This window comes from Brevundimonas intermedia, assembly GCF_004614235.1.
In the GTDB taxonomy this organism is placed as follows: Bacteria; Pseudomonadota; Alphaproteobacteria; order Caulobacterales; family Caulobacteraceae; genus Brevundimonas; species Brevundimonas intermedia_A.
Genome location: NZ_SPVH01000001.1, coordinates 112073 through 227415 on the forward strand (window position 1 = coordinate 112073; position 115343 = coordinate 227415).

102 protein-coding genes and 1 tRNA gene (2 of these 103 running past the window's edge) are annotated in these 115343 nt (G+C 66.7%); 44 read left to right on the forward strand and 59 right to left on the reverse strand.

Annotated elements, in window-relative coordinates; genetic code table 11:
* Positions 1-644: the 5' portion of a TonB-dependent receptor gene (locus EGY25_RS00555; protein ID WP_135193117.1), read on the reverse strand. 1594 nt of this gene lie to the left of the window's left edge; the window shows 644 of its 2238 coding nt (coding positions 1-644); its start codon is at positions 642-644; its stop codon lies beyond the left edge, outside the window.
* 264 nt (positions 645-908) lie between these two features.
* Between EGY25_RS00555 and EGY25_RS00560 the strand changes: the two genes are divergently transcribed.
* Complete coding sequence (locus tag EGY25_RS00560) at positions 909-2276, forward strand: metallophosphoesterase (RefSeq protein WP_167762430.1); 1368 nt, start codon at positions 909-911, stop codon at positions 2274-2276.
* 371 nt (positions 2277-2647) lie between these two features.
* On the opposite strand, the gene EGY25_RS00565 is transcribed toward EGY25_RS00560, so the two are convergent.
* The 7 genes from EGY25_RS00565 to EGY25_RS00595 all read right to left on the reverse strand — a co-directional run bounded on the left by EGY25_RS00565 (position 2648) and on the right by EGY25_RS00595 (position 11368).
* The gene (locus tag EGY25_RS00565; RefSeq protein ID WP_135193118.1) at positions 2648-2866 is read right to left on the reverse strand and encodes a hypothetical protein; all 219 of its coding nucleotides are present in this window, start codon (positions 2864-2866) and stop codon (positions 2648-2650) included.
* A gap of 129 nt (positions 2867-2995) precedes the next feature.
* Complete coding sequence (locus tag EGY25_RS00570) at positions 2996-3409, reverse strand: response regulator (protein WP_348521820.1); 414 nt, start codon at positions 3407-3409, stop codon at positions 2996-2998.
* Positions 3406-4449 carry a sensor histidine kinase gene (locus EGY25_RS00575; protein ID WP_167762431.1) on the reverse strand — a complete coding sequence of 348 codons (1044 nt, stop codon included), beginning with the start codon at positions 4447-4449 and terminating at the stop codon, positions 3406-3408. The genes EGY25_RS00570 and EGY25_RS00575 overlap by 4 nt, the downstream gene beginning before the upstream one ends.
* On the reverse strand, positions 4446-5876 hold the full coding sequence (locus EGY25_RS00580; protein WP_135193120.1) for an ATPase domain-containing protein: 1431 nt from the start codon (positions 5874-5876) through the stop codon (positions 4446-4448). The genes EGY25_RS00575 and EGY25_RS00580 overlap by 4 nt, the downstream gene beginning before the upstream one ends.
* A gap of 207 nt (positions 5877-6083) precedes the next feature.
* Positions 6084-7547 (reverse strand): M81 family metallopeptidase, encoded by a 1464-nt coding sequence (locus EGY25_RS00585; protein ID WP_135193121.1) that lies wholly within the window; start codon positions 7545-7547, stop codon positions 6084-6086.
* On the reverse strand, positions 7544-9139 hold the full coding sequence (locus EGY25_RS00590; RefSeq protein ID WP_135193122.1) for a serine hydrolase domain-containing protein: 1596 nt from the start codon (positions 9137-9139) through the stop codon (positions 7544-7546). The genes EGY25_RS00585 and EGY25_RS00590 overlap by 4 nt, the downstream gene beginning before the upstream one ends.
* A gap of 18 nt (positions 9140-9157) precedes the next feature.
* A complete protein-coding gene (locus EGY25_RS00595; protein ID WP_167762432.1) occupies positions 9158-11368 on the reverse strand; it encodes a TonB-dependent receptor in 2211 nt (736 codons plus the stop codon).
* Positions 11369-11501: 133 nt separating this feature from the next.
* On the opposite strand from EGY25_RS00595, the gene EGY25_RS00600 reads away from it, so the two are divergent.
* The 9 genes from EGY25_RS00600 (at position 11502) to EGY25_RS00640 (ending at position 22651) form a co-directional block, all read left to right on the forward strand.
* Complete coding sequence (locus EGY25_RS00600) at positions 11502-12668, forward strand: NAD(P)/FAD-dependent oxidoreductase (protein ID WP_209307920.1); 1167 nt, start codon at positions 11502-11504, stop codon at positions 12666-12668.
* Positions 12665-13051, forward strand: coding sequence for a RidA family protein (locus tag EGY25_RS00605; RefSeq protein WP_135193124.1), 387 nt, complete (start codon positions 12665-12667; stop codon positions 13049-13051). The genes EGY25_RS00600 and EGY25_RS00605 overlap by 4 nt, the downstream gene beginning before the upstream one ends.
* 31 nt (positions 13052-13082) lie before the next feature.
* The gene (locus EGY25_RS00610; protein WP_135193125.1) at positions 13083-13733 is read left to right on the forward strand and encodes a helix-turn-helix domain-containing protein; all 651 of its coding nucleotides are present in this window, start codon (positions 13083-13085) and stop codon (positions 13731-13733) included.
* A 19-nt stretch (positions 13734-13752) separates the two neighbouring features.
* Positions 13753-15156, forward strand: coding sequence for an MFS transporter (locus EGY25_RS00615; protein WP_135193126.1), 1404 nt, complete (start codon positions 13753-13755; stop codon positions 15154-15156).
* A complete protein-coding gene (locus EGY25_RS00620; protein WP_135193127.1) occupies positions 15153-16349 on the forward strand; it encodes an aromatic amino acid transaminase in 1197 nt (398 codons plus the stop codon). Before EGY25_RS00615 ends, EGY25_RS00620 begins: the two co-directional genes overlap by 4 nt.
* A 57-nt stretch (positions 16350-16406) precedes the next feature.
* Positions 16407-16991, forward strand: coding sequence for an RNA polymerase sigma factor (locus EGY25_RS00625; protein ID WP_167762433.1), 585 nt, complete (start codon positions 16407-16409; stop codon positions 16989-16991).
* Positions 16978-17925: a FecR family protein gene (locus tag EGY25_RS00630; protein ID WP_209307921.1), complete on the forward strand. Its 948-nt coding sequence runs from the start codon at positions 16978-16980 to the stop codon at positions 17923-17925. The genes EGY25_RS00625 and EGY25_RS00630 overlap by 14 nt, the downstream gene beginning before the upstream one ends.
* Before the next feature lie 90 nt (positions 17926-18015).
* On the forward strand, positions 18016-21009 hold the full coding sequence (locus EGY25_RS00635) for a TonB-dependent receptor (RefSeq protein WP_135193130.1): 2994 nt from the start codon (positions 18016-18018) through the stop codon (positions 21007-21009).
* A gap of 166 nt (positions 21010-21175) precedes the next feature.
* Positions 21176-22651 (forward strand): alkaline phosphatase D family protein, encoded by a 1476-nt coding sequence (locus EGY25_RS00640; RefSeq protein ID WP_167762435.1) that lies wholly within the window; start codon positions 21176-21178, stop codon positions 22649-22651.
* A gap of 271 nt (positions 22652-22922) precedes the next feature.
* Here the strand turns inward: EGY25_RS00640 and EGY25_RS00645 are convergent, their stop codons facing one another.
* Positions 22923-23333, reverse strand: a complete 411-nt coding sequence (locus EGY25_RS00645; protein WP_135193132.1) for a hypothetical protein — start codon at positions 23331-23333, stop codon at positions 22923-22925.
* Positions 23334-23504: 171 nt separating this feature from the next.
* On the reverse strand, positions 23505-24113 hold the full coding sequence (locus tag EGY25_RS00650) for a TetR/AcrR family transcriptional regulator (protein ID WP_135193133.1): 609 nt from the start codon (positions 24111-24113) through the stop codon (positions 23505-23507).
* A gap of 157 nt (positions 24114-24270) precedes the next feature.
* Between EGY25_RS00650 and EGY25_RS00655 the strand changes: the two genes are divergently transcribed.
* Positions 24271-24960 carry a Coq4 family protein gene (locus EGY25_RS00655; protein WP_245159282.1) on the forward strand — a complete coding sequence of 230 codons (690 nt, stop codon included), beginning with the start codon at positions 24271-24273 and terminating at the stop codon, positions 24958-24960.
* The gene (locus EGY25_RS00660; RefSeq protein ID WP_135193134.1) at positions 24960-25385 is read left to right on the forward strand and encodes a DUF2147 domain-containing protein; all 426 of its coding nucleotides are present in this window, start codon (positions 24960-24962) and stop codon (positions 25383-25385) included. Before EGY25_RS00655 ends, EGY25_RS00660 begins: the two co-directional genes overlap by 1 nt.
* 62 nt (positions 25386-25447) lie before the next feature.
* Here the strand turns inward: EGY25_RS00660 and EGY25_RS00665 are convergent, their stop codons facing one another.
* Positions 25448-27124, reverse strand: a complete 1677-nt coding sequence (locus EGY25_RS00665) for an FAD-binding dehydrogenase (RefSeq protein WP_135193135.1) — start codon at positions 27122-27124, stop codon at positions 25448-25450.
* Positions 27125-27527: 403 nt separating this feature from the next.
* Between EGY25_RS00665 and EGY25_RS00670 the strand changes: the two genes are divergently transcribed.
* Entirely contained in the window at positions 27528-30323 is a 2796-nt protein-coding gene (locus EGY25_RS00670) for a TonB-dependent receptor (protein WP_245159283.1), read from the forward strand.
* 211 nt (positions 30324-30534) lie between these two features.
* Positions 30535-31011 carry a hypothetical protein gene (locus EGY25_RS00675; RefSeq protein ID WP_135193137.1) on the forward strand — a complete coding sequence of 159 codons (477 nt, stop codon included), beginning with the start codon at positions 30535-30537 and terminating at the stop codon, positions 31009-31011.
* A 111-nt stretch (positions 31012-31122) separates the two neighbouring features.
* On the opposite strand, the gene EGY25_RS16380 is transcribed toward EGY25_RS00675, so the two are convergent.
* Positions 31123-31395, reverse strand: coding sequence for a hypothetical protein (locus EGY25_RS16380; protein ID WP_167762436.1), 273 nt, complete (start codon positions 31393-31395; stop codon positions 31123-31125).
* A gap of 9 nt (positions 31396-31404) precedes the next feature.
* Here EGY25_RS16380 and EGY25_RS00680 point away from each other — a divergent pair, with 9 nt between their 5' ends.
* Positions 31405-33303 carry a TonB-dependent receptor gene (locus EGY25_RS00680; protein WP_167762437.1) on the forward strand — a complete coding sequence of 633 codons (1899 nt, stop codon included), beginning with the start codon at positions 31405-31407 and terminating at the stop codon, positions 33301-33303.
* 833 nt (positions 33304-34136) lie between these two features.
* Here EGY25_RS00680 and EGY25_RS00685 read toward each other — a convergent pair.
* The 3 genes from EGY25_RS00685 to EGY25_RS00695 all read right to left on the reverse strand — a co-directional run bounded on the left by EGY25_RS00685 (position 34137) and on the right by EGY25_RS00695 (position 38546).
* Complete coding sequence (locus EGY25_RS00685; protein WP_135193139.1) at positions 34137-35084, reverse strand: LacI family DNA-binding transcriptional regulator; 948 nt, start codon at positions 35082-35084, stop codon at positions 34137-34139.
* Positions 35085-35155: 71 nt separating this feature from the next.
* Entirely contained in the window at positions 35156-37372 is a 2217-nt protein-coding gene (locus tag EGY25_RS00690) for a beta-glucosidase (protein WP_135193140.1), read from the reverse strand.
* Between the two features lie 109 nt (positions 37373-37481).
* Entirely contained in the window at positions 37482-38546 is a 1065-nt protein-coding gene (locus tag EGY25_RS00695; protein ID WP_135193141.1) for a LacI family DNA-binding transcriptional regulator, read from the reverse strand.
* Between the two features lie 133 nt (positions 38547-38679).
* Here EGY25_RS00695 and EGY25_RS00700 point away from each other — a divergent pair, with 133 nt between their 5' ends.
* Positions 38680-40296, forward strand: a complete 1617-nt coding sequence (locus EGY25_RS00700; protein WP_209307922.1) for a carboxylesterase/lipase family protein — start codon at positions 38680-38682, stop codon at positions 40294-40296.
* Positions 40297-40526: 230 nt separating this feature from the next.
* Here EGY25_RS00700 and EGY25_RS00705 read toward each other — a convergent pair whose 3' ends face one another.
* Positions 40527-43475 carry a TonB-dependent receptor domain-containing protein gene (locus EGY25_RS00705; RefSeq protein ID WP_135193142.1) on the reverse strand — a complete coding sequence of 983 codons (2949 nt, stop codon included), beginning with the start codon at positions 43473-43475 and terminating at the stop codon, positions 40527-40529.
* 207 nt (positions 43476-43682) lie between these two features.
* Entirely contained in the window at positions 43683-46151 is a 2469-nt protein-coding gene (locus EGY25_RS00710; protein WP_432417360.1) for a glycoside hydrolase family 3 N-terminal domain-containing protein, read from the reverse strand.
* A 140-nt stretch (positions 46152-46291) separates the two neighbouring features.
* On the opposite strand from EGY25_RS00710, the gene EGY25_RS00715 reads away from it, so the two are divergent.
* Complete coding sequence (locus EGY25_RS00715) at positions 46292-48268, forward strand: glycoside hydrolase family 3 protein (protein WP_135193144.1); 1977 nt, start codon at positions 46292-46294, stop codon at positions 48266-48268.
* Here EGY25_RS00715 and EGY25_RS00720 read toward each other — a convergent pair.
* The 5 genes from EGY25_RS00720 to EGY25_RS00740 are packed head-to-tail and all read right to left on the reverse strand — an operon-like array spanning position 48244 to position 54635.
* A complete protein-coding gene (locus EGY25_RS00720; protein ID WP_135193145.1) occupies positions 48244-49665 on the reverse strand; it encodes a tannase/feruloyl esterase family alpha/beta hydrolase in 1422 nt (473 codons plus the stop codon). The two genes, EGY25_RS00715 and EGY25_RS00720, sit on opposite strands and share 25 nt — an antisense overlap.
* Positions 49662-51656 carry an alpha/beta hydrolase domain-containing protein gene (locus EGY25_RS00725; protein WP_135193146.1) on the reverse strand — a complete coding sequence of 665 codons (1995 nt, stop codon included), beginning with the start codon at positions 51654-51656 and terminating at the stop codon, positions 49662-49664. The genes EGY25_RS00720 and EGY25_RS00725 overlap by 4 nt, the downstream gene beginning before the upstream one ends.
* Positions 51656-52969 (reverse strand): CitMHS family transporter, encoded by a 1314-nt coding sequence (locus EGY25_RS00730; protein ID WP_209307923.1) that lies wholly within the window; start codon positions 52967-52969, stop codon positions 51656-51658. Before EGY25_RS00730 ends, EGY25_RS00725 begins: the two co-directional genes overlap by 1 nt.
* 44 nt (positions 52970-53013) lie before the next feature.
* Complete coding sequence (locus EGY25_RS00735) at positions 53014-53319, reverse strand: AtuA-related protein (RefSeq protein ID WP_135193148.1); 306 nt, start codon at positions 53317-53319, stop codon at positions 53014-53016.
* A complete protein-coding gene (locus EGY25_RS00740; protein ID WP_245159284.1) occupies positions 53319-54635 on the reverse strand; it encodes an acyclic terpene utilization AtuA family protein in 1317 nt (438 codons plus the stop codon). Before EGY25_RS00740 ends, EGY25_RS00735 begins: the two co-directional genes overlap by 1 nt.
* Before the next feature lie 108 nt (positions 54636-54743).
* Between EGY25_RS00740 and EGY25_RS00745 the strand changes: the two genes are divergently transcribed.
* Entirely contained in the window at positions 54744-55616 is an 873-nt protein-coding gene (locus tag EGY25_RS00745; protein WP_167762438.1) for a LysR family transcriptional regulator, read from the forward strand.
* 203 nt (positions 55617-55819) lie between these two features.
* Here EGY25_RS00745 and guaA read toward each other — a convergent pair whose 3' ends face one another.
* The 6 genes from guaA to guaB are packed head-to-tail and all read right to left on the reverse strand — an operon-like array spanning position 55820 to position 61620.
* Entirely contained in the window at positions 55820-57382 is a 1563-nt protein-coding gene (gene guaA, locus EGY25_RS00750; protein WP_135193151.1) for a glutamine-hydrolyzing GMP synthase, read from the reverse strand.
* A complete protein-coding gene (locus tag EGY25_RS00755; protein WP_135193152.1) occupies positions 57379-58080 on the reverse strand; it encodes a 5'-methylthioadenosine/S-adenosylhomocysteine nucleosidase in 702 nt (233 codons plus the stop codon). The genes guaA and EGY25_RS00755 overlap by 4 nt, the downstream gene beginning before the upstream one ends.
* Positions 58077-58457, reverse strand: coding sequence for a lysozyme inhibitor LprI family protein (locus tag EGY25_RS00760; protein ID WP_135193153.1), 381 nt, complete (start codon positions 58455-58457; stop codon positions 58077-58079). The genes EGY25_RS00755 and EGY25_RS00760 overlap by 4 nt, the downstream gene beginning before the upstream one ends.
* Entirely contained in the window at positions 58454-59755 is a 1302-nt protein-coding gene (locus EGY25_RS00765; protein WP_135193154.1) for an RsmB/NOP family class I SAM-dependent RNA methyltransferase, read from the reverse strand. The genes EGY25_RS00760 and EGY25_RS00765 overlap by 4 nt, the downstream gene beginning before the upstream one ends.
* A 1-nt stretch (position 59756) precedes the next feature.
* Positions 59757-60158: an MAPEG family protein gene (locus EGY25_RS00770; protein WP_135193155.1), complete on the reverse strand. Its 402-nt coding sequence runs from the start codon at positions 60156-60158 to the stop codon at positions 59757-59759.
* A 4-nt stretch (positions 60159-60162) separates the two neighbouring features.
* Positions 60163-61620: an IMP dehydrogenase gene (gene guaB / locus EGY25_RS00775; RefSeq protein ID WP_135193156.1), complete on the reverse strand. Its 1458-nt coding sequence runs from the start codon at positions 61618-61620 to the stop codon at positions 60163-60165.
* Positions 61621-61747: 127 nt separating this feature from the next.
* Between guaB and EGY25_RS00780 the strand changes: the two genes are divergently transcribed.
* The gene (locus EGY25_RS00780; protein ID WP_135193157.1) at positions 61748-62299 is read left to right on the forward strand and encodes a DUF2061 domain-containing protein; all 552 of its coding nucleotides are present in this window, start codon (positions 61748-61750) and stop codon (positions 62297-62299) included.
* 4 nt (positions 62300-62303) lie between these two features.
* Here the strand turns inward: EGY25_RS00780 and EGY25_RS00785 are convergent, their stop codons facing one another.
* Positions 62304-63014: an RlmE family RNA methyltransferase gene (locus EGY25_RS00785; protein ID WP_135193158.1), complete on the reverse strand. Its 711-nt coding sequence runs from the start codon at positions 63012-63014 to the stop codon at positions 62304-62306.
* A 73-nt stretch (positions 63015-63087) separates the two neighbouring features.
* On the opposite strand from EGY25_RS00785, the gene EGY25_RS00790 reads away from it, so the two are divergent.
* The 3 genes from EGY25_RS00790 to EGY25_RS00800 all read left to right on the forward strand — a co-directional run bounded on the left by EGY25_RS00790 (position 63088) and on the right by EGY25_RS00800 (position 65835).
* A complete protein-coding gene (locus EGY25_RS00790; protein ID WP_135193159.1) occupies positions 63088-63549 on the forward strand; it encodes a peptidylprolyl isomerase in 462 nt (153 codons plus the stop codon).
* Between the two features lie 131 nt (positions 63550-63680).
* Positions 63681-64781, forward strand: a complete 1101-nt coding sequence (locus EGY25_RS00795; RefSeq protein ID WP_135193160.1) for a glycosyltransferase family 4 protein — start codon at positions 63681-63683, stop codon at positions 64779-64781.
* A complete protein-coding gene (locus EGY25_RS00800) occupies positions 64774-65835 on the forward strand; it encodes a glycosyltransferase family 4 protein (protein WP_135193161.1) in 1062 nt (353 codons plus the stop codon). Before EGY25_RS00795 ends, EGY25_RS00800 begins: the two co-directional genes overlap by 8 nt.
* Here the strand turns inward: EGY25_RS00800 and EGY25_RS00805 are convergent.
* The 7 genes from EGY25_RS00805 to EGY25_RS00835 form a co-directional block, all read right to left on the reverse strand.
* Entirely contained in the window at positions 65775-67007 is a 1233-nt protein-coding gene (locus tag EGY25_RS00805) for a glycosyltransferase family 4 protein (protein ID WP_135193162.1), read from the reverse strand. The two genes, EGY25_RS00800 and EGY25_RS00805, sit on opposite strands and share 61 nt — an antisense overlap.
* Positions 66983-68170, reverse strand: a complete 1188-nt coding sequence (locus tag EGY25_RS00810) for an O-antigen ligase family protein (protein WP_135193163.1) — start codon at positions 68168-68170, stop codon at positions 66983-66985. The genes EGY25_RS00805 and EGY25_RS00810 overlap by 25 nt, the downstream gene beginning before the upstream one ends.
* 35 nt (positions 68171-68205) lie before the next feature.
* Positions 68206-69120: a glycosyltransferase family 2 protein gene (locus tag EGY25_RS00815; protein ID WP_167762439.1), complete on the reverse strand. Its 915-nt coding sequence runs from the start codon at positions 69118-69120 to the stop codon at positions 68206-68208.
* Positions 69117-70265, reverse strand: a complete 1149-nt coding sequence (glf, locus tag EGY25_RS00820) for a UDP-galactopyranose mutase (RefSeq protein WP_135193165.1) — start codon at positions 70263-70265, stop codon at positions 69117-69119. Before glf ends, EGY25_RS00815 begins: the two co-directional genes overlap by 4 nt.
* A complete protein-coding gene (locus tag EGY25_RS00825; protein WP_167762440.1) occupies positions 70249-71502 on the reverse strand; it encodes an oligosaccharide flippase family protein in 1254 nt (417 codons plus the stop codon). Before EGY25_RS00825 ends, glf begins: the two co-directional genes overlap by 17 nt.
* A 101-nt stretch (positions 71503-71603) precedes the next feature.
* Positions 71604-72017, reverse strand: coding sequence for a DUF2177 family protein (locus tag EGY25_RS00830; RefSeq protein WP_135193167.1), 414 nt, complete (start codon positions 72015-72017; stop codon positions 71604-71606).
* Between the two features lie 21 nt (positions 72018-72038).
* Positions 72039-73067 carry an SAM-dependent methyltransferase gene (locus EGY25_RS00835; RefSeq protein ID WP_135193168.1) on the reverse strand — a complete coding sequence of 343 codons (1029 nt, stop codon included), beginning with the start codon at positions 73065-73067 and terminating at the stop codon, positions 72039-72041.
* A 334-nt stretch (positions 73068-73401) separates the two neighbouring features.
* On the opposite strand from EGY25_RS00835, the gene EGY25_RS00840 reads away from it, so the two are divergent.
* Genes EGY25_RS00840 through EGY25_RS00855 form a run of 4 tightly spaced genes read left to right on the forward strand, consistent with a single transcriptional unit; the run spans position 73402 to position 75641 of the window.
* On the forward strand, positions 73402-74106 hold the full coding sequence (locus tag EGY25_RS00840) for a CoA transferase subunit A (RefSeq protein WP_135193169.1): 705 nt from the start codon (positions 73402-73404) through the stop codon (positions 74104-74106).
* Entirely contained in the window at positions 74103-74546 is a 444-nt protein-coding gene (locus EGY25_RS00845) for a hypothetical protein (protein WP_135193170.1), read from the forward strand. Before EGY25_RS00840 ends, EGY25_RS00845 begins: the two co-directional genes overlap by 4 nt.
* 2 nt (positions 74547-74548) lie before the next feature.
* Positions 74549-75205, forward strand: a complete 657-nt coding sequence (locus tag EGY25_RS00850; RefSeq protein ID WP_135193171.1) for a 3-oxoacid CoA-transferase subunit B — start codon at positions 74549-74551, stop codon at positions 75203-75205.
* Between the two features lie 16 nt (positions 75206-75221).
* Complete coding sequence (locus EGY25_RS00855; protein WP_135193172.1) at positions 75222-75641, forward strand: hypothetical protein; 420 nt, start codon at positions 75222-75224, stop codon at positions 75639-75641.
* Positions 75642-75644: 3 nt separating this feature from the next.
* On the opposite strand, the gene EGY25_RS00860 is transcribed toward EGY25_RS00855, so the two are convergent.
* Positions 75645-76436, reverse strand: coding sequence for a hypothetical protein (locus EGY25_RS00860; protein ID WP_135193173.1), 792 nt, complete (start codon positions 76434-76436; stop codon positions 75645-75647).
* A 76-nt stretch (positions 76437-76512) separates the two neighbouring features.
* On the opposite strand from EGY25_RS00860, the gene trmFO reads away from it, so the two are divergent.
* Positions 76513-77904, forward strand: coding sequence for a methylenetetrahydrofolate--tRNA-(uracil(54)-C(5))-methyltransferase (FADH(2)-oxidizing) TrmFO (gene trmFO / locus EGY25_RS00865; protein WP_135193174.1), 1392 nt, complete (start codon positions 76513-76515; stop codon positions 77902-77904).
* 18 nt (positions 77905-77922) lie between these two features.
* Here the strand turns inward: trmFO and EGY25_RS00870 are convergent, their stop codons facing one another.
* Positions 77923-79128, reverse strand: a complete 1206-nt coding sequence (locus EGY25_RS00870; protein WP_135193175.1) for an MFS transporter — start codon at positions 79126-79128, stop codon at positions 77923-77925.
* A 66-nt stretch (positions 79129-79194) separates the two neighbouring features.
* Here EGY25_RS00870 and EGY25_RS00875 point away from each other — a divergent pair, with 66 nt between their 5' ends.
* Positions 79195-79686 carry a MarR family winged helix-turn-helix transcriptional regulator gene (locus EGY25_RS00875; protein ID WP_135193176.1) on the forward strand — a complete coding sequence of 164 codons (492 nt, stop codon included), beginning with the start codon at positions 79195-79197 and terminating at the stop codon, positions 79684-79686.
* A gap of 1 nt (position 79687) precedes the next feature.
* Here the strand turns inward: EGY25_RS00875 and EGY25_RS00880 are convergent, their stop codons facing one another.
* The gene (locus EGY25_RS00880) at positions 79688-80323 is read right to left on the reverse strand and encodes a squalene/phytoene synthase family protein (RefSeq protein ID WP_135193177.1); all 636 of its coding nucleotides are present in this window, start codon (positions 80321-80323) and stop codon (positions 79688-79690) included.
* The gene (locus tag EGY25_RS00885; RefSeq protein WP_167762441.1) at positions 80320-81336 is read right to left on the reverse strand and encodes a polyprenyl synthetase family protein; all 1017 of its coding nucleotides are present in this window, start codon (positions 81334-81336) and stop codon (positions 80320-80322) included. Before EGY25_RS00885 ends, EGY25_RS00880 begins: the two co-directional genes overlap by 4 nt.
* Positions 81337-81458: 122 nt before the next feature.
* On the opposite strand from EGY25_RS00885, the gene EGY25_RS00890 reads away from it, so the two are divergent.
* The 4 genes from EGY25_RS00890 to EGY25_RS00905 all read left to right on the forward strand — a co-directional run bounded on the left by EGY25_RS00890 (position 81459) and on the right by EGY25_RS00905 (position 84199).
* Positions 81459-82220: a tRNA1(Val) (adenine(37)-N6)-methyltransferase gene (locus EGY25_RS00890; protein WP_135193179.1), complete on the forward strand. Its 762-nt coding sequence runs from the start codon at positions 81459-81461 to the stop codon at positions 82218-82220.
* Positions 82221-82296: 76 nt separating this feature from the next.
* Complete coding sequence (locus tag EGY25_RS00895) at positions 82297-82782, forward strand: hypothetical protein (RefSeq protein WP_245159285.1); 486 nt, start codon at positions 82297-82299, stop codon at positions 82780-82782.
* A complete protein-coding gene (gene tgt / locus EGY25_RS00900) occupies positions 82779-83891 on the forward strand; it encodes a tRNA guanosine(34) transglycosylase Tgt (protein ID WP_135193180.1) in 1113 nt (370 codons plus the stop codon). The genes EGY25_RS00895 and tgt overlap by 4 nt, the downstream gene beginning before the upstream one ends.
* Positions 83892-83893: 2 nt before the next feature.
* Entirely contained in the window at positions 83894-84199 is a 306-nt protein-coding gene (locus EGY25_RS00905) for a hypothetical protein (RefSeq protein WP_135193181.1), read from the forward strand.
* Here the strand turns inward: EGY25_RS00905 and EGY25_RS16385 are convergent.
* The 3 genes from EGY25_RS16385 to EGY25_RS00915 form a co-directional block, all read right to left on the reverse strand.
* Positions 84196-84333, reverse strand: coding sequence for a hypothetical protein (locus EGY25_RS16385; RefSeq protein WP_167762442.1), 138 nt, complete (start codon positions 84331-84333; stop codon positions 84196-84198). The two genes, EGY25_RS00905 and EGY25_RS16385, sit on opposite strands and share 4 nt — an antisense overlap.
* 46 nt (positions 84334-84379) lie before the next feature.
* The gene (locus EGY25_RS00910; RefSeq protein WP_135193182.1) at positions 84380-84934 is read right to left on the reverse strand and encodes a hypothetical protein; all 555 of its coding nucleotides are present in this window, start codon (positions 84932-84934) and stop codon (positions 84380-84382) included.
* Between the two features lie 90 nt (positions 84935-85024).
* Positions 85025-85101: transfer RNA gene (locus EGY25_RS00915), tRNA-Lys, on the reverse strand.
* 93 nt (positions 85102-85194) lie between these two features.
* Here EGY25_RS00915 and EGY25_RS00920 point away from each other — a divergent pair.
* The 4 genes from EGY25_RS00920 (at position 85195) to EGY25_RS00935 (ending at position 92703) form a co-directional block, all read left to right on the forward strand.
* The gene (locus EGY25_RS00920; RefSeq protein ID WP_135193183.1) at positions 85195-86277 is read left to right on the forward strand and encodes a CaiB/BaiF CoA transferase family protein; all 1083 of its coding nucleotides are present in this window, start codon (positions 85195-85197) and stop codon (positions 86275-86277) included.
* Positions 86278-86351: 74 nt separating this feature from the next.
* The gene (locus tag EGY25_RS00925; RefSeq protein ID WP_135193184.1) at positions 86352-86618 is read left to right on the forward strand and encodes a hypothetical protein; all 267 of its coding nucleotides are present in this window, start codon (positions 86352-86354) and stop codon (positions 86616-86618) included.
* Between the two features lie 44 nt (positions 86619-86662).
* Complete coding sequence (locus EGY25_RS00930) at positions 86663-88456, forward strand: autotransporter assembly complex protein TamA (RefSeq protein ID WP_135193185.1); 1794 nt, start codon at positions 86663-86665, stop codon at positions 88454-88456.
* Positions 88453-92703, forward strand: coding sequence for a translocation/assembly module TamB domain-containing protein (locus tag EGY25_RS00935; protein ID WP_135193186.1), 4251 nt, complete (start codon positions 88453-88455; stop codon positions 92701-92703). The genes EGY25_RS00930 and EGY25_RS00935 overlap by 4 nt, the downstream gene beginning before the upstream one ends.
* A gap of 13 nt (positions 92704-92716) precedes the next feature.
* On the opposite strand, the gene EGY25_RS16885 is transcribed toward EGY25_RS00935, so the two are convergent.
* Genes EGY25_RS16885 through EGY25_RS00945 form a run of 3 tightly spaced genes read right to left on the reverse strand, consistent with a single transcriptional unit; the run spans position 92717 to position 93600 of the window.
* Positions 92717-92800: a hypothetical protein gene (locus tag EGY25_RS16885; RefSeq protein ID WP_348521822.1), complete on the reverse strand. Its 84-nt coding sequence runs from the start codon at positions 92798-92800 to the stop codon at positions 92717-92719.
* Positions 92794-93057 (reverse strand): arsenate reductase (glutaredoxin), encoded by a 264-nt coding sequence (locus tag EGY25_RS00940; protein WP_348521821.1) that lies wholly within the window; start codon positions 93055-93057, stop codon positions 92794-92796. Before EGY25_RS00940 ends, EGY25_RS16885 begins: the two co-directional genes overlap by 7 nt.
* Positions 93058-93600: a hypothetical protein gene (locus tag EGY25_RS00945; protein ID WP_135193187.1), complete on the reverse strand. Its 543-nt coding sequence runs from the start codon at positions 93598-93600 to the stop codon at positions 93058-93060. It lies immediately after the preceding gene.
* 96 nt (positions 93601-93696) lie between these two features.
* Between EGY25_RS00945 and EGY25_RS00950 the strand changes: the two genes are divergently transcribed.
* From EGY25_RS00950 to EGY25_RS00975, 6 genes are all read left to right on the forward strand, one after another.
* Positions 93697-94947 (forward strand): hydrolase, encoded by a 1251-nt coding sequence (locus EGY25_RS00950; protein WP_135193188.1) that lies wholly within the window; start codon positions 93697-93699, stop codon positions 94945-94947.
* A gap of 1 nt (position 94948) precedes the next feature.
* Entirely contained in the window at positions 94949-95956 is a 1008-nt protein-coding gene (locus tag EGY25_RS00955; RefSeq protein WP_135193189.1) for an arginine N-succinyltransferase, read from the forward strand.
* A 178-nt stretch (positions 95957-96134) separates the two neighbouring features.
* Positions 96135-97553, forward strand: a complete 1419-nt coding sequence (astD, locus tag EGY25_RS00960; RefSeq protein WP_135193190.1) for a succinylglutamate-semialdehyde dehydrogenase — start codon at positions 96135-96137, stop codon at positions 97551-97553.
* Positions 97554-97704: 151 nt separating this feature from the next.
* Positions 97705-99042 carry an N-succinylarginine dihydrolase gene (gene astB, locus EGY25_RS00965; RefSeq protein ID WP_135193191.1) on the forward strand — a complete coding sequence of 446 codons (1338 nt, stop codon included), beginning with the start codon at positions 97705-97707 and terminating at the stop codon, positions 99040-99042.
* A gap of 8 nt (positions 99043-99050) precedes the next feature.
* Entirely contained in the window at positions 99051-100340 is a 1290-nt protein-coding gene (locus tag EGY25_RS00970; RefSeq protein ID WP_135193192.1) for an MFS transporter, read from the forward strand.
* Between the two features lie 75 nt (positions 100341-100415).
* Complete coding sequence (locus tag EGY25_RS00975) at positions 100416-100808, forward strand: hypothetical protein (protein WP_135193193.1); 393 nt, start codon at positions 100416-100418, stop codon at positions 100806-100808.
* 6 nt (positions 100809-100814) lie between these two features.
* Here the strand turns inward: EGY25_RS00975 and phhA are convergent, their stop codons facing one another.
* Positions 100815-101690 carry a phenylalanine 4-monooxygenase gene (gene phhA / locus EGY25_RS00980; RefSeq protein ID WP_135193194.1) on the reverse strand — a complete coding sequence of 292 codons (876 nt, stop codon included), beginning with the start codon at positions 101688-101690 and terminating at the stop codon, positions 100815-100817.
* Between the two features lie 66 nt (positions 101691-101756).
* A complete protein-coding gene (hspQ, locus tag EGY25_RS00985; RefSeq protein ID WP_135193195.1) occupies positions 101757-102065 on the reverse strand; it encodes a heat shock protein HspQ in 309 nt (102 codons plus the stop codon).
* Positions 102066-102211: 146 nt separating this feature from the next.
* On the opposite strand from hspQ, the gene EGY25_RS00990 reads away from it, so the two are divergent.
* Complete coding sequence (locus EGY25_RS00990) at positions 102212-103315, forward strand: Ppx/GppA phosphatase family protein (protein WP_135193196.1); 1104 nt, start codon at positions 102212-102214, stop codon at positions 103313-103315.
* On the opposite strand, the gene EGY25_RS00995 is transcribed toward EGY25_RS00990, so the two are convergent.
* The 5 genes from EGY25_RS00995 to gyrA all read right to left on the reverse strand — a co-directional run bounded on the left by EGY25_RS00995 (position 103316) and on the right by gyrA (position 109494).
* Positions 103316-104191, reverse strand: coding sequence for a peptidylprolyl isomerase (locus EGY25_RS00995; RefSeq protein WP_135193197.1), 876 nt, complete (start codon positions 104189-104191; stop codon positions 103316-103318).
* Positions 104192-104219: 28 nt separating this feature from the next.
* On the reverse strand, positions 104220-105125 hold the full coding sequence (locus tag EGY25_RS01000) for a peptidylprolyl isomerase (protein WP_135193198.1): 906 nt from the start codon (positions 105123-105125) through the stop codon (positions 104220-104222).
* 6 nt (positions 105126-105131) lie between these two features.
* Positions 105132-105620, reverse strand: coding sequence for a pantetheine-phosphate adenylyltransferase (gene coaD / locus EGY25_RS01005; protein WP_135193199.1), 489 nt, complete (start codon positions 105618-105620; stop codon positions 105132-105134).
* 53 nt (positions 105621-105673) lie between these two features.
* Complete coding sequence (locus EGY25_RS01010; RefSeq protein ID WP_135193200.1) at positions 105674-106534, reverse strand: aminotransferase class IV; 861 nt, start codon at positions 106532-106534, stop codon at positions 105674-105676.
* A 176-nt stretch (positions 106535-106710) separates the two neighbouring features.
* A complete protein-coding gene (gene gyrA, locus EGY25_RS01015) occupies positions 106711-109494 on the reverse strand; it encodes a DNA gyrase subunit A (RefSeq protein WP_135193201.1) in 2784 nt (927 codons plus the stop codon).
* A gap of 122 nt (positions 109495-109616) precedes the next feature.
* On the opposite strand from gyrA, the gene EGY25_RS01020 reads away from it, so the two are divergent.
* Positions 109617-110192, forward strand: a complete 576-nt coding sequence (locus EGY25_RS01020) for a superoxide dismutase family protein (protein WP_135193202.1) — start codon at positions 109617-109619, stop codon at positions 110190-110192.
* Positions 110193-110230: 38 nt separating this feature from the next.
* Here the strand turns inward: EGY25_RS01020 and EGY25_RS01025 are convergent, their stop codons facing one another.
* From EGY25_RS01025 to EGY25_RS01050, 6 genes are all read right to left on the reverse strand, one after another.
* Positions 110231-110764: a DUF1003 domain-containing protein gene (locus tag EGY25_RS01025; protein WP_135193203.1), complete on the reverse strand. Its 534-nt coding sequence runs from the start codon at positions 110762-110764 to the stop codon at positions 110231-110233.
* Between the two features lie 31 nt (positions 110765-110795).
* Positions 110796-111734: a DMT family transporter gene (locus EGY25_RS01030; protein ID WP_135193204.1), complete on the reverse strand. Its 939-nt coding sequence runs from the start codon at positions 111732-111734 to the stop codon at positions 110796-110798.
* Positions 111735-111853: 119 nt separating this feature from the next.
* Positions 111854-112360: a single-stranded DNA-binding protein gene (gene ssb, locus EGY25_RS01035; protein WP_135193205.1), complete on the reverse strand. Its 507-nt coding sequence runs from the start codon at positions 112358-112360 to the stop codon at positions 111854-111856.
* A 163-nt stretch (positions 112361-112523) separates the two neighbouring features.
* Complete coding sequence (locus EGY25_RS01040) at positions 112524-112946, reverse strand: hypothetical protein (RefSeq protein ID WP_135193206.1); 423 nt, start codon at positions 112944-112946, stop codon at positions 112524-112526.
* Positions 112946-113617: a hypothetical protein gene (locus EGY25_RS01045; RefSeq protein WP_135193207.1), complete on the reverse strand. Its 672-nt coding sequence runs from the start codon at positions 113615-113617 to the stop codon at positions 112946-112948. The genes EGY25_RS01040 and EGY25_RS01045 overlap by 1 nt, the downstream gene beginning before the upstream one ends.
* An 81-nt stretch (positions 113618-113698) precedes the next feature.
* Positions 113699-115343 carry the 3' portion of a transcriptional regulator gene (locus EGY25_RS01050; RefSeq protein WP_135193208.1) on the reverse strand. 1043 nt of this gene lie beyond the right edge of the window, so only the last 1645 of its 2688 coding nucleotides appear in the window; the start codon falls outside the window, past its right edge; its stop codon occupies positions 113699-113701.

Sequence of the window (115343 nt, forward strand, 5' to 3'; positions counted from 1 at the left end):
ACCCAGTCGTCGCGGTGGTTCCACAGGATGGCGCCGCGCACTTGCAGTGTATCCGATGCCGGCAGGGTTACGGCGGCCTCGGCCCGGGTCGAACCCAGGTTGCCGTAGGTCAGCGAGCCGAAGCCGGTGAAGTCATCCGACGGTTTGACGGTGTCGATCTTGACCACGCCGGCCGGCGTGTTGCGGCCGAACAGGGTGCCCTGGGGACCGCGCAGAACTTCCAGCTGCTGCACGTCGAACAGGGGGAAGCCCTTCAGATAGACGCTTTCCAGCACGACATTGTCGAGCACGACTGAAACCGGCTGCGACGCAGTGAAATCGAAGTCCACATTGCCCAGGCCGCGGATGTAGAAGCGCGGCGCGTAGCGGCCGTTCGAGCTTTCGACCTGAAGGCTGGGCACGCGCGCCGACAGCGACAGGATGTCGGCGCCGCCGGCCGAAACGTCCTGCAGGGTCTGGGTGTTCAGGGCGGTGACGGCGAACGGCACCTCGCGGATGTTCTCGCTGCGGCGCTGGGCGGTGACGACGATGTCGTCGACCCCGGCGACTTCGGCGGCGGTGTCCGTCGTCTGTGCGAGAACCGAGCCGGCGCTCAGCAGGGCGATGCCGCTGACGGTGGCGGCCAGAAGGGCTTGGCGAAGCATGGGCGAGATTTCCTTAATGACGTGGTGGCGACATGGGGAGGAGGCGTTGTCGCGCGACGCCGTAGAGCTTCGCAGCGGCGGCCGCCAGCACAGAGCGGGCCTGTTTCTTGAACCTTTGAAGACGCAGCCACACCCGTGTGACAATCTGTCCTGCGCAGGCCTGGGCAGCGCCGGTCGGCATTGTGCCGAGAGGGGCGAAATGCGATGCTGAAAGGGTGCGTGAGTCCGCTCCGCACGCCCTCCCAAACATCGTTTGGATCGCGTATGCCCCTCGTCACGCCCTCCCGTCGCTGGCTCCTGCAACTCGCCGGGGCGACGGCGTTCGCGCCAGGGCTGATCGGCATGAAACGGGCGGATGTGATCGGTCGCGTGCTGGCCGTATCCGATATGCATTCCGCCTATGAGCGGACCGCCCAGTTGCTGGCCGCCTTCGAAACCGAAGTCCGCTCCAACCCCGTCCCCCATGTCATCGCCATCGACGGCGACATTTTCGAGCACGGCAATGTCGTCGCCGTGCGGTCAGGCGGCGCGGTGGACTGGGCCTTCCTGGCGGCCTTGCCGGCGATCGCGCCGACGGTGTTCAACCTGGGCAATCACGACAACGACCTGACCCCCGATCTGGCCCAGGTGGTCGCCCGGATGAAGAGCCTGGGCGTTCACGTCGTCAGCACCATCGGCGATACGCGCACGGGCGCCGGCTATGCAGACCCGTCCACGACCCTGCCGTTCGGTCGCCGTTCGCTGCGGGTCGTGGGCATGGCGACCAATTCGCTGACCACCTACCCCAAGGCCTCGCGCGACCAACTGTCGATCCCGGCCGCCGCCGACTGGGCCAGCGCCAATCTCGCCGGCGCTCTGGCCGGCGCCGATCTGGTCATGGTCATGAGCCACGCGGGGGTGAGCGCCGACCGGGACATCCTGCCGCTGCTGCCGGACGGCAGCCTGATGATCGGCGGACACAACCACCTGCTGTTCCAGCATCGCCAGGGCCGCAGCGCCTATGTCCACACCGGCGCCTGGACCGCCGCCTATACGGTGGCCGAGTTCCTGTCGGACGGGTCGGTCACGGCCCAATCCCGCACGGTCGCGCTGGACGCCCCCGCCTCTCCCGCGCTGGCGGACCTGATCGCCGCGACCCTGGCCGCCGACCTGACCGAGGAGGAGCGGATCATCCTGGGGACCAGCCCTCGCGCCCTGTCGTTGGGCGACACCGGACGGCGCGTCGCCGCTGGCCTGGCCCAGGCGGCCGGCGCCGAGGCCGGCTTCATCGGCCACACCACCCTGGGCACGGGCGTCCCCGCCGGGCCGGTCAGCCGCTACGTCTTCGATTCCATCGTCCGTTTCGACGGCAAACTGATGGTCGCCACCGTCTCGCGCGCGCAATTCGACGGCTTCATGGCCCGCGCCAATCAGGACCGTCCGATGCCCCTGGCCGACCGCAGCGGCGACTTCCTCTATGCCTCGGCCGCTGCGCCAAAGTCCGATCCGGTCCGCATCGTCACCACCGACTGGTGCGCGACGAACCAGCAGGAGTATTTCGGAACGACGGACCTCAGCTTCACAGAAGCGACGGGGCTGAGCGTCAAGGCGACATCCGCCGCCGCCCTTCTACAAGCCGGCCGAACCGCTTAGAGGCAACCCATCGCCTGGAAGTCATTGCCTGAAACTTTCGGCGCACCTCCATCGACCTCAGGTCGTTGGTCAGGAATTGCCCGGCCCCTCCGGAAAGCAGCATCGGTGGCAGCATCGAGGGTGAAGCTCGCCCCCGTGGCGATGCCGACATCGCCGCTAAAGGCTCCCGCCCGGGCCAGCAGATCGCCGGTCTCGACCAACCAATCGGTTCGGCTGGTCCCAGTCAGGCTGAGCAGGCCAACCCCGCGTTCGACCGCAGATCGGATCCCGAGAGGTCTCCGCTAAAGCTGACGTCGGTCGCTTGGTCGAACACCAGGGTGGTATCGTTGACCACATCGCCGGCGATCGAGGCTGCGTTGCCGATCAGGGTCTCATTGCATGGCAGCGCCACCGCGATAGGTGTTTGCCTGTGAGGATAAGCGGGCCCAGGTCGCGACCTCCACCAGCCGGCTCGCCCTGCCGAGGGCGGCGTAGGTCAGCGCTGTCATGTTCGCTCTAGCGGCGGCCTCGTCCCCGACTCGCGGAATGGTCTCGCCGATGCCGTTGCCTTCAAAGGTGATGCCGTCCCCGTTGATGACGTAGCCATCCACGGAGAACTGGGCCCCAGCAATTGCGACCGACCGTCGCCGTGGCGGGAATTAGAGGGGCCACGAGCGGTGATTGCTGAGCCTCGCGTAAATCCTTTTCGCCTGCGCCGAGCTTTAGAACCTATCAAGGCGTCACTTGGCGACCCCGCGAAGGGTGATTTGATCAAGACCGGCTTTTAGAGCGCGGAGAGAAAGCGGTTTGGCCACGATGCCGACGACGAGGTGGCGGAATTCTTGAGCGAGCCGCTCCTGGCCGGTGACGAAAAGCGCGGCCACCTTCCTGTCGGCCAGCCACGAGGCCGCTTCCGGGCCGGTTCTTCCGTCGGCGAGGTCGATGTCCACCAGGACGCAGTCGACGGCCATGGCGTCGAACTGCTCCCTCAGATCGGCGAAACTTTCCAGGGACGCCACGAAGACGTGGCCGCAGTCCTCGATCATCTGCTCCAGATGCATGACGATGAGAGGATTGTCCTCAAGGCAAAGAAACCTGAGGGGCGTTGCAGGCGGCGGAACATCGGAGCGCATGAAGTCGCAAACGTGGCTCATCCGACCGGGTTGCGGGTCACGCGCGAAAGGGGGCCTTCGACCTCCACAATCAGTCCCTTGGGGTCGAATGTCAGGACCGGAGGACGCCCGAACAGGCTGCTGAGCGCCGATCTCAGATACCGGGTGCCGTAGCCTGTGCGAGAGGGGGCGACGACCGGCGCGCCGCCACTCTCTCGCCACCGCGCCCACAGATCGTCGTCGGACACGCCCCAGGTGAAGCTGATCTGACCGTGCGGGGTGGAGAGGCCGCCGTATTTGATCGCGTTCGTCGCCAGTTCGTGAAGACAAAGCGCCAGGGTGGTGCCGCCCTCCCGGTCAAGCATGACCAGCGGCCCCTCGGTCAGCACGCGGTCGTCGCCCGAAAGCCGATAGGGTTCGAACGTGAGATCGACGATGTCCTGGATGGAGACGGCCTCTCCCTCGGCCTGGAACACGGCGGAGTGGACGTTCGACAATGCGGTCAATCGTCCCCGGAAATCCTCGGAGAAGGTTTCGAGCGTGTCCGCGCGGCGCTGCGTCATCTCGAAGATGGAGACGACGCTGGCCAGGATGTTCTTCACACGATGGTTCAGTTCGCGCCTCAGCTCGATCTCGCGGTCGATATGATCGCGCACATCGCGTTGCCGCAGGCGCGCCAGGAACGCGGCCTGGACGCCGCTGACCAGTTCGACGGGCGTGACGGGCCGTTGATAGAAGATCTGCCGCGCGCGAGGCCAGCTGGCGCCGAGCGCGCTCTTGATCTTCGCCTGATGCGACCGACGATCCAGCAGGACGACGATCGGCATCTCCGACCAGCTCGGCTGTGTTTCCAGCCAGTCCGCGACGGCCGACACGACGTCCGGCGTCAGCGCCTCATGCGTCGCCACCAGAACGCCGGGCGACGCCGACAGATAGGGTGCGATGGAATCGCCGGTCGAGCAGATGCGGACCTCGATGCCGTGCTCGGACAGAAGCTGGCGCAGATAGTCCGCATCGCGGCGATAGGGCGCGAGCACCAGGACATGGTCCAGGTCGGCGTGATCCTGTGGCGTGTCGGTCAAGTCTCGGGGATGGGATTGTAGGGCACGACGCTCACGCCCTCGCTGCGGATGAACAACTCGTGGACATCCAGGTCGTGCGGTCCGTGACGTTTCTTGACGACCGTGATGTTGCGACGCAGGCGCCCCTCGTGCTCGGCGATGCGCAGCAGCAGAACCGTATCGCCCAGGAAGCTGACGTCGACGTCCAGACTGACGTTTTGGCCCAGTAGCCCGTGCTGGGCGACGATAAGCATGGTCAGCACGCCCGCCCGCGCCAGATATTTGAGCAGGGACTGGATGTCCCGAACCGCCTTCTCGCGATTGGGCAGGGAGTTGAGGTAGCCGGTGAAACTGTCGATGACAACGACGCGGGTCTTGTTCTCCTCGACGATGGTCTGCACCACTTGGGCGAACTCGCCGGGCGAGATTTCGTTGGGATTGAAGTCCCGGATGACCAGCCGACCCTCCTTGTGGAAGGTGCGCAGGTCCATGCCGAGCCCTTCCGTACGTCGGAAGAAGGTCTCCAGCCGCTCCTCGAACAGGAACAGCGCCACGCTCTCGCCGCGCTTCAGCGCCGCCGTGGCGTAGAGGGAGGCCATGGTGGACTTGCCGGTCCCCGCCTGGCCGATCACCAGCGTGGTGGTCCCGCTCTCCTGGCCGCCGCCGAACATGTCGTCGAGCGCCTCGACGCCGGACTTGATCAGGTCCGGCTTGGCGGAGCGTTCCTCGCCCGGCACGATTCGGGGAAAGACCACGACGCCCTGACCCTCCCGAATGGCCATGTCGTGATAGCCGTCGGCGATCGGCACACCGCGCATCTTGCTGACCTCGATACGGCGGCGCACGGGTCCGAAATCTTCGAGATGCTTGTCGAAACGGATGACGCCGTGGGCGATGCCCTCGACCTCCTCGCCGTTCATCGCCGCGCCGCTTTGGGTGTCCAGAAGAAGCGCCACCACGTCGCGCTTGGCCAGGAAGGCCTTGAAGCCCAGCAACTCGCGGCGGAAGCGGGGCGTGTCGCCGGTGATCAGCCGGATCTCCAGCAGGGAATCGTAGACCAGTCGGCTGGGCTTGTGCTCCTCGATGGCCTCCTCGATGGCCTGGCGGGTCTCGTCCAGGCGCAGTTCGGCGGTCTGGAAGATGGTCTGATCGGTCGCGCCGCTGACGGCGTCAGACGCGGAAAGTTCCTCGACCCGAATTCCATCCAGCGACCAGCCGTGCGACCGCGCGATGGATTCAAGCTCCGCCTTGGTCTGAGAGAGACTGACGTAGATGCATTTCTCGCCGTTGGCGACGCCGGCCAGCAGGAACTGCAGCGCGACGGTGGTCTTGCCGGCGCCCGGCGCGCCCTGAAGCATGTAGAGGTTGGAGGGCGGCAGACCACCGCGCAGGATTTCGTCCAGGCCCGCGACGCCGGTGGCGACGGGTGTGGTCTTGCGCTTGGTCACTCAATCTCTCTCCGAACTGGATCGACGACGTGCCACAGAAGGACCGAGCCAACCAGTGGCGAATTCCTCGGAGCGTCCTGGAGATTTGAATGTCGTGTGATCGACTTTGTTTGAAAGACCGCAAAGACCGTTCAGAAGAAATGAACAAGCCGCGACGATCGCTCCCGCGCGGTCCTGCCCGATCCAATGAGTTTTAATGCCCTACCGTCAGTGATCTAATCGTAGATGCCGATACGGCAGAGACGCCAGGTCCATGTTCAACGAACCCGGCGCATTGCAGTAGAGCATCGCCCCGGCCACCGGCTCGAACGCAGCGCGGAAATGCTGGGTCGATTTGACCACCACCAAGCGCTTGGCGGCGAGATCGACGCCGAGCTCGGTGAAGCATTCCGGCGAAAAAACCTGCTGGCGGATAGAATTTATGACCACGTCCACGCCTCCGATGCGCACCGCCACCGCAAGACCCAGCGGCTCGCTCAGTTGGCCGGTCAGGCCGCGCTGATAGGCGTCTGCACGGACTGCCAGGACCTCGACCTCGGCATCGACCGGCGCGCCCGACATGGGCCCGACCTTGCCGCCTATCCGTAGCGGCAGCCGTGCCCCCACACCCGCGTCCGACGCGATCAGGGCGGCCTGCGGATCCCAGATCATGCCCAGCGTCGCGTCCTGAACATCGCGTGCAATCAGGGCCGCCAAGAGGAAGGTGCTGTCGCAGGCCGCGCCGCCGCCGGGATTGTCGGCGCCGTCGGCGACCACGACCGGCCCGCTGTTCGCCGACAGCGACACAGCCTCGTCCAGTATCTCGTCAATGCCGCGCGTTCGTCCCGGCGAGACCTCGGCGCAAATCTCGACGAACCGGCTCAGAATATCGTCGGCTGCGGCCTCGGCCCGTTCGGGATGCGAGCCGTCATGCACCACGATGGACGCCGACCCCGTATGTTCGCTGTCCGACCACGGGAAGCCGTGCATCATGGATACGGACAGCAGGCCGTCGCGCCCTTCCCGCGCCGTCAGGCTGTCGACGAAGCTGCGCATGGGGTCCTCGGTCGTCCCGATCGGCCCGACGACAGGGCCGCGTCGGACGATGGTGCGCGGCGCGACTTCGCCCCGTCCGGTGCGCTCCAGAAGATCGTACAGCTCACCCACGCGAGCGCGATAATCCGTGTGCGGATACTCCTTGCAGCCGACGAGCGCGGTGGCGCTGTCCGCCATCACGGTCGTGACATTGCCGTGCAGGTCCAGGATCGCTCCAAGCGGAACAGCGGCGCCGACGGCGGCACGTGTCCGGGCGAGAATATCGCCTTCACAGTCCGCGTAGCCATCGGCCATCATCGCCCCGTGCAGAACGAGCATGACCATGTCCAGCGGTCCTGCCGCCGCGATGTCGGCCAGCAGTTCGTCGCGGAGTTGCTCGTAGACCGGCCTTGGAAGCGGGCCGGACGGCTGGGTCCAGGCGCAGAGGCCCGCAATCATCTCGTGGCCCCGCTCGGCGCCAATCTCCAGCGCATCTCCATAGGCCGGGAACGCCATGGCCTGGGCGCGCGTGGCCTCGTCGCCGGCCCGATGCAGAATGTCCGCTGCAAAGGCGCGCAGACTGGTGGGCAGGGGCGAAAAGCTGTTTGTCTCGTGCGACAGGGAGGCGACGAAGACGCGAAGCGGCCGTCCGTTCATGCGCGAACCCGCTCGAACCGCAGGCGCCGTGTGCGGCCGGCGCTGAAGCTGAAGCCGCCGCCATCGGCGTCGAACTCCACGAAGCCTCCCAGTCCGAAATGGGCCATGTTGATCGAGACGGCTCTCCAGAGCGGCCCGCCCACATAGTCCAATCGGTAGCGGGCGCCGTTCCACCGCCCCTTGAAGGTCAGCGTCACGCCGTTCACGCCGACGTCCAGTGCGGCCTCCGTTCCGGTGGATGCGGAGGCATAGTGTCCGGCGTGAGCGGACAGATCCGGCGTCGCGCCTGGTTCGAGCCGCTTCAGCACCTCCGCATTTCCCCACTGGCGATAGACCACCTCGGTCGGCGCCGCCTCGCCTTCCGGCGCCTCGACGACCATGTCGAAGATCCGGTAGGCCGAATGCAACCGGCCCTGCGCGTCGCGCCGCGCCGGAAGGGTTGCTCCGCCCATGCCGATCAACTGGCGTCCATCGTGCTCAAGCAGGTGCAGGGTCGTGCCCGTGGCTTCGGCGTAGTACAGGCCGCTGACATTGACGCCGGGCAGGTCTTCCAGCGCAGGCCCCAGATCGGACACGCAGGCGTCGATGACACGATCAGCAAGGCTCATGGTGTCCACGCCTGCGCGGTTGGTGATGATGATGATGTCGAGACCGGCGTCCACGACCTTGATCATCTGACAACCGCCGCCCATCACGGTGCCGCCGTGCTCGATGGTCGCCCGTCCGCGATACTCGCCGACGGAAAGGCCCAGGCCGTACCGGGTCGAATAACCGCTTTGCAGCATGAAGGGCGCCTTCATCGCCGCCCAGGTTTCGGCAGTCCCCACGACGGGACGATCCATATGAGCCATCCAGCGCAGCATGTCGTCGACGGTGGAGACCATGCCGCCCTCGCCGGTCACCTCCATGCCCATATAATCCTTGGTGAAGGTCCCGTTCGCCCCCAGCATATGAAGGGTCGCGCTGTTGGGCACGAAGTCGCTGTCGACGCGGCGCAGAAGCGTGTCGGACATGCCCAGCGGCGTGAATATCCGCTCGCGCAGCACGTCTTCCAGCGACTGCCCCGTCAGCCGCTGTATGGCGACGCTCAAGGCCGTATAGCCGCCGTTGTTGTAGGACCAGGCCGTCTCGGGCGCGAAGTTGGTGGCGTCCTGACTTGCGAACAGATCCAGCGTATCGGCCTGGGACATGAAGTGGCCCATGCCGTTCAACTGCATGGACAGGTCCAGCGAACAGCGCAGGCCGCTGGTGTGGCTCATCAGTTGACGCATGGTGACGCCGTCGGCGACCGCGGGCGACATCTCGGGGATATGCTTGCGGACCGGGTCGTCAAGCGAGGCCAAGCCTTCTTCGACCAGCAGCATATAGGCCAGGGCCGCAAAATGCTTCGTGGTCGATCCGATCCGCATCCGTATTGTCGGCGACAGCGTCTGGTTCAGCTCGATGCTGGCCAGGCCAAAGGCCTTTCGATAGACGGGCCGCCCCGCCACCGCGATGCCGACCGCCACGCCCGGCGCATGGCTGGTGTCATAGGCCGCAAACAGGGCGTCGATGACGGCGGGATCGACGGCGACGGGGATGCGAGCGGTCATGGCGGATTCCACTAAAAGCTAGAAGCGGCGGCTCAAGGTCAGACCGATGGTCCGGGGCCTGAGCGGCGTAATCTGTATCGGGCCGCCGGCAACGGAGAAACTGGTGACGGCAGAGAGTTCACCAAACTCGTCGAAGAGATTGCGGACATACAACTGCGCCCGCACCTGCCCGAAATCGACGCCAGCGCGCAGATCAACGGTGGTGTAGTCCGGAAGTTGGTGCTGGGGAGAACCCGGGCTCTGATCGAAGCTTGCGACCCGGTCATCGACATAGCGGACCGTAGCGCCGACATCGGCGTCATAGCCGCCAAGCGAAAAGGCGTAGTCTGCGGACAGCGCCAGGGTGACATCGGGCGCGTCGGGCAAGGCGTCGCCCTTTTGACCGCCCAGATCCGGAGAGTCTGCTTCCAGTTGAGCGTCCATCAGGCTCAGCGACCCTACCAGGGTCAGGGCCGGCACGGGTCGCGCCGTGACCGTCAGTTCCGCCCCCTTGATCGCGGCTTCGCTGGCGTTGGCCACGACGCCCACCCCATTGCGAAGCGCCACGATCTGCAGATCCGTCCAGTCGATCAGATAGATGCTCGCATCGAGACCGAAGCGCCCATCGGCCGTGCTGACCTTGTAGCCCGCCTCATAGCTTTCCAGGCTGTCTGAGTCGAAGGTCGGCGGCGCCAAAGGCTCGCCGGTGACCGGATCGTTGGAAACCATGTTGGGACCGCCCGGGCGATAGCCTGTGGCGTAGCGAAGATAGGCGATAGAGCGGTCGTTCAACCGATATTTGGCGTTGGCCAGATAGGTCGTCACGTTCTCGCTGGAACTCCGCTTGGGCGCCGGGGCCACCAGCAGTCCCGAGGCGATCTGCTCGTAGGTCTGTTCGTTCTTGGCGTAGCGAAGGCCGCCGGACAGGTCGAGGCGGTCGGTAACGTGCCAGGTGGCCGTCCCGAAGGCGGCGGTCTCCTCGTAGAGACTGGGCAGTTCCGCGTTGAGCAAGAGGATCGGGAATGGCGCCCCGGTGACGTCGGTGGCCGGCAGGGTCTGGAGCTGGAAACTCTTTTCGCGGGTGTAGAAGCCGCCGGCGATCCAGTCGATGGCCCCCCAAGACCCGGCCAGTCGCGCCTCCTGCGTGAACTTGTCCGTATCGACCTCTTTCACCAGGGGGGTGGAGCCCAGGGCGAAGCCGAACCCGCCCAGAAGCGGCACATAGAGGGCCGAGACGTCGGTGACATGATTGATGTCGCTCGTCTGGTAGCTGGTGACGGAAGTCAGCTGGGCCGGGCCGAAATCATAGTTCACGACCGCGCTCGCCAGGCGGAAGTCCTGGGTGAAGGGCTCGGAGAAGCGGCGCTGATCGTACTCCCCGTCGACAGGTTCGTTCGTGGCGGGATTCACGTCCACGGATCCCGATCCATCCCGCTTGATGTCCTGGGCGAAGGCCGTCAGACGCACGGAGAGGTCGTCCGTGGGATTGAACAGAACATCGACCCGCCCGCCGAACACCTCGGAGGTGTTGGCGTCTTCCTCGCCCAGGGTCAGGTTGTCGATGAAACCCGCGTCCTTGGTATAGAAGCCGTTCAGCCGGACGGCGGCGGTGTCGCCGGCAAACGGCGCGTTCAAGGCGCCCGCCAGATCGTAACCGACGCCTCCGTGGGCCGTGGCGTTCACCCCGGCGCGAAGACCGCCGCCGAACCCGGCGGGATCGGGGGCCTTCGTCACATATTTCAGCAGGCCGCCCATGGTGCTTGCCCCATAGAGCGTGCCTTGCGGCCCCCTCAGGATTTCGACGCGTTCGATATCGAACAGACCGACATCCAGAGCCAGTTGCGCCGCGCCGGCGAACGAGGTGCTGGAGCCGTATGGCACCTCATCGACATAGATACCGACCGTCGGCGACACGTTCAGACCGGTGGTCACGCCACGCAGGTTCACCTGTCCCTGCCCCACGCCGTTGCTGGTGAAAGAAAGACCAGGCACCGTCGCAGCGAAGTCAGACAACTGCGTCGCCCCTGTCGCCTGGAGCGTCTCGCCGGTCAGAACCGACAGGGACAATGGCGTATCGCTTGCCCGTTCCTCCCGCTTCTGGGCGGTCACGATAACGTCCGTGAGTTGGGTCGCCGGATCAGGCGAAAGGCCTGCGGTCTGGGCCAGGGCGGGCAGGCCGCCCAGCGCCGATGTGGTCAAAAGAGCCGCCAAGCCGAGCAGCTTGTGTTGGTTACGACAGGCGTACGTCATGAGAAACCCCCGATTGCTGTCGCCCACCATCGGCCCTGTCGCGTTTCTGTCAAGAGAATAAGTCTCTTGCTATAGACGCCATTCCTCGTTCAGGCTGACACCAACCTAGTTCGACCTTTTTGGACGAACGTCGATGGGACCGGCAATGGAATATGACTACATCGTCTTCGGGGGCGGCATGGCTGGCGCCTCCGTCGCCTACGAACTGTCTGCGGACGCCCGTGTCTGTCTGATCGAACGCGAGGCTAGCGTCGGCTATCACGCGACCGGCCGGTCGGCGGCCCTGTTTGCACCCAGCTACGGCGGACGAGAGGTCCGGGGTTTGACCCGAGCCAGCCACGATTTTTTCATGGCCCCGCCTGAAGGCTTCACGCATGCGCCGCTCCTGACACGGCGAAGCGCAATGTATATCGCTCGCGAGAACCAGGGCGGCGCCCTGGACGTCATGGTCGCGGAAATCCGACGCTCGGGCGGCGTGATCGACCGGCTGACCATGGCCGATGCGTTACAGGCCGTCCCGCTGCTGAGAGCTGACTATGTCGCCGGCGCGGCCATCGATCACGATGCGCACGACATCGACGTGGACGCCCTGCACCAGGGTTTCCTTCGCGGAGCCAGGGCGCGTGGGGCGCAGATAATGACAGGCGCGGGCGACCCGACCGTATCGCGTCGCGACGCAGTTTGGCGTGTCGATCTCGCGACGGGTCCCGTCTCTGCGCCCGTGGCGATCAACGCCGCCGGCGCGTGGGGCGACCGGGTCGCCACGGCGTTCGGCGCCCAGCCCATCGGCCTGACGCCGTTACGGCGGACCGCAGTGCTCGTCGATCCTCCTTTTGGGGTCGATATCATGGGCTGGCCTGCGGTGATCGATGTCGACGAAACCTTCTACTTCAAGCCCGACGCCGGCAAGTTGTTGATCTCGCCGGCCGACGAAACCCTGGTCGAGCCCTGCGACGTGCAGCCCGAAGAACTCGACATCGCTATCGGGGTTGATCGGGTGCAGGCCGCCCTTCGGCTGGATGTGGAACGCGTCAACCACAGCTGGGCGGGGTTGCGAACTTTTGCGCCAGACCGCGCCCCGGTCATCGGCTTCGATCCCGAAATCGACGGCCTGTTCTGGTCGGTGGGCCAGGGCGGATACGGAATTCAGACCGCACCGGCCTGGGCGCGGACCGCCGCCGCACTCGCACAGGGCCGCCCCCTGCCTGCCGACATCGCTGCCGAGGGGCTCGACCCCGCCCATGTTTCCCCGTCGCGCTTCAGAGCCGAGCAACCGAGTCTGCAAAGGTTGGCACAATGAAAATTCGCGGCGGCCCGCTCGTGGGCCCGGGCGGCGGCGTCCTTCCGCTGTCGCTCGCGGTCGAAGTCGACGGCCTGGTGTTCGTTTCCGGCCAGCTTTCCCTGGTGGACGGCCGGGTCGAGGGCGACATCGCCTTGCAGACCGAACGCACCTTCGACGCCATCGCCGCGATTCTGTCTGGCGCCGGCCTCAGCCTGGATCATGTGATCAAGGCGACGATCTGGTTGACCGATCCGGCGGATTTCGCCGCCTTCAACACCGTCTATGGGGCCCGCCTGTCCGCGCCCTATCCCGCCCGCTCGTGCGTGATTTCTCAGCTCGTGCTACCGAATGCGCGCGTAGAGATCGAGGTCGTGGCCAGCCGCGACCATCGGCGAACATGATCCGGCATCCGTGTCGGACGGGCAGGACATCATGGCGAACGACACCAGCACCCTCGGCGGCCTCATCCGCATCGTACGGCAGCGCAAAGGCTGGACGCTACGCGAAATGAGCGCGGTCGTCGGCATTCCCCTGTCGACTCTGGCCAAGGTCGAGACCGACAAACTGTCCCTGACCTACGACAAGCTGCAGCAGTTCACCGCCAGGCTGGGCCTGACCATGGCCGAGTTCCTCGCCGAGGGCGAGCCGTCCCCCGCTGAAGCGGCGCCGGTCATGGGTCGGCGCAGCCTGACGACCACCGGCAACTCGGTCCACATCAAGACGCCCAACTACGACTACGAATATCTCTGCGCCGACCTTCGCCAGAAGCGGATGGTGCCGATCATCACCCGGATCCACACCCGCGACATCGCCGAGTTCGGCGAGGCAGTTCGGCACAAGGGCGAGGAGTTCGTCTTCGTTCTGGAAGGGACGATCGAGGTGCACCTGCAGTTCTACACGCCGGTCGTGCTGAAGGCGGGCGAAGGCGTCTATCTCGATAGCGCCATGGGCCACGCCTACGTCTGCAAGGACTGCGACACGGCCCTCGTGCTGGGCGTCTGCTCCAGCGAGGACGCCGATCTGGCGGGCGAGTTGATCAGCCTGGCCGAAGAAGAAGCCAAACACGCGGCCGAGCCCGCATAGCACCCGTGAAGGGGACCTCTTGAGCACTATTGCACAGCCCGACGTCCCCGAAGTCGGCATCATCGAAGCCCCCGCCCCCTTCTCGGCCTGGTTCGCCGTGGCTGTGCTTGTGGGCGTCACCATCTTCTCATTCGTCGATCGCCAGATCCTGGCTGTCGTGGCCTCGCCCCTGAAAGCGTCGCTGGGTCTGACCGATCTGGAGCTCGGCGCCCTGCAGGGGCTGGGCCTCGCCTTCTTTGCGGCGGTCGCCACCTATCCGATCGCCTGGCTGGCGGATCGGTTCGATCGCCGCCTCATCCTGTGCATCGGCATCGCCGTCTGGTCGCTGGCGACGGCGACCTGCGCCTTCCAGACGACGTTCGAGGGGCTGTTGATCGCCACCATCGGCATCGCCATCGGCGAGGCGGGGCTGGGACCCATCGTCTGGGCCGTGATCCCCGACCTGTTCCCGGGACGCCAACGCGCCGCTGCGAACCTGGTCTATTTCCTGGCGGCCATCCTTGGGACGGCGCTCGGCCTGGGGATCAGCGGCGCCACCTTCGGCTGGCTGGCGGCGAATGGCGCCGCGCTTTCGGGCTTTCTCGGCGAAATGGAGCCGTGGCGTGCGACCCTGCTGTTCGTCGCCCTGCCCGGCCCTCTGTTCATCCTGCTGGTCGCAACCTTGCGGCTGAAGGGCAGCCGCGCCGCCGCCAAGGCCTCAGCGGCCGCCTTCGCGACCGTTCTGGCGGACAGCGGATTCGTCGCCTATGCGCGACGACATATCGTCACCCTGTCCTGCGTCTTCGCCGCCATCGCCGCCTACAATATCGGCATCGCCTCCACCCTGGTGTGGCTGCCCACCGCCTTGCCCCGCATCTTTGCGATCGATCCGGCCACCGTCAGCGTCCAGCTGGGCCTGGCCATCGGGCCGGCCAGCCTGATCGGGGTCGGGGTTTCCGCTCTGTGCGTCAAGTTCTGGCGGGGCGATCGCGTTGTCATGGCGCCCCGCCTGGCTGCCATCGCCTTCCTGGCCGCCGCCGTTCCGACGGCCTTCCTGCCGTTCGTCACGGAAAGCTGGCAGGCCATGGCCCTGGTCGGGGTGCAGTTCGCCGCCGGGATCGCCGCCGCCTCCGTCCTGCCCAGCATCGTTCAGGACATCAGCCCCCCTCACTTGAGAGCGCGGAACTTCGGCCTCATGACCGTCGTCGCCCTGGTCCCGCAGGGTCTGAGCCCGCTGGTCATCGGCGCCCTGTCCGACGCGGTCGGCGGCCCGCATGGCCTGATCGCCGCCATCGCCCTCGTCGGGGCGCCGGCGTGGGTGCTGGCCGCCGGGCTGATCTGGCGCAGCGAAAACGCCTTCCGCCGCACGGTGGCCGAGGTCCAGTCCGCCAGCCCCCTCACCGTCGCTCCCGGCCAGGCGCATGACATGGAGACAGGCCGATGACGGGATCTTCCGCCAGCGTCTTCAGCGGCCTGGCGCCCCAGGCGCCCGACGGCCTGCTGGCCCTCATCGGCGCCTATCGCTCTGACCCGCGTCCCGACAAGCTGGACCTGGGCGTGGGCGTCTATCGCGACGCCCGCGGGCGGACGCCGGTGTTCGCCGCCGTCAAGGCGGCGGAGCGGCTGCTGGTCGAGGGACAGGACACCAAGGCCTATCTCGGCGCTGAAGGCGACGTCGGGTATCTGGAGGCGCTGAGGCCGCTCGTCTTCGGCGCCCGGGCGCAGGCCGATGTCTTCGGCGTGCAGACCCCCGGCGGCACAGGCGCGCTGAGGCTCGCTGCCGAACTGCTGGCGGCGGGCCGGCCTGGGGCCAAGCTGTTCGTCGGCGCCCCGACCTGGCCGAACCACGAACAGATCTTCGAGGCCGCCGGCGTCACGCTCGCGACCTACGACTATTTCGACGCCGCCAGCCAGACGGTGCGTTTCGAGGCGATGATAGCTGCGCTGGCGACCGCCGCGCCCGGCGACGCGGTGCTGTTGCAAGGCGCCTGTCACAATCCCACCGGGGCCGACCTGACCAAGGATCAGTGGCGCACGGTGGCGGACCTCGTCGCAGAACGCGGCCTGTTTCCGATCATAGACCTGGCCTATCAGGGTCTGGGCCGAGGCCTCGAAGACGACGCCCTTGGCATGCGGCTCATACTGGCGGCCGTACCCGAAGCGCTCGTGGCCTACTCCTGTGACAAGAATTTCGGTCTCTATCGAGAGCGGACAGGTGCGCTTTTCGCCGCTTGCGACCACCCGCAGCGCTTGAGCAAGGCCGGCTCCAACATCCTTGCGCTGGCGCGCGCCAACTGGTCGATGCCGCCGGATCACGGCGCCGCGGTCGTTCGCACCATCCTGTCCGACAGCGACCTCGCGACGATGTGGGCCGCCGAGTTGGAGACGATGCGCCAGCGTCTGATCGATGTCAGGGCAGCGCTCGCAAACCATGGCCCGGATCTCGTCGCCCTGAAGGACCAGAACGGGCTTTTCGCCTGCCTGCCTCTCACGCAGCATCAGGTTGGACGGTTCAGGGACGATCACGCCGTCTATCTGGCTGGTTCCGGGCGGATCAACCTGGCGGGTCTGACGGTCGAAGCCGTCCCCGACTTCATCCGCGCCTATCAAACCCTGCGGCAACCCCTGTCGGCCTGACCATTCCGGCGCCATGGACCGATATTTCTGTCACAGACCGCATCTAAGGCGTGCGGCGTGCGTCAGGATCACTCCGTCATAGGACTTCGGGTCGAAACCGCTGCTGATGCCGGCGGTGACGCTCCACGCACCGCCCTCTCGGATGCGGATTGGCATGACATTCGGCACGCGGTGCTGGTTTATGTCCGGCGCCGCGGCCACCCACAGGATGTTGCAGAAGACGTCGCCCAGGAGAGTCTGACGAAGCTTCTCCACTATACGCGGCAGGGGCAGGTCGCGAGCCTGTACGCGCTCGCGTTCAAGATCGCGGCCAACAGCCTCATCGACCGATTTCGCGGCGCAGGTCGATACGAGGCCGCAGTTCCAGAGACCTATGCCTGCAACGCCCCCTTGCCGGACACAGTCACCTCGGACCGACAACGGCTCGCTCGGCTCTCCGCCGCCCTTGGGCGGCTTCCACCGCTGAGGCGCGCCGTGCTACTCAGACGGCGGATGGACAACCAGTCGATCGCCCGCATTGCGGCTGAAATGAATCTGTCGACGACCGCCGTCGAGAAACATGTCGTGCGGGGGCTTTCAGATTTGCGCAAAGCGATGGATGACGGGGAAGAACTCAAAGGATCGTCTCGTGACGCCCAGTGAAAAGGTGAGAACGGAGGCGGCCTTCTGGGTTGAGCGTATGAGTCGTCCCGCCTTCGATGCACGAGACGGCGCCGCCTTCGACCAATGGATGCGGAGCGACGCGGACAACCGCGACGCCTTCGCCGCCATGGCCGCGCTCTGGGACAACGGATTTGTCGAGCCCGACGGCCGGATCGATCCCGTCGCCCAGAGCCGCCCGCGATCGACTGCGGCTGATCAGCATTCCGGCCGTCGTCGTTGGGTCGCCGCGTCGCGCTTCGGGGCTACAGCGGCCGCCCTCGTCGCCATCGCGTTCATTCCCGCGATTTTGCCGCGCAGCTATTCCAGCCTGCCGGGCCAGAAGCAGACGATCCAACTGGCCGACGGCTCGACCGTGCAGCTGGGAGGCAACAGTGAGGTCGACGTTCAGTATCTGCCCTGGCGCCGCACCGTGCGCTTGAAACAGGGCGAGGCGGGCTTCGACGTTTCGCGCGACGCGCACCGCCCCTTCGACGTCCAGGCCGGCCAGGTTGACGTCGTCGTGCTCGGCACCGCATTTCACGTCGACCGGCTGGCCCAGGGGCGCGTCGGCGTCGCCGTCACACGCGGCGCCGTCGACGTCAGGACGGTCAATGGCCGTGACAGGCTGGCGGCCGGCCAGGCGGTCCGGGTGACCGATCGCGGCATCGGACGCGTCGCCATGCAGGTCGAGGACAGTCAGTGGTCGGCAGGCTGGTTCGTCGCGCGAAACATCCCCCTTTCCGATCTGGTCGAAAAGCTTCGTCGCTACACCAGCATTCCAATAGAAATAGCAGACGATAAATCAGAGAACCTTATGATTGTCGGACGCTTCAATGTTTCCGATCCTGAGGCCGCCCTCAAAGGCATCGAAAGCTCTTACGATATAGAAATCACCCGGCGATCTGGGACCATTTATATTTCTACATCAAATTGAAACATAACAGACGCGAAAACTTACACATTATCTTTGTCCGGTTTCTCTGATCGGAACCGTCTTCCCCCTTGAACCAACACGGGGGACTTCATGCGCAAACACCTTTTCCTTCTGCTCGCCTCGACGGCGATCGTGCCCGTGGCGGCGTCGCCGGCCTGGGCCCAGGCCTCCGTTGAACGGAGCCGCACCTACAGCTTCAACCAGCCCGCCCAAGAGCTGGAAACCGCCCTCATCGCCTTCTCGCGCGTGACCGACCTGCAGGTCGCGTCCTCGGCGGCCGACCTGGAAAGCCTGCGTAGCGCGCCGTTGAGCGGATCGATGACTGCGTTCGCCGCCTTGGCCGAGCTGACACGCGGCCTACCGGTCGATGTCCGACTTTCCGGCCGGACGGTATCGGTCTCCCGTCGCTCGGGCGAAACCGCGTCGGCGCCTGCGCCGACTGCCGCCGTGATCGCGACCCGCCCTATCGTTCAGCCCCCCTATCCCTCCGAGACGATCACGGCGCTTGATGAGATCGTCGTCACGGGCTTCCGGTCGAGCCTGAGCCGCGCCCTGTCGCGGAAGAAGGCGGCGACGGGGGCGCAAGAGGTCATCCTGGCCGAGGACATCGGCGCCTTTCCCGACCAGAACCTGGCTGAGGCGCTTCAACGCGTTCCCGGAGTCGCGATCACCCGTGACAGCGGCGAAGGCAGACAGATTTCGTTGCGGGGCCTGGGGCCGGACTTCACCCGCACCCAGCTGAACGGCATGGAGGTGCTCAGCAACACGGCGTCCGGGCTGGACAGCCGAAGCGGCGCCAGCCGCTCACGCTCGTTCGACTACAGCGTCTTCGCCTCCGAGCTGTTCAACCAGGTGGTGGTCGAGAAATCCTACGCCGCAGAACAGGATGAGGGCGGGATCGGCGGCACGGTGTCGCTGCGCACGGCCAAGCCCTTCGACTATCAGGGCCGGACCTTCGTCGCCAACGCCAAGGTCCAGTCCAACCAGTACACCGACACGCCGGGGCCACGCCTCGTCGCGCTGGCGTCGGATCAATGGGGCGACTTCGGCGCGCTGGTGTCGGTCGCCTACAGTTCGGCCGAAACGGTCGAGTGGGGCTATCGCAACTGGAACTGGTCCAAGATGAATTTCGGGGCGGCCAACGTCGGCCCCGGCGTCTCGGCCGAGGATCGCGACCGACTGGTCAACGCCACGGGCGCTGAACGGGCCTGGAACTCCCGCGCCCAGACCTATGGCACTTGGTTCAATGAGCGCGAGCGCATCGGCCTGACGACGACGCTGCAGTATCAACCCAGCGACGCCACCGACGTCACGCTCGATCTGATGTACGGGCAGCTCTCGAATGACCGGGACGAGCACGTCCTCGGCAACGCCGGCACGAACGGACTGTCCGCCAACGACGTCCGTGGGACCCAGGTGCTTCAGTCGGTGTCCCTGGATCGCTACAACAGCATCACGGACGCCGTTGTGTCCGGCGTCGATGTTCGCTCGGAGTCCAAGCCGACCGTCGACCAGACCGAGTTCTGGCAGTCGGCCCTGAACGGGCGCACCATGCTGACCGACAATCTGGAGGTTTCCGGGCTTCTGGGCTGGTCGAGCTCGACCTTCGATTCCAACTGGCAGCGCGTCTACCTGGAATCCGTCGGCCACACGGTGTCGTTCAGCGATCTGGACACGGACAACCCGGTCAACACCTACGACTTCGACCCCGCCGATCCTGACGCATGGGATCTGCAGTCCATCCAGTGGCGCCGGGACCATATCGAAAACGAGTTCTACACCGGCGAGGCCGGGCTGAAGTGGACGCCCAGCGCCATCTCCACCCTCAAGGCGGGCGCATCGTTCAAGAAGTTCACCAACAGCGGCTTTCGCTATGATGCGACCTCCAACTACGAAAATCGCAACGCGCTGGCCTCGATCCCCACGATTCTGACGAACCATTCCACCGCCCTGCCCTATGTGGTCGGCGACGTGGCTGCGATCTTCGAAGCCTTGGGGCAGGACGGAAGCCTCGACGCGCGAAACCTGTCGGTCGGAACCGACTATTCCGTCGAGGAGCAGACGGTGTCGGCGTTCGGCCAGTACGATCTGAACACCGACATCGGCCCGTTCGGTCTGCGCGCCAATATCGGCGTGCGCTACTACGACACCGAACTGGTCTCCATCGGCTCGTCGGTCACCAGCGCCGGGCTCGTGCCCGTCGAGATCACCAATCGCTATGAGGGCTTCCTGCCGGCGCTGAACATCGCTCTGGACATCAGCCCCGAACTCGTCGTGCGCTTCGGCGCCAACCGCAACATCAGCCGACCAGCTCTGGGCGACCTCAGCGCGGCCGCCACGGTGCGCGTCGCGGGCTATGGCGGCACCATCAGCGCGGGCAACCCCAACCTGACCCCCTACACGGCGGATTCGATCGAAGGCGCCATCGAGTACTATGACGGCGATCGTGGCTACCTGGGGCTGAGCGTCTTCCACAAGGAGATGAAGTCCTTCGTCACGACCGAAACCTCCACCGTCCCCTACAGCGAAACCGGCTATCCCCTCGATCTGCTCGAAGAAGGCCAGGACGGCTCGGTCGTGTTCAACTTCACCCGGCCCGTCAACGGTCCCGGCGCGGGAATACGGGGGGTCGAACTGTCCGCCCGGCGTGATTTCGACTTCCTGCCGGCGCCGTTCGACGGCTTCGGCGCGCTGGCCAATGTGACCTATGCGGATGGCGAGACGGACGTCTTCTACAACGGCGTCGCGCACCGCCTGAGCTTGGTCGACCTGTCCAAATGGTCCTACAACGCCACCCTGTATTACGACAGCGAACGCGTCGGGGGGCGTATGTCGATGGCCTCGCGCTCGCGCTATCGCAAAGGCAACGGCGGCAACGACAACATCGGCGAATATTTCGCCCCGTCGACCGTGGTCGATGCGACCGCCTACTACAACGTCACGCCCACGGTTCAGATTCGGGTCGATGCGCTCAACATCACCGATGAACCTGTGATTCAATATGCCGACACAGACGCGCGTCGTCTGATGACGAGCACAGTGAGCGGCCGAACCCTGTCCATCGGGGCGTCCATCCGCTTCTGACGCCGCTGACAGCGGCCGCACTGTTCCGGTGCGGCCGCACAGCAGCTTCGACCTGACCTGGCGCAACTGACCCATGTTTCATAATCGCATCGATCGACGCGGCATCCTTCTGTCCGGACTTGGCCTGGGCCTGTCCGCCGCAGGAGCGGTCGCTCAGACCCCGGACATGCCTTTCCGGACCTATCCCTTCACATTGGGCGTCGCGGCCGGCGATCCGACGGCCGATGGGTTCGTCATCTGGACGCGGCTCGCGCCCAACCCCCTGGTTCAGGACGGCGACATGCCGCCGTTGGATGTCGCCGTCGGCTGGGAAGTGTCCACCGATCCGGCATTCCGCAAAGTGATCCAGAAAGGTCGCGGAATCGCGCGCGCGGCGCTCGGCCATTCGGTCCATGTCGAGGTCGCCGGCCTGGCGCCCCACACCCCCTACTGGTACCGCTTCTTCTCGCCCGGAAACCTGCCGAGCCCCGCAGGACGCGCACGCACGCTTCCGCTTCCCGGCGCCGCCGTAGACCAGGTGCGATTTGCATCGGTGGGCTGTCAGGATTTCGAGCGCGGCTTCTATACCGCCTATCGCCACCTCGCGGCGGAGCCCGACCTCGACGTCGTCTTCCACTATGGCGACTACATCTACGAGTTCGGCCCACGAGAGCACGACGTCGTGCGGCGTCACTGGGGGGGCGAAACGACCACTCTCTCGGACTATCGGCTGCGCTATGCGCAATACAAGCTGGACCCAGACCTGCAGGCCGCCCATGCGGCGACGGCCTTCGTCATGACGTTCGACGACCACGAGATCGACGACAACTGGGCGGGCGAGCACGGCAAGGACGGCGGTCCTCCGGCGGTGTTCGCGGCGCGAAAGGCCGCCGCGCTTCAGGCCTGGTACGAGCATGCCCCCGTTCGTCCCCGCGTCCGGCCCGGCGTCGTCGGCGCACAGGCCTTCCGTCGTTTAGATTTCGGGAAGCTGATGCGGATGCACGTCCTGGACACACGCTCCTATCGCAGCCGCCAGGAATGCGAAGGCGCCGCCATGACGCCGCTGGAACGCGCCGCCTGCAAGCCGGCCTATGCCGCCTCGCGCACGATGTTAGGCGCCGAACAGGAGGCCTGGCTGGATGACGGTCTCATGCCCGGCTTCGGCTGGAACTTTATCGCCCAGCAGGTGATGGTGATGCCCTACGATGTCCGAAAGGACCGAGAGACCACGGCGCGGCGCAGCACCGACAACTGGAACGGCTATCCGCAGGCGCGGCTCGACCTGATCGACAGCATCAAACGCAAGGGGCTGACCAATGTCGTGATCGGCAGCGGAGACATGCACCAGAACGTCGTGGGGTATGTGCCGCAGAACCCTCAAGATCCCACGTCCACGCCCATCGCCAGCGAGTTCCTGGCGACATCGATTTCATCGGGGGGCAGCGGCGGGCTGCGTCATCCGAACGAGCTGAACGTGCTGGACAACAATCCGAACGTTCAACTGCTCAACAATCAGCGCGGCTACCACCTCTACACGGTCTCGCCGAACGACTGGACAGCCGACATCAAGGCGCTGGATCAGGTGGACAGGCCCCACGGCCGATTGACGACCTTGGCGCGCTTCATGGTCGATCCACGCGAACCCCGACCCAGGAAGATTTGACTGGCGTTATTCAAAGTACAGGGCAAAGACGACGGCTTGAAGGACAAACGACCGCTCAGGTCTCTGCAGGAGGCAATGGAACCTTTCTGCGCGATAGCCCAGCAGGCAGACCTTGGGCTCGTCCCAGATGAGACAACAAGAGCTCCTTGCGGAGGTCCATCACCGTAGCGCTACGCGATCGCTCGATCCCGACCTGAGCGCTGCGCTCGGAGCAGCTTTCACATGAATTCTGTGGCCACGCCCTTTTGCAACCCGGCCGCTGACCACGGCACTAGCGTTGATCGATGACTTCTCGCCCGTCGCCGGATTTCTCGATATCGAATGCGTCCAGCCGCCGTCCGGTCGCGTCGAAGGTCCGGAACGTCAGTCGGTCCGTGCTCACATCCACGACCTGGAACGGCTGGGTGTCCCCAATGCGTACGTCGGCCTGTTCTGCGGACTGCGGGTTGAGCGAGTACATTTTGGCACCGGCGATCGAGACGACATAGACCGGCCCTTTCGTGAGCTGGCCCAGCCGAGTGTAGTCGGTGATTGTGGCGAGCTCGATGGCGCCAATCTTAGTGCGGCGGAAGCGGTCTACCGTTTTGGCGCGGGCAACCTGATTGTTGAGCGATCGCGGGTGTCTAATGGACCCAGGTCGATGTGGACCAAACACTGGCCCGGAGAAGGAGGCGCTCCGCACCTCGTGGCCATCTCCACACCGGCCGTTTTATACAGCCTTAGTCAAGAGGCTCTGGAGCGAACATTCTTTGAGATGATCGCCCGCCCCATGTCGGCTGCGCCGCCGCGCGCAAGCCCTCACGGCGGCTGAGCCCTGCTCGTTGGCTGGCAGTATTCGCGTGAGCCTGCTCTTCTACCGCTCGGACCTCGCGACAAAATAAGGAAGCAGGCCCGCGACGACGCGGCGGCTAGCGTCCTCGTCCTGGTCGAGCATATCCCTGAGCGGCTCTCCGATCAGGGCTTCGCCGAAGGCGCTCAACGCGATGAAGAGAACGGCCGAGGACAGGCGGATCTGGCTTGCTTCGGAAGGATCGCCGAGCTTGTCCTGGATGGCGTGAACCAGACCGTTGACGGCGGCGCGGACAGGTTCCAGGTGCGACAGGTCGCCTTTCAGCACGATCCAGGCCGCCAGCTTGCCGGCCCCGCCTTCTGCAAAGGCGTCGAACACGGCGTTGACCAGTTCCAGAGGCGCCCCGTCATCGGTGCGCAGACGCGCGATCGCGGTATCCAGCGCGTTGGACAGGTCCGCGACCATGGACCCCATCAACGCTGACTGAAGGCCTTCGGCTGAACCAAAATGGTGGATGAGGTTGGCGTGGGTCATGCCCAAGTCGTCGGCCACCGCCTTGAGCGTGACAGAGTCCGGCCCGCCCGCGAGCAGGCGCGCGCGCGCACAGACCAGGGCTTCCTGGCGGGCCTCTTCAGGGGTGCGCCGACGACGACGAACGCGCTCTATTGACATTGCTGTTAGTTACATCCATGTAGATAGCAGATTGGTTAAGCGCAGCGGGCGGAGAGAGCAAGTGACAGCGGAACTATTGATCGACGACGGAGCATGCAAAGCGCCCGCCCGTGCGGCTGGCCGGCTTCAGCCCCGGCGTGTTCAGCCGCTAAGAGCCTTGCGCGCCCTGCGCCGCTTGATCGCCGATAAGGAAGACACCACCCAGGTGTTCGAGATCATGAACGCACTGGCGGGAAGCTCGGTGCGGCGCGGTTATCACAAGATGCTGGAGCAGACCGAAGGCTCGCGACAGGCCTTCAAGATGGTTGAACTGGCGGATCGCCTGCATGACCGACCCTGGCTGGAATCCCTGCCTCGGAACTCCGTGGGTCGCGCCTATCTGGACTTCATCGACGAGCGCAATCTGTCGGCTTATGGCCTGGCCGGCGAAAGCCAGAAAGTCGCCGACAGCGAGATCGAGGCCGCCCACCCCTATGCCTGGTATGCGCGTCGTCTGCGTGACGTCCATGATCTGTGGCACATCCTTACCGGCTATCGCACCGATGCGCTGGGCGAAGCCTGCGTGGTCGCCTTCTCGCTTCCGCAGACCCGCAGCGTCGGGTTCGGCCTGATCGCCGCCGGGGTCGCGGTGGAAGCGGCGCGGGCTCGAACGGGCCATCCCTGCGCGCGCGCCATTCTGCAGGCCTGGCGTCGCGGTCGCCGCGCCGCTTGGTTGCCGGGTCTGGATTACGAGGCCCTCATGGCCGAGCCTCTGGATCAGGCGCGGGCGCGTCTGGGTCTGGCCGGCCCCACGCTTTACGATCAGATTCCAGTCCAGCTACGCAACACTCTACTGGTTTCCACCTGATGTTACGGGTCGCCGCTGCTCTGATCGTCGGTCTCGTTCTCGCGGGACCAGCGACCGCTCAGGATGAGCTTCTGATCGGCAAATGGCGCACCGCCGCCCAAGGGGGCGTGGTCGAGATCCACGCCTGCGGTTCCGCCCTGTGCGGCCGCGTCTTCGACGCTGCGCCCCTTCGGCGCAATCCGGATCAGAAGGACGTTCGCAATCGCGACCCAAACCTGCGCGACCGGCCTCTGCGAGGGGTGAGAGTTCTGGATGGATTCACGGGCGGCCCGACCGTCTGGAACGGCGGTCCGCTCTACGATCCCGACAGCGGTCAGCGCGCCTCTCGGGGAAGCTTGACGCTGGTCGGACGTGATCGTTTGTCGGTGCGGGGCTGCATCGCGCCCCTGCTGTGCCGCACCCAGATCTGGACGCGAGCGAACTAGGCCCGGCGGATCCACAGGGCCGCACAGCGCGGCCACGTCGCCAAACTCAATCGGATCGTTCCTCAGCCCACGTCGCTCATGGCGCGACCGGCGGCGCGGCCGGTGAAAAGGCATCCGCCCAGGAAGCTGCCCTCCAGGGCGTTGTAGCCGTGGGCGCCGCCGCCGCCGAACCCTGCCGCCTCGCCAGCGGCATAAAGACCTTCGAGGACCGATCCGTCGGCCTTCAGAACCCGGCTGCTCAGATCGGTCTGAACGCCGCCCAGGCTCTTGCGCGTCAGGACATGAAGCTTGACGGCGATCAGCGGGCCGGCTGCGGGACCAAGCAGACGATGAGGCTTGGCGACGCGCGCCAGCCGATCACCGAGATAGCGTCGGGCGTTATGGATGCCCTGAATCTGAAGGTCCTTGGCATAGGAATTGTCCATCTGGGCGTCGCGCGCCTCAATGATCCGAAGCACCGCCGCCGCGTCGAGAAGCGGCGCGGCCGTCAAGGCGTTCATCTTCGCGACCAGCGTCTCGACATCCTGGGCGACCACGAAATCCGCGCCCTGTGTCTTGAAGGCTTCGACCTCTGGCGACGCGCCCTTGCCCAGCCGGGTCTTGAGCACGCGCAGCCACTCACCGGAGGTGATGTCGCCGTTCTGCTCGGAGCCCGACAGAGCGAACTCCTTTTCGATGATCGCCTGCGTCAGCACGAACCATGAGTGATCGTGCGCCGCCAGGTCCGGCGTGGTGCGCAGATGGCGCAGGGTCGAGAGCGTGTCGTAGCCCGGCATAGCCGGAAACGGCAGGCGGCGCCCCAAGGCGTCCAGCCAGAGCGACGACGGCCCCGGCAATATCCGGATGCCGTGACGAGGCCAGATCGGGTTCCAGTTCTGGATGCCCTCGACGTAGTGCCACATGCGGTCCCGGTTCACGAGGCGCGCGCCGGCGGCCTCGGCGATGTCCAGTCCCCGGCCGTCGACATAGGCGGGCACGCCGGCGATCATCTCGCGCGGCGCCGTTCCCAGACGTGCCGGCCATAGGCGCCGCACCTTGTCATGGTCTCCGCCGATGCCCCCCGTGGCGATCAGGACCGCCGGCGCCCGCAGGAGGAAGGATCCTATCACCTCGCGATTGGACGGCGCCCCGCGCGGCGCATCGTCCGGGGCCAAACGAACCCCTGAAATGCCCGTCACGCGCCCGGCTTCCACGATCAGGTCATCGACACGGCAGCGTGAATGGAACGTTAGAGCTCCGCGCTTTTCCGCCGCTAGTGCGCGGCCTGCGAACGGGCCGCTCACCCCCGTCCCCGTCCCCCACGCCACATGGAATCGCGGCACAGAATTACCATGACCGTCGGCGCGTCCGTCGCCCCGCTCGGCCCAGCCGACCATCGGCGTGAGTCGAATGCCGTGCGCGCGCAACCAGCTGCGTTTCTCGCCCGCCGCGAATTCGACATAGGCCCGTCCCCAACGCGCCGCCCATTCGTCCTGCGCCAGCGGGCCGTCAAGACGGTCCCAGCCCGCGCTGCCCTGCCAGTCCGACCAGGCCAGATCGAATCCGTCACGCACGCCCAGCCGGCGCTGTTCGGGACTGTCGACCAGGAACAGGCCGCCGAACGACCAATAGGCTTGGCCGCCCAGGTTGGCAGCGCTTTCCTGATCCACCAGCGCCACCCGGCGCCCGGCCTCGACCAGTTCGTTCGCGGCGACCAGCCCGGCCAGCCCCGCCCCAACGATTACCGCGTCATAGTCCATCACGCGTCCCCCTGTCGCGCCAACGTCGCGGCCGACGACATCGACAATCCAGCCCGCTTTCTGATGGCCGTCAACCAACATCGTTGTCAATAGGTATTGACATGACGGTGAGTAGTGCGAAGTTGGCGACAACTGCCGGTGGCCCCGCCCCGCTGAGCAGAAAATACAGGCGGGAGGAAACGTAAGCACGCGCCGTCGATACACCGACGCGTTCCGGGAGGATTTTATGGCTTCAGCGGCCCGTATTCGCGCGCGTCTTGCGCTCTCCGTATCGGCGACAGCCCTCATGCTAGGCGGGGCGCCGGCGCTGGCGCAAACATCGGGGTCGCAGGCGGAATCCGGCCCCGCGGTTGTGGACGACATCATCGTCACCGCCCAGAAGCGCGAACAGTCCGTTCAGGACGTGCCGATCGCCGTCACCGCCCTCTCGTCCGAAGCCCTGCAGTCGCGCCAGATCGAAGGCGGCTCGGAACTGCTGCGCGCCGTGCCGAACGTCACCTTCTCCAAGGCCAACTTCAGCATGTACAACTTCTCGATCCGCGGGATCGGGACCAAGGCCGTCTCCGCGTCCAGCGACCCTGCGGTCGCCGTCAGCTTCAACAACACGCCCCTGATCCGCAACCGCCTGTTCGAGCAGGAGTATCTGGACGTCGCGCGCGTCGAGGTGCTGCGCGGTCCCCAAGGCACCCTCTACGGCCGCAACGCCACCGGCGGCGTCGTGAACATGTTTCCGGAGTTGCCCAGCTTCGACTCCGAAGCGTTCGTGACCGGTGAACTGGGCAACTATGACACCAAGCGCGCCCAGGCGATGGTCAACATCCCCCTCGGCGACACCTTCGCCGTCCGCGGGGCCTTCGCCCTGACCAAGCGCGACGGCTTCGACTACAACAGCTTCAACGACACCCATGTGAACGACCGCGACCTGTTCACGACCCGCCTGTCGGCCCGGTGGGAGCCGACCGCGCGGTTCCGCGCCAATGCGATCTGGGAACATTTCGAGGAAGACGACAACCGCTCACGCACCGGCAAACAGCTGTGCACCACCGATCCGGGGCCGACGCAGGTGGGATCGGCGGCCGTCGTTCAACCTTACACCCAGGATCAATTGAGTCAGGGCTGTCTGCCCGGATCATTGTATGACGATGCCGCATACGGGGCTCCGAACGGGGGCTCCTTCGGTCCCATCCGCTTGTTGTCCACGTCGGTGAGTCTCGGCTTCGACGCCAATGGACAGCTAAGCTATCCTATTCCCTTGGGAAGCGATCCCTACGAGGGAATCGTCCAGTCGCGCGATCTGCGAGAGATGTCGACCAGCTATGATCCCGTGTTTCGAGCCAAGAACGATGTCTTCCAGGTCAACCTGGAGTTTGATCTGACCGACACTCTGACACTGTATTCTCAGACCGCTTATGCAAAAGACGATTACTACGCATCTCAGGATTATGCGCGTTATGTTTCAAATCCAGCCTTCATCGACAGCACACAGATATTCGATTTCGACGGAACACCGCTACCCTCAACGATAACACCCGGCGGGATTTATACGGATCCGCAACTCGGCCCTTCAGACCGCATCCTTTCCGTCGATCTCAGTCAGTCCGACAATCGCCAATGGTATCAAGAGTTCCGACTACAGTCGGACATGGATGGCAAATTTAACTTCAGCGTCGGAGCGAACTATCTCGATTTCAAATCTCAAGACGACTACTTTGTGTTCAACAACACGTTTTCCATGATCGCCGAGTATTTCTACAATGTCAGCCTGGGCGGCGGCGGAAAAGGCACCGTTCCCTGCGATGAAAACAGGCCGACCGAATGTGTCTATGTGGACCCCAATCCGCTGAGCGAGATAAACGGCGAGGGTCATAACTACTTCCGCAGCAAGAACGTCATTCACACCCGCTCTTGGGCTGTTTTCGGTGAAGGTTATTGGGACCTGACGTCCGACCTACGTCTGACAACCGGGCTACGCTACACAGAGGATCGCAAGGTCACGACCCCCTACCCCAGTCAGCTGTTGCTGGGCGCGGACCTGGACGGCACGCCGGGGGCAGGAACCGGCGGCTATGTGCGAAGCGGCTATTACGCCCTTCCCGACATCGAACAACAATGGGAAGCTGTTACCGGGCGCTTGGTTCTGGACTGGACGCCGGACCTGTCCTTCACAGACGACACCCTGATCTATGCGTCGCTGTCGCGTGGCTACAAGGGCGGCGGGACCAATCCGCCTCGACTGGACCTCAATCCAGGCGTCGTCGAATATCTACCGTTATCCAGCACGTTCGACCCCGAATACGTCAATGCATTCGAGATTGGGACCAAGAACACGCTCCTGGACGGCGCGCTTCGGCTCAACACCATCGCGTTCTTCTACGACTACAAAGATTATCAAGTTTCTCAGATCGTCGATCGCATCTCGCTGAACGAGAATTTCGACGCCACCATCTGGGGGCTTGAGTTGGAAGCCGTCTACAAGCCTACGGCCAACTTCCAGATCGACGGCAACTTCGGCTATCTGAAAACCCGCATCGCCGACGGAGAGGGCTCCATCAACGTCATGGACCGGACACAGGGTACGGACGGCTGGACCGTCCTTCGTCCGTGGATTCAGGTGCCGTCCAACTGTATCGCGCCGACCGAATATGTAGAGCGGATTCTCAACAGCCCATTTGGTCCTGAACTGGCGAACTTCGCCATCAGCGCCTTGTGCGCAGGCTCTTCTCGTTTCGGCACGTTCAACCCCGATTTTGCTTCCAGCCTGCCCTTCTGGGCCTTCTACGGCTTCGAATACGACCCTCTGACTGAAGCTCCCAACGGCGGTCGTGGCTTCGAGGCCGACCTGAGCGGCAACGAGTTACCCAACTCGCCCAGTTGGACCGCGAACATTGGGGCGCAATACACCTGGTTCATGGGCAACTGGGATCTCACGCTTCGCGGCGATTACTATCGCCAGGGCGAAAGCTTCTTCCGGGTTTACAATACCGAATATGACCGACTGGAGGGTTGGGACAACGTCAACCTTTCGGTGAAGCTGGAAGACACAAGGCGCGGCTTGATCCTTCAGGCCTACGTCAAGAACGTCTTCGACGACGCGCCGATCGTCGACGCCTTCACCAACTCCGACGACACCGGCCTGACCACCAACGTCTTCACCCTGGACCCGCGGCTATTCGCCGTGCGTCTGACGAAGACGTTCTGAAGACGCAAAGACCCGCCGACGCAGTTGGAGATCTCGGATTCCCCCGACCGCTTCAGCGGTCGGGATTTCGCGCCATCCTCCATTTACCATGTTGAAAAATAACAATTATTTATTGACTCAAGGATGCTTACGGCGCTGTAAATAGGCGTCCAAACATAGGACGGTCCAAGTTTCACAGGGCCCCTGAAGGCTCACTTAAGGGAGGACTATCATGATCAAGACACTTTCCTTCGCCGCCGCAGCCTTGGCGACGGTCGCGCTCGCGTCGCCAACCTTCGCTCAGTCGTTCTCGCCCAGCACGGGCAACTTATCGGGTTCTGGATCCGTTCGGCTTCAACAGACGACGGACGTGACGTGTAACGTTTCAATCACGGCATCGCCCGGCGCCACCACCCGAGCGATCCCCACGCGCAGTATTTCAGCAGGTAGTTTTCTCTGCGTAGTCGTTGCGCCCTATGGAGCTTGGAGCGCATCAGTCGTGCCAGGATCGACAAGCTTGATTTCTCTTACCATTGGAGCCAATACCGTCGCTAACAAGCCTTGCTACGGCACCGTTACCGTCGCCTGGAACAATACAACCAGGAGCGCCACCTTCAACAACAACGTGCTGCCTGCGGTGAACGCTGGGGATCCGTCTTGCACCTTGGTCAGCGGCTCCATCAACATCCCCGGCCTGCAAATCCTCTAGTCCAGGCGCAAGTCTGGCTTTCTGAAACTGAAAAACCTCGGCCGGACGTCTCCGACGTCCGGCTTTTTTCGCTTCTCGTCGTGTAATACTGGTGCGCACGAACCGCTCAGGTCACGCAACGATCGATGTTCCCCGCTTGATGCTCAGCAGATCTTGGTGATCGCGTAGATGCTGTCTTGCCTCCCCATTGTCGCCTTGGCCGCGTTCGCCCAGGACGCCGAGACAGCGGCTCCAGCCCAGTTGGACGAGGTCGTCGTCGTCGGGCGGCGGGGCGCCGCCAGACTGGCGCCCGAACGCGAGTTTGGAACCGAGGAAATCGACAATCTTGGCGCCTACGACATCGGCGAGGTCATCAACCGCATCAGCGAAAACCTCGGCCTCCAACAGCCGCCCTTGATCATCGTCAACGGACGTCGGGTCGTCGATCCTCGCAACTTCCTCGGCTTTCCGCCAGACGCTCTGTCCCGGCTCGAAATCCTGCCGCAACAGGCGGGTGCGACCTATGGCGCTGACCCCTCTCGGAGGGTGGTCAATATCGTCCTCGTTCCTGAGTTCAAAAGCCGCGACGGCCTGGCCAGAGCATCGCGACCGACAAGCGGCGGAACCTCGACGCTGGCGGTCGACGCCCGCCAATCTCAACTCAAAGAGACCGACACACTGCAGTTCGGCGTCGAGGCGGCGCGGACGACATCGCTCAGGGCCGACGAACGGCCAAGCGTTCTCGAGGACAATCCCGCGCGTGAAGGCGGCACGCTGCGCCCAGCGACCCAGACCGCCTCGGCGAACCTTTCCATGACAGGAACGATCGGCGAGTGGGCGACATCCCTGACGGCCAGCGCGCAGGAGCAGCGCAGTCGGTTTTCATTTCGTGTCGCAGGAGCCGCACTCAACACGCGACAGGCCACAAGCGTCCTGAACGCGAGCGGCGGCGTCAGCGGCTCCGCCTATGGCTGGTCGGTGAGGATGAGTCTGGACGCGGTCGCCATCGAAAGCCGCCAGAAAGGCGTTCTGGACCTCACCGCTCGAAATCTGTCGGGCGTGGCGAACCTGTCCGCCGACCGGACTTTGATCGACCTGCCGGCGGGGCCGATGCTTCAGACGGTGGACACGCAATACTCCCTCGCTCGAGATAAAACCGACACCCCGGACGGAAGGGCGACCCAATCCTCGCAGGCGCTCGATGTAAGGTCTGGCCTGACGCTTCCGATCTTGTCGGCCCAGCAGGACGAAGGGGGAGCGGGCTGGGGCGATCTTGTCGTCACCCTCGGCGGACGGTTGAGAACGTTGGACACCGCAGGGGCAGACGGCCAGGGGCTCAGTGCCGGCTTTGCTTGGACGCCGTCGGACCGATATCGGTTTACGGGGCAGTGGTCCCGCGCGACAGATGCTCCCACACGTGATCAACGGTTCGCCCCGGCCCTCTACGGATCGCCGCAGACCGTCTATGACTTCCGATCCGGCGAGGCCGTGGAAATCCTGCCCTTCACCGGCGGAAATCCAGACCTTCGGGTGCAAGAAACACAGTCGGCGTCGATCGGCGCCTCGGCAGGCCCGTTCGGTCGTTGGGGCCTCCAGGGCAACCTCGATCTGCAGAGTACGCGATCGACCGCCGCGATCGCCGCCCTGCCTGCACTCACCCCGGCGACCGAGGCCGCCTTCCCGGACCGATTTTTGAGGGATGCGACGGGGCGTCTGTTTGCCGTCGATCGGCGCGCCATCAATCTGCAGGAGATCGCGGCCGACATCCTCTCGTCCGGCCTGACCGCCAACATTCCCTTGGGCGAGACCGCCCCGGGTTCGCCCGGGCGAGGCTCGGTCCAGGTCTCCGTCAGCCATACCTGGCGGCTCGCGGATCGGCTGATCATCCGCAACGATCTTCCCATGTTCGATAGATTGGCCGGAGATGGCGGGGGCGTACCGCGCTACCAGGCGACCCTGAGGGTGGACGGTCGATTTGGACGTTGGGGCGCGAACCTGAGCGGCAGCTGGCGCAGCAGCGCGCGTATTCGGCGCGACGTGGGGCAGGATGGACCACAAGACATTCTCCTGTCGCCCATGACCACCGTCGGCCTGAAGGTGAGCACCGTTCTGGAGACGAACCAGGGCGAGGCGACAGCAACGCCAGGCCGTCGCCGAAATGACGGACTTCGCCTTGAGCTTGAGATCGAGAACCTGTTCGACGCTCGCCCAAGGGCCCGCCTCGGCGACGGCCTCCCAGTCCCTGGTTATGGCCGCAACGACCAGGATCCCTTGGGCCGTACCGTACGCCTCACGGCAAGTCAGCGCTTCTGACACGAGCGGCCTGGCGCAATCAGACCGTCTGCGCGTTTGCCCCCTTAGCTTAGGGGAGACGTTCGCGCCGCACCGGGGGTCGCGACGTTCAGCTAGGCGTGGGGGAGCGGGCAAGACTAAGGGCGTCCGAGAAGAAGCGCCCCTCATTCCAGAAGCGGACCTACGATTGGCCGATATGGGTCAGCAGCAGTCTCAGCCCACGCTACCTTTGCGAGCAGAATATACCGTCAGAAGTACCGTCAGAGTGCTGTGACTGCTACCGGAAACGCGACTCTGCCCGCTGGGAAATACCAATAAAATCCGAGCCCTGCGGGGTGGTCTTTGCGCTGATTGACCATTGAGACGGTAGGATCAGGCCGATCTTTCAACTCGTTGAAATGTAACTTGCTTATTGCAGCGCATCCCGCTCACTCACTCCCACTCGATCCTTCAGTAGACCAGAAGGCGCTGATTTATCAGCGCCTTTTCTTTGATCCACGCACCATGCCGCGCGAGCTACCGTCACTTAAATAGCGTCGTTGAATTCATTGGTAAAATTCGACGTAGTAAAATTTCAGTGATGCTGCCATCTATCGGCGCAAGCGGGTCTCTCTCCGGGCAACAGGAGCTCCGCCGGACAGACGACAGGAGACTTGGACTATACCGTACGATCACGCTGACGACGGCCGCCCAGTAAGGGCTAACATATCGCCAGTCCGACGCTCGACCAACGGCTTGGATGCGCCAAGACCAAACAAGGCATCGGGTCCGAAGCCCCCGCAAGGATCGTGAACCCTGCGAGACTTTGAGGTCAGCACCGTCAGTACTCGCATATCCGCTTACAGTCTATTGCCCTACTGTCCGTCCGAACGGCTGAAAAGTGGTAGAAAGCGGTTCGGCGCTGCGATATCTTCTTGAGCGAGAACGCCGAGAGCGATGTCGGCCATCGCCTCCAAAGGCTGAACCAGACGAACGATCTCAGGCGCCACCAGACTGACGCTGCCGCTGTCTTCAAGACAGGCGAGGATGGGACGGCGGCTTGGCGGCTGGGACTTGATAGCGGCCAGCAGTCCAAGCGCCAGTTCGTCGTGGTCGGCCACGATCAGGGCGGGCGGTTCGTCCTCGGCGATCAGGCGGCGCCCCCATTCCAGGCCGGCTCCAAAGTCGCCGGACGGCGCGGGGCAAAGTCGCACGGTCTTGGCGGCGGCCTGGACAGCCTCGCGTCTTTGGCGGGCCAGCCAGCCGTCCGCCTCGCTATGAACGAACGCTGCAGCACCCGCATCGACTGTCTCCAGCAAGGTGGTCATGGCCTGGGCATGATCAATCGAGACGAGGGCTCCCGCCAGCGCGGGATCGGCGTCGATCCGCACGAACGGCACCGATCGACCGGCCAACATGGCCAGCACCCTGAGATCATCCGCCAAGGGCCGCCAAAGGAGCACGCCTTCAGGACGCAGCCGGTCGATCAGGCCCTCGATATAGGCGACTGCGCCTCCGCCCGCCGGGGGGCGATCAACGATCAGGTGCCGGCCCAGGCCGCGACACCGCTCGACCGCATGACGCTGGAACTGCCCCGGCAGGTCGGACGTCCCATGACCAATCAACATAAGGACGATGAAGGACTGAGCGCGGGGCAGCCCCCGCGCAAAGGCGTTGCGGCGAAACCCCAGCGCTTCCACCGCCTCGCGGACGCGCTGCGCCGCGTCCGCGCTGACATACGGCTGGTTGTTCAGCGCCCGCGACGCGGTCATCACCGAGACGCCGGCCATCGACGCGACATCCTTGATGGTCGGTCGGGTCAAGGGACTGAAACCTCACCTGTCATGCGGTTGCTTCTGCGGCCTCGACTCATCGCTCGTCAATGGACCCGGCGTCACGGCCGAAGCCGCGACGCACGAACCCGCGCTTGACCATTGAGGCGGGGAGACGTCGCATCGGTTCCGACAAACACCTTGTAGTCCCCGACCGGAACGGACCAACCGGGACGCTGCGTGTCCCAGTTCCCCAGCAACCGGCGGTCAGCGGTCAGCGAGACCGTGCGGCTTTCGCCCGGCGCCAGCGACACCGGCTCGAATCCGATCAGCCGTTGTTGCGACCGGCCCGGCGACTCGGTCAAATAGACTTGCGGCACGTCCACCCCCGCGCGATCGCCGGTATTGGCCACCTTAAAGCTGACGGTCAGGGTGTCGCCGCCTTCGACCTTCAGATCGCTGTAGGCGAAGTCCGTGTAGGACAGGCCGAAGCCGAAGGGAAACAGCGGGCGCGCGTTCTTGGCCTCGAACCAGCGATAGCCGACGTCGGCCCCTTCAATCGTGTAATCGACCGGAAAGCTAGGTCGCGTCTCGCCCATTGCGACGAGGCCGGCTGACGGCTGGTCGATGCCTGGAATGACAGGACGAGGCAGTTGATCCACGGAGGCTGGGAAGGTCACCGGCAGTCGACCAGACGGATTGACGTCGCCGAACAGGATGTCGGCGATCGCCTCGCCGCCCTTGGCGCCCGAGTACCAGGCCTCAAGCACCGCTGGCACGTGCTCTAGCCACGGCATCACCACCGGCCCGCCGGTCTGGAGGACCACGATGGTGTTGGGGTTGGCGCGCGCCACGGCTTCGATCAGCGCTTCCTGATTGCCCGGCAGCGAGAGGTCGGGCACGTCCACCGCCTCGGTGGTCCATTGGCCGACGAAGATAATGGCCAAGTCAGCCTTTGCCGCCAGGTCGACGGCCTCGGATACATAGCGGCCGTGGGCGAAACGGACGGTGGCGTTCGGCGCCTCGGCCTTGATCGCCGCCAGCGGCGACGAGCCGTGATACAGGGCGTTGCTGAAGGGCCCCATGGCGTTTTCGCCGCCGATGCGGACTGTTGCAGCCGGCCCGCCGGGCGCGGCGACCTGCGAAGATCCGCCGCCGGACAAGACGCCCACATCCGCCTGATCGCCAATCACCACGATGTTGCGGGCGGTACGGGCAAGCGGCAGCAGATCACGCTCGTTCTTCAACAAGACCACCCCGCGTTCGGCTACGCGGCGCGCCACCTGAGCATGGGCGTCGAAATCGATGACGCCACCCGGCTGAGGCTGGTCGTCGAACATGCCGGTGGAGATCATGGTGCGCACGATCCGGTGCGCCGCATCGTCTACCCGTGTGACATACCGCGCGTCGCCGCCCGCCACCGCCTCGGTCAGCAGGCGTCCGAAATAAGGTTCCCGGTCCAGCTGCTCGCCGGACTGTTGATCCAGGCCGTTCAGCAGGGCCTCAGTCGAATGCACCGCCCCCCAGTCTGACATCACCCAGCCCTTGTAGCCCCAGTCGCGCTTGAGCACGTCGTTGAGCAGGGTCGGGTTCTCGCAAGCATACACGTCGTTGACGCGATTGTAGGCGCACATCACCGAACCGGGCTGGCCACGCTCGATCGCAATTTGGAAGGCCAGCAGGTCGCTTTCGCGGCCTGCGGCCTCGCCGATGTCGGTGCTGTGGAAGTTGCGGCCGGTCTCGTTGCCGTTGAAGGCGAAGTGTTTGATGGTCGAAATGATGCGGTTGCTCTGAATCCCGCGAATGGATTCGCCCGCCAGGGTTCCGGCCAGAAGAGGGTCCTCGCCCAGATATTCGAAGTTCCGGCCGTTGCGCGGGTCCCGGACCAGATTGACGCCGCCCGCCAGCAAGACGTTGAAGCCCTTGGCGCGCGTCTCGGCCCCGACCATGGCGCCGCCCTCACGCGCGAGTTCGGGATCGAAGGTGGCCGCCAGCGCCAGGCCGGACGGCAGGGCGGTGGCGCCGTCGCCTCTGAGCCCGGCCACCCATGACACCCCCAGGCTGGCGTCCGTCTCTTTCAAAGCCGGCACCCCCACACGCTCAACACCCGGCACATAGCCTGCGCCAGGAATTGCGCCTTCAGGGATCGGCGTGTCGCCGAAGAACGGCAAGGGCATCGTGCCATGCAGTAACGACAGCTTCTCCTCCATCGTCATGCGTCCGACCAGGGCGGCGGCGCGCGCATCGGCGGCGGCGTCCTGGACTTGGGCGTGCGCCTGAATCGGCGCGACCAAGGCGGTGGCGGCAAGGAGCGCGTGAGCGAAAGGTCTGAAGGTCATTTCCGTCCCCGTGGGCGCACAATGTGACGCGCCTCATTTGTTGTTAGACAACGTTACCATATCCAGTCGGCGGATTTTGGCAACTGGGATCATTGTGCGCAGTCGTGTTTCAGCCGATCGGCACGGTATGGGGCGCTGCGGCGCTTTGACCTTCCAACAGGCTGTGGGGCAGCACGACCGAGATCGTCCCCCTCCCCTCGGCCAGAGCATCGGCCGCATCCAACGCCGCCCACGCCATTTGCGTCAACGGCTGGCGCACGGTGGTCAAGGTCGGCCAGCCCGCCATCACCGTTCGAAGCCCGTCGAAGCCGACGATCGAGAGACAGGCTGCGGCGGGATCTTCCGACCGCAGCCGCGCGGCCCGACGCACGCCTACCGCCATCATGTCGTTGGAGGCGAAAACGGCGGTCGGAGGCTCGTCCAGATCCAGCAGACCCATCGCGGCGTCGAAGCCAGACGCCTCAGTGAACCAACCCTGCCGAATCAGCCCCGGATCGATCTCGATCCCAGCGGTGCGCATGGCGCGAACATATCCCTGACGGCGCGCTTCCGCCGCGCCGTGGCCAGGGTGGCCGCTGATCAGGGCGATGCGTCGATGCCCAAGGGTCAACAATCGCTGGGTCATGTCGAACGATGCAGCCTCGTCGTCCATCCCCACATAGACACAGCGGTCGAGATCCAGTGTCGGCGCGATGCGAACCACCGGCGCGCCCGTGGCCTCCAGCGCCGCGATCACCCGCATATTGTCCGCCAGGGGCGGCAGCAGGATGAAGGCGTCCTTTGTCAGGCCGCTAGCCACCGCCCGAACCTCCGACTCTAAGTCGGCGTTGGCACGGACGATCTCGATCGCCAGACTGGAACCGAGCGCTTGGCAACGGTCGATGAACCCTGTTTCCAGCGCCGACAGATAGGCATGGTTTTCGAGAAAGGCCTCGGCCGTCGCATAGGTGACAAGGCCAATCAGGCGGGTGCGCCCACCACTGAGGCCGCGCGCGGCAAGATTGGGCGTGTAGCCCAATGCGACGACAGCCGCTCGCACGCGGTCCCGCACGTCTGCCCTGACGCCCGCCTCGGCGTTCAGGACACGCGACACTGTCTTGAAGGATACACCGGCTCGGGCGGCGACATCCTTGATCGTCGGCTTGCGCGAGGTTGAAATCGGGGCTTTGGTCACCGCTTGAGACTAGGCCGCATCAAAAGGGTTCGCCAGTCGGAAACCGGCTTTGGCTTGACGCCGCTTCGGAAAGCGATAGCGTGACCGGTAACGTTGTCAGCGCCAATCAGAGCGCCATCGGGAGGGACTACTCATGACCATCCAACTGATCCGGTCTACGCATAGCGTGGCCGGACGCCGGGGCGCCGCGCTTGCCGCCGCCTCAATCGCGGCTCTCATGCTCGCTGGCGCGGCCGGCCAGGCCCAGGCCCAGACCCAGGCCGGCCCTGTCGCCACGACCACTACGGGCCAGGTCGCCGGTGTCACCGCCGACGGTGTCACCGCCTGGAAGGGCATTCCCTTCGCCCAGCCGCCAGTCGGCCCGCTGCGTTGGCGTGCGCCCCAGCCGCCGCGCGCCTGGTCGGGCGTGAGGCCCGCAACTGACTACAGCAACGATTGCATGCAGATTCCCTTTGCTGCCGACGCCGCGCCGTTGGGGACGCCGCCGGCCGAAGACTGCCTTTATCTGAACGTCTGGAAGCCGGCTGACGCGCCAGCCGACGCCAAACTGCCCGTCGTGGTCTGGATTTATGGCGGCGGCTGGGTGAACGGCGGCGCCTCGCCCACCGTCTATAGCGGCGCGCCGATGGCCAAGGAGGGCGTAGTCTTCGCCAGCTTCAACTATCGGTTGGGTCGCTTCGGCTTCTTCGCCCATCCTGCTCTGACGGCTGAGAACGCCGACGACGGCCATCTGGGCAATTACGGCTACATGGACCAAATTGCGGCCTTGAAATGGATCCAGGCCAATATCGCGGCCTTTGGCGGCGACCCCGACAACATCACCATCATGGGAGAATCGGCTGGCGGCGGATCGGTTCTGAACCTGATGACCACACCCCTCGCCGAAGGCTTGTTCGACCGCGCTATTTCCATGTCGGCGCCCGCGCGCATGGACTCCAGCCTGAAGCCGCTTCACGCCGAGGGCAAGCCCGACGCCGAGGATGACGGCCAAGGCTTCGCCGAATGGGCGGGCGTCACCGGCGACGACGCTCAGGCGTTGGCGGCGCTTCGTGCCCTGCCGGCCGAAAAGATCGTCGAAGGCACCGGCATGGCCACCCGCCCCGTCGCGCCCGCCAGCGGCCCAATGATCGACGGCAAGATCATGGTGGGGGCCGACAGCGTGTTCCGCGCCCAGCAACAGGCGCGCGTTCCTCTGATGATCGGCGGTGTCACCGCCGATATCGGTTGGGGCCCGCCCCTGCCCCGCGACGAGATGCTGGCCCGCTTCCCGGACCCCGAAGCAGCCCGCGCCGCCTATGGCGACATCACCCCCGACGAGGCCTTCCGCTACTCCATCTATATGGACTCCTTCATGATCGAGCCGGCTCGGTTCATCGCCCAGGAGCAGACCAAGGCAGGGGCGCCCGTCTGGCACTATCGCTACGGCTATGTGGCGGACACGATGCGGAGCGAATGGCCCGCGGTTCCCCATGCGACGGAAATCCCGTTCTTCTTGCAGACCATCGACGCCCGCTACCCGGACAAGGTGACGCCGGCGGATCGCGAGGCCTCCAAGCTGATCGCCTCCTACATCGTCAACTTCGCCCGCGCCGGCGACCCGAACGGCGCCGGCCTGCCGCGTTGGCCGGTGTTCGACGCCCAGTCCCAGCCGGTAATGCGCTTCAACAACGACGGCGTCGAAGGCGGTCCCGATCCGTGGCGCGCTCGACTGGACGTCACCCAGGCTGCGGCCGAAGCCGCCCGCAAGTAACGCGCAACCTTCCTAAGGGTGCTAAACTGACGGCGTCGCGATCATCGCGACGCCGTTTTCTTATGCCCGACGATTTGGCGTCGACGCCGCTCAGCCAAGCAAAGCGCTGGCGGCGCACGCCCGACAGAACGTCTCTAGCGCGTCTCTTCCACTCGGCATCTCGACAAAAAAGGGCCGCTGCGGAAAACCGCAGCGGCCAGGCCGGCGCTCAGGATGCCGGAAAGGCACGTCTAGAAGCTGGCGGTCAGTTGCGCGCTGAAGGTGCGGCCGTAGGGGTGAGAGTAGGATCCGTTGAACACCGACTGACTGGTGATCACGATGGGAGGATCCTCGTCCGTCAGATTCTGGATCGTCAGCGAGGCCCGCAGTCCCTTCACGAACCCGCCCGCCGGCGCCCGGAATTCGGTGGCGTAGGCCAAAGTGGCGTCGGCCGTGACCCAGGCATCGACCTTTTGAGGCGTGATGGACGATCCCAGGGAATCGACCGCCAGATCATTGGTGTAGCCGCCCGTATAGTTGACGAACAGGTTGCCGCTGAACTCACGCCAGTTGGCGCCCAAGGACGCCCGGCCCCGCCATTCGATGGGCGTGCTGTAGAAGCCCAGGCGATCCTCGAACGGCTGCCCCTCTACGACCTGCTGCTCATTGCTCATCGTCCAACTGGCCGCCAGCGAGGCATTGACCGACAACTCGCCAAACCGGCGATCGTAGAAGACGCTGGCGTCGATACCGTCCTGGCGTGTCGCCGCCAGATTGGTGTTGCGCTGGTCGATCAGCACATTGACGGCGCAGAAGTCTGGGATGCCGCCGTACAGCAGGGTGCGACCCAAGTATTGCTGCAACAACGGATCGGACGTCGTCAGGTCGGCGTTCGAGCAGGTGGTCGGGTTGTTGATGGGTATGATGTTGGCCGCAAAACCCCGATAGTCAGGATAGAGCCCGGCCTGATAGGCGCCCAGCGCATCCGGGGATGCGATACGGCCTGTGTAGCTGATATTGTAGTAGGTGGCGTTGAAGGTGAAGTCGCCCAGTTCGAGATCGCCGCCGAAGGACCAGTTTGTGGCCTCTTCAGGCTTGAGATCCGGGTTTGAACCCAAAACCAGCCCAACGTTAGCCAACGTCAGCCCCGCGCCCGGCAGGTTCAGGAAGCCGTTTGTCACGCGCGGGTCGCTGTTGGACGACGGAAAGCCGAACGAGGACGAATAGGCGAACAGATTGACATCCGGCAGCGACGGTGCCCGGAACGACGTGCCCCAGGACCCCCGCAGGCTGAAGGTGTCAGTGACGTCCAAGGTGACGCCGATCTTGGGATTTGTGGTGTTGCCCACATCGGAATAGTCGTCATAGCGGACGGCCGCATCGACGATCAGGCTCTGGACCAGCGGCACGCCCATTTCCGGACCGATAAGCGGCACGTAAAGCTCGCCGAAGGCCGACCAGATGGTCCGATCCAGCTTGCTGGTGGCCTCGGTGGTGTCGAACTCGAACGCGTTCAGCGCCGTGCGATTGGCTCCGTTGACGTTGTAGTTGTAGGCTTCGTTGCGCTCACCGCCGAAAGCCGCACGCACCGTGCCGCCCGGCAGGTCGAACAACGGCCCGTTGAACTTGACCACAATGTCGTCCAGGCCGTTCCCGCTGCTCTGAATATTGTCGCCCAGCAATGTCGACAGTTGCGCGTCCGACAATGAGGTGCTGCTCAGCGGATTGATGTCTCCGGTGTTGATCCGATACTGCAAAGCCGTCGGATTGAGATTCAACCCCGTCTGACAATAGTTGCACGCTTCGTCCCGCCCGAACGTATAGGAAGCGTCCATCTTCCAATCGAAGGGCAGCAGCGCCCGGAAACCGGCGGTGATGCTGTAGGTTTCCGAATAGTTATTGAAGTTGCTCGTTCCAAAATCCTTAATGCCACTATATTGCACATTGAGGTTCGCCCCCGGCGCGACTCCGGGAATTCCGCTGATGTAATAGGGGTTCGGTGTCGCCGTGACGTTGCCGGCCGCATCGAAAAGGAACGGCGAAAGGGTGACGTTTTGGTTCACCGAAGCCAGCGAGCGCGAATAGGTCTCGCGCTTGCTGTAGGAGGCCTGCAGGAAACCTTCGATGTGCCGGCCGAACTGCTGGTTGGCGAACAGAGAGAGTTGGTGCTTTTTCTGCTCGCCCACATAGTCCGTATATTCGGCGGAATCCGTGAGATTAGGCCGGTTCAGCAACAGGTCCGAGGCCGACAGTCCGACGTTCGCGCCCGTCGGAAGGCCGTAGTAGGTGTATGCGCCGGCTCTGGGCAGCGTCGGGTTCTGCGAACCGTCGGCGTTCTGGACATAGATGTTGGCGGGTCCCGAGACCGTCGCTGTCGTTCCGTTCAGCCGGTTGTCCGGTCCGCCGTAACGGGTCAGATCCTGCATCAGCAGCGGATTTTCCGACCGCAGATAGGCGTCACGGGAGGTGTATTCATACGCCAGCAGCACGTTGCCGCCACCCATGCCGCCCAGGTCGCCCCACATCTTGCCGGTCGTGAACGACGGCGAATACTCGACCCCGCCGGTCTGGTTGGTGACCCGAAGCGACGCCTCGACGCCTTCGAAGTCCTTGCGCAACACATAGTTCACCACGCCCGCGACCGCGTCTGAGCCGTAGAGCGCCGAAGCGCCGTCCGCGATCACTTCGACGCGTTCCACGGCGGCCAACGGCACCTGGTTGGCTTCGGTGAAGTTCGAGGCCGCGCCCGTCGCGACAAGGCGGTGGCCGTCCACCAGCGTCAACGTCGCCTGGGCGCCGAGGCCACGAAGGTTGATGGCGTTGCCCTGCTGGGAATTATAGGAACCCTGTGTCCCGCCTTCGCGGAAGTCACCGAGATTCTTGACCTGCGGCAGGGTCCGGACGGCGTCGGCTACGTTGCTGACACCGGTTCTCAGGATTTCCTCACGCGAGAGGGTGACAGTTTCGCTGCCGACCGGCTTCACGCCCGAGATGTTGGTCCCGACGGCGGTGACGACGATGTCCTCGACGCTGGCGACATCGCCGTCTTCCTCGGTCTGTGCGGCCTCGCCGGATTGGGGCGAAGGCGTCTGCTGCGCCCAGGCTGCGGGCCCGAAAAGGGTCGTGGCCAGCACGGCGCCCGCCGCGGTGGTCAGCCAGCGCGCACGACGGCTCGTGTTGGATTGAATGATCGTCTTCATGGTTTCCCCTCCTGACGCGCTCCCGACGCGTCTATTGTTTCGTTGCGGCGCACGTCGGCGCCGAGCGCGGGTTCAGCCGCGCCATCTGTCTTGGAAAAACGGAAAACCGCTTCCTTCCCTGCCGCCCGGACGCTCTGACGGCGCCTCGGGCATGACAGCGTTCCCATAGCATCGAACAGCTTTCATGACAACGATACCAGGATGGTGTCACAGGGTCTTTTTGGGACAGGGGGCCGTGGGCGAGGCCGGTCCATCCGACAAGCGTATATCGGCGAGCGAGATGGTCAGCGGCGCCGTGGAAACAAGGCTGAACGGTTGATCCACGGACCGAAGCTCCACGCCGCTTTGCGCCAGGCAGCGCAACGGAATGGATATGGTGCGCCACTCGCCGGTCGGTCCGGTCAACGGCGCCAGATCGACGAAGGTCATGCCCATGCCCGCCCACAGGGCGCCGGTGATCGGCGTCTCGACACGCGCACGGAAAGTCAGGGAGCGATCCGCACGCTCGGACAGGTCGATCCGGTCCCCGCCGATGCCAACCAGGGCCTGGCCCGAGAAGGCGAGCCGCAGGCTGTCTTCCTGGATCGCTCCGTCGGTCGGAGACCACGCAACCGAGGCGCTGGCTCCCCGAGGCGACGCCACCGCCGTGACGCCCGCCCCATCGCGAATGCTCATCGTCCAGGGCGGCTGGAAGCGGCCGGTGACGAAGAAGCGGTCCAGGTTGACTGGCGGCAGATCGACGCCAGACACCTCAGGCAGCGCTCCCACCGATCCGGGCTTGGCGTAGGACAGGCCATAGCCATAGGCGAACAGAGGATCATATCCCGGCTGGCCAACGTTAAGCGGCGTGCCCTCCGCTGTTCGCGGCCAGGAGAAGGTCAGACGCCCGGTGAAATCATGGGCGGCCTTGCCGGATGGATCCGCCACCAGCACGTCGGCCACGCCCTGCCCCTGGGTTCCCGGCAGCCAGGCTGCGACGAAGGCGTCAGAAGCGTTGATCTCCGGGTTCACCCACAACGGGCGGCCCGTCAGGAAGACGGTCACGGTCGGCACGCCCGCCGCCTTCAGCCGCTTCAGAATTTCCAGCGGATTTTCGGACCGATAGTCCAGATGGCGAACGTCGCCCTGACCTTCCGCATAGGGCGTCTCGCCGAACACGACCACAGCGACGTCCGGCTTGTCCTGGAAAACGCCATCGGCGCTGAGCGTCGCCTCGCCTCCGGCCGCAGCCACCGCATCCCTCAGTCCAGCCCAGATCGACTGGCCGTTGGGGAAGTCGGCGTTGCTGTTGCCGGTGCCCTGCCAACTGATGGTCCAGCCGCCCGACGCCTGGCCGATGTCGTCGGCGTCGCCGGCCACCAGGACACGCGCGCCCGGCCGAATAGGAAGGACCGATTCCTCGTTCTTGAGCAGCACCAGAGATTTCCGCACCGCTTCGCGGGCCAGCTCCAGGTGATCCGGCGCACCCAGACGATTCAGCTCGCCCGCCAAGGCGTAGCGCGCGGGTTCGAACACGCCCGCCTTGACCTTCACCCGTAGGATGCGGGTCACGGCGTCGTCCAACACGGCCATTGGGATGCGCCCCGAGCGCACTTGCGCCAGGGTGTTGTCATAGAGGCCGCGCCAGCTGTCCGGCGCCATATACATGTCCAGCCCCGCTTCCAGCGCCTCGGGGCAGCTGACCGTGGTGCAGCCCGGAAGCTGGCCGTGGGCGTTCCAGTCGCCGACGACGAAACCTTCGAAGCCCAGACGCCCCTTCAGCACATCGCGCAGGATGGTCGGATTGCCGGTGTGCTTGACCCCGTTCCAGCTGGAGAATGACGCCATGATCGTCAGGGCGCCCGCGTTGATGGCGGCCGGATAGCCGCCCAGATGGATGTCGATCAGCTCGCGCTCAGTCCCTTTGAAGTCGCCCTGATCATGGCCGCCGTCCGTGCCGCCGTCGGCCAGGAAGTGTTTGGCCGAACTGACGACACGTTCCGGGCCGATCGGCCGATCCGCCGACAGCACGCCCTGCAGACCTTCGACCATCGCCCCGGCGTAGTCGACCTGAACGTCCGGGATTTCGGCATAGCCTTCCAGCGTGCGGCCCCACCGGTCGTCCCGAGGCACCGCCAGGGTCGGCGCAAAGGTCCAGTCGGCTCCCGTGGCGGCGATCTCCTCGGCCGTGGCCGCGCCGATGCGCCGGATCAGGTCGGGATCGTGCGCCGCCCCCAGTCCGATATTGTGCGGAAAGATGGTCGCACCGAAGATGTTGTTGTGGCCGTGCACTGCGTCCACGCCGAACAGCAGCGGGACGCGCGCGCCCGGACGCTGAGCCGCCGCCGCGCGGAATGCCGCAGCCAGATCGACCCAGGCTTGGGCCGGGGCGCGGTCATCTCCGCCAGGACCGGACGTGCCGCCCGCCAGGACCGACCCGAGCGGATAGGTCAGCAGATCTTCCGGCTTGATGGAGGCGATGTCGGCCTGGATCGTCTGGCCGACCTTCTCTTCGACCGTCATCCGGGCCAGCAGCTCGCGCACCAAAGCTTCGGTCCGCGCATCGGTCATGGCGGGGGGACTGTGAGCCGCCGGCCACATCTCGGGGTGGGCCCGCGACGCCTCGGGAACGGGGGCCCCGGCGCCTGCCGACTGCATGGCGATCGTCAAGGCCGCGGCGATGGCGGTCGTGTTCATCATGATCTTCTCCCCCGCGGCGGACGCCGCGCTGTTTTCGCCTCTTGCGAGGTCTTTCGTTTTCGGTCCTGACAACCGCTAGATCTCACGCTAGGTATTGATGGTAACGTTGTCAACGCGACATTCGAGAGGCCGCGCCCATGCCCTTTTCCTTCCTGTCCTTGGCTCTGGCCGCAACCCTGGCCGTGGCTTCGCCTCCGCCCGAGCCTGTCGATGCCGCACCGGCGATCTTCCAAGACGGAGAAACCTTCCGCGACATGGACCGCAACGGTCGTCTTGATCCCTATGAGGACCACCGGCTGGACGCAGACCGGCGCGTCGCCGACCTTCTGTCGCGCATGACGCTGGAGGAAAAGGCCGGCGCGGTGATGCACGGCACGGCGCCGACGCCTCAGAGCGTCCGTGGCGGCGTCGGTGTAGCGGAAACCTATGATGTCGCGCGGTTCGAGACCCTCAACCGCCAGCGCCACATCAGCAGCGTCATCACCTGTCTCAGCGCCGCGCCCGATGTCCTGGCGGCCCAGAACAACGCGCTTCAAAGGGTCGCCAGTGGGTCGCGCCTGGGCATACCGGTGACGATCAGCACCGACCCCCGCAACCATTTCCAGCGCACCGACGGCGCCAGCCTGGCGGCGCTCGGCTTTTCGCAATGGCCGGAACCCCTGGGCTTGGCGGCATTGGATGACGCCGAGATCGTGCGTCGGTTCGGCGACGCGGCACGCCAGGAGTATCGAGCGGTCGGCATCCACATGGCCTTGTCGCCCCAGGCCGACCTGGCCACCGAGCCGCGCTGGTCCCGCATCAACGGCACTTTCGGCGAGGATCCCGCCCGTACCGGCCGCATGGTCCAGGCCTATGTCGTCGGTTTCCAGGGCGCAGCAGACGGCCTGCGCCCGGACGGGGTCGCGGCGGTTGTCAAACACTGGGTCGGATACGGCGCCGCGCCGGAAGGCTGGGACGGCCACAACTATTATGGCCGGTTCTCGCGCTTGGGCGACACCGAACTGGCGACCCACATCCAGCCCTTCCTGGGAGCCTTCGCAGCGGGCGTGGCGGGCGTCATGCCGACCTATAATATTCTGCAGGGCGTCACCCTCGACGGGGCGCCGATCGAGCCGGTCGGGGCCGGCTTCAACCACGGCCTGCTGACTACGCTGCTGCGGGATCGCTACGGCTTCAAGGGCCTGGTCGTGTCGGACTGGGCCATCACCAACGATTGCGGCGACAACTGCCGCATGGGCGCGACGCCTCACGGCTTCGGCGACATCGCCATGCCCTGGGGTGTGGAGGATCTCACCGAGACCGAGCGCTTCGCCAAGGGCATGAACGCCGGCGTCGATCAGTTCGGCGGCACCGAACAGACGGACCGGATGGTCGAGGCGGTCCACCAGGGTCTGGTTCCCGAAGCCCGTCTGGACCAGGCCGTCAGCCGAGTGCTGCGACTGAAGTTCGAACTCGGCCTGTTCGACCATCCCTTCGTCGACCCCGCTGCGGCGACGCGAATGCTGGCCGACCCGGCGCGTCAGGCCATGGCCGACGACGTCCAGCGCCGCGCCATGGTGATGCTGGAAAATCGCCTGCCCGCGCCGGTCTCGCCCGGCGCCCCCGTCTATCTGCACGGCGTCGCGCCTGAGGCGGCCCGCGCCGCCGGCCTGATCCCGGTGGACACGCCCGAGGGGGCGGATATCGCCCTGTTCCGCTTGGCCGCGCCGTTCGAGACGCCGCACCCTAACTTCTTCTTCGGTAGCCGCCAGCACGAGGGCGCTCTCGACTTCCCGGTCGACGATCCCGCCCTGGCGGACCTGCGGCGCGCAGCCGCCGCCACGCCGACGATCGTCAGCGTCTATCTGGATCGTCCCGCCGTGCTGACGTCGTTGAAGCCGCTGGCCAGCGTCCTGATCGGCGAGTTCGGCGCCTCGGACGCCGCCGTGCTGGACGTCGCCATGGGTCGGACCCACGCCGAGGGCCGGCTGCCCTTCGCCCTGCCCGCGTCGATGGATCAGGTCCGCGCCCAGGATCCCGCCCGTCCCGACGATCTGGGCGCGCTCCTCTATCCGCTCGGCTACGCCTGGATGGGACAGGCGGGCGCGCATCAGTCGTCCAGCCGTTCGAAATAGAGCGGGCGTCCCGGCCGACCGTCGGCGAAGCGCGTCTCTAGCTGCTCGGGCGCCTGGCCGGCTTCGACCCAGGCTTCCAAAGCGGCCTGCAGCCCTTGAGGTGCGGCGCCCGGCCCGCCGCCGCAGTGGCTGACGCCCGGCGCGATGAAGAGGCGGTGGAAGGCGGCGCTGTCGGGCGTCGCCCGCCTCACGGCCTCGGCGTAGGCGATGGAATCGCGCAGGGGCACGACCGGGTCGGCGCCGCCATGCCATTGGATCAGCTTGCCGCCCTTGGCGCGGAAGGCCGAAAGGTCAGGATTTTCGGCGTCGATAACCGGCGCGAGGCGCGTGTGGGCCCGGCTCCAGTCGGCGTCGAAGTCGAAGTCGCGCCACGTCCAGTCCGCATCATCGAAGGCCCATACGCGCCAGAACCCCTCACGCGCCGGACGAGTCGGATCGCGGGGATCGGCCCAATAGGCGGCCCAGCCCGCCTCGCTGCCCGGCGGCCAACCCCAGGCGATGCGCTGACCTGTCCTGGGATTTGTCGCGCCCGCATACATCCGGCGCAGGGCGGCGACCTGTTCAGTCGTCAGACAGTCGGGCCGGTCGTCTCCGGCGCAATCCAGCACCGCCGGGTCGAAGGCGCAGTCCTGCGGCGCCGTCACCCAAGGCTGGTCCGGATCATCATCCGGGCGTCGGCAGGCGGCGATCGACGCCCGGCTGATCATCGTCAGTTTGGACACCGGCAGAATCTCGCGTCCGTCGGCGTCGTGGTTCTGCACGAACTGCCAAAGGAAGGCGGCGTTCAACCGGGTGCGATAGTTGCCGGGCGCGCCCGCCAGAACCCCGTCGAAGTCGTCCGGATAGCGCTGTGCCTCCATCAGGGCCTGGTGCCCGCCGGTCGAACAGCCGTTGAAATAACTCCAGTCCGGCGCCCGGCCGTAGAAGGCGTCGACCACCGCCTTGGCCTGGACCACGCTGACATGAACGGCCCGATGACCCCAGTCCACGACCGCCTCTGGACGGCCGACGGCGAAGTCAGGATCGTCGCCCGTGTGTCCCGTGTCCGTGCCGACCGCGACCGCGCCGTCGCTGAGCGCCTCGACCATGCCGAAATAGGGCAGGGCTGAGCTGTAGCCCCCATTGCCGGACATTCGCAGCCTCCCAGCCCAGCCGTTCAGCGGCAGCCAGACCTCGAAGCCGATCTCCGACCCGACGACAGGGCGCGCCTTTCCGGTCACACGGCAGAAAGCCGGTGTTTCGGGCAGCGGCCGGTTCATGCCCGGCGGCGTCCAGGCGCCGGCGGCCACCACCTCCGTCGTGATCTCGGCGTGGTCCAGAGCGGCGCCGGCAAGGGCCTTGCATCGGTCGGGCGCCGGAGCCGTCGCGACCAGCAGGACGGAGGCCAGGCCGATCATGGCCGCGCCTCTTGGACCAGAACATCGCTGGCCTGGGCCTCGGCGATCAGCCGCTCGGCGTCCTGCGGCGTCAGGAAGTGCTGCGCCGTCAGGTCGGCTGCGGCGGCGCGGACCGCGCGAACATAGCCTTCATGGTCACCGTATCGCTCTTGCAGCGACAGGCGCGGATCGCCCGACGCCTCGCGTTCTGCGCGGGTTGGCGCGAAAGGGATGAAGCCGCCCTGGAAGCCACAGCCCTGCCCCGCGTAATAGCCGGTCGCCTGAACGTTCCATCCCAGATAGGTCCCCAGCGGCGCACGGTGCTGGACCGACATGGCGCCGACCCGTTCGTTGCCGTCGGCGTCCACGCGGGGAACACGGGAGGACACGGTGTAGCTGACCGTCGGCGGCAGTCGCGTCTGGACACCCGACAGGTCGTCGGGATCGAACCCTTCGCCGAAATCATAGTGCAGGAAGGCGTTGAACTTTCCGTCCGGCGACGCCGCGCCGGGGATGGAGGGGAAACCCATCGCGCGAGCCGTCGGTTCGACCAGTTCCCCCGCCGCCAGCGTCGGATAACGGCTGGGCGGCGGCTCGACGCCCTCGGCGACCCAAGCCATCAGTGCGCCGGTCAGTGCCCGCAGGGTGTCGGTCGTGGGATTGGGATTGCCCGGCAGAACGCAGCCATAGGTTTGCGCCCCCGCAAGGTCGAAGCCGCCTGCGCCGCCGCCGTGCGTCGTACCGGGGAAATAGTATCGCCGCACGGTGTCCGGCAGGGGAATGTCGGCGGCCGCGTCGGTCCCGACCAGGTTCGGCGACATGCGCAGCCCCCAGAATTCGGCCGAGGTGAAGGTCTCGAAGACCCTGGGACAGGTCTGGTCGCGGCTGCAGCGTGTCAGCAGGCTGGTCGGTCCCCGCCCCCGGACCTTGTCGTCATAGACGGACCACCACAGCGGCCCCTCGCTGCCGGGCTCGTAAAGGCCGGCCGCGCCGCCGGGCACAGCGAAGCGGAAGTTCAAGGGCGTGTGTCGAGCCGCGATCTGGGGGTTCAGCCCGTCGAAGACCCGGCGCCCCTGCTCGTCCGTGTTGAATCCCAGGTGCAGGAAGCTGCGGAGGAAGTTGCCCGCCTGGCTGACCCCGACGCCAATCGTCCATCGCACCCCGCCCGCCAGCGGATTGCCGTCCTCTTCGCCCGCATGGCGCAGGAAGGCGACCAGATCCCGGGTCGCGGCGAAACCGACGCCCAGCACCGGCGGGTCCTTCGCTGTATAGGTCAGCTCATAGGCGTAGGCCGGGTCGAAGCCGTCGCGCAGGCACAACTTCGTCGGGTCAGGCACGCCTGGAAACGGCGTTTCGGCGCAGTCGGCGAAGGCCCAGCCGCCGCTCGACACCGTCTCTGCCTGTGCGTCGTCGCTGCGCTTGCGGACCAGCGTCGCCTCCGTCGTCTCAAGGCTGAGCGGCAGCGGCTTCGCCGCGCCGCCGCCGAGGCCGCCGCGAATAGGCAGGGTCAGGGTTCCGGCCGGCGCATCGACGAACCGTACCAGCACAGACCCGGTCAGCGGTCCGCCGTCGGCCGCGTGTGCGACCGGAACCTGAAGCGTCTGCAGGGATGGCGCAGGCGCAATGTCGCCCTGCCAGCCGCTGGCGACGTGGATGTGCCCCTCAGGATCACCGCCCAACCGCATATTGCCTCGGTTGGGCACGTCGTAGAACAGAAAGCCGCTCCGACGCGCCCGATCAACCGGCCGGCTGAAGGCGAAGGTGGCGGCGTAGTCGATCTTGCCGCGCGCATTCCGAGGCGCGAGCGCCAGATCGGTGATCAGGGCGTTTCGGGGATCGGCAGGATCCAGTTCGCCCTCGAACCGCCCCGAGACCTTTTCGTAGGCGCCGGCCCGGCCGAAGTCACCGTCGATCGGCGCTCGCGTCTCGATCGTCAACCGGGTCACCTCGGCCTGGGCGGCGGGCGCGGTCAGCAGGGTGAAGGCGACGGCCGACGTGATCAAACGTTTCATCACAGGGCTCCGGTAAGGGCGGCGACCACAGTCATGACCAAGGTGGTTCCGAACGCCCATTTGAAGACGAACCGCTGGTGATCGCGCAGGGTCACGCCGGACAGGCCGATCAGGATGAAGGTCGAGGCGGTCAGCGGGCTGAGCGGAAAGCCGGTCGTCATCTGCCCCATCAGAGCGGCCCGGCCGATGGCGACGGGATCGTGCCCCACGGTCGCCGCCGTCTCGGCGAAGACCGGAAGAACCCCGAAATAATAGGCGTCGGGCGTGAAGACGAGGCTCAACGGCATGCTGGTGACGGCAACCAGTCCGCTCAGCCAGGGCGTCAGGAAGGACGGCATGACGCCGGCCAGAACCCGGGCCATCGCCTCGATCATCCCCGTCCCGTTCAGCACTCCGGTGAACACGCCCGCGGCCAGGATCATTGAGACGACCAGGACCACGCTGGCGGCATGACTGGCCAGTTGCGCCTGTTGCGCCTCCCAGCCGCGCCGGTTGACCGGGAGGGCGATCGCGAAGGCGATCATGAACAAGAGGAAGGGCGGAATGGCCGGCACGGGCACGACTTCGGCGTAAAGATCACGGAACAGCAGCACGATCAACGCCACCGTCAGGACCGCATTGAAGATGAACAGCCTGTCCACGCGCACGGGTTCGCGCTCCGTGGGCTCGGCGGGCGCGACGACGCCGGCGCCGACGACCGCCAGCCGTCGCCGCTCGCCCCGCCCCATCAGGAAGGCCGCCAGGAAGACCCACGCGATCCCCGCAAGCATCGCCGGCAGCAACGGAAGAAAGACCTGCTCTACCCCCGCGTCCAGCGCCGTCATCGCCCGCGCGGTCGGGCCGCCCCACGGCAACAGGTTCATCACCCCCGCCGACAAAGCGACGACGGCCGGCAGAATGAGGGGGTTCATACCCAGACGACGGTGCACAGGCAGAAGCGCTGTGATCGAGATCAGGAAGGTCGTCGCCCCGTCCCCGTCCAGGGCCACCAGCATCGGCAGGGCGGCTGTAGCCAGGCACAGCCGCACCGGATCGCCCCGCACCAGCCCGACCAGAGCGCGCACGATCGGCTCGAACAGGCCGACGTCGATCATCAATCCGAAATAAAGGACCGCGAACATCATCAGCGCCGCCACCGGCGCCACGGTCCTCAGGCCGTCGCCCGTCATCTCGGCCAGACCGCCGCCGAAGCCGCCGACCAGCGCGGCGACCACCGGCACGAGCACCAGCGCCGCCAGCACCGGCGTTCGCGTGAGCAGGATCAGCGCCAGAAAGACGCCGATCGTCACGAAGCCCAACACCGCCAGATCCAAAACCCTATCCTCCCCCGAGCGTCGCGGACTTCCGCCGCGTTCGCTCAATCCTCCAGTTCGACGCCGAGCAGCCAGGCTCCCAGACATTTGCCGTGCGCGTCCAGCGACGCCGAACGCGTGACGCCTCCCGCCAGGGCGCCCTCGATGACGAAATTCAGCGCCTTGAGACCCGGCAGCTCATGCCTGCGGATCGGATGATCAGGCTCAAGACACAGCCGCGCGCGCACCCGGTCTTCGGTCAGACCGCGCTGAAGACGATAATAGTCCTCCGCCCGATAGGCGATGACGGCGATGTTGGACACGTCGCCCTTGTCGCCTGTTCTCGCATGCGCCAGTTCACGCAACAGCATCAGCTGACCTCCCAATACAGAGTTTGCGACACCTCTCGGCGATCGATCAGGCCGGAAACGATGCCGATGACCGGCCGCACCGACGTGGACACGCCGCCGCCGCCGGACGGACCATTGGTGTAGAGCGCCGCCACCTCGCGCCCCACGCGCCGCGCATCGGCCTCGGTGCTCATGCGGCAGGCGGCGCGAGCGCGCACTTCGCTGGGCGCCGTCACGGCGGCGGCGCCTCTCGCTACGGCGTCGATCCCAATCAAATCGAAACGTGCGTCCAGCGGCTCCAGGCCGCACAGGGCCAGCCGCTCGTCCACGATCGACAAGGCCAGATGGGCGCGCTCGACGCAGCCGGGACCGGCGTATGAAATCTGTCCCTCGCCCAGCCAGCCGTCGTCCACACCGACCGAGACCTTCAGCTTCCTGGGACTCGGTCCACCCCCGCCGCCGCTCAGGGCCACCCTGTCGTCGCCCAGGTCAGTAAAGACGATGGTGCTGAAGTCTGCCGTCACATCGGGCGTCAGATAGGCCTGAGGATCGTGGAGTTCGTACAACAATTGCTCCGTGCAGGTGGCGACCGAGACGCGCCCGCCCGTGTTCTCAAGCTTGCCCAGAACCGCAGACCCGTCGTCGCGCACCTCAGCGATGGGGAAGCCCAGACGCGCCAGATCGGCGACGTCCTTGAATCCCGGATCTGCGAAATAGCCGCCCGTCAGTTGCCCCGCGCACTCCAGTAGGTGACCAACGGCGGTCCCACGCCCCAGCCGGTCCCAATCGTCCGCCCCCCAACCGAAGGCATGGACCATAGGGCCCAAGAAGAGCGACGGATCGGCCACTCGCCCGGTCAGGACAATATGGGCGCCCTCGTCCAGCGCCTGGGCGATCGCCTCATGTCCCAGATAGGCGTTGGCTGACACCACGTCCTCGGTCGGCGGCGGCTCCTGCCCAAACGGCTCCAGTTCATCGATCCGGTCGCGCACATCGTCGCCGACGACGGCAGCGATCTTCAAGCCGACAAGGCCCAGGTCTCGCGCCACCTCGGCCGCCCGCCGCGCCGCGCCCTGCGGATTGGCTGCGCCCATGTTGCTGACGATCCGCGTGCCATTGAGATAGCAGGCCGGCAGCACTGCACGCAGGCGTTCCTCAAGCAAGGGATCGTAGCCGCCGGCCTGGTCCGCCTGACGCGCGGCGACCGCCAGAGCGATCGTCCGCTCCGCCAAGCATTCGAACACCAGGAAGTCCAGTTGTCCCCGCTCGGCCAGATCGACCGCAGGATCGATCCTGTCCTCCGAAAAGCCCGCCCCCGAGCCGATGCGTATCGCCATCCCCATGAGGTCATCAGGACGCAAGCCTGCGCCGGACGCAAAGACTAATGATGGATCGCGCTATGCACAAAGCGCATGACAGCAGCCCTCATCATGCTAGAAACACCCATGCCGCTTAATCTGCGCGACCTTCAACACTTCCTCGCCATCGCTGAAACCGGCAGTTTCACCGAGGCTGGCGCGCGCCGCGCCCTGTCTCAGCCCGCATTGAGCCGCGCCATTCGCCAGTTGGAAGACCGGTTGGGCGATCGCCTGTTTGACAGGGACGGTCGCGGCGCGCGGCTTTCGCCTGCGGGCGCGCGGCTGATGCCGATAGCGGTCCGCTTGGTGCGAGAAGCCGAACTGGGGCTGGAAGACGTCTCGGCCTTCATCAAGGGATCGCGCGGCCGGCTCTGCGTCGCCGCCCTGCCCTCGCTGGCCGCAACGCTTCTGCCCGGTCCGCTCGCCGCCTTTCAGGCGGAATATCCGGACATCGACGTCAAGATTCTTGACGGTCTGGCGATGAATGTCGAAACCGCTGTCCTGGAGGGCCACGCCGACCTCGGCCTGACCATACGCCCTCTACCCGACGTCGATCTGGCCTATCAGGAATTGCAGGAAGACCTCTTCGGCGCCGTGCGCGCCAACGACCGCCAAAGCCCTGACACCATCGACACCTGGGCCGACCTGGCGCAGGTGCCCTTCATCGCCATGGCCCTCCGCAGCAGCGTCCGCCAGGCCACCGACCAAGCTTTCCTTCAAGCCGGCGTCTTCGTGCGTCCCCTTTACGAATGCGGCCACCTCGCCACGGTCGGCGCTCTCGTGGGTCGAGGGTTAGGCGTCACCGCCCTGCCGCAGCTGACCCTGCGGCTCCTGCCCGAGCCGGATCTTTCATGGACCACCTTAGATGCGCCGATAACCAAACGGTCCGTCGGCTTCGTCATCCGCCCCGACCGGCGCTCCCCCACCGTCGAAGCGATGATCCGACATCTGGCCACATAAAATAATGCTGCGCCAAACCCCCGGCGGGTAGGTGGTACCTTAGTAACGTTAGAAGTCGGAAGGTGTGATTGGGAGCGCGAGGCAGGTCGTCCCTCGCCGTCTACCACCGTAGGGCTACGGGATCGCGCCGTCCGAACCCGAGCGCTAATGTCACCCCATGGTCAACGAAACCTCTCGTCAGAGACCTCACCCGCATGCCCCCCTCACTCCCACTCGATGGTCCCCGGCGGCTTCGACGTCACGTCATAGACCACCCGGTTCACGCCGCGCACTTCGTTGATGATGCGCGTCGCGGTCTTTGCGAGGACGTCCCAGGGGAACTGGTAAAAGTCGGCGGTCATGCCGTCGGTGGAGGAGACGGCGCGCAGGGCCAGGACCTTTTCGTAGGTGCGGGCGTCGCCCATGACGCCTACGGTCTTGACCGGCAGCAGGACGGCGAAGGCCTGCCAGATGTCGTCGTACAGACCCGCCTTGCGGATCTCATCCAGATAGATGGCGTCGGCCTGTTGCAGGGTCTCGACCGCCTCGGGCGTGATTTCGCCGGGAATGCGGATGGCCAGGCCCGGTCCGGGGAACGGATGACGACCCACGAAGGCGTCCGTAAGTCCCAGTTCGCGGCCCAGGGCGCGGACCTCGTCCTTGAACAGTTCGCGCAGGGGCTCGACCAGTTTCAGCTTCATATAGTCGGGCAGGCCGCCGACATTGTGGTGGCTCTTGATCACATGGGCCTTGCCGCTGGACGAGGAGACGCTCTCGATCACGTCTGGATAGAGGGTGCCCTGGGCCAGGAATTCGGCGCCCTCGATCTTGCCGGCCTCACGGTCGAAGATCTCGATGAAGACGCGGCCGATGATCTTGCGCTTGGTTTCCGGGTCCGACTGGCCCGCCAGCTCGCCCAGAAATTCCTTCGACGCATCAACATGCACCAGCGGGATATTGTAGTGCTCACGGAACAGGGTAGTGACCTGGGTCGCCTCGTCCTTGCGCAGCAGGCCGGTGTCCACGAAGACGCAGGTCAGCTGATCGCCGATGGCCTCGTGGATCAGCACGGCGGCGACCGAACTGTCGACGCCGCCCGACAGGCCGCAGATCACCTTGGCGTCGCCGACCTGTTCGCGGATCTGGGCGATCTTCTCGTCGCGATAGGCGGCCATGGTCCAGTCGCCCTTCAGCCCGGCGATGCCGTGGGTGAAGTTCTTCAGCATCTGGTGGCCGCGCGGGGTGTGCATCACCTCGGGGTGGAACTGCACGCCGTAGAAGCGGCGGGTCTCGTCGGCGATCACCGCATAAGGCGACCCGGCCGAAGAGGCGACGACGTCGAAGCCCTCGGGGATGGCGACGATCTTGTCGCCGTGGCTCATCCAGACCGTCTCCTCCTCGCCGACCGGGGCCAGGTCGGCCAGCAGGGGCGAGGTCTTCTCGACGGTGATCTCGGCGCGGCCGAACTCGCGGGTGTGGCCGCCCTCGACCTTGCCGCCCAGCTGTTCGCACATGGTCATCTCGCCGTAGCAGATGCCCAGCACCGGCACGCCGGCCTCGAACACGGCCTGGGGCGCGCGGGGGCTGCCCTCCTCGTGCACGCTCTCGGGACCGCCCGACAGGATGATGGCCGCCGGGTTCATGGTCGCCAGGGCGGCCTCGGCCTTCTGGAAAGGATGGATCTCGCAATAGACGCTGGCCTCGCGCAGGCGGCGCGCGATCAGCTGCGTCACCTGGCTGCCGAAGTCGATGATGAGGACCTTCTGGTGGTCGTGCGGCGTGGTCATGGCGTGATCGAATCCGGGGAGAGTTGCGCGGGGTCTTGGCCTTCAAAGGCCGGAATTTCAAGGGCGGCGAGGCCGTCGGCCTCCAGCACGGCGATCAGACGGTCCAGGGCGGCGGCCAGGTTCTCGTCCACATGATGCAGGGTCGAGGTCCAGTCCTCCAGCGCCTTCAACTCGGCACGGCCGTCAGACACGCCGCGCAGGGCGATCAGAGGCACACCGAAGGTCTGGGCCGACCGGACCAGGGCCCAGGTCTCCATGTCCACCATCTCGGCGTCTATGGCGTCATAGGCGGCGCCGGAGACGACATTGGCCCCGGTCGATAGGGTCGCGGTCGGCACGCCCGGGATGGGGCACGGCAGGGGCAGGATCGCAGGCTGGTCCAGCAGCGGCGTCACGCCCTTGGCGAAACCTAGGGCGCTGGCGTCCATGTCGCGATAGGTGACCGACGCGGCCTGATAGACGGCGGCGTGGTCCAGCACCCGCGAGCCGCACGACCCCAGCGACACGATCAGGTCCGGCAGGTCGCCCGCCGCCTCCAGCCGCGCCAGGGCGGCGGTCAGGGCGACAGCGGCCTCGACCGGGCCGACGCCGGTCATCAGGGGCTGGATACGGGCTTGCAGATGCAGGCCATATTCGGCTGGCGCGGCCATGACGCACAGGACGGACACGGATCCGAACCGGTGCAAGCCGTGGCTCACTTACGCGACCCCGTCAGATAGGTGTTCTCAAGCCAGAGATTACGCTCAGCCGTCCAGGTCAGCAGGCAGTCGGTCCGGGCGGCCCTCGCCAAGGCCGGGTCGGACTGATCCGCCGCGCGGCTATCGCAGGCCGCGTCGCGCGCCCGGATCCAGGCGCGTTGGCGGTCGCGCAGTTGCAGCGTCTCGGCCCGGTCCAGGCCCTGACGCGCCGCACGATAGGCGGCGTTCAAGAAGCGATCCTCGTTCGCCAGGGCGTTGTCGAGACAGGCCTGCAAACCCGCGCCCTTGGACTGCGACTGACAGCTGAAATAGGCGTCCGAGCGATCCTGAACCGCAATGGGGCCGGCGGTCAGCGCAAGGACCAGCGACAGGATCATGCCGTGCGCTCGTACACGGCGGCGAAGAAGCCGTCGGTGTCCGCCGTGGCCGGCGACAGGCGCAGACGCGCGCCCGAGGCCAGTTCGGCGAGCTTCGTCCGGGCGGCGGCGCTCAGTTGCGGCGCGGACAGTAGATCGGCGACCGGGACCGGGCGGAACTCAGGGTTTGCCGCCTCGAAGGCGTCGGCGCTGGCCTCGTTCTCGCGCGCCAGCATCGAACAGGTGACATAGACCAGACGGCCGCCCGGCTTCACCAGCTTGGTCGCCTGGCTCAGGATGCGGACCTGCAGGGCGTGCAGCTTCTCGACCTCTTCGGTCGTCAGACGCCAGGCGTCCTCGGGCCGGCGGCGCCAGGTGCCCGAACCCGAACAAGGCGCGTCCACGAAGACCAGATCGGCCTGGCCGTTGACCGCCTCCAGCCCGCCGCCGTTTTGGCCGATCAGCACCAGCTCGGCTTCGACGCCCGCGCGTTTCAGGCGGGGACGGATGTTCTCCAGCCGCTTGTTGACGACGTCCGCAGCGATCAGCTTGCCCTGCCCCCTCATGGCCTGCGCCAGACCCAGGGTCTTGCCGCCGCCGCCGGCGCAGTAATCCACAACGGTCGTGCCCGGTTCAGCCCCGGCCAGCCAGCAGACGACCTGGCTGCCTTCGTCTTGGATCTCGAACTTACCGGCCTTGAAGCCGTCCAGGGCCTGGATGTTGGGCGGCGGTTCCGACGGGACGCGCAGGCCCAGAACGGACCAGGGGGTGCGAGACACCTCAAGCCCAGCGGCCCGCAGCTCGGCCTCGACCTCTTCCACCGTAGCGGCCGCATCATTGACCCGCAGGTCGATGGGCGCGCGCGGCGTCATCAAGGCGTGGGCTTCTTCGGCCCAGCGGTCGCCGAAGGTGGCCTTGAAATCCTCGACCACGAACTCCGGCAGACCCGCCGCGACCCAGCCGGGAACTTCGCCTTGCCCCGCCGTGATCCGGCTCCGCTCCTGTTTCGACAGCGGGCGCGGACCATAGCCGTCGCCTGAGTGCAGGGCCTCGATCTCTTCCAGCGAAAGGCCGTCGATGGCGTGCAGCGAACCGATCACCAGGGCCCTGCCGTCCTCGCGCCCGCCCATGATCCACGACAGGCGGCCGCGCGCGCGCAGCACCTTGTAGACATGATCGGCGATGGCCCGCCGATCCTTGGACCCGGCGTATCTGTTGGCGGCCCCCCAGGCCTTCAGGACGGTTTCGGCCGGTTGGCGGCCCTGGGCCATGGAGTCCAGGATGGAGGCGGCGGCGGCGAGGCGGGCGGCTGGGGTCAATTCAGGCTTTCAGGAAAAACAGGGACGCCAGGACCATGACCAGTCCCGCAAGCGAGACCACCCAGACCAGCGACCGGACATAGGGGACGCCAAAGGCGTAAAGGGGCACATAGACGACGCGCGCCCAGAAATAGAGCGCCGTCCCCCACAGGGTCAGCGGGCCGGCCGCGCCGATCACATGGGCGATCAGCACGGCGCCGATGAACAGCGGCAGGGTCTCGAACAGGTTGGCCTGGGCCCGCTCCAGACGGCCGGTCAGCGGCTTCGTCGCCGCCGGCGTCTCGTCGCGCGGACCCGCATTCCACTTCGAGCCGAACTCGACCGTCCGCGCCCCGGCCGGCAGGAAGATCTGCACCAGCGCCAGGATCAAGGTCAGGGCCAGATAGGTCAGTTCGGTCGTCATGGCCTTATCCCTGTCTGTAGTTCGGCGCCTCGCGCGTGATCATCACGTCGTGGACGTGGCTCTCCCGCAGGCCCGCGCCGGTGATGCGCACAAAGTGCGCACGTTCCTGGAAGTCGGCGATGGTGCCGGCGCCGACATAGCCCATGGAGGCGCGCAAGCCGCCGACCATCTGGTGCAGGACGGGCGAAATCGGCCCCTTGTAGGGCGTCTGGCCCTCAATGCCCTCGGGCACCAGCTTCTCGGACGAGACTTCTTTCTGGAAATAGCGATCCGCCGATCCGCGCGCCATGGCGCCCACCGAACCCATGCCGCGATACGACTTGTAGCTGCGCCCCTGGTACAGGAAGACCTCGCCGGGGCTTTCGTCGGTGCCCGCGAACATCGAGCCCATCATGGCCACGTTCGCTCCGGCCGCGATAGCCTTAGCCAGGTCGCCCGAATATTTGATCCCGCCGTCGGCGATGACCGAGGCGCCCGTGCCGCGTGCGGCCCGCGCCGAGTCCATCACGGCCGTCAGCTGCGGCACGCCCACGCCCGCGACGATGCGGGTCGTGCAGATGCTGCCCGGACCGATGCCGACCTTCACCGCATCCGCGCCCGCGTCGATCAGGGCGCGCGTCGCATCATAGGTGGCGACGTTGCCGGCGATGATCTGCAGCCGGTTGTTTTCGCGCTTGATCCGCTCGACCACCTGGGCGACCGAGGCCGAATGACCGTGTGCGGTGTCGATCACCACCACGTCGCAACCCGCCTCGGCCAGGGCCATGGCCCGCTCGTAGCCGGCGTCGCCGACCGTCGAGGCCGCCCCGACCAGCAGACGACCCTGGTCGTCCTTGGCCGCGTGGGGGAAGGCCTGGGCCTTCTCGATGTCCTTCATGGTGATCAGGCCGACGGCCCGGTAATCCTCGTCCACCACGACGACGCGCTCGATCTTGCGGGTCTTCAGCAGTTGGCGCGCCTCTTCCCGTCCCGCGCTCTCGCCCACCGTGATCAGGTCGCCCGTGGTCATCAGCGAGGCGGCCGTGACGTTCAGATCGCTCTCGAACCGCATGTCCCGGTGGGTCAGCATCCCGACCAGCTTTCCGGTCGCCGGATCGACGACGGGGAAGCCGGTGATCTTCTTGCGCGCGACGATCTCGCGCACTTCGCCCAGGGTCGTCTGCGGGCCGACGGTCACGGGATTGACCACCATGCCGCTCTCATAACGCTTCACGGCGCGGACCTGATCGGCCTGTTCCTCGATGGTCATGTTGCGGTGCAGAACGCCCAGGCCGCCGGACTGGGCCATGGCGATGGCCAGGCGGCTTTCGGTCACCGTGTCCATGGCCGAGGACAGCAGCGGGATGTTCAGTCTGATGTCGCGTGTCAGCTGGGTCGAGACATCGACCATCGCCGGCATGAACTCGGAAGCGCCGGGTTCGAGCAAAACATCGTCGAAGGTCAGTCCTTCGCGTATCTCCATAGGGAGTCTCCGTTTTGCGGGCCGCGTATAACGGGCGGCGGGGGGCCACGGCAAGGGTCTTGCGGCTTATGGACCCAATAGATTTTATTGCTTTGCAACCGGCGGGGCGGATTACCATTCTCCCTGCATGGTCGGCGTCATCCTCAGCACCGCGCGCAAACTGGCTCTGAAGATCGCCAGCTATGGCGTCATGCACCTTGTCGTAGCCATCTTGGTTGCCTTCGCCATCACGCGGGATTGGCGCATCGCCTTAGCCGTGGGCATGGTCGAGCCGATCTTCCAGACCATCGCCTACACCGTCCACGACCGCGTCTGGCACAAGGTCGAGCGCCGACGGATGGCGTCCAATATCGAAGAGGCGACGGAAGCCTTCACCGCCCGCCTCGACATCATGTCGCCCGAGGAGCAGCAGCGTTCGCACGACGCCCACGGTCATCGCGGCCACAGCCACGCCCTGCCCCGCTCCTTCAAACAGGTCGCGCTGAAGACCGTGACCTATGGCGTCATGCACTTCGCCGTCGCGGTCACGGTCGCCTACGCCCTGACAAACGACATCCGCACGGCCCTCGCCATCGGCATGATCGAACCGCTGGTCCAGACCGTCTTCTTCACCCTGCACGACCGCATCTGGGCCAGGATCGAAGACCGCCGGGCGCGTGAGAGCACGGCGACCGCCTGACGCCTCAGCGCTTGTTCAGCGCCACGAGGAAGACCTCGGCGCTATTCTTGCGGCTCGATTCCGGCTTGACGTATTTCACCGTCTCGAACTCTTCGCGCAGCCGCGCCAGAACCCCGCCGGCGTCGCCGCCCTGAAAGTTCTTGGACACGAAGTTTCCGCCCGGCTTCAGGGTGCGTATGGCGAAGTCGGCGGCGATCTCGATCAGGGCGATGATCTTCAGGTGGTCCGTCTGGCGGTGGCCGACCGTGTTGTGCGCCATGTCCGACAGCACCAGGTCCGGCGCCCCGCCGATGGCGTCGATCAGCTGCTGGTCCACCCCCGGATGGGTGAAGTCGGCCTGCAACAGCGTAGAGCCCGGAATCGGCTCGATCATCAGCAGGTCCACGCCCGCCACCGCGCCCGCCCCGCGATTGACCGCCACCTGGATCCAGCCGCCGGGCGCCGCGCCCAGGTCGATGACCTTAGAGCCACGCTTGATCAGCCGGAACTTGTCGTCGATCTCGATCAGCTTGAAGGCCGCGCGCGAACGCCAACCTTCGGCCCGCGCCTTCTCCGACCATTTGTCGGCAAGTTGCCGTTTGATCCATTGCTGGCTCGACATGGACTTGGTGTCGGCCGTCTTCATCTTGGTGCCCATGCCGCGTCCGGCGGCGGTGCCGCCCGTGGGCGGTTTGACCATGCGGCGGCGTTCTTGGGGCTTTTCGTCTTCACTCATCGTTCCCACATAGCCCCGACCGGCGTTGCGGGCTATGTCCCGCCTCAAATCAACCCCCAAGAGGACGACCGAAATGGCCGAAACCCTGACCTTCACCCTGGACACCGGCGACGGCGAAGCCCGCGACGTGGTCATCAAGCTGCGCTCCGACCTGGCCCCCGGCCACGTCGAACGCATCACCGAACTGGCCTCGGAAGGCTTTTATGACGGCGTCGTCTTCCACCGCGTGATCGCCGGCTTCATGGCCCAGGGCGGCGATCCCACCGGCACCGGCACCTCGGGCTCCAAGAAGCCGAACCTGAAGGCCGAGTTCTCGGCCGAGCCGCACAAGCGCGGCGTCTGCTCGATGGCCCGCACGTCCGATCCCAACAGCGCCAACTCGCAGTTCTTCATCTGCCTGGACGACGCCACCTTCCTGGACCGCCAGTACACCGTCTGGGGCGAAGTCGAATCCGGCATGGAACACGTCGACGCCCTGCCCAAGGGCGAGCCGCCGCGCGCCCCCGGCAAGATCGTCAAGGCGACGGTCAACTAAAGCGAAATCGGCAGAGTTAGACTTCGTCCAACTCGGATTAGATTTCGCGCAACAAGAATGTGCGCAATCTTGACGTTTCCCGGCGATGGCTTTCAGTTGCGAGACTGAGCCATCGTCGGGGGACGACATCCTTGCGTATTCTTCTGGTCATCGAGCCGTCCGGCGGCGGCTCGGGGCGTCACGTGGTCGATCTGGCCCGCGCCCTGATCCAGAGCGGCCATCAGGTTTCCCTGATCTATTCGCCGCGACGCGCCGAGGCCTGGTTTCATACCGAGGTCGCCGCCCTCTCTCTGCACGCCCTCGAACGCCTGCCGATGCGGCGAGGCGTCGGTCCGTGGGACATCGCCTGTCTTCACGCGCTCAATCGCCTGATCGCGCGTCTCGGCCCGTTCGAGATCGTGCACGGCCATAGCGCCAAGGCCGGCGCCCTGGTTCGCCTGGCCCACGCCCCCGGCGCCGCCCGCATCTACACCCCCCACGCCCTGCCGATGATGGGGCCGCCCAGTCTGTCGAAGACCGCCGCCGGCATCGCGGAGTTCCTGTTGGTGCAAGCGGGCGGCGCCGCCGTCATCGCGGTCTCCGACGAGGAAGCCGCCGTCGCGCGCCGCTGGGGCCTGCCTTCACATCGCCTCCACGTCGTCCCCAACGGCCTTGCCGCCCTGCCGTCCACAGATCGTCAGGCGGCCCGACGGGCGCTGAACCTCCCCGCCGACGCCCTCGCGGTCGGCTTCGTCGGTCGGCTTTGCGAGCAGAAGGATCCCGTCCGCTTCGCCCAGGCCATACGTCGGGCCAACGCCGCCGACCCGCGCGTCGTCGGCGTCCTGATCGGCGACGGCGACCTGGCCCCGGCGGTCGAGGCTGCGGGCGGCCGGGCCGTGCGGCTGATGGGCGGCCGCGACGCCCGATCCCTGATGGCGGGCTTCGACCTGTTCGTCATGACCAGCCGCTATGAGGCCGGCGCCTACGCCATGATCGAGGCCGCCGCCCTGGGCCTGCCGATCGTGACCACCGACGTCGGCGGCGTCGCCTGCCTGATCCAGGCCGGCGCCCGCATCGACCGCCTGCCCCAGGACGCCGCGCCGGACCCCCTGGCCCAGGAGATGCTCGCTGCACTGCAAAGCCGCGTCGTCCCCTTGCCCGTCGCAGGGACCGCTCTGTGTGCGTCGCGCATGGCCGAACAGACGGTCCAGATCTACCGCGACGCCTTCGCCCTTCGGCGCCTGGGTGGCTGAGCCCCTCTTCATCAACGGCCGCTTCCTGACCCAACCCATGAGCGGGGTGCAACGCTATGCCCGCGAGATCGTCCGCGCCCTGGACAGACGTCCCGACGCCGCCGACCGCTACGTCCTGCTCACGCCCGTCGGCGCCGACGATCTTCAGCTCACGACCCTCCCCGTCCAGACCGTGCCGAGCGGACGCGACCACCTGTGGGAACAGACCGCCCTGGCCTGGGCCGCGCGCCACGGCCGCCTGTTGTCGCTGGGCGGCTCAGGTCCCGTTCTGCATCCCCGGCAGATCGTCGTCATCCATGACGCCGCCGTCTTCCGCCATCCCGAACATTTCCGCCGGGGCTACGCCGCCTTCCACCGCATCCTCGGCCGACTGCTGGCGCGCCAGGCTCGACTGGCGACCGTGTCCGAGTTCTCCCGCCGAGAGCTGGCGACGGCGCTGAACCTGCCGCCCGCCGACATCACGGCGGCCCCGAACAGCGCCGACCATCTTCGCAACATCATGCCAGACCCCGCTGCCATCGAGAGGTTCGACCTGACGGGCCGCCCCTATTTCGTGGCCCTCGGCAATCTGACGCCGAACAAGAATCTGGCCGTCGCAATCCGCGCCCTCGCCCGCCTTGCCGACCCGACCGTTCGCCTGGTCCTGATCGGCGCACGTGCGCCTAAAATCTTCGATCAACCGACCATCCAGACCGACCCGCGTCTCATCTTCGCCGGCCGGCGTTCCGACGTCGAGATCGCGGCCCTGCTCCGCGGCGCGCGCGGCCTCATATTTCCCAGCCTCTACGAAGGCTTCGGCATCCCCCCGCTGGAAGCCTTCGTCCATGGTTGCCCGGTCATCGCCTCGGACATCGCCGCGACGCGAGAGGTCTGCGCCGACGCCGCCCTCTATTTCGCCCCCCACGACGACGCGACCCTGGCCGGTCATATGACCCGCCTGCTGACCGCGACAGACCCAGCCCGCCGCGAGGCCGGTTTGCGACGCGCCGCGCTCTATTCCTGGTCCCGCTCGGCCGAAATCCTAGACGACCTTCTGACCAGCACCTGGCGATAGATCGCCCTGTGGGCGTCGATGATGGAGGTTTCGGTCCACGTCGGCGCGCCGCTTCCGGCGAACCGCCAACGCTCCGGCTCCGCTAGCACCTTGCCCATGGCCCGCGCCAGCGCGTCTTCGTCCCCCGGCTCCACGAGGGTCGCCGCTCCCGCCCCGCTCGCCGCCTCGGGCAGACCGCCGATGCGTGACGCAATCACGCCCCGCCCCTGCTGCACCGCCTCGACCACGACCCGCCCGAACGGCTCGGCCCAGACGGCCGGCGCGACCAGCACATCGACGGCAGGCCAGAAGTCCGCCGCCTCCACCTGCCCCAGCCAGACGATGCGCGGATCGGCATAGGCCCGCCTCAACCCCTCCACATAAGACGCCTCGCCCCGCCCTGCGATCCTCAGCCGCCAGTCGCCCTCCAGCCCCGTCGCCGCGCGCAACAGGACTTCGATCCCCTTTTCCGGCTCGACCCGCCCCATGAAGCCGAACGTCACGACCGGATCGTCCGCCAGCGACGACCGAGCCGCAACCACCGCCTCCGACGCCGCATTGCCGATCACCGACGCCGCCGCGTCCCGAAAATATCCGGCGGCCTGATGCGTCTCCAGCACCGGCCGGCTCAGTGCGATCACATGATTTACCGCCTGCGCACGAGCCCGCTTGCCCGACGTCAGCACCGCGCACGATCCGCACCGTTGCTCGCAGCGCCGTTCGCGCCAAAACATCGACGCCCGCGCGCACATCATCGACCAGTCCCTCAGCGTCTGCACCAGCGGCAGGTCTCGTCGCGCCGCCGCCCGATAGACCGACAGCGAAAACCCCGTCGTCAGATGCAGATGGATCAGGTCGGGCCGCACCCGCTCCACGACCCGATCGACCGCCCCATCCATCCACGGATTGGCGGCCTCCAGCCCATGCCACATGGCGCGCCGAACCGGCGACCGACGCTCGCCGTCATAGGGCCAATAGAGATTTTTCAACGGCAGGCGATGCACCGAAACGCCCCCGACCACCGCCTCGACCGTCTCCCGTCCGGACTGAAGCGTAAGCACCGACACATCGGTCCCCGCCCCCACCAGCCCCTGCGCCAACTGCGCTACGCTGCGTTCCGCGCCCCCGACCTGGGCCGGCGGATACAGGGTGTTGACGATCAGCACCCTCACGGCGCCACCGGCCTTCGCCACGCCAGCGCCGCGACCAGACACGACAGGAAGACGAACCCCGCCCCCTGCGTCAGGTCCTCGCTGAACACCGTCGCCAGCAGATAGACCGACAGCGGCGTCAGGGAGTCCAGCCGCGCCGCCGACCACAGATGCAGCCCCAGCATGACCAGGGCCGCGATCACTCCCACCGTCCGCGCCATGAACAGATAGCCGTTGTGACTGACCGACAGCGCCCGAAACGGCCCCATCTCGTCCGCCGACGACCAGCCCGCGCCCATCGGCCGTTCGACAACCAGATCGACCGTCCGCCGCCAGGTCAGCATCCGCCCCGCCAGATTGTCCTCAAGCGTCGCCCGGTTGAACCGCCCTGCAAACCGCCCGCTATCGATATCGAAACGCCCGGTCTGCAGCGCCGACAACCCAGCCGCCAGCACGCACACCACCAGCACCACCCCCAGCGGCCTGATCCGCTCACGCCACCGCCATCCCACGACGATGCGAGCCAGCCCCGCCAGAACCGCCGCCCCCATCCCGCCTCTCGACAGGGTGCTGAAGAAGCCAAGGACAGCCAGACCGGTCCCGCCCCACGTCGTCGCCCGCACCGCCCAGCGACGACCCGCCAGGATCACCCCCGACGGAACCGCCAGGCCGATCATCGCCATCGCCGCGTTCGGATGCTCGGCCAGGGTCGTGAGCCGGACCTGAGCAGCGGTCGTGGTCAGCAATGCGCGCGCCGAGGCCAAGCCCACATCCTGCAACCGCTCCAACCCGACCAGCAGCGCCAGGCCATAGGTCGCCAGATGACAGGCCGCGCCGATCAGGATCGCTGCAAAGAACAGCCGCCGCCGTCGCTCGTCCCTGACGATCAAACTCGCCGCCGCCGGTGCGACCAGGGCCGCGACGATCCACCGAAACCAGAACGCCCCGTCCCCGGCGTTCAGCCGCTCGCCGACCCGCGACGCTTGCAGCAACAGAGTGATCGTCAGAAACGCGGCCGCGACCGGACCGGCCGCCTTCAGAACCGGCGTCATCCGCCGCCATTCCATCACCGCCAACGGCAGGGCGACGGCCAGCTCCAAATCCCCCAGCCGCGGCCCGCTGACATGACCCGGAGCCAGAAAGATCGGCAGCGTCACGCCCAGCCCCAACAGAACCAGCGCCGTCTGCTGGTAAGCCGCGCCCACCTGTGACCACCTTGGCGTCGCCCCTCGTCGATCGCTCACGACGGCGTGCAATGCTCGACCTTCGGATCGAACCGCGCCCCGTCCACGACCCCCGCCATCAGCACCCCGGCCTTGCGCCAGCGCCCGCGCAACGCCAACCGGCCGGCGATCCGCAAACGCGACGCGACATAGCGCAAAGCCGAGCCCCGCCCCTCATGCCGCCGCTTGGCCAGGATGACGTTGCGGGTCAGATAGCGATGCAGCCGCTCGCGCCCCGGATCGGCCTCGGTCTCGATGGTCAGATGCCCCGGCGCGGCGCGCACATGCACCACGCGACTGGCGGCGACCAGATAACCCGGCCCTTCCCGGGACAGGCGCAACGTATATTCCGTATCGTCGCCCCAGATGAACATGGGCGCCAGCGGCAGGCCGTGCCGCGTCACCGCCGCGCGGCTGACCAGCACCGACACGAAGGTCGCCTGGCGCACCGGGATCAACCCCTGCTCCAGCCGCTCGCCCCAGTTGGGATAGCCAAGCACATTCCGCCGTCGGTCGATCTCCGGCGTATTGGTAAGATGCCCCTGCGGCGAGCGCACGCTGGAACACAGAAAGGCCGGCGTCACGTCCTCGTCGTCCAGCATCGTCTCGGCGCGCAACAGCGCCTCCAGCGCATCGGGTGCGGCCAGCACGTCGTCGTCCATCAGCCAGACCTGGTCGGCCCCGGCTTCGATCGCCGCACGGACCCCGGCGTTGAACCCGCCGGCCCCGCCGGTATTGACCGGCATCCGGACCACCAGCGCCTTGCCGGCCCAGGCGTCGGCCAGCATCTCGGCCGTGCCGTCGTCGCTGGCGTTGTCGACCACCACCACCCCGTCGCACGGACGCGTCTGGGCGATCAGGTGCGCCAGACAGCGTTCCAGCAACGCGCGCCGGTTCCACGTCACCACGACGGCCCATACCGAACCCGTCACGCCGCCATCCTGGCCACAGCCGGCGCCAGCGATTTCTCGACCAAGCTCAGCGCACGACCCACCGCCTGGTCCATGTTATAATACTGAAAGTCCGCCAGCCGCCCGGCGAACCAGACCTTGCCCGCCAGCGTCGCCGCCATCGCCCGGTACTGCGCCGCCAACCCGCGAGAGGCCTCTGACAGGACCGGATAATAGGGCGCGTTCACCCCCATCTCGTGCGCGACCGGATATTCGGTCACGGTCGCCGTCGTCGCGCCCCGCTCGCCGGTCAGATGGCGAAAGTCGGTGATGCGGGTGAAGTCAAATTCGTTGGGATAGTTGACGGTCCCGACCGGCAGGCCGTGCTCCACATCGACGATCTGATGTTCGAACCGCACGCTGCGATAGGGCAAGGCCCCCGCCGACCGTCCGAAATAGTCGTCCAGCGCGCCGCAATAGACCATGCGGTCCCACGTCTGCGCCCCGACCTGATCCATGCCGGTGTTCAGCGACACATGAATGTTGGGGTGATCCAGCAGCCGGTCGAACAGGGCCCCATACCCTTCGCGCGGCATGGCCTGATAACGATCAACAAAGTATCGGTCGTCCCGACTGATCGCGACCGGCACGCGCGCCAGGACCGACGCGTCCAGTGCGTCGGCGGCCACGCCCCACTGTTTGGCGGTGTAGTTCGCGAACAGCTTGTCGAACACATAGTCCGCCAGGAACCTCAGGTCCGCATCGTCCGTCGCCTGTCTCAGGTCATGGATGCTGGGCCGCGCGCCGAAACCGAACCTCTGCACCAGCGTGTCCGACAGCCGTTCCGCCATCCGTTCGGGAAACAGCAGCCGTATCGAGTCCAGATTGAACGGCACCGGCACCAGCCGCCCGTCCACATGCCCCCGAACCCGATGGAAATAGGGCCGCCACGCCGTGAACTGGCCCAGATAGTCGAAGATACGCGCGCTGTTGGTGTGAAACACATGCGGCCCATAGGGATGGATCAGCCGCCCGCCCTCGTCGCGCCGGTCATGGGCATTGCCGCCGACATGATCGCGCCGGTCGATCAGCAGCACCGTCTGATCCAGCCCGCGCGCCAGCCGCTCGGCGACCGCCGCCCCGGTGAAGCCCGCCCCGACGATCAGCCAGTCATACCGCCTGGACATCACGCCTCCCGCGGGTCTGAAACAACGCGCCCCAATGCGCCTTCAGACCGAACAGACAGGCGAGCACCACCGCCGTCTCACCAACGATCCGCGCCCACGCCATGCCTGCCGCCCCGAACTGCGGCGCCAGCAGAACCGCCGGTCCCAATGTCGCCACGCATCCCACCCCCACGATCACGGCGAACCGCCGATCCATCCTCAGCGGCGTCATCAGTTGAAGCCCCAGCACCTGGCTGATCGCCACCAGCGGCAGAACCCAGACCAGCAACCTCAGCACCTCGACCGCCGGCGCGAACCCCTGTCCGAAAAGCAGCCGCACCAGGATCGGCGCCGCCAGCGTCAGACCCGCCGCCGAGACAATGAACCCCGCTGCCGACAGCCCCAACACCCACCGCGCCGTGCGAAAGGCCGCCCCCGCATCCTCGACCAGCAGACCGGCGATCCGGGGCGCGATCAGTCCGGCCAGCGGCCGCATCAACGATCCCGACGCCGAAACCAGCCGGTCCGCCACGCCGTAAAGCGCCGCCTGTACAGGCCCGGCCAGGGCCGCGACCATCAGAACCCCCGCTCCCGTATAGGCGACGACTGCCGCACGGCTGGCGAACAGAGGCGCGCCCTCGACCAGCGCCCGCCGCATGAACCCGCGCCCCGGCGCCGTCACCCCATGACGTCGAAACAGCAGCAATGCGCTTGCGGCTGCCCCGGCCCAGACGCCCGCCGCCTGAACCGCCATCACCCCGCCGACGGACAAGGATGGCCACGCCAGCACTGCGACCGTCGCCGCCAGGGCGAACCCGACCTCCAGCATCGCCGCCGGCGCCGGATCGCGAATCCCCTGAAAGAACCACAACAGACTGGCGCCCTGGCCTACGCCCAACAGGATCGCCATCGCCACGGCGAAGCCCGCGCCATCCAGAACGGGATTGATCATCGCCAGACCGACGCCGCCGACGACGGCCGGCGCCGCCAGCACGCCGCGCATCGCCAGCGCCTGACCGACGATGACGCCCCGCCCCTCGATCGTCCCGGCGATGTCGCGCGGACCCGAGATCGAAAGCCCGTAATCGACCACCACCGCCACGATCAGCGCCAGCGCGATCCCCGCCGCATAGACCCCGAACCCGTCCAGCCCCAGCCGTCGGGTCAGGACTGGATAGAGCAACAGCGGCGAGATATACCGGGCGACATGGGCGCCATACAGCCAGCCGGCGTCGGCCACGCCCCGCGCAGACAGCAATCGGTGACCGCCTTCTCCCAACTGCCGCCCCCGCGCTCAACTCAGGGGTGATGTTTAGACACGCATAACCATGTTCGCAAGCGTGGCGTCGGACACCCTCTTCAGCCGAAACGGCCCTCGGCCCAGCGCGCGGCGAAATAGCCGCCCGTCGCCGACACCATGGTCAAGGTCGTGCCCCAGATCAGGTCGATGATCGTCAGCTTGGTCTGCCAGACCGCCAGCGTCGCCTGATTGGTCAGGTCGTAGGTGGCGTAGGCGACGAAGCCCAGGACCGCCCCGTTAATCGCCGCCCGCGTCCAGTTCCCTTCCTTCAGGGCCGGAGCGATGGCCAGGAAGACCGTTCCCGCGATGGAGATCAGATAGAAGGCCACCGCCGCCTTCATGTCCGGCTTGTCCGCCATGATCGGCCCCAGCACGGGCTTGTAGAGCCGGTCGGTCATGGTCGTCAGCCAGACGAAGTCGATGGCGGCGAACGTCAGGCCCGCCCCGAGGTATGCCGCGACATATTTGATCATGCTCGTATCCTCAGTTGGGTTTCAGGCGGCCGGTTTCAGTCGATAGTGACTGACCGCCCAGGTGCGGCCCTCGTCGTTGCCGAACAGACCGGCGGTCGCCAGGTAGAAACGCCGCCAGCGCCGGGTCCACAGTCTGGCGTCGTCGCCATAGGTCTCGCGCATCAACACCGCGACCCGCTCGGCGTTGCGGTCCATGTTCGCCAGCCAGTCGTTCGCGGTTTTGGCGTAGTGACCGCCGTTCCAGGTCCATTCTTGCTCGACCGCGAACAGGTCGGGGAACTGACGGATCAAACCATGGCTGGGCATCACCCCGCCCGTGAAGAAGTGCTGGGCGATGAAGTCGCCGCTGTCGGTGTGGTCGAACCGATAGGGGGCGTCGCGGTGTGTGAAGACGTGGATGAACATCCGCCCGTCGTCCTTCAGCCAGCCCCTCGCCTTGGTCAGCAGGGCGCGCCAGTTGGCCATATGCTCGAACATCTCCACCGAGACGATGCGGTCGAACCGTTGCTCGGTCTCGAAGGCGTTCATATCGCGCGTGATGACCGTCAGGTTGGTCAGGCCCCGCTGCGCCGCCTGAGCCTCGATATGGCCGCGCTGCCCATGGCTGTTCGACACCGCCGTGATTTTCGAGTTTGGATATTTCTCGGCCATCCAAAGCGATAGCGAACCCCAGCCGCAGCCCATCTCCAGGATCGTCTGCCCGTCCATCAGCTCGGCATGGGCGCAGGTCTCGGCCAGCGCCGCCTCCTCCGCCTGGTCCAGCGTCTCGCGCCCGGTGGGATAAAGGCAGCAGGAGTATTTCAGCCGCCTGCCCAGACACAGCTGGAAGAACTCGGGCGGCAGTTCGTAATGCTGCTGGTTCGCCGCATCGGTGTGTTCGGCGATGGCGCGCTGGGCCATCTCGTGCGCGAACGCCGCCTCGTCGTGGGGTCCGTCGCGATCGAGCCGCTTGCGCGCCTCCGTCACCAGGCTGTCAATCGCCGGACGAGTCACGAAATCCGGAAACGGCGCGTCCTGAAGCTGGCGAATGGCGACATTGGTCAGATTCATAAAGACGTCCTTGGCGATCGGGCGGAGCTTGCAGGTGTCATGGAATACGCCGCCCCGCCTTCGGCGGATGCATCCGCCCTTGAACGACGCGCCGACGATGCCGACATCAGGTCCGAGCCTGCACGATTTCAGACGAAGTGCACACTTTGCACCCTGTTTTTTCGGCGCCACGACGGGGGATTTTGGACGAAGTGCACAGATTGCACCCTGTTTGTCGCAGCCGACCGTCTGAAATCGCCGCGTCGGATCGACGCCGCGTCTTGCCCCCTGCCTGTCCCCGCGTTAGGCGTGGTCAAAGCGCCGATATTCATCAGGCAATGAAAAAGGGAGAGCGATGGGAAAGATCTACGCTGACGTCACGTCCACGCTGGAGGGGCTGACCTTCGACGGCATGACGGTCATGTCCGGGGGCTTTGGCTTGTGCGGCATTCCCGAGAACCTGATCGCCGCTCTGCGCGACAGCGGCGTCAAGGGGCTGACAGTCATTTCCAACAACGCCGGGGTCGATGGTTTCGGTCTGGGCCAGCTGCTCGGCACCCGCCAGATCGCCAAGATGATCTCGTCCTACGTCGGCGAGAACAAGGAGTTCGAACGCCAGTATCTGGCCGGCGAACTGGAGCTTGAGTTCAATCCCCAGGGCACCCTGGCCGAGCGCATCCGCGCCGGCGGCGCCGGCATCCCCGCCTTCTTCACCGCCACCGGCGTCGGCACCCTGGTCGCCGAGGGCAAGGAGGTCCGCAACTTCGACGGCCGCGACTACGTCATGGAGACCGGCCTGATCGCCGACCTCTCCATCATCAAGGCGTGGAAGGCCGACGAGCGCGGCAACCTGGTCTTCCGCAAGACCGCCCGCAACTTCAACCCGATGATGGCTACGGCCGGCAAGGTCACGGTCGTCGAGGTCGAGGAGATCGTCCCCGTCGGCTCGCTCGACCCCGACCACATCCACACGCCGGGCATCTACGTCGACCGCCTGGTCCAGACCGTGTCCGAGAAGCGCATCGAACAGCGGACAGTGCGCACGCGCGAGGTCGCGTGACACCGCCTGCCAATCCCGCACTTTGGCTTGCAGGCGCGGGCAGCATCGCGGCCGGTGTGGCGCATCTGGCCTGTATCGTTGGCGGGCCGGGCTGGTATCGGTTCTTTGGGGCCGGCGAAGGCATGGCGCGTGCTGTCGAGCAGGGGCGCTGGCAACCGCACGTCATGACGGCAGGTATCGCCATCGTGCTGTTTGGCTGGGCCTATTTCGCCTTCGCCGCAGCGGGCCAGGCGCCCCGTCCGCCTTTGCTACGCATCGGCCTGATCGCCATAACCCTGGTTCTGTTGCTGCGTGCCGCTGCGGCCTTTGTGCCTGGTGTCTGGAGGGCGGAGCACAGCCCGACCTTCATCACCGTCTCGTCTCTAATCGTCTTGGTGCTGGGCCTGGCGTTCCTGATCGGAACGATCAAGGCCTGGCCCACACTGTCCATGAGGACCTGATTATGCCCCGCACCCGCGAACAACTCGCTGAACGCGCCGCCCAGGAGCTGCAGGACGGCTTCTATGTGAACCTGGGCATCGGCATCCCGACCCTGGTCGCCAACTACATCCCGGCCGGCATGACCGTGACCCTGCAGTCCGAGAACGGCATGCTGGGCATGGGCCCCTTCCCCTATGAGGGCGACGAGGATCCCGACCTGATCAATGCCGGCAAACAGACGATCACCGAGATCCCGGAATCGTCCTACTTCAGCAGCGCCGACAGCTTCGCCATGATCCGCGGCGGCCATATCAATCTGTCGATCCTGGGCGCGATGGAAGTGGCCCAGAACGGCGACATCGCCAACTGGATGATCCCCGGCAAGCTGGTGAAGGGCATGGGCGGGGCCATGGACCTGGTCGCGGGCGTCAAGCGCGTGGTCGTGGTCATGGAACACGCCAACAAGCACGGCCAGTCCAAGGTGCTGAAAGCCTGCACCCTGCCCCTGACAGGCACGGGCGTGGTCAGCCGCATCATCACCGACCTAGCGACCTTCGACGTCAAGCCGGACGGCGCGGGCCTTGAGCTGGTCGAACTGGCCGACGGCGTCACCCTGGACGAGGTCGCCGCCAAGACCGAGGCCGCCTACACCGTATCAGACCGCCTCGAAGCAGTCTGAAGCGATGTCCGTCTCCGTGATCATCCTGCTGATCGGTCAACTGATGACCACGGAGGCGGAAGTCGTCGATGAGGGGCGCAGCATCGGTCGCATGAGCGCAGCTCTGCAGGTCTGCGCGGACATCGGATACGACACGCGTCCCGACCGGGCGTCCGAGATCGAGCACGATTCCTTGGGGCGCGCCATCAAGGCCGGCTGGCATTGGGGCCAGTGGCGTATGGCCTTTGACGACGGCGTCGAACGCGAGCAGGCCGATCTCGACCTGACCTCCGAGCGCGATCTTCCCCGCGACGAGATGGAAATCCGCCTTCCCCAGGCATTGGTTCGCGTGAAAGCCCGATGTCGCGACCTTGCAAAACGCCATCCTGGCGTGATCGAGAACCTGGATGAAGGCGACCGCCGAGCGGAGGCGCAGGTCGCCGGCTGGCTGCGATAGGCTTTACGCCTTCCCTTCCAGTGCGGTCCAGGATTCGAGCTGGCGATAGGCGCGACCGACGAGGGCCATGGTCAGCGGAAACTGAACGCCTGCCAGCACGACCGCAAAGACGACCCATCCCGCCTGTCCCGATAGCAGCCCGACGCCCCACAACAGCACCAGCGCGATCTTGGGCGCTGCGGTCACGACCAAGCCGACCAGCAAGGGCCAGAAGGCGCCGCGCGCGATGCTCATGCTTTGCAGCGACACCATATGCCCGCGTCCCACCGTCGCCGGTGCGAACAGCGACAGCCGAACCGTAAAGGCGACGATGGCGAACAGGGCGAAGACCGTCACCAGCGCCAGCAGGGCCAGCTTCCAGACCGGACCGACCGCGCTCCACTGACGCAGTTCGATGGCCTGGGCGTTCAGTTCGGCCATGCCGAAGAGGGCCAGCAGCGCCAGGGCGACCACCGACAGGATCATGGCCAGGAAGACCGCACACAGCAGGCCCGCGCCCAGCAGGCGCAGCTCCGGCCGGCCGAACTGAAGACCCGCCGGCCCTAGGCCCAGCCGCCGCGCCTGCAGCAAGTCCTCCGTGATGGCGATCCGGCCGAGCGCCCCGGCCAGCACCAGCGTCACGACCAGACCGAACGGCGCCCAGATCAGGCTCGCCGCGCCCGCCGCCAGCGGCTGGATGCTCCAGACCACGGAGGCGGCGAGGATCGCGCCCCAGGCCCCGCGCCACAGGCGAGGCAGGGCATGGACCGTCGCCCGCAACGTCTCGCCCAGTCGCAGAACCCGATGCCCGTCCAAATCTCGCCCCCGATTACCGGCGGCGGATATAGCAGGGGACCATGACACCGCGCCACCCGCCCGCTAGAAGGCCGCGATGACCGCTTCTTCCCCCTCCCCCATTCACGTCATCGGCGGCGGCCTGGCCGGCTCCGAGGCCGCATGGCAGATCGCCAACGCCGGCGTCCCCGTCATCCTGCACGAGATGCGCGGCGTGCCCGGCGTCAAGACCGACGCCCACCACACCGATGGCTTGGCCGAGTTGGTCTGCTCCAACTCGTTCCGCTCGGACGACTGGGAGCACAACGCCGTAGGCCTGCTGCATGCCGAGATGCGCGCCCTCGATTCGATCATCATGGCCTGCGGCGACATCAATCAGGTGCCGGCGGGCGGCGCCCTGGCCGTGGACCGCGACGCCTTCTCCCAGGCCGTGACCGCAAAGCTGTCGGCCCATCCCCTGATCATCATCGTCCGCGAAGAGATCGCCGGCCTGCCGCCGGAAGATTGGGACAACGTCATCGTCGCCACCGGCCCGCTGACCTCCCCGGCCCTGGCCGAGGCCATCCTGAAGGCGACCGGCGAGGAGAGCCTCAGCTTCTTCGACGCCATCGCCCCCATCGTCCACGCCGACTCGATCGACTTCGACATCGCCTGGCGTCAGTCGCGCTATGACAAGGAAGGCCCCGGCGGCGACGCCGCCGCCTACGTCAACTGCCCGATGGACAAGGACCAGTACAGCGCCTTCATCGACGCCCTGATCGGCGGGCCCAAGGCCGAGTTCAAGGAGTGGGAGAACGTCCCCTATTTCGACGGTTGCCTGCCCATCGAGGTCATGGCCGAACGGGGTCGCGAAACCCTACGTCACGGCCCGATGAAGCCCGTCGGCCTGACCAACCCGCGCGATCCGCTGGTCAAGGCCTACGCCATCGTCCAGCTGCGCCAGGACAACGCCTTGGGCACCCTGTTCAACATGGTGGGCTTCCAGACCAAGCTGAAGCATGGCGCGCAGGCCGAGACCTTCCGCATGATCCCCGGCCTGCAGAACGCCCAGTTCGCCCGTCTGGGCGGCCTGCACCGCAACACCTATCTGAACAGCCCGCACCTGCTGGACCGTCAGCTGCGCCTCAAGGCCATGCCGCGCCTGCGTTTCGCCGGTCAGGTGACGGGGGTCGAGGGCTATGTCGAGAGCGCCGCCATGGGCCTTTTGACCGGCCGCCTCGCCGCCGCGCAAGCTCTGGGCCGCGACCTGTCGCCCCCGCCGCCCGAGACCGCCATGGGCGCCCTGGTCGAGCACATCACCGGCGGGCATCTGGAAGGCTCCAAGTTCCAGCCGATGAACATCAACTACGGCCTGCTGCCCCCGCTTGAGGCGCCCAAGATGGACGAGGCCGGCGTCAAGATCCCGCTCAAGGAACGCGGCCGGGCCAAGAAGCGCCTGATGAGCATCCGGGCGATGGAAAGCCTGAAGGCTTGGCGCGACGCGGGCTGACCTCGCAGGCCGGGTCGCTCAACGCAGCTTGGGCAGGCCCGGCCGGAACCCCAGCGTCATCACGCCCAGTAGGATCACGCCGCCGCCCATCAGCACCCAGGCCTGGGTCAGGTCGGCCATGTGATCGCGCAGCAGACCGGCGCCCAGCGGCGACAGGCTGGCGATGATGTAGCCGCCGCCTTGAACGAAGGCGAGCAGGTCGCCCGACCGCGCGGGATCGTCGATCTGATCCATCGCCAGGATCAGGCTCAGCGGGAAGACGGCGCCGATCCCCAGGCCGAGGACCAGCACCACCGGCGCCGCCAGGCTGACCGGCGCGACCACCAGTCCCGCCAGACCGATCAGGGCCAGGACCAGCGCCGTCAGGATCGGCCCGCGCCGATCCGGGAACCGTCCGATGGTCATCGACACCAGCAGGCCCGCCATGACCTCGGCGCCGGTCATGCCGCTGAGCAGATAGCCCGCCGTCGCCCTCGGCTGGCCCAGATCGATGTAGAAGGGCGGCAGCCAGGCCAGCACCAGCGTATAGGCCGACGTGCCCAGCCCCATGATCAGGATCAGACGCCAGGCCCGGCCCTGACGCCAGAAGGGACGCTCCGGGTCCGTCGCCTCGACCACGGCGGTGCGGTTCGGCTCCTCGGCCGCCGGATCGCGTGACGCTGCCAGCCAGATGATCGCGGCCGCAAAGGCCGGCACGCTCCACAGCGCCAGGGTTCCTGCCCAACCGACCGCCTCGGCCAGGCCCGCCGCCGTCGCGGCCGCGATGGCCGCGCCGCCCATGATGCCGGTGGTGTAGAGCGCCATGACCGTGCCGAACCGGGTTGGAAAGGCCCGTTTGATGACGACCGGCGCCAGGGCCTGGATCAGGGCCACGCCGACCCCGACGACCGCCGCACTGGCGATCAGGCCCGCCGTATCGCTCAGCACCGCCCGAACCAGGCAGGCCCCGCCGATCAGCAGCGCGCCCAGCAAGACCCCGCGCCGCTCGCCCAGTCGCCGACGCAACGGCCGGATCGACAGGGCGCCCAGACCGATCATCAGAACCGGCAGGGTGGTCAGCAGGCTGGCCGCGGTCGAACCCATGCCCGTCGCGCCTTCGATCAGGTCCAGCAGCGGCCCGACCGCCGCCATCGCCGGACGCAGGTTCAGCGCCAGGGCGACGATGACCGCCAGCAACAGTAGCGACGCGCCACGCGTCGGCGCGGCGTCAGGTCGTGCGGTCATGTTGAGGACTCCCACTGAAAATCGCGCTAGTCTCTCGACCTCAAGTATCTCGATGTCAAGATAACCATGCCCGACAGAGCCTCTCGCGCCGCCGCCCAATGGGCCATCCAACGTCCCGACCTCGACATGCTGCCGATGGAGGTGCTGGGCCGCCTCAACGAGGCGTCGCAGCTGCTGATCCGCGAGCGTCAGACGCCGCTGTTCGCGCGCTATGGCTTGCAGCATGGCGAGTTCGACGTGCTGGCGACGCTGCGTCGCTCTAGCGAGCGAGACGGGCTGACCCCGACGGCGCTGTTCGAGGCGGCGATGATGTCATCCGGCGGCATGACCGCCCGCATCGACCGGCTGGAAAAGGCGGGTTTGGTCGAGCGCCGCCCGCACCCGAGCGACCGCCGGGCCACGCTGGTTCGCCTGACCGACAAGGGGTTCGACCTGATCGATTCGATCATGCCCAGCCATCAGCACACGGCGCGAGAGGCGCTGGCCGGCCTGTCGCCTGAGGAACAGAAGACGCTGAACGCCCTGCTGGCGCGCCTGATCGGCGGCCTGACCGGCTAGGTCAGATCCGGCCGCGCAACACGGCCCACAGCAGGCGCAGCCGCTTCAACGGTTCGGGCCGGTTCGGGTCGGTCAGGGCGGCATGGGCGACGGCGGGGAAGCCGACCGGCGGCAGACGCTTCAGCGCGGTGTTGGCGGCGGATCGCAGGGCCGCCGCCTCTTCCAACCGACCGGTCTGCGCCAGTCCCCAGACACGGCCTGCGTCGGCGACGGCCGTGTCATTGCCCTCGCCTGCCAGGATCAGAACCCCAACCTGCATCGGCCCGACGTAGAAGACGTCCAGGTCGTGCGGCTCTTCGCGCACGCGGCCGATATGGGCCTCGATCAGGGCGTCGAACGGGGCGCGGTTCAGGCCGTGGCGGGCGACGAGATCGGTCAGGGCCTCCAGCACCGGATGGCCCTTGCGCGGCACCCCGGCGAAGACGCCGTCCATCTGTTCCGCCCACCAGGTGTAGCGCATCTCGGCCAGCAGAGGCTGGGTCACGCGCGTGGGGATGGCCATCAGTTCGGCCTCGAAGGCGTACAGCGCGATCAGGTCGGCGCGGGCGCGTTCGTCCGAAACCAGGCGGCTGGACAGCCAGCGGTCGAGGTCGGCGGTGCGGACCTGTTGGTTGAGGGTATCCGCAGCCTCGGTCAAGCTGCGCGCGACACCGCGAAATCGGCGAGGTCTTCCAACGCCGTGCGCCAGTCGCTGGACGGCAGAACCGACAGGGCCGCCTTGGCCTGATCGGCATAGTCGCCGGCCAGGTCCAGCGTGGCACCGATGGCGCCCGAGCCGATGATCAGTTCGCGGGCGCGGGTGAAGTCCTCGGGCGTGCGCTCGCCCTTAGTGACGGTGCGCTCCCAGAAGGCCTCTTCACGGCCCTTGGTGCGGGCGACGGCCAGCAGCAGCGGCAGGGTCGCCTTGCCCTCGTTGAAGTCATCGCCGGCGTTCTTGCCCAGGGCCTCGGCCGTCGCGCCGTAGTCCAGCGCGTCGTCGGCCAGCTGGAAGGCTATGCCCAGGGCCATGCCGTAGTCGCGCAAGGCTTTGGTCGCGGCCGGATCGGCGCCGGCGCCCACCGCGCCGGCCTCGGCGGCGGCGGCGAACAGTTCGGCGGTCTTGGCCGAAATGATCTGCAGATAGGTGGCCTGGTCCAGGTTCAGGTCGTGGGCGCGGGTCAGTTGCAGCACCTCGCCCTCGGAGATCACGCGCGACGCCTCGGCCAGAATGCCCAGGGCGCGCATCGAATCGGTCTCGACCATCAACTCGAAAGCGCGGGCGAACAGGAAGTCGCCAACCAAAACGCTGGTCGGCGCGCCCCAGATCAGGTGGGCGGCGACCTTGCCGCGACGCAGCTCGGACGCATCGACGATGTCGTCGTGCAGCAGGGTGGCGGTGTGGATGAACTCGACCGCAGCGGCCAGCTTCAGCGGCGCGTCGATGTCGCCCTGGGCGCCTACAGCGCGGGCGGCGGCGACGGTCATCAGCGGACGCAGGCGCTTGCCGCCCGCCGACACCAGATGCTCGGCCAGCTTGGGGATGATCGGCACGTCCGACTGCATCCGATCCAGGATCAGGGCGTCCACGGCGGCCATGTCGACCTCAGCCAGCCGGACAAGGGCGTTGACGTCCCCCTTCGGGCGGGGAGCGGCGGCGATGGCGACGTCCAAACGGATACTCTTTCACTGGCGCGGCGAACCGCGTCGAAGGATTTTGCGGCCGGGCCGGCTTGCCCCCGCGAGTTGCGGCGCACAATGATGTTCGACCCCTTGAGGGTCAAGGAGATTGAGGCTTGGACGCGGTCGAAACCCTGCCGACGGAAATCGTCGAGAACGGCCTGTTGAACGGCCGGGTGCGCCTGCGTCAACCCGCGCGCGGCTATCGCGCCGGAATGGATGCGGCCCTGCTGGCGGCGGCGGTTCCTGCGGAAGCGGGCCAGAGCGTGATCGAGGCGGGATGCGGCGCGGGCGCGGTTCTGATGCAAATCGCGGCGCGGCGGCCGCCGGGGGTCGTGCTGACGGGGCTGGAGCGCGATCCGGCGATGGCGGCGCTGGCGGTGGAGAACGCGGCGCTGAACGGGGTCGCCGCGACCACTGCGATTCGACAGGGCGACGTGGCGGCGGGATTCAGGGCGTTGGGGGTCGAACCTGGCGACTGGGCCGTGTCCAATCCGCCCTTCTTCGACGACGCAGGGGCTTTGCGCGCGCCGGCCGAGGGCAAGCGAGGGGCCTGGATGGCCGACGACGGGCTGAAGGCCTGGACTGACTTCCTGCTGAAGGCGGTGAAGGAAGGCGGGCGGATCGTGGTCGTCCACCGGGCGGACCGGCTGGCTGACCTGTTGGCGCTGTTGGGAGAAAAGGCCGGTTCCTTCGCCATACGGCCCGTCCACGCTTTCGCGGACGAGCCGGCCAAACGTGTGCTGGTCCACGCCATCAAGACCGGGCGGGCGCCGCTGCGACTGCTGCCTGCGCTGGTGCTGCACGACCGCGATGGCGCCAAGCACACGGATCAGGCCGAGGCCATCCTGCGCGGCGAGGCGGCGCTGGACTGGTGATCCGGCGCGGCGTTCGGGTGGTCAATCGCCGCCGGAACGCCTAAATGCCGCCTCCTGACGAAAACGAGCGCGCTCCGTGTCAACCGACGACCTTCCGCATGATCTGCCCCGAGATCTCGAAGACGGCCTTATCGCCGTCGGCGAGGCCGCGCGCGATCTGCGCGAGCCGTGGTGGATTTTCGGCGGCGCGGCCATGGCCCTGTATGGTCTGACAGACCTGCATGTGCCCGACATCGACGTTCTGTGTGCGCCGCGCGACGCGCGCACGCTGCTGGCGGAACTGGGCGGCGAGGTGATCGCAGATCCGGGTGAAGGCCTGTTCCGCTCGGCCGTCTTCGGTCGTGCGCCTGACCAGCCGATCCTGGTCGAGGTCATGGCCGATCTGGAGACCCGCGACGGCGCCGACTGGACCCAGGTCGCCTTCGGTTCACGCCGCCTCGTCTTCGTCGAGGATACGCCCCTGTTCGTGCCCGACATCCGGGACCATATCGCCCTGTACCGCCTGTTCGGCCGCCCCAAGGATCTGGCGCGGGTCGAACAGCTTGAACGACTGATCGCCTGATGCCCTTCCCCTTCGAGATTTCCGCCACCGAAGGCCGCGCCCGCACCGGCGTGCTGAAGACCGCACGCGGCGACATCCGCACCCCCGCCTTCATGCCCGTGGGCACGGCCGCCACGGTCAAGGCCATGACGGTGGACCAGGTCAAGGCGACCGGCGCCGACATCATCCTGGGCAATACCTATCACCTGATGCTACGCCCCGGCCCCGAGCGGATGGAGCGGCTGGGCGGCCTCCACAAATTCATGGGCTGGGACAAGCCGATCCTGACCGACAGCGGCGGCTTCCAGGTCATGTCCCTGGCCGGGATTTCGAAGGTGAAGGAAGAGGCCGTGACCTTCTCCTCCCACATCGACGGCTCAAAACACGTCCTGACGCCCGAACGCTCGATCGAGATCCAGGCCGACCGGATCGGCGCCGACATCTCGATGCAACTGGACCAGTGCGTCTCCTGGCCGGCCGAGCGGGACGCGGCGCAAAAGGCGATGGAGCTGTCGATCCGCTGGGGCGCCCGGTCCAAGGCCCGGTTCGGCGAGCGCGAGCATCAGGCCCTGTTCGGCATCCAGCAGGGTTCGACGTTCGAAGACCTGCGTCGCCAGTCGTCGGATCAGTTGCAAGAGATCGGCTTCGACGGCTACGCCATCGGCGGCTTGGCCGTCGGCGAAGGCCACCAGGCCATGTGTGAGGTGCTGGACTATGCGCCCGAGATGCTGCCCGCCGACCGCCCCCGCTATCTGATGGGGGTGGGCAAGCCGATCGATCTGGTCGAGGCCGTCTGGCGCGGCGTGGACATGTTCGACTGCGTCCTGCCGACCCGCGCCGGCCGCCACGGCCAGGCCTGGACCTGGGACGGCCCGCTGAACCTGAAGAACGCCCGCTTCGCCGAAGACCAGAATCCGTTGGACCCCGCCATCGACGGGCCGTCGTCGCAGTATTCAAAGGCCTATCTGCACCACCTGATCCGCGCCGACGAAATCCTCGGCAAGGTCCTGCTCAGCTGGCACAATATCGCCTTCTACCAGGCCCTGACGGCCGCCATGCGCGCCGCGATTTCGGAAGGCCGGTTCGAACAGTTCCGCCGCGACTTCCACGCTCGCCACACGTCGAACTGATCATGCGTATCGAGAAGTCCGGCTTCCACGCCTACAACACCTATCTGGAAGAGCCGCCCCGCGATGCGGGGAACGAAACGGCCCTGCACCGCCACGTCATCATCATCGGCGGCGACAAATATTCGTTCTTCGCCCACTGGTCCGGCAAGTTCGCGCACAAGGGCGAGCGCATCTCCTTCGACTGGGACTGGGACCGGACCGGCGAGTTCCGCAACATCGACAAAGCGTCCTTCGAGGCCTTCGCCAAGGACGGCACGGTCCAGATCAGGGGCGACCGTAGAGACCGGCGGCGAACCTCCAGCCGTTAAATTTCGTCGGTGAAGCCGATGATCATGCCGTCCATAAAGCCGCCGATCGCGTCTCCCAAAAGAATCTGTATCGCGTAAGCCACAAACAGGATGACGGCGATCTGCTGGAAACCGGACGGCTTGGTGCGGGACATGGCTTAACTCCAGGACGCAACACGTTCGCCGCGATGGATCAGGCTGTCAACGCTGCGACCGCACCGTGGGCCTGAACCAGCTGGGGGCCGCCGGCGGGGCGCAGTTTCTCTGCATCCCCATGCCCTTCAGGAAGGCGCGGCGCATCCGGCCCGACTGGATGGCGGACTGGACGTGTTTGCTGTGCTGCTCGGCGCCGCTCAGGCGGCGTATCCAGCTTCGGCCGGGAATGAAATCGGTCGCCGTGCCGCGAATGGCGTCCAGCGCCGCCTTGGCCGCCGCATCGGCGGCGCGTTCGCTCAGAAACGAGCCGTCCTGACGCGGCGGCTCGTCGGTGTCCGGTCCCAGCGCCTCGTTCAGCCGCGCCACCTCGGCGCCGATGGTGGTGCACTGGTTCAGGTTGCGCAGATCGTAGGGGTTGGCTTGCGCCTGCAACAGCACCGTCGGGATGATCTGGCGGCGCAGGTTGAAATCTTCCAGCGGCGCGGTCGCCGCCGCCGCAAACCCGGCCCCGACCTGCTCGGCGCCGCCCATGGCGGAGCGTCCGGCGTTGCAACCCGTCAGCGCGAGCGAAAGGAGGGCGGGCAGGAAGAAACGCTTCATGGGCCGGGCTTAGATCATGCCGCGTTCTTCAATCAAAGCGTGGCCGCAGAACTGCCAGACAGCAAAAAGCCCGCCGAAGCGGGCTTTAAATGGTACGCCCTCTCGGGCTCGAACCGAGGACCCTCTGATTAAAAGTCAGATGCTCTAACCAACTGAGCTAAGGGCGCACCGCGCGACGTCCGGGCTGGCCGAACCGTCGAAGGGCGCCTTCTGTTGTAATCCGGCCTTCCGGTCAAGTCCCGGTCTGCTACTCATGTGGCATGCAACCGTTAAATGGCGTCCGCATCATCGAATTCGACGGCCTGGGGCCGGTCACCTTCGCCGGCATGATGCTGGCGGACCTGGGGGCGGAGGTGGTGCGGCTGACGCGCGACGCCTCGGCGGGACCAGCCGTGTTCGACGAAGTAGGCGGGGCGGTGCTGCATCGGGGGCGGGCCTTCGTGCCAGTCGATCTGAAGTCGGCTGACCACCGTGAGCGCATTTTGACACTGATCGATGGCGCGGACGCGGTGATCGAGGGGTTCAGGCCCGGCGTCATGGAGCGGCTGGGCTATGGGCCAGAGGTGTTGCAGGCCCGGAAGCCCGCGCTGGTGTTCGGGCGAGTGACGGGCTGGGGTCAGACGGGGCCGCTGGCGAACGCCGTGGGGCATGACCTGAACTACATCGGCCTGTCGGGCGTGCTGCACGCCATGGGCGAGGCGGATCGTCCGCCCTCCCCGCCGCTGAACCTGGTGGGCGACTATGGCGGGGGGGCCATGCTGCTGGTCGTGGGCGTGCTGGCGGCGCTTGTGGAAGCGAGGACTACCGGGCGGGGTCGGGTGGTCGATGCGGCCATGACCGACGGCGCGGCCCTGCTGGGCGGACTGTTCCAGGCCCTGCGCGGTCAGGGGATGTGGAGCGAGCGGCGCGGGGCCAATCTGCTGGACGGGGGGGCGCCCTTCTATCGGTGCTACGCCTGTCGCGACGGCGGGTTCGTGGCGGTGGCGGCGCTGGGGCCCCGTTTTTATTCCGCCCTGCTCGCGGGGCTGGGGATCGACCCGGCCGAAGCGGTTCAGTACGACATCGCCGCCTGGCCCGCGTTTCAGGCGCGGCTCGCCGCCCTGTTCGCGAGCCGGGACCGTGACGACTGGAGCGCCCATTTCGCCGGGACCGAGGCCTGCGTCACGCCGATCCTCAGCCTGGGCGAGGCACCCAAACATCCGCACAATCAGGCCAGGGGGACATTCCACGACGGCCTGCCGCGACCCGCGCCCCTGTTCGACGGCAAGGCGGCGGAGCCCGGTCCAAAGACTGCGCTGACGCTGGACCAGATGGTCACAAAATGGTCCCATCGCGCGGGATGACCAGCGCAGTTTTCAACGCTAAGGGAACGGCTTAGCGCGGCAGGCGTTGCATGGACGAAGACCCGGGGACTTTCATGACACGCTCGACTTTCGTTCTGGCCGCCGCCGTATTGAGCGTGTTTGCGCTCTCCGCCTGCGACGACCGTCCGTCGAGGAATGACGACGATTACGTCGAAGCGCCGGTCGAGGCTGCTCCCCCGCCGATCAAGGAAGAAACGCCGCCGCCTGCGCCCGAGGTGCAGGACCCGACCCCCACGCCCCCGCCGTCCAGCAGCCTTCCGCCTGATGAACGCACGTCGGAACAGACGGTCCAACCCGAGAGCGAGACCCTGTTCTACTAACGAGCAGGTTTGCCGGGGGGCGCAGTTTTGACGAGAGATCGAGTTTGACGTTCAGGCCTAACCTGCTGGTCGCGACCCTCGCGGCCTTTTCGGCCTGCGCCCATGCAGCGGCGGCGGACCCCCGCGCCCAGATCCGCGGCGATATGGACACCGAGCTGCGCCGGGCGCTGGAACGCGCCGTGGGCGAGGTCGATGGTGCGCCCGCCAGCCGGTTCGAGGCCCGACGGCGGGCCGAAAGCGCGGTGACCTCGGCCACAGCCCTGCTGCGCTCAGAGGCCTATTACCAGCCGGTCGTGGAAGACATCGTCGAGGGCGAGGAGACGCCGGTCGCCATCGTCTCGGTCGAACCGGGTCGGCGTTTCCTTCTTACCGACCCGACCATTCAGTGGGTCGATCCCGCGCCCGAGGCCGAGGCGGCCGACAAGGCCCGGACGGCCATCGCCCTGAAGGCCGGAGACCCCGGTCGGGCGGCAGATGTCATCTCAGGCGAGGGGCGGCTGGTGGCGACCCTGGTGCGCGACGGTTACGCCGACGCCAAGGCCAATCCGCGTCGGGTGGTGGTGGACCACGCCGCCTTCACCGTCGCACCGGAATACCGGATCGCCTCGGGGGCTCTGGTGCGGCTGGACGGCGTGCGACTGTCGACACGAGGTCGGACCAATCCCGAGTGGGTCGCCGGCCTGGCGCCGTGGAACGAGGGCGACCGCTACGACCCCGACCAGGTCGCCGAGCTGGAGCGCAGACTGCTGGACACCGGCGTCTATGACGGCATCGGCGTGGCCCTGTCGCCTCTGGATCAGGTCACCGCGGACGGTCTGCGTCCTGTGATCGTCAGCCTGCAGGACCGGCCGCGCCGCGTGCTGGAAGCGGGCGCCACCTGGTCCACGGCCGAAGGCGCCGGGGTGGACGTGATCCAGACCCGCTACAACCGCTTCGGCCGGGCCGACACCCTGCGGCTGGAAGCGCGGCTGGCGGACATCGACAGCCGGATCGGCGCGGACCTGTCCCTGCCTCACTGGCGACGGCCCGGTCGAACGCTGAAGCTGGGCGCGGCGGTGGTGAACGAAGACACCGACGCCTATGTGCGCACAGCCCTGGTCCTCTATGCCGACCTGCAGCAGCGCATCGGCAAGACCTCCTATTTCAACTATGGCATCGGGCTGGATGCGGGCCAGTACAGCGAGACGCGCTACGACTTCACCACCCTGCCCCCGCAGCGCGTCGACTTCGACCGCAACCTGGCGATCGTCACCGCGCGGACCAGCGCCTATATCGACCAGTCCAACGATCCGCTGAACCCGACCAAGGGCTGGCGCGTCAATCTGGCGGTGCAGCCGACGGCGGTGACGGGCGACAGCAACATCCTGTTCTTGCGCACTGAGACGCAAGGGACGGCCTATTTCCCCGTGGCCGGCGACCGAACCATCCTGGCCGGACGCATGAAGATCGGATCCATCGTCGGCGGCAGCGAGCTGAACGTGCCGTCGGATCGCCTGTTCTATTCCGGCGGCGGCGGGTCGGTGCGGGGCTATTCCTATCAGGGCGTCAATCCGCAGCTGCCGGACGGGACGCCGCGCGGGGGTCTGTCGCTGTTCGAGACCTCATTCGAAGTGCGTCAGTCGATCGGTCAGAGCTTCCAGGCCGTCGCCTTCGTTGACGCCGGTTCGGTGGGTTTCCAGGAGACGCCGAACCTGACCAACATGCGCTACGGCGCGGGCGTGGGCGTGCGCTACATGCTGCCGTTCGGGCCGATCCGGGCGGACGTGGCCGTGCCGTTGAACAAGAGTGAAGGCGACTCGGCCTTCCAGATCTACATCAGCATCGGGCAGGCGTTTTGACCGACACACCGCCTGAAGCCACGCCACCGGAAGTCACACCGGAAGAGACGCCCCCGACCAAGGCCGCGCGGCCCAGGAAGGCGCGGCGCGGATGGTTGAAACGCATCGCCCTGATTACCGGCGCGGTCATTGCGGGCCTGCTGGTGCTGATCGCCGCCGCCCTGGTGGGCGGGCGTTACTACATCGCCTCGGACGGTGGTCGGGAGATGGTGCTGCAGCGGCTGCAGGACCTCAAGATCAGCCGCTATGGCCGGCTGAAGGTCTATGGGCTGAAGGGCGATCTGCTTAGCGATTTCACCATCGACCGCGTCACCCTGGCCGACAGTCAGGGCGTCTGGCTGGAGGTGAACAACCTCAGCATGGACTGGTCGTATCTGGCGCTTGTGGGCCGCAGCTTCCACGCCAACGACATCAAGGCCGAGACCGTTCGCGTCCTGCGCCGGCCTGTGGTCGAGCCGCCCAGCGGCGAGCCGCCCAGCCCGCAGCCGATCTCGGTTCGGATCGACAAGTTCTCGGCCAACATCGAACTGATGGAGGGCTTCTCCAAGGAATACGGCCGTTGGAGCGTGTCGGGGAACGCCAGCCTGCCGCGCACCGGTGCCAAGAGCGCCACCGTCAACGCCGACAGCCTGAACCGGCCTGGCGACTATCTGCGTCTGGCCGCGACCTTCGGCGGCAAGCTGGAAGACACGCGCCTGAACCTGCGCGCCAACGAGGTCCAGGGCGGCCCGCTGGCCGGCGCCCTGGGCTATTCGCCCGACCAGCCGTTCTCGGCGGTCGCGGTGCTGAACGCCGATATCGTCAACGCCCGCGTCCAGACGGGGCAGTTCGTTCCCCTGATCATCCAGGGGCATTTCGGCGACAAGGGATCGCGCGTCTCGGGCTTCGCCGATTTCAGCGGCTCGGACCTGCTGGAGCCGTTCGTCACCCGTGTCGGCCGCACGGCGCGTTTCGGCTTCGCCATGGTCCTGACGCCGGACAAGGCCAGCCAGGGCGTGGCGTGGAAGCTCATCTCCGACAACGTCCAGTCCGAGGCGCGCGGCCTGATACGCAACGCGGACCGCAGTTCCCCGGACGGGATCACGCTGAACATCCAGACGGCGTCGCTGAGCCGACTGGTGGGGTCCGATGTCGCCGGGCCGGCCGCCTATTCCGGCCTGTTCAAGGGCGACGCCGAGACCTGGAGCCTGAACGGTCAGGCGACGCTGCTGAACGCCAATGTCGCCAGCTATCGCGCGACCCGCATCGCCGGGCCGCTGAACGTCGCGGTCAAGAATGGCCGCATGGACTTCGACGGCGATATCCGCGCCAACGGCGGGTCGGGTGAAGGCATCATCGGCGGCCTGTTGGGTTCGGCGCCGCGCGTGCAGATGCAGGCCGCGCGGATGAAGGACGGCGCCATACTGCTGGAGAAGGTCGATTTGCAGGGCCAGGGTCTGAGCCTGAACGGCTCGGGCTCACGCAATCTGCTGGGCGGGATGAGCTTTCGCGGCAACGCGCAACTGACCGACGCCTCACGCGTCCTGCCCGAGGCGCGCGGCGCCTTCGGCGGGCCGATCCGCGCGTCGTCGGCCCGAACGGGCGCGCCCTGGGTCCTGAACTTCGACGGGCGGGGGCGAAACCTGACCGTCGGCATGTCCGAACTGGATCGTCTGCTGGGCAAGACGCCCCGCCTGCAACTGGCGGGCAAGCTGAACGGCGGGCGAATCGAGGTCGAGCGCGGTGAACTGACCGGGGCGGCCGGTCGCGCCGGGGCCAAGGGCATCATCGAGACGGCGGGTAATCTGAGGCTGGCACTGGACTGGAACGCGCGCGGGCCGTTCGCGGCCGGGCCGGTCGAGATCGGCGGCGACATGAATGGACGCGGCGCCCTGACCGGCACCCTGTCCCAGCCGCGCGTCGACCTGACCGCCGGCTTCCAGCAGGTGACGGCGGGCGCCCTGACGCTGAACAACGCCGATCTGACGCTGAGCTTCCGCAAGGGCGCGGATGCGTCCGACGGCCGGATCATGGTCGTCAGCGGATCGAACTATGGTCCCGCGCGCGCCTCGGGCAACTTCTTCCTGGGCGGCAAGCAGATCCGCCTGACGGATCTGGACGTGGACGCGGGCGGCGTGACGGCCAAGGGCGCCGTCGCCCTGTCGGACAATATCCCGTCCAGCGCGGACCTGACATTCTCGGCGCGCGCCGGGGCCTTCCTGGCCTCGGGCGAGGCGAACGGCCGTGTGCGCCTGACGAACGGCGGCGGATCGGACAGCGCCATCCTGGACGTCAACGGGCGCAACGTGCGGCTGGCGGGCCAGAGCTGGATCATCCGCACCCTGGACCTGGACGGGCGCGGCACGCTGAACAACCTCCCCTTCACCCTGGCGCTGGACGTGGGCGGGCCGAACCCGGCCCAGTTCAACGGCACGGGCGTCTATTCGCGCCAGAACACCACCCACGGCCTGACGCTGCGCGGCGGCGGTCGGGTGCGCGAGGTGGCCTTCACGACCCGCAGCCCGGCCTCGATCACCTTGAACGGCGCGAACCGCACGGCCCATCTGGACCTGGGCGTCGGGGGCGGCGTGCTGCTGGCCGACCTGCGACAGGACGCGCGCACAGTCGCGGTCCAGGCCGATTTGACGCAGGTGGACCTGGGGTCGATCTCGCCCGAACTGCGCGGCAGCGTGACAGGCCAGGTGGCCATGCGCGGCGCTGGAAGCGACCTGTCGGGAACGGCCAACATCGCGCTGCAGAACGTGCGCAGCATCGATGCGCCGCGGGGCCTGGCGGTGGACGGTCGGGTGGACGCCACCCTGGCCGGCGACCGGCTGACCATCAAGGCGACGGCGGTCGACGAGGGCGCGGTTCAGGCCTCCGCCGATGTCGTCCTGCCCGTCGAGGCCTCGGCGGCGCCGCTGCGCCTGGCCATCGCCCGGACGCGCGAGATGTCGGGCCGGGTGTCGATCAACGGTCAGATCCAGCCGATCTGGGACCTGTTCCTGGGCGGCGAACGCAGTCTGGCGGGTCAGGTCAACGGTCAGGCGACCCTGGCCGGCACCCTGAACGCGCCGCGCCTGAACGGTCGGTTCGACCTGAGCCAGGGCAGCTATCGCGAGAACGCCGTCGGCCTGGTGCTGGGCGACATGACCCTGCGGACCCGGTTCGACGACACGACGGCGCAGATCGAGACCTTCACGGCCAACGATGGCTCCGGCGGCACAGTGACCGGCCAAGGCCGCGTCGGCCTGCGTCAGGGATCGGGATCGAACGCGCAGCTGACGCTGAGCCGCTTCCGCGTCATCGACAACGACATCGCCGAAGCGCGCGCCTCTGGCCCGATCACCATCGTTCGCGGCGCGGACGGCAATATCCAGCTGGGCGGCCGGATCGACATCGACGAGGCCAATATCCAGCCGGAACTCCCGGGCGCCACCGGCATCGTCTCCATGGATGTGGTCGAGATCAACCGGCCCGGCGGCGATCCGGAGGAGACCGAACAGAAGGCGCGCGGCCCGCAGATCGGCATGGACATCGCCCTGCGCTCGACCGGCGGCAAGGTGCGGGTCAACGGACGCGGCCTGAACGTGGTGCTGGACGTCAATGCGCGGGTGCGCGGCACGATCGCAAATCCGCAACTGACGGGCTCGGCCAATGTGGTGCGCGGCGACTATGAGTTCGCGGGTAAGCGGTTCGTGTTCGACGACACCGGCCGGGTGACGCTTTCCACCGATCCCAAACAGATCCGGTTGAACCTGGCGGCGACACGCGAGGATGCCGCCCTGACCGCCTCGATCAACGTCACCGGCACGGCGGCCGAACCGAAGATCGCCCTGACCTCGACCCCTTCCCTGCCGCAGGACGAAATACTGTCGCAGGTGCTGTTCGGGCGGTCGGCGTCGCAGCTGTCGGCCTTCGAGGCGGCGCAGCTGGCGGCGGGGGTCGCGGCCCTGGCGGGCGGCGGCGGGTTCGACGTGATCGGCAATCTGCGCGAACTGGCGGGTCTGGACCGGCTGTCCTTCGGCGGCGAGGCCTCTGCGGTCACGGTCGCGGGCGGTCGCTACATCACCGACGACGTCTATCTGGAGGTCATCGGCGGCGGCGAGAGCGGCGCGGCGGTCAAGGTCGAGTGGCAGCCCCGGCGCAACATCGCCGTCAGCTCGCAGTTCGGCGGTCAGGGCGACACCAGCCTGTCGATCCGCTGGCGCCACGAAAGCCGCGAGGCCGGCGACCGTCGTCCGAATCGCGGTCGTCGCACCCGCTGAGACGGCCCCGCAGCTAGAGAACCTCCAGCACCCGCTCCACCGGTCGGCCGATGACGGCGCCCTTTTCGGTTTCGACGATGGGGCGTTCGATCAGGATCGGCGGGCGATGGCGGCGGCCAGTATGGTTTCATCGTCGGCGCCTGAGTCCAGGAGGGCTTGGGCGTCCGCCTCCTTCCTGCGCAACAGGCCTGCCAGACCGACGCCGGTCCGGGTCGCCAATCGCTCCAGCGTCGCGCGGTCCCAGCCGGTCTTCAGATACTCGACCACCGTCGGCTCGACGCCCCGCTCGCGCAGCAGCGCCAGGGCGTTGCGAGATGTGCCGCATTTCGGATTGTGGAAGATGACGGCGGTCATTCAGGGCTCGTTGCGCAGGCGGTGGAGCAGCATGGCGCCCTGCAGGGACGCCACATAGATGACGGTGGAGACGGCGGCCGCCGGCCAGGTGGTCAAGAGGATCCACAGCGGCAGTTCGGGGGCGGGCATCGACCCCAGCAGCCGCATGCCCATATTGGCCACCAGACTGTAGGCCATAAGGGCCAGCATGATGATCGGGATCGCGCGCGTCATCATCCGCCACTGAACCGCAGCCAAGGCCCCGTATAGGATCACGGAAAAGATCGCACCGAAGCCGATGGCGTAGGGCCAGATCACCTTCATGAACTCGCGCTGCATCGCGACCTCATCGGACGACAGGCCCATGCGGGTGTATTCGGCGCTCATCGCCGTGTCGAACCAGCCGGAGGTGAACATCCACCAGGTGGGAATCAGGCCGACAACCAGAGCAATTCCTAAGCCGATCACCATGGACCGCGCCGAGCGTTGCGCCTCGGCCATGCCGCGCGGCAAGATCAGCGGGTTCATGGCCCGAAGCCACAGATCGATCGTCGTGCGTGTCATGTCGCGTCCCTGTTCGGGTGGAAACTAGCGGTGATCGGCGACGACTTACAGGCCCCGACCTTCACCTTTGCAGTCGGGGCGTCTAGGGTCCGGCCGATGCGGATTCTGACCTCTGACCAGGCCGTCCTCGACCACGTCGCCGCGCGACGCGAGGCCATCATCGGGCGCACCATCGACTGGGCCAACATCAACTCCGGCAGCCGCAACGCCGCCGGACTGAACGCCGTGCTGGATGCGCTGGAAGGGGCGGCGAAAGCCCTGCCCGCCACAGTCGAGCGTATCGCGACGCAAGGTTCGACCAGCGTCGGCGACGACGGTTCGGTGCGGGCAGAGGCCCATGCCGACGCCCTGAAGATCACCGCCCGGCCCGATGCGCCGATCCAGGTCGTCCTGACCGGCCACTACGACACCGTCTTCCCCGCCGACAGTCGGTTCCAGACGGTGACGACCCGCGCGGACGGCGCCCTGAATGGTCCCGGCGTGGCGGACATGAAGGGGGGGATCAGCGTGTTGCTGGCCGCGCTGGAGGCGTTCGAGACCCATCCCGACCGGCACGGCGTCGGCTGGACCGTGCTGCTGAGCCCCGACGAGGAGATCGGCTCGCCGGCCTCCGCGCCCCTGCTGGCTGAACTGGGCGCGCGGGGCCATGTCGGCCTGACCTATGAGCCGGCGCTGGCGGACGGGACGCTGGCGGGAGCGCGCAAGGGCAGCGGCAACTATCATCTGATCGTGACCGGCAAGGCCGCCCACGCCGGTCGCGCCTTCGAAGAAGGCCGCAATGCGGTGGCGGGCGCTGCGATCATCGCCGCCGCCCTGCACGGGCTTAACGGTCAACATGAAGGCGTCACCGTCAATGTGGCCAAGATCTCAGGCGGGGGCGCGCTGAACGTCGTCGCCGACAACGCAGTGGTCCGCTTCAACGTGCGCGTGCCGGACAAGGCCGCCGCCGACTGGATCGACGCCTCGGTCCGCGCCATCGCCGCCGCGCCACCGTTCGAGGGGCTGACCCTGGACCTGCACGGCGGCTTCACCCGTGCGCCCAAGCCGATGGACGCCGCCCAGACCGCCCTGTTCGAGGCGGTGAAGGAAGCCGGCGCCCTGCTGGGCCAGCCCATCGCCTGGAAGCCGTCAGGCGGGGTGTGCGAGGGCAACAATCTGCACGCCGCCGGCCTGCCCAACATCGACACCCTGGGGGTGCGAGGCGGCGACATCCATTCGGACCAGGAGTTCGCCTGGCCCGACAGCTTCGTCGAACGCGCCCAGCTGAGCGCCCTGATCCTTTGCAAGATCGCGTCGGGCGAGATCGACGCGGCCAAACTGAAATCCCTGCGGATGGAAACCCTGTAGAATGCTCGTCGTCCGTCCCGCCGGCCCTGCCGATCTCGATCATCTGCTGGAGCTGGCCATCCTGTCCGGTCCCGGCTTCACCAGCCTGCCCGAAGACCCCGACGCACTGTCCGACCGGCTGGAGCTGAGCCAGGCCAGTTTCCGGGGCGGGGTCACGCCGCAGGAGGCCTGGTACACATTGATGCTGGAAGACGGCGACACCGGCGACATCGACGGGGTCGGATCGGTCAAGGCGACGGTGGGGCTGAAGCGGCCTTTCTTCTCGTTCCGGGTGGTCCACAATACGGCGTCGTCGCCGTCGCTGGGGGTCAAGCTGGATCACCAGACCCTGGTGCTGGTCAATGAATGCACCGGCTGGACGGAGGTCGGCTCGCTGTTCCTTAAGGCGGATCGGCGCAAGGGCGGCGCGGGGCGTCTGCTCAGCCAGTCGCGCTACATGCTGATCGGCGCCCAGCCCGAACTGTTCGCCGAGAATGTGCTGGCCGAGTTGCGCGGGGTGTTCACGCCCGACGGCGCCTGTCCGTTCTGGGACCATGTGGCGCACAAATTCTTCCCGATGGAGTTCGACCACGCCGACCGGATGAGCGGTTCGACCGACAAGCAGTTCATCCTGGACCTGGCCCCGCGCCACCCGATCTATACCGAGCTGCTGCCCGAACCGGCGCGCGCGGTGATCGGCAAGGTGCATCCGCAAGGGGTGCCGGCCATGGCCCTGCTGGAAAGCGAAGGGTTTCGGCCCAACGGCCTGGTGGACATCTTCGATGCCGGACCGACCGTGTCGTGCGGGCGCGACAATATCCGCACCGTGCGCGATGCCCGCCGCCTGACGGTCGAGATCGTCGGGTCGGTCGAGGCCGAACTGCCGGCCCTGATCTCGACCGACAGCATCGCCGCCTTCCGCGCCGTCCGCGCCAAGGCGGACATCGAGGGCGACACCGTGCGCCTGACCGCCGAAACCGCCGCCGCGCTGAAGATCAAGGCCGGCGCCACTGTCCGCGTGAAATCATGACCGTCGCGCGCACATTCCTTCTCCCCTCGGGGGAGAAGGTGGGCGGCGAAGCCGCTCGGATGAGGGGGCTGGTTCAGCAGTTCCTCGCGTCAAACATCGACCCCGCATCTGGCAACCCCCTCATCCGTCTCGCTCCGCGAGCCACCTTCTCCCCCGAGGGGAGAAGGGGAGTGCAATCATGACCCTGTTCAAATCCATCGACCCCGCCACCGAAGCCACCAACTGGGAAGGCGAGGCCGCCAGTCCGGCGCAGGTGCAGTCCGCCGTGGACGCCGCCCGCGCCGCCTTCCCCGACTGGGCCGACCGTCCGCGCCAGGACCGGATCGACGCGGTCAAACGCTATCAGGCCGTGCTGAAGGAACGCGCGCCCCAGATCGCCGAGGCCATCGCGCGCGAGACCGGCAAGCCTCTGTGGGAGACCAAGACCGAGGCCGCCGCCATGATCGGCAAGGTGGACATCTCGATCCGCGCCTATGACGAACGCACCGGCGAACGCTCCAGCGACACCGCCTTCGGCCGCGCGACCCTGCGTCACCGTCCGCACGGGGTGGCGGCTGTGCTTGGCCCGTTTAACTTCCCCGGCCACCTGCCCAACGGCCACATCGTCCCGGCGCTGCTGGCGGGCGACACCGTGGTGTTCAAGCCGTCGGAAGAGACGCCTCTGGTCGGTCAGGTGATGGCCGAGGCTTTCGCCGCCGCCGACCTGCCGACCGGCGTGGTCAATGTGGTTCAGGGCGGACGCGAGACCGGCGCAGCTCTGCTGGACGCCGGGATCGACGCCCTGATGTTCACGGGGTCCGGCGCGGCCGGCGCGCACTTCCGCAGGAAGTTCGCCGACGATCCCCACGTCATCCTGGCGCTGGAGCTGGGCGGCAATAATCCGTTGGTCGTCTGGGACGCGGCGGATGCCGAGGCCGTGGCCGGGATCGCGGTTCAGTCGGCTTTCATCACCACTGGCCAGCGCTGCTCGTGTGCGCGTCGCCTGATCGTGCCTGAAGGGCCGCAGGGCGACGCCATCATAGAAGCCATCGCCGCCCTGTCCGACCGGCTGGTGTTCGGCCCGTGGGACAGCGATCCCGAACCCTACGCCGGGCCGCTGATCTCGGCCCGCGCGGCCGAGGCGGCGCTGAAGGCCTTGCAGGACCGGATCGACAGGGGGGCCAGGGTCATCCGCGCCTCGGGTTCCGTCGCCAACCTGCCCGGCGCCTTCGTCAAACCGGCCATCATCGACGTGACCGGGATCGACGTGCCGGACGAGGAGATATTCGCCCCCTTCCTGTCGGTGACGCGCGTTGCGACCTTCGACGCGGCGATCCAGGCGGCGAATGCGACCCGATACGGCCTGTCCGCCGGTCTGGTCAGCGACGACCCGGCCAACTGGGACCACTTCATCCGCCGCATCCGCGCGGGCGTGGTCAACTTCAACCGCCCGACGACGGGGGCGGCGGGCGACATGCCGTTCGGGGGTCTGGGGGCCAGCGGCAATCACCGGCCCAGCGCCTACTATGCGGCGGACTATTGCGCCTACCCGGTGGCGACCTTCGAGGCCAATGCGGTCGCCAACATCGAGGGCGAGATCAAGGGATTGAGGGCGTGAGAGTGCGCGATGCCTCTCCCTCCCCTTTATGGGGAGGGACGATCGCGCAGCGATCAGGGTGGGGTACGACGAGGCCTGCACGACTTCATACTTCCCCACCCCGGCTCCGCTGCCGCGTCGCCGCCCCTCCCCATGAAGGGGAGGGAGAGCCTTGGTGAAAGCCGTCGAAGCCAATGCCGACGGCCTGATCGGGCCGACGCACTCCTACGCCGGTCTGTCGCCGGGCAATCTGGCGTCAAGCCTGAACAAGGGCGAGGCGTCGAATCCGCGGGCGGCGGTGCTGCAGGGGCTCGACAAGATGAAGACCCTGGCGGACCTGGGTCTGCCCCAGTTCGTCCTGCCCCCGCACGAACGGCCGAACATCCCCTTCTTGCGGACGCTGGGATTCACGGGATCGGACGCCCAGGTGCTGGAACGGGCGTGGAAGGATGCGCCCAGCTTCGCCGCCGCCGCCTGTTCGGCCTCGCCCATGTGGGCCGCCAACGCCGCGACGGTGACGCCCAGCGCGGACGCGGCAGATGGCCGGGTGCATTTCACCCCCGCCAACCTGATCACCAACCTGCACCGATCGCTGGAACACCAGCAGACGAAGCGGGCGCTGGGCGCCCTGTTCCCCGACACGCCGCGGTTCGCCGTTCACGACGCCCTGCCCCCGGTCGCGCACCTGGCCGACGAGGGCGCCGCCAACCATGTGCGCCTGTGCGCTGAGCATGGGGCGCCGGGCATCAACCTGCTGGTCTGGGGCCGCGAGGCGTTCGAGCCTTGGGACGGTCCCTATCCTGCGCGTCAGACGCGCGAGGCGTCGCAGGCTATCGCGCGTCGCCATGAGGCGTCGGGCGTGGTCCTGGCTCAGCAATCCAAGGCCGCAATCGCCGGCGGGACCTTCCACAACGATGTGGTCTGCGTCGGGGCGCTGGAGACCCTGTTCTTCCACGACCTGGCGTTCGAGGACACGGCGGGAACACAGGACGCCATCCGCCGTGCGGCGGACGGTCTGTTCGAACCGATCTTCGTCGAGGTCTCGTCCGCCGACCTGCCGCTGGCCGACGCCATCAGCAGCTATCTGTTCAACTCCATGCTGATCCAGATTCCGGGCGAGGATCGCCTGACCCTGATCTGCCCGACCGAGACCCGCGACAACCCGCGCAGCCATGCGGTGGCGCAATCCCTAGCCGCCTCCAACCGCCCCATCGGTCGGGTGGAGTATGTCGATGTGCGCCAGTCGATGCGCAACGGCGGCGGGCCGGCGTGTCTTCGTCTGCGGGTCGTGCTGAACGCGGCGGAGTTGGCGGCGACGAATCCGGCCATGCGGCTGACGGACGCCCTGCACGCCGACCTCTCAGCCTGGGCCAACCGTTGGTATCGCGACGAACTGCGGCCCGCCGATCTGGCCGATCCAGCCCTGCTGGACGAGACGCGCGGGGCGTTGGACGACCTGACAAATATTCTGAAGCTTGGGGGGAGCTTCTATCCGTTCCAGGGCGTTTGATGCGTCAAATGACCACACCCTCCTCTCCCATGAGCCCCGCCCGCCGCCTCAGAAACATCGTCGGCGGGTCCGCCGGCAATCTGGTGGAGTGGTTCGACTGGTACGCCTATGCGGCCTTCACCCTGTATTTCGCGCCGGTCTTCTTTCCCAGCGAAAACCCCACCGCCCAGTTGCTGAGCGCCGCCGCCGTGTTTGCGGTTGGCTTCCTGATGCGGCCGATCGGGGCGTGGATCATGGGCGTCTATGCCGACCGCAAGGGGCGCAAGGCGGGGCTGACGCTGTCGGTGACGCTGATGTGCACCGGCTCGCTGATCATCGGCGTGACGCCAGGCTATGGGACCATCGGTCTGGCGGCGCCGGCCCTGCTGCTGTTCGCACGGTTGCTTCAGGGGCTTAGCGTCGGCGGCGAATACGGGTCCAGCGCCACCTATCTGTCGGAAATGGCCGAGCCGCATCGGCGCGGCTTCTGGTCCAGTTTCCAGTACGTCACCCTGATCTCGGGCCAGCTGATCGCACTGCTGCTGCTGATCGTGCTGCAGAATACGCTCAGCGAGACGGCGCTGGCGTCGTGGGGCTGGCGCATTCCGTTCTTCGTCGGTGCGGGTCTGGCCGTCATCGTCTTCTGGCTGCGTCGCCGGCTGGACGAGACGCACAAGGCATCCGACGTGAAGGACGCGCCGAAATCCAGCGCCATGCAGTTGATCCTGAAACACCCCAAGGAGGCGTTGATGGTGCTGGGCCTGACCGCCGGCGGCACCCTGGCCTTCTACACCTACACGACCTACCTGCAGAAATTCCTGGTCAACACGACGGGCTTTCCCAAGAACACGGCGACCGAGATCAGCGCGGCGGCCCTGTTCATCTTCATGCTGTTGCAGCCGGCGGTGGGCGCGCTTTCGGACCGGGTGGGGCGACGTCCGGTGATGATCGCTTTCGGCGTACTGGGGGTGCTGTGCACCGTGCCGATCATGACCGCGCTGTCGACGGTCGAGAGCCCGTTCGTCGCCTTCCTGCTGGCGCTGGCCGGGTTGGTGATCGTGTCGGGCTATACGGCGATCAATGCGGTGGTGAAGGCCGAGCTGTTTCCCGCCCACATCCGCGCGCTTGGCGTGGCCCTGCCCTATGCCATCGCCAATGCGGTGTTCGGCGGCACGGCGGAATATGTGGCTCTATGGCTGAAGGGCGCGGGCGTGGAGAGCGTCTTCTTCTGGTACGTCACGGGCATGATCGGACTGTCGCTGTTCACCTTCATCCGCATGCGCGATACGAAGCACAACAGCCTGATTACGCACACCTGATCGCTCGCTTGAAGGCGCGTGTACAGAGGTTCATACGGTTCGATGACAGTCGCATAACCGTATCGAGCGCTCGCCTTGTTTATACTTCTAGCCCCGCTGGCCATTGCTTATGGGCAGCAAGCGGAACCGACCACCCTGAACGACATCATCGTCGAGGCGCATCGCGTCGATCCGCTGCTGAGCGTTACGGCGTCAGGCGGCGCGACCCATAACGCCATCGTTCGCAGCGACCCGGTTGGCGTACGCTGCGGCCCAACGCGATTTCAGTACGACGCCTATGAGGCCCCACGCCTATGCTGGATTCGTACACCCGCAGGGACGCCCATCCGCCTTAAGGCCGAGAATCCCGGTACACTTGGCTGGCATGTCGAATGGCGAGGCTGCGAGGCGAGCGCGGACGAAACGGAATGCGTTCTGACCATGCCGGCGCAAGGGGCAGAAGTTTCGGCCACCTTCGTCGCACACTGACCTTTTTCAGGCCGCGAAACGCCCGCCGCGCTGTGCGTAGGCCTGGGTGCCGCGCGTAAAGACCTGATCGGACGGCAGAACGGTCTCGATGGGCAGGTCGGCCTGCCCCTTCAGCGCCGCATAGACCGGGCCGAAGTCCTTGAGCGTCTCGTCCTTCAGCGCTTCCAAACTGTCGATGACGAAATAGACCTGCTGGAAATCATCGATCCGGTAGAGGGTGCGCATCACCCGCTCCAGGTCGAAGCCCAGGCGGTTGGGCGACGGGTCATCTAACGCAAAGACGCTCTCGGTCGAGGACGAGACGATGCCAGCGCCATAGATGCGCAGGCCGTCGGTGTCCTTCATCAGGCCAAACTCCACCGTGTACCAATACAGACGCGCCAGGTTGGGCAGCATGCCCAGGCCGGCCGCGCGTTGGCCGCCCTTGCCATAGGCCTCCATATAGGCGGCGAAATCGGGGTCGGTCAGCATGGGCACATGGCCGAAGACGTCGTGGAAGATGTCGGGCTCCTGGAGGTAGTCCAGTTGGTCCGGCTTCCTGATGAACTGGCCCGAGACGAAGCGGCGGTTGGCCAGATGGTCGAAGAAGACCTCGTCCGGCACCAAGCCGGGCACGCAGACCACGGTCCAGCCGGTCAGGGCCTGGAGCTTGGGATTGATCACGTCGAAGTCGGGAATGCCGCCGGCGTTCAGGTCCAGCGCGTCCAGCCCGCGCAGAAAGGCGTCGCAGGCGCGGCCAGGCAGAATCTTCATCTGGCGGGCGTACAGGGTGTCCCAGGTCTGGTGCTCGACCTCGGTATAGGCGGCCCAGTTCTGGGGAATGGTCCAGTCGGCGGCCGCGCCCTCGGGCGGCTGTTCGAAGACGTGTTCGAAGTCGGACATGGGCTTTCCTCTTTTGCCGACAGTCTAGCCCGGAGCCGCCGCGCCTTCCAACCGCCAGTCCAAAAGTCAGTGCAGTTGTTCATCCAGAGGCGCATGGTGGCCCAGGCCGTCGGTCGTGAACCAACGCTCGGCATCGTCGGGCAGCAGGACGGATCGACCGTCCTCAAGCACCGCCTCGGCCGCATAGGCGACGAAACCGCCGTCTTCGCCCAGAGCATAGACGCGGTAGAAGGGCTGATCCGCGGCGACCAGGCCGGTCTCGCCGGCCGGACCGTCATAGGCGTGGTCCACGTCCATCACCACGCCGCGAAAGGCGTCGTCGCGGTGGCGAACGATCTGGCCGATGGCGAAGCGGGCGGTGTAAATCCGGGTCATCCCTGTTGATACGACGCGGCGTATGACCCCCACGCCGACAGGTCTGTTCATCTTCCTGACAGAATGGCTTGGCGCGGACGATCTTCGCGGGTTAGGCTGATCGGGACGGGCGCCGTTTTGGACCGCCCACATCGGAATGACGACCCATGCCGGAGACCCACGGCGCGCCCCGACGGCGCGACGAGCGGTCCCAGCCTTCCCGTTCGCGGGATGCGTCGGGTCGGGATGCGCCGCTGTATGGCGCGCTCGATCTGGGGACCAACAATTGTCGGCTGCTGATCGCGCGGCCGTCGCGCGAAGGCTTTCGCGTCGTCGACAGCTTCAGCCGCATCGTGAGGCTGGGCGAAGGGCTGTCGCGGACGGGCCTGCTCGACCCCCGCGCCATGGACCGGGCCTATGACGCCCTGGCCCTGTGCGCCGAGCGGATCGTCAGGAAGGGCGTAGACTCGGCCCGCCTGAGCGCCGTCGCCACCCAGGCCTGTCGCGCGGCCGAGAACGGCGCCGACTTCATCGACCGGGTGCGCAAGGGGACGGGTCTGCGGCTGCGGATAATCGATCCGTCGGAAGAGGCGCAGTTGGCGGTCGAAGGGTGTCTGAACCTGATCGATCCCAAGGCCGAAGCGGTGCTGGTCATCGATGTCGGCGGCGGTTCGACCGAGATGTCGTGGCTGAAGCGCGAAGACGTGGAATGGACCACCACAGCCTGGATGTCGGCGCCGGTCGGGGTGGTGACCCTGGCCGAGCGGCACCCGGAGCCCCCGAACTCGGGCGAGGCCTGGTACGAAGCCATGGTCGCGGACATGGGCGCGGCGATCGCGGCCGGCGGCATCGTCGATGAACCGATGCTGGAGCTGTTCCGCCAGGACCGGGCCCATCTGGTCGGCACTTCGGGGGCGATCACCAGCTTGGCAGGCATCCACCTGAACCTGCCCCGCTATAACCGCGACCGGGTCGATGGGTTGTGGATGACGCGCGGAGAGTGCGAGGCGGCGGCGGATCGGCTGAAAGCTCTCGGGCCTGAAGGGCGGGCGCGTGAGGCCTGCATCGGTCCCGACCGGGCGGACCTGGTGCTGGCGGGGGCGGCCATTCTGGAGGCGGTCCAGCGGGCCTGGCCGTCCGAGCGGGTGCGGGTCGCGGACCGGGGCCTGCGCGAAGGCCTGCTGCTGCAGCGGATGCGCGAGGACAAAAAGCCGACGAAGAGCCGCAGGCGTCGGCGCGGTCGGGGTAGAGGAACGGTGCCCGCCGCCTGATCAGGCCGCAGGCGTGATCCGCACCGGCAGTTCGATGTCGCACACCGAGAAGTCCGCGCCGCGCGCCTGACGCGCCTGCTGCACCAGGGTCTGGAAGGTGGCGGAGTTGGTGTTTAGAACCGACGCCGTGGGGCGTTCAGCAGCGGGCAGGTCCGAGGCGACGCGGACGCGCGTCATCTGATCCGGCCCCTGGACGAGGCCGTCGGGCGTGCCGCTGGCCTTCAGAGCGCGCACCACGTCCAGACCGGACACGACGCGGCCCCAGACGGTGTAGCGTTTGTCCAGCGCCGGATAGGCCTGGCGCATCAGGAAGAACTGGCTGTTGGCGGTGTCATTGCCCTCGTCACGGGCCATGCCCGCGACGCCGGGGCAGTAAAGCGCCCAGCCGTGGACCTTGTTGTCGCCGGTGCCCGACATAAGGGCGTCGGGCTGGGTCTGGACGGGAATGGAATCGACGAAGCCGACCAGGGTGCCGACGGGGGCCGCGACGGGGGTGAAGGCCATATCCGCCCCGCGGCGGAAGGTGAATTCGCCCTTCAGGTCGGGATACCAGCTCTGCCCCTCGCCCGTGCCCAGCGGGTCGCCGGTCTGGGCCATGAACCAGTCGATCACCCGGTGCCAGACCAGATTGTCATAGAAGCCGCGCGAGGCCAGCAGCTTGATCCGTTCGACATGGGCCGGGGCGATCTGGGGCGCCAGCTCGACCAGGACCTGTCCCTTGCTGGTGTCGATGACCAGCAGGTTCTCGGGCGCGACGGTGCGCCACTCGGCTGGAGGCGGCGGGGGCGCAGGCACGGCGGTCGCGTCCTGGGCCAGGGCGGCCCCGGACGTCGCGGTCAGCATGGCCGTGGCGATCATCAGTGTGCGAATGGTCATCGTCCCCTACCCCGTCGTCTTGAAAGCGTCAGCCGCCAGTGACCTCAGCCACTGGCTGCACGTCGCAGATGCTGAAGCCGTTACCGCGCGCAGAGCGTGTGGCGGCGATCCGCTCGGCGAAGGCGGCGCTGCTTGCGTTCAGGACGCGCACCGTCGGACGGCTGGCCTCCGGCATGGCCGACGCCATGCGGACCTGGGTCATGGTGTCGGGATCGGTGACCTTGCCGTCCTCGGCGTCCGAGCCCTTCTTCAGCTTGCCCACCACGTCCAGGCCCGAGACCACGCGACCGAAGGCCGTATAGACGCCGTCCAGTTGGTCGCGCGCGCCCATCATCAGGAAGAACTGGCTGTTGGCGCTGTCGGGCGCGCCCGAGCGGGCCATGCCCAGCACGCCGGGGCAGAACAGGCCGTGGGCGTCGACCTTGAAGTCGGCGGTGACCATCATCTGGGCGTCGGGCTGAGTCTGGACCGGCAGGTCGCTGACCAGACCGCGCACGCCGGCGCCGACGCTTGGCACGGCGACGAAGCCGGCGTCGCGACCACGGCGGAAGCTGAACTCGGCCTTTAGGTCGGGAAGCTCGCTGCCGCCCTCGCCCGTGCCTTGCGGGTCGCCGGTTTGCGCCATGAATTCAGGGATGACGCGGTGGAACTTCAGACCGTCATAGAAGCCCTGGTTGGCCAGGGTGCGGATGCGTTCGGCATGATTGGGCGCCGCGACCGGGACCAGCTCGACCAGCACGCGGCCTTTGGACGTGTCGATGACCAGCAGGTTTTCCGGCGCGATGGTGCGCCAGTCGGAGGCCGCGGGCGTGGTCTGGGCCACGGCCACGGCCGCAGCCTGAACCTGAGCCTGAGCCTGAGCCTGAGCCTGGGCTTGGGCCGCGCCGCTCGCCAGAAGGGCGGCGACGGTCGCCGCGATGATCGCCTTGCGCATAGTCTATCAAATCCCGTTCTTGACCTTGGCCCGCACGCGCTCGGCGATGGCGGGGCTGACGAAACTGTCGATCGCGCCGTCCAGCCGGGCGATCTCCTTGACCAGCCGCGAGGCGATGGCCTGATGACGCGGATCGGCCATCAAAAATACCGTCTCGATGTCCTGATTGAGGCGCTGGTTCATCGCCGTCATCTGGAACTCGTATTCGAAGTCGGCGACGGCGCGCAGACCCCGGATGATGACGTTGGCGTCCAGCTCTTCCGCGAAATGCATCAGCAGGGTCGAAAAGGGCTGGACCACGATGTCGCCGCCGAAGCTGGCGACCTCCGCCTCGAGCATCTCGACGCGCTCGGCGGTGGAGAACAGCGGGCCCTTGTCGTCGTTCTGGGCCACGCCGATGACCAGCCGGTCCACCAGCTTCAGCGCGCGCTTGATGATGTCGGTATGCCCGTTCGTCACCGGGTCGAAGGTGCCCGGATAAAGTCCGATGCGCATGCGTGTCTCCCCAGCCTGTCGCGTGCCGTTGCGGTCGTCTAGCAGGTGCGAAATCAGCGGCCTAGCCGGCTGACGCCATCGTCATCGTCATCGTCATCGTCACGGTCGTCATCGTCGCGGGTCGCGATGGGTTGCGGCGGCTGGGCGGACCAGGCGGCCTCGATCCGGGCCAGCAGAGCCGGATCGTTGGCGAAGGCGACGCCGTCGATGGCCGTGATGGGACAGACAGGCGTGGCGCTGTTGCACAGGAAGGCGGCGTCGAAGGCGGAGATTTCTGAAAGCGAGACCGGCCGGGTTTCCGAGGCCAGGCCCGCCTCGGCCAGGCCGCGCTGGATCACCGCCTGGGTCACGCCCGCCAGCATCGGGGCCTGGGGCCAGACGATGCGGTCGCCCTGGACGAAGCCGATGTTCCACAATGTGCCCTCGGACACCTGCCCCTGCCCGTCCACGAATAGGGCGTCGTCGAAACCAGCGGCGCGTGCGGCGCGGCGCGCGCGGATCAGGCCGAAGGTCGCCAAGTGTTTCAGATGCGGGGCTTCGCGTTCGTAGGAGAACGAGGCGACGCGTACGCTGCTCGCCAGCGGCGGCGGCGCGGGCGAGACCATCGTCATCACCTTGGGCCTGCCGACGAAGGACGGGTTGCGATGGCCGATCTCGGGCGAGAACAGGCTGACGCGGAGCCAGCAGGCGTCGCGGTCGGCGACGGCGAAGGCCATCAGGCGGCAAAACTCGGCCTCGCCAGGGCTTTCGCCGAACAGTTCGACGGCGGCCTGATTCAGGCGGGCGAGGTGAAGATCTAGTCCGCGAGCGGCGCCGTTCTCGACGCGAAAGGAGGTGTAGGCGCCGTAGTTGACCAAGGCCTGGTGGGCGAGGTCTTCAGGCGATGCGGGGTGGCCGTCGATCAGGATGTCCAACCAAAACCTCCGCAATATTCCTTCCTTCTCCCAGAGGGAGAAGGTGGCCCGGAGGGCCGGATGAGGGGTTACGGTGTCGATCGCGTCGCACAGCGTAACCCCTCACCCTTTCGCGCTTGCCGATCGCTACGCTCTCGGGCGCTCAAGCCCTCTCCCGATGGGAGCGGGTCTTGGTTTTAGGCTTCGGTCTCGCCGCCCTCTTCACCCGCGACGTCCGCCTCATCCGAACCGCCGCTGTCGGGCAGGCGTTCGACCGAGACAACCTTTTCGTCCTTGGCGGTGCGGAAGATGGTGACGCCCTGGCTGGAGCGGCCGACGATGCGGACCTGATCGATGCGGGTGCGGATCATCTGGCCGCCCGAGGTGACCAGCAGCAGGTCGTCGGTTTCCTCGACCGGGAAGGCCGCCGCCAGGCGCGTGCCCGCGCGACCGCCCAGGCCGTGAGCCGTCAGACCCTGGCCGCCACGACCGGTGCGGCGATACTCATAGGCCGAGGAGCGCTTGCCGAATCCGGTCTCGGTGACCGTCAGGATGAACTGTTCGGCGGCGCCCAGTTGGGCGATCCGCTCGACCGTCAGGGCGGCATCGGCGACGTCGTCCTCGGCTTCGGCAGGAGTTGCGACATCCTCTTCCGCGTCCGCGCCGGCCAGAGCCTTGCGCATGGCGTTGGCGTGTTTGACGTAGGCCGAGCGTTCTTCGGGCGTGGCGTCGACGCGGCCCAGGATGGCCATGGAGATGACCTCGTCGCCTTCCTGCAGGCGCACGCCCCGGACGCCGGTCGAATCCCGGCCCTTGAACACGCGCACGTCGTCGGCCTTGAAGCGGATTGCGCGGCCCAGGGCCGTGGTCAGCAGGATGTCGTCGTCGGCGGTGCACAGGCCGACGCCGACCATGCGGTCGTCGCCTTCCAGCTTCATGGCGATCTTGCCGGCGCGGTTGACGGTGGCGAAGTCCGACAGCTTGTTACGGCGCACGTCGCCCGCCTGGGTGGCGAACATGATGTCGTAGTCGCCCCAGGTCGTCTCGTCCTCGGGCAGGGGCAGGACATTCATGATGCTGTCGCCCGGCTCGATGGGCAGCAGGTTGACGAAGGCCTTGCCGCGCGAGGTCGGATTGCCCAGCGGCAGGCGCCAGGTCTTCAACTTGTAGGCCTTGCCGTTGGTGGCGAAGAACAGGACCGGCGTGTGGGTCGAGGCGCTGAACACGCCGGTGATGGCGTCCTCGTCCTTCATCGTCATGCCGGACTTGCCCTTGCCGCCGCGATGCTGGGTCCGATAGGCGTTCAGGGCGACGCGCTTGACGTAGCCGCCGTGGGTGACGGTGACGACCATGTCCTCGCGCGGGATCAGGTCCTCGTCCTCCATCTCGCCGTCGCCTTCCCCGATCAGGGTGCGACGCGGCACGGCGAACTGATCCTTCACCGCGATCAGGTCGTCACGAATGATGGCCAGGACGTTCTTGCGGTCCGACAGGATGGTCAGGTGACCCTGGATCGTATCGGCCAGGCCGCGTGCCTCGCCGAAGATGTCGTCACGGCCAAGGCCGGTCAGGCGCGACAGGGTCAGGGCCAGGATGGCGCGGGCCTGTTCGTCGGTCAATTGCAGGCTGTCGCCGTTGATGACGACGCTACGCGGATCGGCGATCAGTTCGACCAGGGCCATCATGTCGCCGACGGGCCAGGCCTTGCCTTGCAGCCGCTCGCGCGCCTCGGTCGGATCGGCCGAGGAGCGGATGATGTGGATCACTTCGTCGATATTGGCGACGGCGACGGCGAGACCGACCAGGACGTGGCCGCGATCACGCGCTTTGTTCAGCTCGAACTTGACGCGGCGAACGACGACTTCCTCGCGGAATTCGAGGAAGATTTGCAGCAGGTCGCGCAGGCCCATCTGCTCGGGCCGGCCGTGGTTCAGCGCCAGCATGTTGACGCCGAACGAGCTCTGCATCGCCGTATAGCGCCACAGCTGGTTCAGGATCACGTCGCCGGAGGCGTCGCGCTTCAGCTCGATGACGATCCGCATGCCCTGGCGGTCGGACTCGTCGCGGACGTCGGAGATGCCTTCCAGACGCTTCTCGCGCACCATTTCGGCGATGCGTTCGATCAGGGTCTGTTTGTTGACCTGGAACGGCAGCTCGGTGACGACGATGGCTTCGCGATCCTTGCGGATCTCTTCCACCGAGGCGCGGCCGCGCACGACGACCGAGCCGCGACCGTCACGCAGGGCGTTGCGCGGCGCGGTGCGGCCCATGATCTCACCCCCGGTCGGGAAGTCGGGACCGGGCACGATGTCCAGCAGGGCGTCGTCGGTGATGTTGGGGTCGTCCAGCAGGGCCAGGGCCGCATCCACGACCTCGCCCAGATTGTGCGGCGGGATATTGGTCGCCATGCCGACGGCGATGCCGCCCGCGCCATTGACCAGCAGGTTCGGAATCCGGCTCGGCAGTACGACCGGCTCCAGCTCCTTCTCGTCATAGTTGGGCTGGAAATCGACGGTGTCCTTGTCGATGTCGGCCATCAGGGCGACGGCGGCCGGGGCCATCTTGGCCTCGGTGTAACGCATCGAGGCGGGCATATCGCCGTCGACAGAGCCGAAGTTGCCTTGGCCGTCGACCAGCATCAGCCCCATCGAGAAGGGCTGGGCCATCCGCACCAGGGCCATATAGACCGAGGCGTCGCCGTGGGGGTGGAACCGGCCCAGCACGTCGCCGACCACGCGGGCGCATTTCGAATAGCTGCGCTCGGGCGTCATGTTCAGGTCGTGCATCGAATACAGGATGCGACGGTGAACCGGCTTGAGCCCGTCACGGGCGTCAGGAAGGGCGCGCGAGACGATCACGCTCATGGCGTAGTCGAGGTACGAACGCTTCAGTTCGTCCTCGATCGTGATCGTGGAAATGTCGGAGCCGCCGCCTCGACCGTTGATCGGAGTTGCGGCGTTTTCGTAGCTGTCGTCGGTCAATGAAGCGTGGCTTTATGCGGCCGGAATCGGAACGTGATCCGCTGTGACGATTTCTAGCATTCCAGGGGCTCGGTGGCAAAGCGACGTCGCCGTGAAAGCCCGTCTCTGAAAGGACTTTCCATATGCGCGTCCACACCCTCGCCGCCGCCCTCATGATCGCCTCGCCGCTGGCCCTGACGACGGCCTGCGCCGCGACCCGAAACGCCCCGCAAACCCACGTCGAACGCGCGCCTGTCGGCGCGACGGGACAGGCGGTTCTGATCAACGCGTCTGGCGCCAACATCGGCCGCGTCGACCTGCGCCAGGGGCCGACCGGCCTGGTGATCAAGGTCGAGGCCTCGGGCCTGACGCCCGGCTGGCACGGCATCCACATCCATGCGACCGGCGAATGCGCCGCGCCCTTCACCTCGTCCGGCGCCCACATCAACCACGGCGAGCCCAAGGCCCCGCACGGCCTGCTGAACGCGGCGGGCCCGGACGACGGCGACCTGCCCAACATCTGGGCGGGCGCAGACGGCAAGGTGAACGCTGAACTGTTCACCCCCCGCGCTCGCATCTCGTCGGAAGGCCCCGGCCAGTGGCTCTGGGACGCCGACGGCTCGGCCATCATCATCCACGCCAATCCCGACGACCATTCGACCCAGCCCATCGGCGGCGCGGGCGACCGGGTGGCTTGCGCGGCGCTCAGCGCGAGCTAAGCTTTCTTTGACGTTGAGATCAGCCCGCTGGACCCTGTTCAGCGGGCTTCTTTTTGCGCCAGCAGGCGACGGATCAGCTCGGTCTGCTCTTCCTGGCGCGCGGTCAGGTGCTCGACCTTTTCTAGCAAGGCCATGATCTCGATCTCGGCCTTCAGGTTGACCTGATAGTCGTTGCCGGCGTCGAGCCGGTCCTTCTGCGCCTGACGGTTCTGGCTCATCATGATGATCGGCGCCTGGGCGGCGGCGATCATCGACAGCATCAGGTTCAGGAAGATGAAGGGATAGGGGTCGAAGGCGTCACGCCTGAGAACCAGGTTCAACACCGTCCACACGACCAGGAACAGGCCGAACGCGATCAGGAAGGTCCAGGACCCGCCAAACGTCGCCACCCGGTCCGCCAGCCGCTCGCCGAAGGTCTGACGGTCGTCGAAGGTCTCGTTGATGTCCTCGGAGATCGGGCGGCGCTCGGCGGCGCTACGGACCACGCTGGCCTCGTTCGCCGGCAGGTCGTGCGTCGCCTTGCCCAGCCAGCGGCGAGAGACGTGGTCGGCGTCGAGGGGGGCGTGGGGCATGAGAGGGTCTCCTGAAACGGTCAGGAACAGATCAAGCCTTGGCGGCCCCCGCGCGCAAGCCCCGTTCGGCCAGGGCGACCAGCGCCACCCCGCCCATGCCGATGGCCGAGCCGGTCAGGATCTGCGGCGTCAGCACGTCGCCCATGAAGCCCCAGCCGATCAGCATCGACACCACCGGCGTCACCAGCAGATAGGGCGTCACCCGCCCCGCCTCGCGCCGCTGCACCAGCCAGAACAGCAGGGTGGTCGCCAGCACCGACGACACGATCCCGGCCCACAACAGCGTGGCCCAGACCATCGGGGTGGCGGTCTTCACCGCCTCCCACTGCCCATGCTCGAACACAGCCGAGCCGAAGGCCATGACGGGAAAGGCGCCGAGCGCCAGCAGGCCCTGCATCTTCAGCGGCGGAATGGAGGTCGTGCGACGTGCGACGACCGTCGTCACGCCCCAGGCCGCGCCGGCGGCGATGGCGACCAAGATGGCCTTCCAGTCCTGCAAGGCGTGGGCGTCCAGCGTCATCCAGGCCACGCCGACGAAAGCCACGCCCATGCCGACCAGGGCCGCCTTGGACAGCCGCTCGCCCAGGATCAGGAAGGCGAACAGGGTGGTGAAGGGAATCCACAGCTGGTTGGCCACGGTCACCGGGCTGACGTCGGTCGCCAGCCAATAGGCGGTGTAGGCCAGACCATACTGGATCGGCCCCCCGACGATGACGATCAGCATCAGGCTCCTCCAGTCCGGGAACGGCGGCCGCACGAAGGCGATCAGACAGGCGCTGGCGATGCCGAAGCGGATCGCCCCGACCAACAGCGGCGACAGATGCTCGGTCGCCAGCTTGGCTCCGGCGTTGTTCACCCCCCACACGACAATGATCGCCACGATGGCGGCGATCTCCAGCCCGGTCAGGGCGTGGGGCTTTGCGGGAAATGGCGCGGGAGCGGGCCCAACTTCAGGATTGGCGTCGGTCATCACAGGCCTATGACACGGCTTTGCGCGCGCGTCGGCTCACATTGGATGACCCCAGGTTTCGGGATCAGAATTCCGGCTTGGCGACCATCAGCTATCGATCGCCAAGCCGGAGGCTCTTTTCAGAACGGAATGTCGTCGTTCAGGTCGTAGCTTTCCTTGGGTCCGCTGGGCTTGTTGGCGCCGCCGGTGGAGAAGCCCGAGGAATAGTCGTCGTCGCCGCGACCACCACCGCCTTGGCCGCCGCTGTAGCCGCCGCCTTGCGATCCGCCTTCCGAACGGCCGCCCAGCATGGTCAGTTCACCCTTGAAGCGGCTGACCACGATCTCGGTCGAATATTTCTCGACGCCCTGCTGGTCGGTCCATTTGCGGGTCTGGAGCGCGCCTTCGATATAGACGGTCGAACCCTTCTTCACATAGTTCTCGACCACCTTGACGATGTTGTCGTTGAAGATGACGACCCGGTGCCACTCGGTCTTTTCCTTGCGCTCGCCCGAGGACTTGTCGCGCCAGGTTTCCGAGGTCGCGATGGACAGGTTGGCGATGCGGTCGCCGTTCGGCATTGACCGGATTTCGGGATCGCGGCCCAGGTTGCCGACCAGAATGACCTTGTTGACGCTGCCCGCCATGGAAACTTCCTTCTCGTGTGAGGCGGCGACTGCATCGCCCGCCCCGTCAATTCAGTCCGATGTCTGACCGGGGCGACGCCTTATCGCCAGCCGCTTTCGACATCGCACCCGCCAAACCGGTGGATTAACGAAATGTTCCACCTTTGTTCACGTCACGCAAGCCCTACTTCGCGGCGGGGTCCGCTGCGATGGCGATGGGGCGGCCCGTCTCGTCGCGCTGGATGGCGCCGGGGATGGCCAGGCGGCCGTCGCCGGTGCGGGCCATGGCGAAGAAGCGGCTGCCGTTCAGGCTCTTGCCGATCTTGACCCCCTCGCGATCAATGAAGATGAACCGGCTCTGATAGGCGCCCGCGATCTCCTGGTTCGAGCCGCCCATGCGCAGGAAGCGCAGACGCATCTCCTCCAGACGCGCGGCGCACTGTTCCAGCTGAGGCTGGTCGTCAGCGATCTTCTGCAGGCGAGGCGGGGCATTGTCCGGCGTCGCCACGAAATAGCAGGCGCCATCGACGAACTCGTATTTCGGTTCGTTGGAGCAGGCGCCCAGCAGGGCCGTTCCTGCGACGGCGGCGAGAACGACGAGGCGCATCAGTTCATCCCAGGAAATTGGCAGTTGCGGTCCTGCTCAGCCAGCGTCCGGAAACGTGAATTGTCCCCTGACTGTTCCACCCGGCGCGGCACCAGGCGCAGCGTCGTATCGCCCCAGCGGCCATATTGAGCGTCGCCCGGTCCGACGCAGGTTCCGGCATACAGCGCCTGGACGCAGGCGTTCAGGCTCATGTTCGAAGACAGGGTGCGCCAGTCGGAACCGCTGTGACGCAGGCAGGGGCTGCCGTTGGCGACGGGCGTGGGTCGCGGCGCGGGGCTCTGCTCGACATAGGCGGGCGGCGCCGTCTCGGCCATCTCGACGGCCGGCAGTTCGGGCGGCGGGGCGAAGGCGGCGGTGGGGGCGGCGGCCAGGGCGCCGGTCGCGTCCAGACCCACGTCCAGAGCGTCGGTCGCCAAACCGTTTCGCTGGGCGCAGACGGCCAGGGTCGCCATGCCCACGAACTGACCATCGACGAAGCAGCGCAGCTCGCGCGTCGGCTCCAGCGAAGGGGCATCGGCCAGATTGACCACCAGCCCGCCCTTGGACGCGGGCGAGGCCTCCGGCGTCCTGTCGCCGCCGCCAGTGAAGATCAGGGCCAGCACGACGGCGGCGATGATCACCAGACCAGCGCCGACCACGATGATGACGCGGTTGTCTTTCGGAAGGGCCATGAAGGGGCTTTCGCGGATGATGAGGTCAATAACTCCGACCGGGCGCCGGGCGTCAACCGCCTTGGACGGCAATGGCCGCGATCAGGCGAGAAGGCGGTTGAGCGCAGCCTGATAATTGGCCAGCTGCGTCTGCTGATAGCCGGTCGAGGAGCCGTTGCCGGTCTGGGTGTTGGTGGTCGTCGCGGATTGCGGCCCAAGGGAACGATAGGCGGAGCGCACCGCCGTCATGGCCTGGGCCAGCGACTCGATGGCCGACTTGATCCCTGCGGCGTCGCTGAGGTTCAGGGTGTTGGGCAGGTTCAGGCCGTAGGTCTTCACGGTCTTGTCCGAGGTCTTGCCGACGAAGCCGGGCGACAAGCCCAGGGCCGCCAGCGCGTCCTTGCCCACGGCGCCGGCCGAGATGACGGCGCCCTCCTTGTTGTCGGCGGCGACGATCTGAAGGCGCTGGACCGGCGGGACCACCTTGGAATCGGTGATGACCGTGGCCTTCAGCTGACGGTTGGAGGCCGTCATGATCTTTTTGGCCAGGGTGTCCAGCGTGTCCTTGGCGTCGATGGTGACGGCGACCGCGCGGCCGCCGTTGGCCGGCGAGATGGTGAACTGGTCGCCGACGCGGGCGGAGGTGCCGATGGTCAGCAGCTTGGAATCCGTCTGCAGAATTTCACCCTGCGGCAGACCCAGCCGGTCCAGCACGCTGGCGCCGCCCGAGACGACGCTGAGGCTGGTGGGGGTGACCTGATCCCCGTCGCCGCGCCAGGTTTGATTGTATTCGACCGCCCCGGTGTCCAGGTTCAGACGCGCCAGATAGGCGCGCGTCGGATCGGTCTTGGCCGCGCCCGCGTCGCGGTTCGTGCCGGTGATCCAGACCTTGCCGTCCTTGATCTGGACGTCCGCAGCCGTGTCGTTGCCAGCGCCGCCGAAATAGGTCAGCCGGTCGCCGGCGGCGGGCTGCAGATCGGCCGACATGGTGGCCACGAAGACGTCGGTGCCGCCGGCGTGGGCGTTGGTCGCCGTGCCGATGTCCAGGGCGGGATTGTCCGTCTGGCCCGTCAGCACGACCTTGCCGTTCTCGACCGAAATCCCGGCGATGGCGCCGCTGGCCAGGCCCAGGTCGCGCGTCGCCGACAGGGTGGGAACGCCTGCGCTGTCCAGCGTGAACCGGCGCACGACGGCGCGTCCGTTCTCGACCCCGGCTGTATAGATGTCCGAGCCTGAGACCGTCATGGCCTGGACGGAGTCGTCGCCATTGGTGCCGAACTGAAGGGTCGAAACGTTCACCCCGCCGACCGGACCGATGACGGTCAACGGCTTTTCCTGGAAGGTCTGAAGGTAGGAGTCCCAACCGCCCAGAGCAGCCTGGCCGGGCATGGCCGATTTCGAACGGCCGGCGACATAGACCATGCCGTCGGCGCCGAAGCCGACCTCTGTCGCCTCGTCCGCCGCCTTGGCGCCGCGCCTTTGGGTCCACAGCTCCTTGCCGTCCTGGAAGACGGTGACGAAACTGTCGGCGGTCGTGGCGCTATCGCCGCTCTTGCCCGGTTCCAGCGCGCCGGTCACCGACCCCGCGACCGCGACGCGGCCGTCGGCGTCCACGGCGATGGAGAAGCCATTGGCGGTGGAGGCGGCGCCCAACAGCTTGGTCTGCATCAGATTGCCGGCGGAATCGTATTTCAGCAGAGCGACGTCGCGGTCGCCCTTGATCGGCTGGTTAGGGTCGCCTTCCGTC

Excerpts from the sequence above, each read along its gene's own strand:
- EGY25_RS00560 (WP_167762430.1), top strand. The coding sequence starts at position 909 with ATGCCCCTCGTCACGCCCTCCCGTCGCTGGCTCCTGCAACTCGCCGGG.
- EGY25_RS00570 (WP_348521820.1), bottom strand. The coding sequence starts at position 3,409 with ATGAGCCACGTTTGCGACTTCATGCGCTCCGATGTTCCGCCGCCTGCA.
- EGY25_RS00585 (WP_135193121.1), bottom strand. The coding sequence starts at position 7,547 with ATGAACGGACGGCCGCTTCGCGTCTTCGTCGCCTCCCTGTCGCACGAG.
- EGY25_RS00590 (WP_135193122.1), bottom strand. The coding sequence starts at position 9,139 with ATGACCGCTCGCATCCCCGTCGCCGTCGATCCCGCCGTCATCGACGCC.
- EGY25_RS00595 (WP_167762432.1), bottom strand. The coding sequence starts at position 11,368 with ATGACGTACGCCTGTCGTAACCAACACAAGCTGCTCGGCTTGGCGGCT.
- EGY25_RS00600 (WP_209307920.1), top strand. The coding sequence starts at position 11,502 with ATGGGACCGGCAATGGAATATGACTACATCGTCTTCGGGGGCGGCATG.
- EGY25_RS00605 (WP_135193124.1), top strand. The coding sequence starts at position 12,665 with ATGAAAATTCGCGGCGGCCCGCTCGTGGGCCCGGGCGGCGGCGTCCTT.
- EGY25_RS00610 (WP_135193125.1), top strand. The coding sequence starts at position 13,083 with ATGGCGAACGACACCAGCACCCTCGGCGGCCTCATCCGCATCGTACGG.
- EGY25_RS00620 (WP_135193127.1), top strand. The coding sequence starts at position 15,153 with ATGACGGGATCTTCCGCCAGCGTCTTCAGCGGCCTGGCGCCCCAGGCG.
- EGY25_RS00635 (WP_135193130.1), top strand. The coding sequence starts at position 18,016 with ATGCGCAAACACCTTTTCCTTCTGCTCGCCTCGACGGCGATCGTGCCC.
- EGY25_RS00640 (WP_167762435.1), top strand. The coding sequence starts at position 21,176 with ATGCCTTTCCGGACCTATCCCTTCACATTGGGCGTCGCGGCCGGCGAT.
- EGY25_RS00650 (WP_135193133.1), bottom strand. The coding sequence starts at position 24,113 with ATGTCAATAGAGCGCGTTCGTCGTCGTCGGCGCACCCCTGAAGAGGCC.
- EGY25_RS00660 (WP_135193134.1), top strand. The coding sequence starts at position 24,960 with ATGTTACGGGTCGCCGCTGCTCTGATCGTCGGTCTCGTTCTCGCGGGA.
- EGY25_RS00665 (WP_135193135.1), bottom strand. The coding sequence starts at position 27,124 with ATGGACTATGACGCGGTAATCGTTGGGGCGGGGCTGGCCGGGCTGGTC.
- EGY25_RS00675 (WP_135193137.1), top strand. The coding sequence starts at position 30,535 with ATGATCAAGACACTTTCCTTCGCCGCCGCAGCCTTGGCGACGGTCGCG.
- EGY25_RS00690 (WP_135193140.1), bottom strand. The coding sequence starts at position 37,372 with ATGACCTTCAGACCTTTCGCTCACGCGCTCCTTGCCGCCACCGCCTTG.
- EGY25_RS00700 (WP_209307922.1), top strand. The coding sequence starts at position 38,680 with ATGACCATCCAACTGATCCGGTCTACGCATAGCGTGGCCGGACGCCGG.
- EGY25_RS00705 (WP_135193142.1), bottom strand. The coding sequence starts at position 43,475 with ATGAAGACGATCATTCAATCCAACACGAGCCGTCGTGCGCGCTGGCTG.
- EGY25_RS00710 (WP_432417360.1), bottom strand. The coding sequence starts at position 46,151 with ATGAACACGACCGCCATCGCCGCGGCCTTGACGATCGCCATGCAGTCG.
- EGY25_RS00715 (WP_135193144.1), top strand. The coding sequence starts at position 46,292 with ATGCCCTTTTCCTTCCTGTCCTTGGCTCTGGCCGCAACCCTGGCCGTG.
- EGY25_RS00720 (WP_135193145.1), bottom strand. The coding sequence starts at position 49,665 with ATGATCGGCCTGGCCTCCGTCCTGCTGGTCGCGACGGCTCCGGCGCCC.
- EGY25_RS00725 (WP_135193146.1), bottom strand. The coding sequence starts at position 51,656 with ATGAAACGTTTGATCACGTCGGCCGTCGCCTTCACCCTGCTGACCGCG.
- EGY25_RS00735 (WP_135193148.1), bottom strand. The coding sequence starts at position 53,319 with ATGCTGTTGCGTGAACTGGCGCATGCGAGAACAGGCGACAAGGGCGAC.
- EGY25_RS00740 (WP_245159284.1), bottom strand. The coding sequence starts at position 54,635 with ATGGCGATACGCATCGGCTCGGGGGCGGGCTTTTCGGAGGACAGGATC.
- EGY25_RS00745 (WP_167762438.1), top strand. The coding sequence starts at position 54,744 with ATGCCGCTTAATCTGCGCGACCTTCAACACTTCCTCGCCATCGCTGAA.
- guaA (WP_135193151.1), bottom strand. The coding sequence starts at position 57,382 with ATGACCACGCCGCACGACCACCAGAAGGTCCTCATCATCGACTTCGGC.
- EGY25_RS00760 (WP_135193153.1), bottom strand. The coding sequence starts at position 58,457 with ATGATCCTGTCGCTGGTCCTTGCGCTGACCGCCGGCCCCATTGCGGTT.
- EGY25_RS00770 (WP_135193155.1), bottom strand. The coding sequence starts at position 60,158 with ATGACGACCGAACTGACCTATCTGGCCCTGACCTTGATCCTGGCGCTG.
- guaB (WP_135193156.1), bottom strand. The coding sequence starts at position 61,620 with ATGGAGATACGCGAAGGACTGACCTTCGACGATGTTTTGCTCGAACCC.
- EGY25_RS00780 (WP_135193157.1), top strand. The coding sequence starts at position 61,748 with ATGGTCGGCGTCATCCTCAGCACCGCGCGCAAACTGGCTCTGAAGATC.
- EGY25_RS00785 (WP_135193158.1), bottom strand. The coding sequence starts at position 63,014 with ATGAGTGAAGACGAAAAGCCCCAAGAACGCCGCCGCATGGTCAAACCG.
- EGY25_RS00790 (WP_135193159.1), top strand. The coding sequence starts at position 63,088 with ATGGCCGAAACCCTGACCTTCACCCTGGACACCGGCGACGGCGAAGCC.
- glf (WP_135193165.1), bottom strand. The coding sequence starts at position 70,265 with ATGTCCAGGCGGTATGACTGGCTGATCGTCGGGGCGGGCTTCACCGGG.
- EGY25_RS00830 (WP_135193167.1), bottom strand. The coding sequence starts at position 72,017 with ATGATCAAATATGTCGCGGCATACCTCGGGGCGGGCCTGACGTTCGCC.
- EGY25_RS00835 (WP_135193168.1), bottom strand. The coding sequence starts at position 73,067 with ATGAATCTGACCAATGTCGCCATTCGCCAGCTTCAGGACGCGCCGTTT.
- EGY25_RS00840 (WP_135193169.1), top strand. The coding sequence starts at position 73,402 with ATGGGAAAGATCTACGCTGACGTCACGTCCACGCTGGAGGGGCTGACC.
- EGY25_RS00850 (WP_135193171.1), top strand. The coding sequence starts at position 74,549 with ATGCCCCGCACCCGCGAACAACTCGCTGAACGCGCCGCCCAGGAGCTG.
- trmFO (WP_135193174.1), top strand. The coding sequence starts at position 76,513 with ATGACCGCTTCTTCCCCCTCCCCCATTCACGTCATCGGCGGCGGCCTG.
- EGY25_RS00870 (WP_135193175.1), bottom strand. The coding sequence starts at position 79,128 with ATGACCGCACGACCTGACGCCGCGCCGACGCGTGGCGCGTCGCTACTG.
- EGY25_RS00875 (WP_135193176.1), top strand. The coding sequence starts at position 79,195 with ATGCCCGACAGAGCCTCTCGCGCCGCCGCCCAATGGGCCATCCAACGT.
- EGY25_RS00905 (WP_135193181.1), top strand. The coding sequence starts at position 83,894 with ATGCGTATCGAGAAGTCCGGCTTCCACGCCTACAACACCTATCTGGAA.
- EGY25_RS16385 (WP_167762442.1), bottom strand. The coding sequence starts at position 84,333 with ATGTCCCGCACCAAGCCGTCCGGTTTCCAGCAGATCGCCGTCATCCTG.
- EGY25_RS00910 (WP_135193182.1), bottom strand. The coding sequence starts at position 84,934 with ATGAAGCGTTTCTTCCTGCCCGCCCTCCTTTCGCTCGCGCTGACGGGT.
- EGY25_RS00920 (WP_135193183.1), top strand. The coding sequence starts at position 85,195 with ATGCAACCGTTAAATGGCGTCCGCATCATCGAATTCGACGGCCTGGGG.
- EGY25_RS00925 (WP_135193184.1), top strand. The coding sequence starts at position 86,352 with ATGACACGCTCGACTTTCGTTCTGGCCGCCGCCGTATTGAGCGTGTTT.
- EGY25_RS00940 (WP_348521821.1), bottom strand. The coding sequence starts at position 93,057 with ATGACCGCCGTCATCTTCCACAATCCGAAATGCGGCACATCTCGCAAC.
- EGY25_RS00945 (WP_135193187.1), bottom strand. The coding sequence starts at position 93,600 with ATGACACGCACGACGATCGATCTGTGGCTTCGGGCCATGAACCCGCTG.
- EGY25_RS00950 (WP_135193188.1), top strand. The coding sequence starts at position 93,697 with ATGCGGATTCTGACCTCTGACCAGGCCGTCCTCGACCACGTCGCCGCG.
- EGY25_RS00955 (WP_135193189.1), top strand. The coding sequence starts at position 94,949 with ATGCTCGTCGTCCGTCCCGCCGGCCCTGCCGATCTCGATCATCTGCTG.
- astD (WP_135193190.1), top strand. The coding sequence starts at position 96,135 with ATGACCCTGTTCAAATCCATCGACCCCGCCACCGAAGCCACCAACTGG.
- EGY25_RS00970 (WP_135193192.1), top strand. The coding sequence starts at position 99,051 with ATGACCACACCCTCCTCTCCCATGAGCCCCGCCCGCCGCCTCAGAAAC.
- phhA (WP_135193194.1), bottom strand. The coding sequence starts at position 101,690 with ATGTCCGACTTCGAACACGTCTTCGAACAGCCGCCCGAGGGCGCGGCC.
- hspQ (WP_135193195.1), bottom strand. The coding sequence starts at position 102,065 with ATGACCCGGATTTACACCGCCCGCTTCGCCATCGGCCAGATCGTTCGC.
- EGY25_RS00990 (WP_135193196.1), top strand. The coding sequence starts at position 102,212 with ATGCCGGAGACCCACGGCGCGCCCCGACGGCGCGACGAGCGGTCCCAG.
- EGY25_RS00995 (WP_135193197.1), bottom strand. The coding sequence starts at position 104,191 with ATGACCATTCGCACACTGATGATCGCCACGGCCATGCTGACCGCGACG.
- EGY25_RS01000 (WP_135193198.1), bottom strand. The coding sequence starts at position 105,125 with ATGCGCAAGGCGATCATCGCGGCGACCGTCGCCGCCCTTCTGGCGAGC.
- coaD (WP_135193199.1), bottom strand. The coding sequence starts at position 105,620 with ATGCGCATCGGACTTTATCCGGGCACCTTCGACCCGGTGACGAACGGG.
- EGY25_RS01020 (WP_135193202.1), top strand. The coding sequence starts at position 109,617 with ATGCGCGTCCACACCCTCGCCGCCGCCCTCATGATCGCCTCGCCGCTG.
- EGY25_RS01025 (WP_135193203.1), bottom strand. The coding sequence starts at position 110,764 with ATGCCCCACGCCCCCCTCGACGCCGACCACGTCTCTCGCCGCTGGCTG.
- EGY25_RS01030 (WP_135193204.1), bottom strand. The coding sequence starts at position 111,734 with ATGACCGACGCCAATCCTGAAGTTGGGCCCGCTCCCGCGCCATTTCCC.
- ssb (WP_135193205.1), bottom strand. The coding sequence starts at position 112,360 with ATGGCGGGCAGCGTCAACAAGGTCATTCTGGTCGGCAACCTGGGCCGC.
- EGY25_RS01040 (WP_135193206.1), bottom strand. The coding sequence starts at position 112,946 with ATGCGCCTCGTCGTTCTCGCCGCCGTCGCAGGAACGGCCCTGCTGGGC.
- EGY25_RS01045 (WP_135193207.1), bottom strand. The coding sequence starts at position 113,617 with ATGGCCCTTCCGAAAGACAACCGCGTCATCATCGTGGTCGGCGCTGGT.